Annotated in this window: 116 protein-coding genes, 1 other RNA gene and 3 pseudogenes (2 of these 120 cut by a window edge); 60 read left to right on the forward strand and 60 right to left on the reverse strand. The window is 64.1% G+C overall.

Going from position 1 to position 110,110, the window contains the following annotated elements; all coding sequences use genetic code 11:
• Nucleotides 1–633 carry the 3' portion of an IS5 family transposase gene (locus tag CJD35_RS08710; protein WP_031309815.1) on the forward strand. The gene continues 450 nt to the left of window position 1, outside the view, so only the last 633 of its 1,083 coding nucleotides appear in the window; its start codon lies beyond the left edge, outside the window; its stop codon occupies nucleotides 631–633.
• A 328-nt stretch (nucleotides 634–961) separates the two neighbouring features.
• Here the strand turns inward: CJD35_RS08710 and CJD35_RS08715 are convergent, their stop codons facing one another.
• The 3 genes from CJD35_RS08715 to CJD35_RS08725 form a co-directional block, all read right to left on the reverse strand.
• A complete protein-coding gene (locus tag CJD35_RS08715) occupies nucleotides 962–1,360 on the reverse strand; it encodes a VOC family protein (protein WP_017182590.1) in 399 nt (132 codons plus the stop codon).
• Between the two features lie 272 nt (nucleotides 1,361–1,632).
• A complete protein-coding gene (locus CJD35_RS08720) occupies nucleotides 1,633–2,346 on the reverse strand; it encodes a hypothetical protein (protein WP_017182591.1) in 714 nt (237 codons plus the stop codon).
• A gap of 198 nt (nucleotides 2,347–2,544) precedes the next feature.
• Nucleotides 2,545–3,099: a hypothetical protein gene (locus tag CJD35_RS08725; RefSeq protein WP_017182592.1), complete on the reverse strand. Its 555-nt coding sequence runs from the start codon at nucleotides 3,097–3,099 to the stop codon at nucleotides 2,545–2,547.
• A 145-nt stretch (nucleotides 3,100–3,244) separates the two neighbouring features.
• On the opposite strand from CJD35_RS08725, the gene CJD35_RS08730 reads away from it, so the two are divergent.
• The 4 genes and pseudogenes from CJD35_RS08730 to CJD35_RS08745 all read left to right on the forward strand — a co-directional run bounded on the left by CJD35_RS08730 (nucleotide 3,245) and on the right by CJD35_RS08745 (nucleotide 6,248).
• Nucleotides 3,245–3,631 carry a PH domain-containing protein gene (locus CJD35_RS08730; protein ID WP_017182593.1) on the forward strand — a complete coding sequence of 129 codons (387 nt, stop codon included), beginning with the start codon at nucleotides 3,245–3,247 and terminating at the stop codon, nucleotides 3,629–3,631.
• 163 nt (nucleotides 3,632–3,794) lie between these two features.
• Nucleotides 3,795–4,478 carry a hypothetical protein gene (locus tag CJD35_RS08735; protein WP_017182594.1) on the forward strand — a complete coding sequence of 228 codons (684 nt, stop codon included), beginning with the start codon at nucleotides 3,795–3,797 and terminating at the stop codon, nucleotides 4,476–4,478.
• Nucleotides 4,479–4,566: 88 nt separating this feature from the next.
• Nucleotides 4,567–5,702: pseudogene (locus CJD35_RS08740) on the forward strand (JmjC domain-containing protein).
• 3 nt (nucleotides 5,703–5,705) lie between these two features.
• Entirely contained in the window at nucleotides 5,706–6,248 is a 543-nt protein-coding gene (locus CJD35_RS08745; RefSeq protein ID WP_017182596.1) for an rRNA large subunit pseudouridine synthase E, read from the forward strand.
• A gap of 158 nt (nucleotides 6,249–6,406) precedes the next feature.
• Here the strand turns inward: CJD35_RS08745 and CJD35_RS08750 are convergent, their stop codons facing one another.
• The 5 genes from CJD35_RS08750 to CJD35_RS08770 all read right to left on the reverse strand — a co-directional run bounded on the left by CJD35_RS08750 (nucleotide 6,407) and on the right by CJD35_RS08770 (nucleotide 12,812).
• Nucleotides 6,407–6,802, reverse strand: coding sequence for a hypothetical protein (locus tag CJD35_RS08750; RefSeq protein WP_017182597.1), 396 nt, complete (start codon nucleotides 6,800–6,802; stop codon nucleotides 6,407–6,409).
• 380 nt (nucleotides 6,803–7,182) lie between these two features.
• Nucleotides 7,183–8,553 (reverse strand): class II 3-deoxy-7-phosphoheptulonate synthase, encoded by a 1,371-nt coding sequence (locus tag CJD35_RS08755; protein ID WP_017182598.1) that lies wholly within the window; start codon nucleotides 8,551–8,553, stop codon nucleotides 7,183–7,185.
• A 128-nt stretch (nucleotides 8,554–8,681) separates the two neighbouring features.
• Nucleotides 8,682–9,038, reverse strand: a complete 357-nt coding sequence (locus CJD35_RS08760; RefSeq protein ID WP_017182599.1) for a Rap1a/Tai family immunity protein — start codon at nucleotides 9,036–9,038, stop codon at nucleotides 8,682–8,684.
• Nucleotides 9,039–9,153: 115 nt separating this feature from the next.
• Nucleotides 9,154–10,395, reverse strand: coding sequence for a YceI family protein (locus tag CJD35_RS08765; protein WP_017182600.1), 1,242 nt, complete (start codon nucleotides 10,393–10,395; stop codon nucleotides 9,154–9,156).
• 119 nt (nucleotides 10,396–10,514) lie between these two features.
• Nucleotides 10,515–12,812, reverse strand: coding sequence for a TonB-dependent receptor (locus CJD35_RS08770; protein WP_017182601.1), 2,298 nt, complete (start codon nucleotides 12,810–12,812; stop codon nucleotides 10,515–10,517).
• Between the two features lie 236 nt (nucleotides 12,813–13,048).
• Between CJD35_RS08770 and CJD35_RS08775 the strand changes: the two genes are divergently transcribed.
• A complete protein-coding gene (locus tag CJD35_RS08775) occupies nucleotides 13,049–13,486 on the forward strand; it encodes an acyl-CoA thioesterase (protein WP_017182602.1) in 438 nt (145 codons plus the stop codon).
• A gap of 12 nt (nucleotides 13,487–13,498) precedes the next feature.
• On the opposite strand, the gene CJD35_RS08780 is transcribed toward CJD35_RS08775, so the two are convergent.
• Nucleotides 13,499–13,882, reverse strand: a complete 384-nt coding sequence (locus tag CJD35_RS08780; RefSeq protein ID WP_026002295.1) for a DUF983 domain-containing protein — start codon at nucleotides 13,880–13,882, stop codon at nucleotides 13,499–13,501.
• 94 nt (nucleotides 13,883–13,976) lie between these two features.
• On the opposite strand from CJD35_RS08780, the gene pabB reads away from it, so the two are divergent.
• The 5 genes from pabB (at nucleotide 13,977) to msrA (ending at nucleotide 18,307) form a co-directional block, all read left to right on the forward strand.
• Nucleotides 13,977–15,152, forward strand: coding sequence for an aminodeoxychorismate synthase component I (gene pabB, locus CJD35_RS08785; RefSeq protein ID WP_017182604.1), 1,176 nt, complete (start codon nucleotides 13,977–13,979; stop codon nucleotides 15,150–15,152).
• Nucleotides 15,153–15,185: 33 nt separating this feature from the next.
• The gene (locus tag CJD35_RS08790; RefSeq protein WP_017182605.1) at nucleotides 15,186–15,809 is read left to right on the forward strand and encodes an aminotransferase class IV; all 624 of its coding nucleotides are present in this window, start codon (nucleotides 15,186–15,188) and stop codon (nucleotides 15,807–15,809) included.
• A 127-nt stretch (nucleotides 15,810–15,936) separates the two neighbouring features.
• Complete coding sequence (locus CJD35_RS08795) at nucleotides 15,937–17,139, forward strand: pyridoxal phosphate-dependent aminotransferase (RefSeq protein ID WP_017182606.1); 1,203 nt, start codon at nucleotides 15,937–15,939, stop codon at nucleotides 17,137–17,139.
• 357 nt (nucleotides 17,140–17,496) lie between these two features.
• The gene (locus tag CJD35_RS22715) at nucleotides 17,497–17,649 is read left to right on the forward strand and encodes a hypothetical protein (RefSeq protein ID WP_017182607.1); all 153 of its coding nucleotides are present in this window, start codon (nucleotides 17,497–17,499) and stop codon (nucleotides 17,647–17,649) included.
• A complete protein-coding gene (gene msrA / locus CJD35_RS08800; RefSeq protein WP_017182608.1) occupies nucleotides 17,636–18,307 on the forward strand; it encodes a peptide-methionine (S)-S-oxide reductase MsrA in 672 nt (223 codons plus the stop codon). Before CJD35_RS22715 ends, msrA begins: the two co-directional genes overlap by 14 nt.
• 140 nt (nucleotides 18,308–18,447) lie before the next feature.
• Here the strand turns inward: msrA and CJD35_RS08805 are convergent, their stop codons facing one another.
• From CJD35_RS08805 to CJD35_RS08860, 12 genes are all read right to left on the reverse strand, one after another.
• Complete coding sequence (locus tag CJD35_RS08805; RefSeq protein WP_095686990.1) at nucleotides 18,448–19,215, reverse strand: DUF3800 domain-containing protein; 768 nt, start codon at nucleotides 19,213–19,215, stop codon at nucleotides 18,448–18,450.
• Between the two features lie 529 nt (nucleotides 19,216–19,744).
• Entirely contained in the window at nucleotides 19,745–20,278 is a 534-nt protein-coding gene (gene infC / locus CJD35_RS08810) for a translation initiation factor IF-3 (protein ID WP_019054534.1), read from the reverse strand.
• Between the two features lie 129 nt (nucleotides 20,279–20,407).
• Nucleotides 20,408–22,396 carry a threonine--tRNA ligase gene (thrS, locus tag CJD35_RS08815; protein WP_017184053.1) on the reverse strand — a complete coding sequence of 663 codons (1,989 nt, stop codon included), beginning with the start codon at nucleotides 22,394–22,396 and terminating at the stop codon, nucleotides 20,408–20,410.
• Nucleotides 22,397–22,498: 102 nt separating this feature from the next.
• Nucleotides 22,499–22,864, reverse strand: a complete 366-nt coding sequence (locus CJD35_RS08820) for a DsrE family protein (protein ID WP_017184054.1) — start codon at nucleotides 22,862–22,864, stop codon at nucleotides 22,499–22,501.
• A complete protein-coding gene (locus CJD35_RS08825; protein ID WP_086485924.1) occupies nucleotides 22,852–23,619 on the reverse strand; it encodes a HesA/MoeB/ThiF family protein in 768 nt (255 codons plus the stop codon). Before CJD35_RS08825 ends, CJD35_RS08820 begins: the two co-directional genes overlap by 13 nt.
• Nucleotides 23,616–24,095, reverse strand: coding sequence for a hypothetical protein (locus CJD35_RS08830; protein WP_095686991.1), 480 nt, complete (start codon nucleotides 24,093–24,095; stop codon nucleotides 23,616–23,618). The genes CJD35_RS08825 and CJD35_RS08830 overlap by 4 nt, the downstream gene beginning before the upstream one ends.
• A 6-nt stretch (nucleotides 24,096–24,101) precedes the next feature.
• Nucleotides 24,102–24,557 carry a dUTP diphosphatase gene (gene dut / locus CJD35_RS08835; RefSeq protein ID WP_017180986.1) on the reverse strand — a complete coding sequence of 152 codons (456 nt, stop codon included), beginning with the start codon at nucleotides 24,555–24,557 and terminating at the stop codon, nucleotides 24,102–24,104.
• The gene (locus tag CJD35_RS08840; protein WP_017180987.1) at nucleotides 24,532–25,809 is read right to left on the reverse strand and encodes a bifunctional phosphopantothenoylcysteine decarboxylase/phosphopantothenate synthase; all 1,278 of its coding nucleotides are present in this window, start codon (nucleotides 25,807–25,809) and stop codon (nucleotides 24,532–24,534) included. Before CJD35_RS08840 ends, dut begins: the two co-directional genes overlap by 26 nt.
• Nucleotides 25,806–26,153: a HepT-like ribonuclease domain-containing protein gene (locus CJD35_RS08845; RefSeq protein WP_017180988.1), complete on the reverse strand. Its 348-nt coding sequence runs from the start codon at nucleotides 26,151–26,153 to the stop codon at nucleotides 25,806–25,808. Before CJD35_RS08845 ends, CJD35_RS08840 begins: the two co-directional genes overlap by 4 nt.
• Nucleotides 26,153–26,449, reverse strand: a complete 297-nt coding sequence (locus tag CJD35_RS08850; RefSeq protein WP_017180989.1) for a nucleotidyltransferase family protein — start codon at nucleotides 26,447–26,449, stop codon at nucleotides 26,153–26,155. The genes CJD35_RS08845 and CJD35_RS08850 overlap by 1 nt, the downstream gene beginning before the upstream one ends.
• A complete protein-coding gene (gene ubiB, locus CJD35_RS08855) occupies nucleotides 26,446–27,987 on the reverse strand; it encodes a 2-polyprenylphenol 6-hydroxylase (RefSeq protein WP_017180990.1) in 1,542 nt (513 codons plus the stop codon). The genes CJD35_RS08850 and ubiB overlap by 4 nt, the downstream gene beginning before the upstream one ends.
• A 7-nt stretch (nucleotides 27,988–27,994) precedes the next feature.
• Nucleotides 27,995–28,726, reverse strand: a complete 732-nt coding sequence (locus tag CJD35_RS08860) for a class I SAM-dependent methyltransferase (protein WP_095686992.1) — start codon at nucleotides 28,724–28,726, stop codon at nucleotides 27,995–27,997.
• An 82-nt stretch (nucleotides 28,727–28,808) separates the two neighbouring features.
• Between CJD35_RS08860 and mutM the strand changes: the two genes are divergently transcribed.
• The 4 genes from mutM (at nucleotide 28,809) to CJD35_RS08880 (ending at nucleotide 32,502) form a co-directional block, all read left to right on the forward strand.
• The gene (mutM, locus tag CJD35_RS08865) at nucleotides 28,809–29,621 is read left to right on the forward strand and encodes a bifunctional DNA-formamidopyrimidine glycosylase/DNA-(apurinic or apyrimidinic site) lyase (RefSeq protein WP_026002041.1); all 813 of its coding nucleotides are present in this window, start codon (nucleotides 28,809–28,811) and stop codon (nucleotides 29,619–29,621) included.
• Nucleotides 29,622–29,739: 118 nt separating this feature from the next.
• Nucleotides 29,740–30,003 (forward strand): 30S ribosomal protein S20, encoded by a 264-nt coding sequence (gene rpsT / locus CJD35_RS08870; RefSeq protein ID WP_017180993.1) that lies wholly within the window; start codon nucleotides 29,740–29,742, stop codon nucleotides 30,001–30,003.
• A gap of 429 nt (nucleotides 30,004–30,432) precedes the next feature.
• Nucleotides 30,433–31,833, forward strand: a complete 1,401-nt coding sequence (gene dnaA / locus CJD35_RS08875) for a chromosomal replication initiator protein DnaA (RefSeq protein WP_017180994.1) — start codon at nucleotides 30,433–30,435, stop codon at nucleotides 31,831–31,833.
• A gap of 87 nt (nucleotides 31,834–31,920) precedes the next feature.
• Nucleotides 31,921–32,502: a peptidylprolyl isomerase gene (locus CJD35_RS08880; RefSeq protein ID WP_017180995.1), complete on the forward strand. Its 582-nt coding sequence runs from the start codon at nucleotides 31,921–31,923 to the stop codon at nucleotides 32,500–32,502.
• Between the two features lie 84 nt (nucleotides 32,503–32,586).
• Here CJD35_RS08880 and CJD35_RS08885 read toward each other — a convergent pair whose 3' ends face one another.
• The 5 genes from CJD35_RS08885 to secB all read right to left on the reverse strand — a co-directional run bounded on the left by CJD35_RS08885 (nucleotide 32,587) and on the right by secB (nucleotide 38,276).
• Nucleotides 32,587–33,819: a dicarboxylate/amino acid:cation symporter gene (locus CJD35_RS08885; RefSeq protein ID WP_017180996.1), complete on the reverse strand. Its 1,233-nt coding sequence runs from the start codon at nucleotides 33,817–33,819 to the stop codon at nucleotides 32,587–32,589.
• Between the two features lie 400 nt (nucleotides 33,820–34,219).
• Nucleotides 34,220–34,876 carry a DUF4136 domain-containing protein gene (locus CJD35_RS08890; RefSeq protein WP_017180997.1) on the reverse strand — a complete coding sequence of 219 codons (657 nt, stop codon included), beginning with the start codon at nucleotides 34,874–34,876 and terminating at the stop codon, nucleotides 34,220–34,222.
• 154 nt (nucleotides 34,877–35,030) lie between these two features.
• Nucleotides 35,031–36,035, reverse strand: coding sequence for a tryptophan--tRNA ligase (trpS, locus tag CJD35_RS08895; RefSeq protein WP_017180998.1), 1,005 nt, complete (start codon nucleotides 36,033–36,035; stop codon nucleotides 35,031–35,033).
• A gap of 7 nt (nucleotides 36,036–36,042) precedes the next feature.
• Entirely contained in the window at nucleotides 36,043–37,629 is a 1,587-nt protein-coding gene (gene murJ / locus CJD35_RS08900; protein ID WP_017180999.1) for a murein biosynthesis integral membrane protein MurJ, read from the reverse strand.
• Nucleotides 37,630–37,769: 140 nt separating this feature from the next.
• Complete coding sequence (secB, locus tag CJD35_RS08905) at nucleotides 37,770–38,276, reverse strand: protein-export chaperone SecB (protein WP_017181000.1); 507 nt, start codon at nucleotides 38,274–38,276, stop codon at nucleotides 37,770–37,772.
• A 182-nt stretch (nucleotides 38,277–38,458) separates the two neighbouring features.
• Here secB and CJD35_RS08910 point away from each other — a divergent pair, with 182 nt between their 5' ends.
• From CJD35_RS08910 to CJD35_RS08925, 4 genes are all read left to right on the forward strand, one after another.
• Nucleotides 38,459–39,112 (forward strand): Tim44/TimA family putative adaptor protein, encoded by a 654-nt coding sequence (locus CJD35_RS08910; protein ID WP_017181001.1) that lies wholly within the window; start codon nucleotides 38,459–38,461, stop codon nucleotides 39,110–39,112.
• 7 nt (nucleotides 39,113–39,119) lie between these two features.
• Nucleotides 39,120–40,370, forward strand: a complete 1,251-nt coding sequence (gene mltA, locus CJD35_RS08915; RefSeq protein ID WP_017181002.1) for a murein transglycosylase A — start codon at nucleotides 39,120–39,122, stop codon at nucleotides 40,368–40,370.
• An 11-nt stretch (nucleotides 40,371–40,381) separates the two neighbouring features.
• Complete coding sequence (locus tag CJD35_RS08920) at nucleotides 40,382–40,915, forward strand: Smr/MutS family protein (protein WP_017181003.1); 534 nt, start codon at nucleotides 40,382–40,384, stop codon at nucleotides 40,913–40,915.
• A gap of 99 nt (nucleotides 40,916–41,014) precedes the next feature.
• Nucleotides 41,015–42,700, forward strand: coding sequence for a putative bifunctional diguanylate cyclase/phosphodiesterase (locus CJD35_RS08925; RefSeq protein ID WP_017181004.1), 1,686 nt, complete (start codon nucleotides 41,015–41,017; stop codon nucleotides 42,698–42,700).
• On the opposite strand, the gene dapE is transcribed toward CJD35_RS08925, so the two are convergent.
• On the reverse strand, nucleotides 42,697–43,851 hold the full coding sequence (gene dapE / locus CJD35_RS08930) for a succinyl-diaminopimelate desuccinylase (protein WP_017181005.1): 1,155 nt from the start codon (nucleotides 43,849–43,851) through the stop codon (nucleotides 42,697–42,699). The two genes, CJD35_RS08925 and dapE, sit on opposite strands and share 4 nt — an antisense overlap.
• A gap of 56 nt (nucleotides 43,852–43,907) precedes the next feature.
• On the opposite strand from dapE, the gene CJD35_RS08935 reads away from it, so the two are divergent.
• Both CJD35_RS08935 and CJD35_RS08940 read left to right on the forward strand, forming a co-directional pair.
• Nucleotides 43,908–44,351 (forward strand): cupin domain-containing protein, encoded by a 444-nt coding sequence (locus CJD35_RS08935; RefSeq protein ID WP_017181006.1) that lies wholly within the window; start codon nucleotides 43,908–43,910, stop codon nucleotides 44,349–44,351.
• A 26-nt stretch (nucleotides 44,352–44,377) separates the two neighbouring features.
• Complete coding sequence (locus tag CJD35_RS08940; RefSeq protein ID WP_174703654.1) at nucleotides 44,378–45,400, forward strand: S66 peptidase family protein; 1,023 nt, start codon at nucleotides 44,378–44,380, stop codon at nucleotides 45,398–45,400.
• Between the two features lie 126 nt (nucleotides 45,401–45,526).
• Here the strand turns inward: CJD35_RS08940 and CJD35_RS08945 are convergent, their stop codons facing one another.
• The gene (locus CJD35_RS08945; RefSeq protein ID WP_017181008.1) at nucleotides 45,527–46,615 is read right to left on the reverse strand and encodes a helix-turn-helix transcriptional regulator; all 1,089 of its coding nucleotides are present in this window, start codon (nucleotides 46,613–46,615) and stop codon (nucleotides 45,527–45,529) included.
• 87 nt (nucleotides 46,616–46,702) lie between these two features.
• On the opposite strand from CJD35_RS08945, the gene cysD reads away from it, so the two are divergent.
• The 3 genes from cysD to CJD35_RS08960 all read left to right on the forward strand — a co-directional run bounded on the left by cysD (nucleotide 46,703) and on the right by CJD35_RS08960 (nucleotide 50,405).
• Nucleotides 46,703–47,614, forward strand: coding sequence for a sulfate adenylyltransferase subunit CysD (cysD, locus tag CJD35_RS08950; protein WP_095687201.1), 912 nt, complete (start codon nucleotides 46,703–46,705; stop codon nucleotides 47,612–47,614).
• Nucleotides 47,615–47,736: 122 nt separating this feature from the next.
• On the forward strand, nucleotides 47,737–49,650 hold the full coding sequence (gene cysN, locus CJD35_RS08955) for a sulfate adenylyltransferase subunit CysN (protein ID WP_017181010.1): 1,914 nt from the start codon (nucleotides 47,737–47,739) through the stop codon (nucleotides 49,648–49,650).
• Between the two features lie 8 nt (nucleotides 49,651–49,658).
• Nucleotides 49,659–50,405, forward strand: a complete 747-nt coding sequence (locus CJD35_RS08960) for a 3'(2'),5'-bisphosphate nucleotidase CysQ (RefSeq protein ID WP_276324373.1) — start codon at nucleotides 49,659–49,661, stop codon at nucleotides 50,403–50,405.
• 146 nt (nucleotides 50,406–50,551) lie between these two features.
• Here the strand turns inward: CJD35_RS08960 and CJD35_RS08965 are convergent, their stop codons facing one another.
• Together CJD35_RS08965 and CJD35_RS08970 are read right to left on the reverse strand one after the other, a co-directional pair.
• Nucleotides 50,552–51,775: a dipeptidase gene (locus tag CJD35_RS08965; RefSeq protein ID WP_017181012.1), complete on the reverse strand. Its 1,224-nt coding sequence runs from the start codon at nucleotides 51,773–51,775 to the stop codon at nucleotides 50,552–50,554.
• Nucleotides 51,776–51,821: 46 nt separating this feature from the next.
• The gene (locus CJD35_RS08970) at nucleotides 51,822–52,919 is read right to left on the reverse strand and encodes a potassium channel family protein (RefSeq protein WP_017181013.1); all 1,098 of its coding nucleotides are present in this window, start codon (nucleotides 52,917–52,919) and stop codon (nucleotides 51,822–51,824) included.
• A gap of 101 nt (nucleotides 52,920–53,020) precedes the next feature.
• Here CJD35_RS08970 and aat point away from each other — a divergent pair, with 101 nt between their 5' ends.
• Nucleotides 53,021–53,770 (forward strand): leucyl/phenylalanyl-tRNA--protein transferase, encoded by a 750-nt coding sequence (gene aat / locus CJD35_RS23520; RefSeq protein ID WP_017181014.1) that lies wholly within the window; start codon nucleotides 53,021–53,023, stop codon nucleotides 53,768–53,770.
• A 35-nt stretch (nucleotides 53,771–53,805) separates the two neighbouring features.
• Here the strand turns inward: aat and CJD35_RS23525 are convergent.
• The 4 genes and pseudogenes from CJD35_RS23525 to CJD35_RS08995 form a co-directional block, all read right to left on the reverse strand.
• Nucleotides 53,806–54,231, reverse strand: a pseudogene (locus CJD35_RS23525) (DUF2155 domain-containing protein); the annotation flags it as partial.
• A complete protein-coding gene (locus CJD35_RS08985) occupies nucleotides 54,210–54,608 on the reverse strand; it encodes an NADH:ubiquinone oxidoreductase subunit NDUFA12 (protein ID WP_017181015.1) in 399 nt (132 codons plus the stop codon). The pseudogene CJD35_RS23525 and the gene CJD35_RS08985, both read right to left, overlap by 22 nt.
• A 116-nt stretch (nucleotides 54,609–54,724) precedes the next feature.
• Complete coding sequence (locus CJD35_RS08990) at nucleotides 54,725–55,276, reverse strand: DUF192 domain-containing protein (protein ID WP_095686993.1); 552 nt, start codon at nucleotides 55,274–55,276, stop codon at nucleotides 54,725–54,727.
• 47 nt (nucleotides 55,277–55,323) lie between these two features.
• Nucleotides 55,324–55,848 (reverse strand): regulatory protein RecX, encoded by a 525-nt coding sequence (locus CJD35_RS08995; RefSeq protein ID WP_017181017.1) that lies wholly within the window; start codon nucleotides 55,846–55,848, stop codon nucleotides 55,324–55,326.
• Between the two features lie 149 nt (nucleotides 55,849–55,997).
• Here CJD35_RS08995 and CJD35_RS09000 point away from each other — a divergent pair, with 149 nt between their 5' ends.
• Together CJD35_RS09000 and CJD35_RS09005 are read left to right on the forward strand one after the other, a co-directional pair.
• Complete coding sequence (locus tag CJD35_RS09000) at nucleotides 55,998–57,758, forward strand: fatty acyl-AMP ligase (RefSeq protein ID WP_017181018.1); 1,761 nt, start codon at nucleotides 55,998–56,000, stop codon at nucleotides 57,756–57,758.
• 63 nt (nucleotides 57,759–57,821) lie between these two features.
• The gene (locus CJD35_RS09005; protein ID WP_017181019.1) at nucleotides 57,822–60,182 is read left to right on the forward strand and encodes a putative bifunctional diguanylate cyclase/phosphodiesterase; all 2,361 of its coding nucleotides are present in this window, start codon (nucleotides 57,822–57,824) and stop codon (nucleotides 60,180–60,182) included.
• Here the strand turns inward: CJD35_RS09005 and CJD35_RS09010 are convergent.
• The 5 genes from CJD35_RS09010 to aroQ form a co-directional block, all read right to left on the reverse strand.
• Entirely contained in the window at nucleotides 60,179–60,928 is a 750-nt protein-coding gene (locus CJD35_RS09010) for a ParA family protein (protein WP_017181020.1), read from the reverse strand. The genes CJD35_RS09005 and CJD35_RS09010 overlap by 4 nt on opposite strands.
• Nucleotides 60,929–60,997: 69 nt before the next feature.
• Nucleotides 60,998–61,342, reverse strand: a complete 345-nt coding sequence (gene arsC, locus CJD35_RS09015) for an arsenate reductase (glutaredoxin) (protein WP_086485405.1) — start codon at nucleotides 61,340–61,342, stop codon at nucleotides 60,998–61,000.
• 63 nt (nucleotides 61,343–61,405) lie between these two features.
• Nucleotides 61,406–62,752, reverse strand: a complete 1,347-nt coding sequence (gene accC, locus CJD35_RS09020) for an acetyl-CoA carboxylase biotin carboxylase subunit (RefSeq protein ID WP_017181022.1) — start codon at nucleotides 62,750–62,752, stop codon at nucleotides 61,406–61,408.
• A 13-nt stretch (nucleotides 62,753–62,765) separates the two neighbouring features.
• Complete coding sequence (gene accB, locus CJD35_RS09025; RefSeq protein WP_017181023.1) at nucleotides 62,766–63,251, reverse strand: acetyl-CoA carboxylase biotin carboxyl carrier protein; 486 nt, start codon at nucleotides 63,249–63,251, stop codon at nucleotides 62,766–62,768.
• Between the two features lie 107 nt (nucleotides 63,252–63,358).
• Nucleotides 63,359–63,799 carry a type II 3-dehydroquinate dehydratase gene (gene aroQ / locus CJD35_RS09030; RefSeq protein ID WP_017181024.1) on the reverse strand — a complete coding sequence of 147 codons (441 nt, stop codon included), beginning with the start codon at nucleotides 63,797–63,799 and terminating at the stop codon, nucleotides 63,359–63,361.
• Nucleotides 63,800–63,923: 124 nt separating this feature from the next.
• Here aroQ and thiS point away from each other — a divergent pair, with 124 nt between their 5' ends.
• From thiS to CJD35_RS09070, 8 genes are all read left to right on the forward strand, one after another.
• The gene (gene thiS / locus CJD35_RS09035; RefSeq protein WP_017181025.1) at nucleotides 63,924–64,925 is read left to right on the forward strand and encodes a sulfur carrier protein ThiS; all 1,002 of its coding nucleotides are present in this window, start codon (nucleotides 63,924–63,926) and stop codon (nucleotides 64,923–64,925) included.
• Nucleotides 64,926–65,006: 81 nt separating this feature from the next.
• The gene (locus CJD35_RS09040; RefSeq protein ID WP_017181026.1) at nucleotides 65,007–65,717 is read left to right on the forward strand and encodes a CoA transferase subunit A; all 711 of its coding nucleotides are present in this window, start codon (nucleotides 65,007–65,009) and stop codon (nucleotides 65,715–65,717) included.
• A complete protein-coding gene (locus CJD35_RS09045; RefSeq protein ID WP_095686994.1) occupies nucleotides 65,717–66,598 on the forward strand; it encodes an HAD family acid phosphatase in 882 nt (293 codons plus the stop codon). Before CJD35_RS09040 ends, CJD35_RS09045 begins: the two co-directional genes overlap by 1 nt.
• Nucleotides 66,599–66,615: 17 nt before the next feature.
• Nucleotides 66,616–67,251 (forward strand): CoA transferase subunit B, encoded by a 636-nt coding sequence (locus CJD35_RS09050; RefSeq protein WP_026002045.1) that lies wholly within the window; start codon nucleotides 66,616–66,618, stop codon nucleotides 67,249–67,251.
• 7 nt (nucleotides 67,252–67,258) lie between these two features.
• Entirely contained in the window at nucleotides 67,259–67,699 is a 441-nt protein-coding gene (locus tag CJD35_RS09055) for an HIT family protein (RefSeq protein WP_017181029.1), read from the forward strand.
• 54 nt (nucleotides 67,700–67,753) lie between these two features.
• Complete coding sequence (locus tag CJD35_RS09060; RefSeq protein WP_017181030.1) at nucleotides 67,754–69,049, forward strand: glycosyltransferase family 4 protein; 1,296 nt, start codon at nucleotides 67,754–67,756, stop codon at nucleotides 69,047–69,049.
• A gap of 37 nt (nucleotides 69,050–69,086) precedes the next feature.
• Entirely contained in the window at nucleotides 69,087–70,613 is a 1,527-nt protein-coding gene (locus CJD35_RS09065) for a capsular polysaccharide export protein, LipB/KpsS family (protein WP_017181031.1), read from the forward strand.
• Nucleotides 70,606–71,886, forward strand: coding sequence for a capsule biosynthesis protein (locus CJD35_RS09070; RefSeq protein WP_017181032.1), 1,281 nt, complete (start codon nucleotides 70,606–70,608; stop codon nucleotides 71,884–71,886). The genes CJD35_RS09065 and CJD35_RS09070 overlap by 8 nt, the downstream gene beginning before the upstream one ends.
• A gap of 34 nt (nucleotides 71,887–71,920) precedes the next feature.
• Here CJD35_RS09070 and modA read toward each other — a convergent pair whose 3' ends face one another.
• Nucleotides 71,921–72,688, reverse strand: coding sequence for a molybdate ABC transporter substrate-binding protein (modA, locus tag CJD35_RS09075; RefSeq protein WP_017181033.1), 768 nt, complete (start codon nucleotides 72,686–72,688; stop codon nucleotides 71,921–71,923).
• Between the two features lie 107 nt (nucleotides 72,689–72,795).
• Here modA and CJD35_RS09080 point away from each other — a divergent pair.
• Nucleotides 72,796–74,411 (forward strand): annotated as a pseudogene (locus CJD35_RS09080) (molybdopterin oxidoreductase family protein).
• A gap of 119 nt (nucleotides 74,412–74,530) precedes the next feature.
• Here the strand turns inward: CJD35_RS09080 and CJD35_RS09085 are convergent.
• Nucleotides 74,531–75,706 carry a glycosyltransferase gene (locus CJD35_RS09085; RefSeq protein WP_017181035.1) on the reverse strand — a complete coding sequence of 392 codons (1,176 nt, stop codon included), beginning with the start codon at nucleotides 75,704–75,706 and terminating at the stop codon, nucleotides 74,531–74,533.
• Nucleotides 75,707–75,764: 58 nt separating this feature from the next.
• On the reverse strand, nucleotides 75,765–76,328 hold the full coding sequence (locus CJD35_RS09090) for a helix-turn-helix domain-containing protein (RefSeq protein WP_017181036.1): 564 nt from the start codon (nucleotides 76,326–76,328) through the stop codon (nucleotides 75,765–75,767).
• A gap of 98 nt (nucleotides 76,329–76,426) precedes the next feature.
• On the opposite strand from CJD35_RS09090, the gene CJD35_RS09095 reads away from it, so the two are divergent.
• On the forward strand, nucleotides 76,427–76,885 hold the full coding sequence (locus CJD35_RS09095; RefSeq protein ID WP_017181037.1) for a DUF6456 domain-containing protein: 459 nt from the start codon (nucleotides 76,427–76,429) through the stop codon (nucleotides 76,883–76,885).
• 4 nt (nucleotides 76,886–76,889) lie between these two features.
• Here CJD35_RS09095 and CJD35_RS09100 read toward each other — a convergent pair whose 3' ends face one another.
• From CJD35_RS09100 to CJD35_RS09115, 4 genes are read right to left on the reverse strand one after another with little or no spacing between them, the layout of a single operon-like run.
• On the reverse strand, nucleotides 76,890–77,420 hold the full coding sequence (locus CJD35_RS09100; protein WP_017181038.1) for an NUDIX hydrolase: 531 nt from the start codon (nucleotides 77,418–77,420) through the stop codon (nucleotides 76,890–76,892).
• The gene (locus CJD35_RS09105; RefSeq protein WP_017181039.1) at nucleotides 77,417–78,094 is read right to left on the reverse strand and encodes a TPM domain-containing protein; all 678 of its coding nucleotides are present in this window, start codon (nucleotides 78,092–78,094) and stop codon (nucleotides 77,417–77,419) included. Before CJD35_RS09105 ends, CJD35_RS09100 begins: the two co-directional genes overlap by 4 nt.
• Complete coding sequence (locus CJD35_RS09110) at nucleotides 78,094–78,900, reverse strand: TPM domain-containing protein (RefSeq protein ID WP_017181040.1); 807 nt, start codon at nucleotides 78,898–78,900, stop codon at nucleotides 78,094–78,096. Before CJD35_RS09110 ends, CJD35_RS09105 begins: the two co-directional genes overlap by 1 nt.
• Before the next feature lie 4 nt (nucleotides 78,901–78,904).
• Nucleotides 78,905–79,507, reverse strand: coding sequence for a LemA family protein (locus CJD35_RS09115; RefSeq protein WP_017181041.1), 603 nt, complete (start codon nucleotides 79,505–79,507; stop codon nucleotides 78,905–78,907).
• Between the two features lie 100 nt (nucleotides 79,508–79,607).
• Here CJD35_RS09115 and mscL point away from each other — a divergent pair, with 100 nt between their 5' ends.
• The 11 genes from mscL to CJD35_RS09170 all read left to right on the forward strand — a co-directional run bounded on the left by mscL (nucleotide 79,608) and on the right by CJD35_RS09170 (nucleotide 88,163).
• Nucleotides 79,608–80,051, forward strand: coding sequence for a large conductance mechanosensitive channel protein MscL (gene mscL, locus CJD35_RS09120; RefSeq protein ID WP_017181042.1), 444 nt, complete (start codon nucleotides 79,608–79,610; stop codon nucleotides 80,049–80,051).
• Nucleotides 80,052–80,194: 143 nt separating this feature from the next.
• Complete coding sequence (locus CJD35_RS09125; protein ID WP_017181043.1) at nucleotides 80,195–80,464, forward strand: hypothetical protein; 270 nt, start codon at nucleotides 80,195–80,197, stop codon at nucleotides 80,462–80,464.
• A 131-nt stretch (nucleotides 80,465–80,595) separates the two neighbouring features.
• Entirely contained in the window at nucleotides 80,596–82,998 is a 2,403-nt protein-coding gene (locus CJD35_RS09130) for a chemotaxis protein CheA (RefSeq protein ID WP_026002046.1), read from the forward strand.
• A gap of 4 nt (nucleotides 82,999–83,002) precedes the next feature.
• Nucleotides 83,003–83,440 carry a chemotaxis protein CheW gene (locus CJD35_RS09135; protein WP_017181045.1) on the forward strand — a complete coding sequence of 146 codons (438 nt, stop codon included), beginning with the start codon at nucleotides 83,003–83,005 and terminating at the stop codon, nucleotides 83,438–83,440.
• 117 nt (nucleotides 83,441–83,557) lie between these two features.
• Nucleotides 83,558–83,923, forward strand: coding sequence for a response regulator (locus CJD35_RS09140; RefSeq protein ID WP_006958812.1), 366 nt, complete (start codon nucleotides 83,558–83,560; stop codon nucleotides 83,921–83,923).
• Between the two features lie 73 nt (nucleotides 83,924–83,996).
• Nucleotides 83,997–85,079, forward strand: coding sequence for a chemotaxis protein CheB (locus CJD35_RS09145; RefSeq protein WP_017181046.1), 1,083 nt, complete (start codon nucleotides 83,997–83,999; stop codon nucleotides 85,077–85,079).
• Nucleotides 85,079–85,957: a CheR family methyltransferase gene (locus CJD35_RS09150; protein ID WP_017181047.1), complete on the forward strand. Its 879-nt coding sequence runs from the start codon at nucleotides 85,079–85,081 to the stop codon at nucleotides 85,955–85,957. The genes CJD35_RS09145 and CJD35_RS09150 overlap by 1 nt, the downstream gene beginning before the upstream one ends.
• 98 nt (nucleotides 85,958–86,055) lie before the next feature.
• Complete coding sequence (locus CJD35_RS09155) at nucleotides 86,056–86,754, forward strand: N-acetylmuramoyl-L-alanine amidase (protein ID WP_026002047.1); 699 nt, start codon at nucleotides 86,056–86,058, stop codon at nucleotides 86,752–86,754.
• Between the two features lie 41 nt (nucleotides 86,755–86,795).
• Nucleotides 86,796–87,197, forward strand: an RNA gene (gene rnpB, locus CJD35_RS09160) — RNase P RNA component class A.
• Nucleotides 87,198–87,306: 109 nt separating this feature from the next.
• Nucleotides 87,307–87,855: a J domain-containing protein gene (locus CJD35_RS09165; protein ID WP_017181049.1), complete on the forward strand. Its 549-nt coding sequence runs from the start codon at nucleotides 87,307–87,309 to the stop codon at nucleotides 87,853–87,855.
• Nucleotides 87,828–88,163 (forward strand): hypothetical protein, encoded by a 336-nt coding sequence (locus CJD35_RS09170; RefSeq protein WP_017181050.1) that lies wholly within the window; start codon nucleotides 87,828–87,830, stop codon nucleotides 88,161–88,163. Before CJD35_RS09165 ends, CJD35_RS09170 begins: the two co-directional genes overlap by 28 nt.
• A 5-nt stretch (nucleotides 88,164–88,168) precedes the next feature.
• Here the strand turns inward: CJD35_RS09170 and CJD35_RS09175 are convergent, their stop codons facing one another.
• The 8 genes from CJD35_RS09175 to CJD35_RS09210 form a co-directional block, all read right to left on the reverse strand.
• Nucleotides 88,169–88,603 (reverse strand): hemerythrin domain-containing protein, encoded by a 435-nt coding sequence (locus tag CJD35_RS09175; protein WP_017181051.1) that lies wholly within the window; start codon nucleotides 88,601–88,603, stop codon nucleotides 88,169–88,171.
• Between the two features lie 134 nt (nucleotides 88,604–88,737).
• Nucleotides 88,738–89,352 carry a superoxide dismutase gene (locus CJD35_RS09180; protein WP_017181052.1) on the reverse strand — a complete coding sequence of 205 codons (615 nt, stop codon included), beginning with the start codon at nucleotides 89,350–89,352 and terminating at the stop codon, nucleotides 88,738–88,740.
• 197 nt (nucleotides 89,353–89,549) lie between these two features.
• The gene (ispZ, locus tag CJD35_RS09185) at nucleotides 89,550–90,176 is read right to left on the reverse strand and encodes a septation protein IspZ (protein ID WP_017181053.1); all 627 of its coding nucleotides are present in this window, start codon (nucleotides 90,174–90,176) and stop codon (nucleotides 89,550–89,552) included.
• Nucleotides 90,177–90,280: 104 nt separating this feature from the next.
• The gene (gene ftsY, locus CJD35_RS09190) at nucleotides 90,281–91,219 is read right to left on the reverse strand and encodes a signal recognition particle-docking protein FtsY (protein WP_017181055.1); all 939 of its coding nucleotides are present in this window, start codon (nucleotides 91,217–91,219) and stop codon (nucleotides 90,281–90,283) included.
• Nucleotides 91,219–92,469, reverse strand: a complete 1,251-nt coding sequence (mtaB, locus tag CJD35_RS09195; RefSeq protein WP_017181056.1) for a tRNA (N(6)-L-threonylcarbamoyladenosine(37)-C(2))-methylthiotransferase MtaB — start codon at nucleotides 92,467–92,469, stop codon at nucleotides 91,219–91,221. The genes ftsY and mtaB overlap by 1 nt, the downstream gene beginning before the upstream one ends.
• A complete protein-coding gene (gene dapF / locus CJD35_RS09200) occupies nucleotides 92,469–93,269 on the reverse strand; it encodes a diaminopimelate epimerase (protein WP_026002048.1) in 801 nt (266 codons plus the stop codon). Before dapF ends, mtaB begins: the two co-directional genes overlap by 1 nt.
• 43 nt (nucleotides 93,270–93,312) lie before the next feature.
• A complete protein-coding gene (locus tag CJD35_RS09205) occupies nucleotides 93,313–93,942 on the reverse strand; it encodes a TonB family protein (protein ID WP_017181058.1) in 630 nt (209 codons plus the stop codon).
• Nucleotides 93,939–95,345, reverse strand: coding sequence for an amino acid permease (locus tag CJD35_RS09210; protein WP_017181059.1), 1,407 nt, complete (start codon nucleotides 95,343–95,345; stop codon nucleotides 93,939–93,941). Before CJD35_RS09210 ends, CJD35_RS09205 begins: the two co-directional genes overlap by 4 nt.
• A 147-nt stretch (nucleotides 95,346–95,492) precedes the next feature.
• Here CJD35_RS09210 and CJD35_RS09215 point away from each other — a divergent pair, with 147 nt between their 5' ends.
• The 11 genes from CJD35_RS09215 (at nucleotide 95,493) to CJD35_RS09265 (ending at nucleotide 104,699) form a co-directional block, all read left to right on the forward strand.
• Nucleotides 95,493–96,224: a hypothetical protein gene (locus CJD35_RS09215; RefSeq protein WP_017181060.1), complete on the forward strand. Its 732-nt coding sequence runs from the start codon at nucleotides 95,493–95,495 to the stop codon at nucleotides 96,222–96,224.
• Between the two features lie 209 nt (nucleotides 96,225–96,433).
• Entirely contained in the window at nucleotides 96,434–97,909 is a 1,476-nt protein-coding gene (gene ffh, locus CJD35_RS09220; RefSeq protein WP_017181061.1) for a signal recognition particle protein, read from the forward strand.
• A gap of 129 nt (nucleotides 97,910–98,038) precedes the next feature.
• Nucleotides 98,039–98,488, forward strand: coding sequence for a 30S ribosomal protein S16 (rpsP, locus tag CJD35_RS09225; protein WP_017181062.1), 450 nt, complete (start codon nucleotides 98,039–98,041; stop codon nucleotides 98,486–98,488).
• 5 nt (nucleotides 98,489–98,493) lie between these two features.
• Nucleotides 98,494–98,988 carry a ribosome maturation factor RimM gene (gene rimM, locus CJD35_RS09230; protein WP_017181063.1) on the forward strand — a complete coding sequence of 165 codons (495 nt, stop codon included), beginning with the start codon at nucleotides 98,494–98,496 and terminating at the stop codon, nucleotides 98,986–98,988.
• A 31-nt stretch (nucleotides 98,989–99,019) separates the two neighbouring features.
• A complete protein-coding gene (locus CJD35_RS09235) occupies nucleotides 99,020–99,289 on the forward strand; it encodes an AbrB/MazE/SpoVT family DNA-binding domain-containing protein (protein WP_019053979.1) in 270 nt (89 codons plus the stop codon).
• A complete protein-coding gene (locus tag CJD35_RS09240; protein ID WP_017181065.1) occupies nucleotides 99,286–99,660 on the forward strand; it encodes a type II toxin-antitoxin system VapC family toxin in 375 nt (124 codons plus the stop codon). Before CJD35_RS09235 ends, CJD35_RS09240 begins: the two co-directional genes overlap by 4 nt.
• A 56-nt stretch (nucleotides 99,661–99,716) precedes the next feature.
• Nucleotides 99,717–99,989 (forward strand): hypothetical protein, encoded by a 273-nt coding sequence (locus tag CJD35_RS09245; RefSeq protein WP_017181066.1) that lies wholly within the window; start codon nucleotides 99,717–99,719, stop codon nucleotides 99,987–99,989.
• The gene (gene trmD, locus CJD35_RS09250; protein ID WP_017181067.1) at nucleotides 99,986–100,723 is read left to right on the forward strand and encodes a tRNA (guanosine(37)-N1)-methyltransferase TrmD; all 738 of its coding nucleotides are present in this window, start codon (nucleotides 99,986–99,988) and stop codon (nucleotides 100,721–100,723) included. Before CJD35_RS09245 ends, trmD begins: the two co-directional genes overlap by 4 nt.
• 6 nt (nucleotides 100,724–100,729) lie before the next feature.
• Complete coding sequence (rplS, locus tag CJD35_RS09255; RefSeq protein WP_017181068.1) at nucleotides 100,730–101,098, forward strand: 50S ribosomal protein L19; 369 nt, start codon at nucleotides 100,730–100,732, stop codon at nucleotides 101,096–101,098.
• Nucleotides 101,099–101,429: 331 nt separating this feature from the next.
• Entirely contained in the window at nucleotides 101,430–104,105 is a 2,676-nt protein-coding gene (locus CJD35_RS09260; RefSeq protein WP_017181069.1) for a TonB-dependent receptor plug domain-containing protein, read from the forward strand.
• A gap of 66 nt (nucleotides 104,106–104,171) precedes the next feature.
• Nucleotides 104,172–104,699 carry a GNAT family N-acetyltransferase gene (locus tag CJD35_RS09265; RefSeq protein ID WP_017181070.1) on the forward strand — a complete coding sequence of 176 codons (528 nt, stop codon included), beginning with the start codon at nucleotides 104,172–104,174 and terminating at the stop codon, nucleotides 104,697–104,699.
• Nucleotides 104,700–104,711: 12 nt separating this feature from the next.
• On the opposite strand, the gene CJD35_RS09270 is transcribed toward CJD35_RS09265, so the two are convergent.
• From CJD35_RS09270 to CJD35_RS09280, 3 genes are read right to left on the reverse strand one after another with little or no spacing between them, the layout of a single operon-like run.
• Entirely contained in the window at nucleotides 104,712–105,203 is a 492-nt protein-coding gene (locus tag CJD35_RS09270; protein ID WP_086485406.1) for a DUF4402 domain-containing protein, read from the reverse strand.
• A gap of 48 nt (nucleotides 105,204–105,251) precedes the next feature.
• Nucleotides 105,252–106,532, reverse strand: coding sequence for an MFS transporter (locus CJD35_RS09275; RefSeq protein WP_017181072.1), 1,281 nt, complete (start codon nucleotides 106,530–106,532; stop codon nucleotides 105,252–105,254).
• Nucleotides 106,533–106,555: 23 nt separating this feature from the next.
• On the reverse strand, nucleotides 106,556–107,353 hold the full coding sequence (locus tag CJD35_RS09280; RefSeq protein ID WP_017181073.1) for a TrmH family RNA methyltransferase: 798 nt from the start codon (nucleotides 107,351–107,353) through the stop codon (nucleotides 106,556–106,558).
• A gap of 127 nt (nucleotides 107,354–107,480) precedes the next feature.
• Between CJD35_RS09280 and CJD35_RS09285 the strand changes: the two genes are divergently transcribed.
• Nucleotides 107,481–108,560, forward strand: a complete 1,080-nt coding sequence (locus CJD35_RS09285; RefSeq protein ID WP_026002051.1) for an AI-2E family transporter — start codon at nucleotides 107,481–107,483, stop codon at nucleotides 108,558–108,560.
• Nucleotides 108,561–108,676: 116 nt separating this feature from the next.
• Here CJD35_RS09285 and CJD35_RS09290 read toward each other — a convergent pair whose 3' ends face one another.
• The 3 genes in view from CJD35_RS09290 to rapZ are tightly spaced (at most 22 nt apart) and all read right to left on the reverse strand, a layout consistent with a single transcriptional unit that may run on beyond the window.
• Entirely contained in the window at nucleotides 108,677–108,949 is a 273-nt protein-coding gene (locus tag CJD35_RS09290) for an HPr family phosphocarrier protein (protein ID WP_017181075.1), read from the reverse strand.
• Nucleotides 108,946–109,350 carry a PTS sugar transporter subunit IIA gene (locus CJD35_RS09295; RefSeq protein ID WP_017181076.1) on the reverse strand — a complete coding sequence of 135 codons (405 nt, stop codon included), beginning with the start codon at nucleotides 109,348–109,350 and terminating at the stop codon, nucleotides 108,946–108,948. Before CJD35_RS09295 ends, CJD35_RS09290 begins: the two co-directional genes overlap by 4 nt.
• 22 nt (nucleotides 109,351–109,372) lie before the next feature.
• Nucleotides 109,373–110,110, reverse strand: the 3' portion of a protein-coding gene (rapZ, locus tag CJD35_RS09300) for an RNase adapter RapZ (protein ID WP_017181077.1). It continues 201 nt past the right edge of the window; only the last 738 of its 939 coding nucleotides appear in the window; the start codon falls outside the window, past its right edge; its stop codon occupies nucleotides 109,373–109,375.

The following is a 110,110-nucleotide window of genomic DNA, read 5'->3' on the forward strand; positions in this document are numbered from 1 at the left end:
GCACCCAAACAGCGCAATACCGAAGCGGAGAAAGCAGCGATCAAGGAAGGCGGCGTGCCCGAGGGCTGGAAGCCGGCCAAGACCCGGCAAAAGGACCGTGATGCGCGCTGGTCGATCAAGTACAGCAAGGCCAAGATCAAAGAGGGCGCCGATCCCAAGGCGGCTAGGCCGGTCGATCTGGCCATCCCGATGTTCGGGTACAAGAATCATATCGGCATCGACAAAACCCATGGGCTGATCCGCACCTGGGATGCCAGCGCCGCCAATGCCCATGACGGCGCACGGCTGCCGGTTCTGATCAGTAAGGACAACACTGCCTCCGGCGTCTGGGCTGATACCGCCTATCGATCCAAGAAGAACGAGGCGTTCCTGGCCAGTGGCATGTTCACCAGCCACATTCACCAGCGGCGTAAACCGCGGCGAGCGTTGCCTGAGCGGATCGCCAAGGCCAATACCCGGCGTTCCAAGATCCGCGCCCAGGTCGAGCATGTGTTCGCCGGGCAAAAGAACCGCATGGGGCTGGTCGTGCGCACCATCGGCATCGCCCGCGCTACCATCAAGATCGGCATGGCCAACTTGGCCTATAACTTCCAGCGCTTGGCCTGGCTCGAAGGGCGAACTGCGCCTGCTTGATATGAACCAAGCGCCACCGACGGTAAATCCGGCCACTGCGGCACCGGCAATATCGAAATCACCGACAAATACGCTGCAACATCACTCCTTCCACGCCGCCTCAATCCGCACCGTCGACCCTACACGCAAATCCAGCGGTTCTTCGAGGTGTCCAATTTTCACCTTGACTAGTGTTGCGCTGGTCAGTCTCGAAAGACGTGTTTTTTGGATGCCCACCGCAGAAGCGGCCATTCCGCTACCGGCCAAAATGGAACGGGAAGAGAGCGACCAGCTGCCCCACCAAATCATTGGCGGGCAGCTGAATCAGGCTAAACGATGCCAAGCAGCGTCATTTGGGGAAGTGGATGCCGCATAGCTTGTTTCCATCTGGATCGCGGAAGTACGCGAGTACGATCGTACCCATAGACGCTGTTTCGCGAGGACCGGGCGCTACCTCGATCGACATGCCACCATTGACAACTGCAACATCATGAAACTGCTTCACCTGCTCTGGCGAATTGCATGAAAAAGCAATGGTGCTGCCGTTCGCCACAGTTGCCGGTTCGTCATTGATCGGCTGGGTGACAATGAAATTGGCCCCATTCCCACTGTTGTAGATCAGGCGTGTGTGGCCACTGTCGGCCACGTTGATCGTCGCCTCCCCAACTCCGAGGGTGCCAAGCACCGTGTCGTAAAAGCGCTTCGCCCGGTCGATGTCGTTCGACCCCACCATCGTGTGAAAAAGCATGCATCTTCTCCTACTTGGGCCACGCCATGATTGAACACTGCCCGCGCTCGGCCATAGCAGGATCGAACGCGCGGTCACGCTTGGATCGTTGGGCTGACGTTGGCATACTCGAATCGATAGGGACAGAAGTCGCACCTTGGCCGATGGGCGACAGGCAGCCATTTCCGCCCATGATCGTGTCGCCTGCCCTAAGGAGGACCGGCGGCTATCCCTTCTTACCCGCCGGTAAGGCGACATTCCGAAATCGGCCAATTCCAGCCCAGCGCCCACCCTCAAAACGTCCGCGCCTGCGGCCCGTCGCGTCGGGCGTGCGCGTCCGTGTCCGGGGCTGGCAGGGCGAGGCCTTGGGTTGCGGCGCGCCAGCGGTCGAAGGCTTCGCGTTCGTCGCCCTCTATGGTGATGCGGCCGCGCGGGTTGCGGCGGTTGGCTTCCTCTTCGGCGCGCAACTGTTCGACCTCTTTGATCACCGCCTTGACGGCCAGATCGGCCTCGCCGCCGGGGCGCATTTCCTCGCGCTTCCATTCCAGCTTGAGCGCTTCGATATCGACGGGGCGGGATGCGCCGCGGATCGCGCCTTCGGGATAGCGATCATGCGCGCGGTTGCGCAGCAGGAACATGAGCAGCCGGTCGTTAAAGACGCGGCGGGTGCCGACCAGCTTGCCATAGCTGTACACCGGGACTTCGATGCTGTTGATGGCGCGTTCCAGCGCGATGTCCTCCAGTCGCTGCACCCCCTGATCCAGCGCGGCGAGCCAGGCGGCGGCGAAGCTGTCGGCGCCCTTTTGCCGTCGCAACTGATAGGCGCCATCGGTCGACATGCCGACGCGCTGGGCTGCGTGCTTGACCGATCCGGTTTCCGCCAGCGCGGCGATGAAGGCGCGCTGACGCTCCGGCGTCCAGCCATCATGGCGATAGCGGCGGGGGATGGGGGTGAAATCCAGATGGACGGGCTGCACCGTCGCGCGCGGAAGGGACTGGCTGGTCATGGCGGGCCATATAACCTATATGGTTACATGTAGGACAGTATTATTTGGCGTATCCGCACCGGCCTTCAAACGAGTCACGTGCCTCGTTTGAACCCCACCCGACCTCCCATTCAGGATACACTCTGTGGGCGGTCGGGTGGGGGTGAGGGCCGGTGCGGCAACCGGCATGCGCTCTTGCGCGCCTGTCGGGACAGAGGCTCAGCGCGCATGGCCTGCGCACCAGTGGATCGGCTTTGGCGACCAGGGCCGGGCATGGCCCTTGAGGATCATCAACTGGCCGATCGACACGCCGTCGCGCACCAGCACCCTGGCCGCCGGGTCCGGGTCTATGGGATCGCGCCGGGCCTCGAACGCGCCGCCGTTCATCATCGCTGCCAGCGCGATACGCCCCTGCTGCGCCCGTTCGGCTTCGTCCGGGCATTTGGCGCCGATCTGGCTGGGGACGCTGATGTCGGCCAGGCGATAATAATGGCCCTTATAGGCATAGCTGTCCGCCGACAGGACGCAGGCGTCGCCGGTCAGATCGTCGCACAGCGCGAACTGTTCGGAAATGGTCGGCCGGGCAGCGACCGCGCCATGATCGGCAGCGGGCATCAGATCCTTGAACAGCAGGATGGCGGCCGCCGCGATCACCAGCGCGACGAGGATGATCCCGCCTGCGACGATGGTGGCCGGGCCGTCCTGCCTGTCATGCAGCCAGGCGCCCGATGGGTCGAAGGTGCGATCGCCCGGTTCGTAGAGATTATGTGCCATGATCGGTTTCCACTCTCCTATATAAGGATAGCCGATTTTCCCGAAGATTTCGTTAACCAACCCGCCGCGCGGATCAGCGGATCGGCCGCTTGACGATGGCGCGGGGGCATGATCAAAACGGCGCGTTCCAGGCGCAGGAGGCGGCATGAGCGAGAGCTGGTTATATGATGAGCATCCCGCGATGTTCCGGGCGCATCCCGTGCTGTTCATGCTGTTGCTGGTGTCGGTCGTCGGCATCCTGGCCATCGCGGTGTGGTGGGTGATGCACAAGGGCGAGCGGCTGGCGCTGAGCGAGCGGGAGGTGCTGATGGAGCGGGGGCTGCTGGCCAAGCAGCGCACCGAGATCGCCCTGTCGAGCATTCGCAGCGTGCGGATCACGCAATCGCTGGGCCAGCGCATCTTCGACGTCGGCCATGTCGAGCTGTTCAGCGCGGGCGATATGGCCGAAATCGCGATCAAGAATATGCCCCGGCCCGGCCGAATCCGCGCCATCGCCGCCGCGCGCAATCTGGACCTGTTGCCACAGCGATAGGGGATTTATACGCTACCCCTTGACTTTGACGCATATATTTCAACGATAGCAGATAGAGGGACCGGAAGAGTTCCCAGCCGCAGAGGACGCCAGAAGGAGCAACGCCGGGCCGCATGATGTGGCGCGGCGCGGACAAGGGGTCGTCTGCATGGGCTTGCGAGTGATGCCGTCACTGACGGAACTGACGGCCGAGCAGCGCGCGGACATAAGGCAGGCCTGCGGCTTTGCCTGTGTGCGGTGCGGGGTGACCATCTATCGCTATCTGAGCTTGCCCGACAGCAATGGCGCGACGTTGCTGTGCCCGACATGCCACGGACTGGTGGAGGAAGGGCGGCTGACCGCGACGCAGGTGCATAGCTTTCACGCCAATCCGGTCGTGCGCCAGCGCCATTTCGCGCGGGACCGGCTGCCCTTTTCCGCCGAATTGCCGCAACTGATCGTCGGCGGATCGCGCCTGTTGCGCGACACGCCGATCCCCATCACGCTGGATGGCGAGCCGATCCTGATCTTTGCCCCGCCCCGCCGCACCAATGGCGCGACGCGGATCAGCGTACGGCTGGGCGCGCCCGATGGCGAGCCGGTGCAGGTGATCGACGGCAATGAATGGTTGCCGACCGATGGCAGCTGGCACTTCCTGCTGCGCGGCGACCGCTATTCGATGATGGCGTCGCGCGGCGACGGCCTTGCGGTGCTGCGCATCGTGTCGCGCAACCGGATCGCAGTGGAACATCTGCGCACCACCATCCGGGGACGGCGGCTGGAAGTGACGCCAGACTGGCTGGAAATCGACGGCAAGCGCCATGTCGACCGCATCGGCAGCGGCACGCTGATCGGGCTGGAAATGTAGCGGGGCGGAGATCCTCCCCTCGCAGGGGAGGAACAGGATAAACCAAACGCGCTTTGACAGTCGGGTGCCCAGCGGGCAGGGCATTGTCATGCAGCTTTCCCATTTCGATCCCGCCCTGTTCCTGCGCGACTATTGGCAGAAAAAGCCGCTGCTCATCCGCAACCCGTGGGGGAGTGGCGCAATCCGCTGGAGCCGGACGAGCTGGCGGGGCTGGCGTGCGAGGAGGGCGTGGAATCGCGGCTGATCACGCTGGGCGATGATCGGCTGGCGATGGAGAGCGGGCCGCTGCCCGAAACCCGCTTTGGCCAACTGGGCGCGCTCCCCTGGACATTGCTGGTGCAGGCGGTGGACCATCATGTCCCGCAGGTCGCGGCGCTGATCGATCCGTTCCGCTTCGTCCCCAACTGGCGGATCGACGATGTCATGGTCAGCTACGCGACCGATGGCGGCGGGGTGGGCGCGCATTTCGACCAATATGACGTGTTCCTGGTGCAGGGGCTGGGGCGTCGCCGCTGGCAGGTGGGGGCCTTGTGCGATTCCACCACGCCGCTGTTGCCGCATGACGATCTGCGCCTGCTGACCGATTTCGTTCCGGAACAGGAATGGATATTGGAACCGGGCGACATTCTCTATGTGCCGCCGCGCATCGCCCATCATGGCGTCGCTGTGGGGGATGACTGCATGACCTATTCGATCGGCTTTCGCGCGCCCTCGCGCGCCGAACTGGTCGAACATTGGTCCGAAACGCTGGTGGACGCGATGCCGGACGAGGATCGCTATGCCGATCCCGATCTGGCGCGGCAGGCCAATCCGGGCGAGATCGCGCCCGCCGCGATCGACCGGCTGCACGCGCTGGTGACGGAGGCGCTGGCCGACCGCACCGCCTTTGCCCGCTGGTTCGGCCAATATAGCAGCAGCCCCAAATATCCCGACACCGACTGGCGCCCTGAAGAGCCGATGGAAGCGGGCGATGTCGCCGCGATGCTGGCGGAAGGGGCGGCGCTGTGCCGCAATCCCGCCAGCCGCTTTTCCTTTGTGCGGCAGGGCGACGGGCTGCTGCTGTTCGTCGATGGCGAATGTTTCGATTGTGCCGGCGACGTGGCGGCGCTGGCCGAAACGCTCTGCGCGCAGGATCATGTGAGCGTCGATCCGTCCGATGCCGGGCTGGCGTTGCTGACCATGCTGGTCAATCAGGGCAGCCTGGCATTTGAGGAAGAGGTTTAGGCCATGGCGCTGATATTATTCAATAAACCGTTCAATGTCCTGTGCCAGTTCACCCCCGAACCCAATGGGCCGGAGCGGCAGACGCTCAAGGATTATATCGATGTGCCGGGCGTCTATCCCGCCGGGCGGCTGGACACGGACAGCGAAGGGCTGTTGCTGCTGACCGACGATGGCCGCCTGCAGGCGCGGATCGCCGACCCCCGCTTCAAAATGCCCAAAACCTATCTGGCGCAGGTGGAGGGCGAGCCGGACGAGGCGGCGCTCGACGCGCTGCGGCGCGGGGTGACGCTGAAGGACGGGCGGACCTTGCCCGCCGAGGCCGAACGGATCGACGACCCGGCGCTATGGCCCCGCGACCCCCCGGTGCGCTTTCGCAAGACCGTGGCCGATTGCTGGATCAGCCTGACGATAAGGGAGGGCAAGAACCGGCAGGTGCGGCGCATGACGGCGGCGGTCGGGCATCCGACGCTCAGGTTGGTGCGCTGGGCGATTGGCGAATGGACGCTGGAAGGTGTGCAGCCGGGGGAATGGTGCGAGGTTGGGTGAGGGGGCGGTAAATGACCATTCACGGTTACTCCGCGAGATCATCCACATTCCTGAAACCGGACGCACACCTTCCAGCGTCCGGTGGAAGACTGAAAGACCTAACCTGATGGGGAGCAGACGTTCCCCGGGGGGGCACCGCCGTAAACATGGAACTTGCGTTACGCCGTCGCGACGAGAGACACCCAGTAAATTGCCCACCAAAGTGCTGGCACGACGAGCACCCCCACAAAGCGACGGTGAGAAAAATCTTTGAAGACGAGGAAGGATAACACCACGGTGCTAAACAGCATCACGGGCTTCGCCAGTAGCACTGCAAGCATAATATAGAGGCTGATCTTCGAGGTTGACCCAGATGCGTTGAACAACATCGGGGTCATGAGCGCCGTCATGGTGGCTTGTGGTATGGCAAGAAGCGCCACCACTCCGGTGATTAAAGGAATGGCACGCTTCCAAAGCTCCTTCGTATCGCTTCGATATTCTGGTTCTTCCATTGCCGAAGCTCCTGTTATGTAGACGTTAGCGAGCGCAAACGAGGCATCGGGTGCGGTCGGCATCCGCCCCCTTTGATGCCTCTTGCGAAGGAGTTGTCTACCCCCGAACGAACCCTCTACGGCAGCCCACGAGTGCGGGCAACTTCGTGGCGAATGTCGCCATTTGGGCGTTTGGTGCCGGTTCATTTTTTACGGCAGAAAGTCAGCTATCGTCGGCCATCTCTTCATAATCCGACTGATTGAAATCCACCCAACTTAGCCAGAAACGATCGTCCGTGAAAAATAGGGGATTTCTGTAGCGCGTGTTCCCCCCTCCCGCAGGCGGGAGGGGGTTAGGGGGTGGGCTTGCGCGAGGTTGGGTTGGCCCACCCCGCTGCGACTAAGGCGCTGCGCGCCCAAGTCTCGCTGCCCTCCCGTGGACGGGAGGGAGCATCAAGCAATCCTCAAGCCGCGGCGCGGCGTTCTTTCAGTTCTTCGTTCAGCATTTCGGCCAGCAGGAAGGCCAGTTCCAGGCTCTGCGCCGCGTTCAAACGCGGGTCGCAATGGGTGTGGTAGCGATCCGCCAGCCCTTCGTCGGTGATGGCGATGGCGCCGCCGGTGCATTCGGTGACGTTCTGGCCGGTCATTTCCGCGTGGATGCCGCCGCCAAAGCTGCCTTCGGCGCGGTGGACGGCGAAGAAGCCGCGCACTTCGGCCAGGATGCGCTCGAACGGTCGCGTCTTGTAGCCATTGGCGGCCTTGATGACATTGCCGTGCATCGGGTCGCAGGACCAGACCACCGGATGGCCTTCGCGCAGGACGGCGCGGACCAGCTTGGGCAGGCCCGCCTCGATCTTGTCATGGCCATAGCGGGTGATGAGCGTGATGCGCCCGGCTTCGCGCGACGGGTTGAGCAGGTCGAGCAGGCGGATGAGCGCGTCCGGCTCCAGGCTGGGACCGCACTTCATGCCGATCGGATTGCCGATGCCGCGCAGATATTCGACATGGGCCGACCCTTCGAAACGGGTGCGGTCGCCGATCCACAGCATGTGGGCGGACGTGTCATACCAGTCGCCGGTCAGGCTGTCCTGCCGGGTCAGCGCCTGTTCGAACGGCAGCAGCAGCGCTTCATGGCTGGTGTAGAAGCTGGTCCCGCCAAGCTGCGGCACGGTTTCGGCGTCCAGGCCACAGGCGCGCATGAAATCGAGCGCCTGGCCGATCTGGTCGGCCATCGCCTCGAACTTCGCGGCCCAGGGGCTGCGACCCATGAAATCGAGCATCCAGCCATGGACGCGATCCAGGCTGGCATAGCCGCCGGTCGAGAAGGCGCGCAGCAGGTTGAGCGTCGCCGCCGACTGGTTATAGGCCTGCACCATGCGCTGCGGGTCCGGCTCGCGGCCCTGTGCGGTGAAGGCGATGTCATTGACATTGTCGCCGCGATAGCTGGGCAGCTCGACCCCGCCGACCACTTCGGTATCGGCCGAGCGCGGCTTGGCGAACTGGCCCGCCATGCGGCCGACCTTCACCACCGGCAGCTTCGAGGCGAAGGTCAGCACGACCGCCATCTGGAGCAGCACGCGGAACGTGTCGCGGATATTGTTCGGGTGGAACTCGGCAAAGCTTTCGGCGCAATCGCCGCCCTGCAACAGGAAGGCGTCACCGGCCGCAACCTTGGCCAGGTCCGTTTTCAGGTTGCGGGCCTCGCCTGCAAAGACGAGCGGCGGAAACTGGCCAAGCTGGGCCTCCACGGCGGCGAGCGCCTGTGTGTCCCGGTAAGCGGGCATCTGAATGCCCTTATGCGCGCGCCAGCTATCCGGCGTCCATTTCGCCGCCACGACGAGTCTCCTAAATGAACCAAAAAAAACAGGGGCCGCACCTACGCCGCCGCGCCGTCCAAGGCAAGTTTATAGCAGTATTCCGGCGCGCGGGCGCAATGATCCTTTCGATCAGACTGATCGATTCGCTATTTCTGGCATGGATGGCGTTCGTTGAGCGCCACGCTGACCAGCACGGAAGCGGGGCCGCGCCGCTGGTCTGGCCAGCGTTCGAGATAGGCGACGACGGTGCGGCGGGCATCGTCCGCGCTCATCTTGTCAGGCCAGCAGATCGGGCGACCACGGCCGATGAAGCTGTCCTTGCGGATGCCATCGACCACGCCGACGATATAGGCGGTGCAGGCCAGCGCATATTCGGGCGCCTTGTTGCGGCATTTGGCGAGCAGCGACGTGCCGCTTTCGAACATGAAGGCTTGGGCCGAGGCGGGTGTGGGGGAGGTGGCGGCCAGCGAGGCGGTCGCGATGAGGATGGGGAGTGCGCGCATAGGGTTTCCAAACAACAGGTCGTGAATAGTATAATAGTGCTCCCGCGCAGGCGGGAGCCCAGTTCCAGCGCCTCGACTGGGCTCCCGCCTGCGCGGGAGCACGCTTATTTGTGCCTCAATCCTTTCGCTTCGCCGTGAAGGCGAAGGTCAGCGCCACCTGGGGGGCCAGTCCGCCGCTGCTCTCGCCATTGCCCACGCCAAAGGCGGCGCGGGCGATGGTCGCGGTGCCGCTGACCTTGCGGGTCGCGCCGTCGCCCGACAGGGTGAAGCGGATGGTCTGGGGCTTGGCGACGCCTTTGAGGCTGAGCGTGCCGGTGGCGCGATAGGCGTTCGCGCCGCTCTTCTCCGCGCCCTTCGCGGTGAAGGTTGCGATGGGGTGGGCGGCCACCGCGAAAAATTCGTCCCCCGGCAGCATCCCGTCCTGATAGGCATCGCCCACGCTGGCGCTGGCCATGTCGATCGTCACCTTGATGTCGGCGGTTTCGGGATGGTCCGGGTCCATGACGATCGCGGCGGTCCATTTGGCAAAGCTGCCGCTGATCGTCTGGCCATCATTGCCGACGGAAAAGCCGATCGTGCCGCCCGGCTGCACGGTCCAGGCAGGCGGCGGGGCGGGGGGCGCTTCCGGGGCGGCCTCGGTGACGTTGGCGGCGGCGATGTCGGGTGCGGGCGCGGCGATGTTGGCTGGTTCGGCGATGTTTTCCGATGCGGCGGGGGCTTGCGACGCCTCGGATGCTGCGACCGGGGCGGCGACCTTGGCCGCTGGCGCGGGCAGGATCGCCTTGCCGACGACCAGACCCAGCAGCATCAGCGCGGGCAGGATGATCAGCAGCGCGGTCGACCGGCCCGGTATCATCCGCCAGATCAGCCCGTCGCGGATCAGGAAATGATGGCGCAGCGCCCCCGCGACATGGAGCAGGAACAGCGCGATGCCCAGCCAGGCGATCAGGCCATGGCCGCCCTCCGCCAGTTCATGCGCGCTTGCGGGCAATGGCAGATGGGGCAGGGGCAGGACGCCGAACAGCAGGGTCGGCACCTTCACCTTGGCGGTCGATACCAGCGCCCAGCCGCTCAGCGGCGCCCCCAGCATGAAGGCGTAGAGACCAAAATGCACGCCCGACGCCAGCGCGCCCTGCCAGCCGCCCTCCAGCTTTGCCGGGCGCGGCTTCCAGTAGCGCACCACGATCCGCAGCAGGGTCAGCCCCAATATCGTGATGCCGACCGACTTGTGCCATTGGTACAGGGCAAAGCCCCGCGCGCCCAGATCCTCCAGCGCCCAGCCGACGCTGATCTGGAAAGCGAGCAGGGCCGCGATCGCCCAGTGCAGGATGATGGCGACAAGGCTGTAGCGTGGCATGAAACCCCCGGCAGGATGGACCTGACGGCGAAGCTATGCCCCGCGCGTCATGAAGTCCATTGCCCTGCCGGGAAACGCTGCGTTGCCCATGACCGCGGATAGGCGCGGCCTTTTTCAGATCAGAAGTCGGCCTTCAGCGTGGCGAAGAATTGCTGGGGCGCACCGACCAGCAGGGTCTGGGCATCGCCGCTATTGCCAAAGCCGCCCGATCCGATCGTGCCGACATAGCGCTTGTCGAACAGATTGGTGGCGTTCAGCTGCACTTCCACCTTGTCGGTGAAGCGATAGCCAAGCGAGGCGTCGACGATCAGGCGGCCGGGGACCGAAGCGTCATTGGTGTAGCTATAGTAGCGGCGCGACATATAGTTGAGGCCGACACGGAAGAAGCGCTGGCCATCGTCGAAGTTGAATTCGCCGCGCGCCATATGCTTGGGGCTGTCCACCACGGTCTTGTCCTTGATCGCCGCGACAAGATCGCCATTGCCGTTCACGACATCGTCGCGATAGGTCGCGTCGGTGTAGCTGTAGCTGGCGTAGAGGCTGAAGCCGCTGCCCAGCGTCAGATTGCCCGCCGCTTCGACGCCGACGGCGCGGACGCCGCCGACATTCTGGAGCGCCGAGGGGTTGCCCTGGATCGCCGATCCGACCTGCACTGCCAGCAGGCGGTTGCGGAAGTTGACCAGATAGGCACCCAGCGTGCCGTTGAAGACCGGCGTGTTGTAGCGCAGGCCGAGTTCGTAGGTGTCCGACTCTTCGGGTTTCAGATTATTCCTGATCGCGTCGAACCCGGCCTGATTGGTCGAAAAGGGGCCGGTGGTCGTGGCGCTGGCAAAGGCGCGGGTCGACTGGCTGAAGCCGCCAAAGACTTCCGCGTCGGGGCTGACCTTCACGACGAAACCGGCGGTGGGCTGGAACCAGTCCTGCGCCTTGATCTTGCCCTGCGGGAAGCTGGCCTGAACGACCGCCTCCGCCTTGTTGGTGACCGAAAAGCCCTTCCACCCCAGATTGATCGTCACCATGCCAAGGTCGATCTTGTCCTGCACATGATATTGGAACGTATCGGTGGTGAAATCGAACTCCCACTGGGTGAAGAAGGGATTCTTCGGATAGTCGCGGAAGGACAGGCCCGGTTCGGTGCGGCTGGAGAAGGCGTAGAAGCGGCGGGCCTGGTTGAACTTGTTATTTTCATACCATGCGCCGACGTTCAGATTCTGGCTGCCGATGGTGAAATCGACGCTGCCGAACGCGCCGATGCGGTCCATCTTATATTCGGTGGTCCGCACCGACATGGGGACGCCGTTGGGGCTGGGCACATAGGGGGTCGCCCACAGGCCCATGCCGCTATTATTGTGATAATAGCCCTTGAGGTTCAGCGTCGCCTTCTCGCCCAGCGGCGTGTTGAGGCCGATCGCGCCCAGCCAGTCCTTGCGCAGGCCCGCCGCGTCATAATAGGCGTCGTCGGCGCTGGTCACATTGCCCGGATAGGTCTGGCCAGTGGCGACGGACGCGCCGCTATAGTCGAAACGGCCATCGGGGAAGGGCGATCCGCCGCTGTTGCTGACCAGATCCACGTCGTTCAGGCGGCTGGCATAGTCGATCGCGCGGGCATAGTCGGGAAAGGTGTTGTCCCAGTCCCAGCCCAGCCGATTGATCATGCCCATCGACATGTCCTGATAATCCTGCTCGCGCCGGTCGGAATAGCTCAGCCAGCCGTCAATCTTGGCCTCGCCTATGGGCACGATCACCTTGGCATTGCCCATATGCTGGTCCTGCTTGCCCTGGCCCTTATATTTGTCGGTCGATCCATAGCCGTAGGACACATAGCCGCGTACGCCGTCCCTGGTCCCCAGATTGAGGCGGGCAAAAGCGCGGACCGTGTCGTTGCTGCCATAGGTCAGATTGCCCTGTGCGCCCATCTCGCCGGTCGGATCGGCCGAGAATGTCTCGACCGTGCCGCCCAGATTGCCGGTCGCCTGCGTGCCGAGCGAACCGGCACCCTGCGACACGCGGACGCTGCCGATATTTTCGCTGCTGATCGCGCGGGTGATGTGCAGGCCGTTATGATTGCCATAGCTCATGTCGCCCAGCGGAATGCCGTCGAAGGTAAAGCCAAGCTGGTTCTGGTTGAAGCTGCGGATGGTGACGCGCTGCGACCATTCATAATTGCCGAACGGGTCGGCGGACTGGAAATTGACGCTGGGCAGCTTTTCAATCGCCTTGAGCGGATTGGTGCCCGGCGTCAGCACGACAATCTCCTGCGCCTTGATTTCCTGCACCTGACGGGTTTCGCCGCGACCAAAGACGACGATCGTCGCTTCGTCGGGTGCAGCATCGGCGGCGGGCGCAGCCGTCTGGGCAAAGGCGGGCGTAGCCGCCAGCATGGTGGAGGCGAGCAGCAGGGCAGTGGCAGGACGCATGAATTTTCCCCTTCAAGAACCGTAATCGGCTTGGTTCGGGGCCGTAGGCGCGTGATGTTGCACTGCAATGAGAGGAGCTTGACGAATTGGCGTCGCCTGCATGACATTCCTGTGATGCGTATCTTGATATGGATTGTGTCATAAAGGTCGCAGTCGCGCCATTTTCGCTGGCGTGATTGCATCACTGGCCATGACGGCTATGGCATGACCATCCCTATTTTATTGGAAAGCAGGACATGGCCAAACCCGAATCCTGGCGTTTCAGTCCCGAAGCCTATCGCTTCGTGACCAGCATCGATTCCCGCTTTCAGGATCTCGATACGATGGGCCACATCAACAATGTGGCGATCTCCGGCATATTCGAGACCGCGCGTATCCGTTTCCACCATCATATGGGTCGCCATCCGCAGGAACAGGGCGTGCGCTGGATGGTGGCGAACGTGAATCTCAATTTCATCGAGGAATCGCATTTCCCCTATCCGTTCGACGTCCATTGCGCGATCGGCCATATCGGCCGCACCAGCTGGACGATCAGTTCGGCCGGGTTTCAGAAGGGCGTGTGCGTCGCCACCTGCGACACCACCGTCGTCACCCATGGGGCCGAAGGACGACGCGAGATTGACGAGACGCTGCGCGAAGCGATGGAACTGAATTTCATCCGCCGACCGGCGTGACGCGGGGTTTATTCACCCAAATCCGTGCATCCGCCGGGACCATTGAAAGGCGATCACCGCGCCCTTGACCGGCTGGATCATCGCCACGGCCAGCAGCAGCGCCAGGCCAGGCCAGATCGCGGCCTGCCATCCCAGCGGAATGTCGAGCGCGCGGTTTACCTCTATCATCAGCGGGACCAATATATGGCCCAGCAGCAGGATGACGATATAGGATGGGAAATCGTCGGCCTGATGCCTGTCCCAGCGCTGGCCGCAATGGGCGCAGGCGGATGTGGGCTTGAGGAAGCGGGCAAACATCCGTCCCTCGCCACAGGCCGGGCAGCGCCCGCGCAGCGCCAGGCCGATGGCGGCGGCGAGCGGGCGATCGGGTGCGGCTTCGGGTGTCTGGTCGGGCATGGGCGCTGAGGTAGTAGCTGCGGCGATGCTGCGCAACATGGCATATTCCCTTACTGACCCTTTCGCCTGCGCAAAAGCCTGTTAATAAGCCGCCATGCGTCTCCCCGGTCCGTCCGAAATCTTTGCCCTGTTCGACGATGCGCGCGTGCGCGGCGCAGCCCCGGCGCGGCTCTATCGCGATCCGGTCGGCATCATTGCAGCCCATCGCATGGAGGAGGTCCAGCCCGCGCTCGACCGGCTGGCCGACGCGCGGGAAAATGGCCTGCATGTCGCGGGCTATATGACCTATGAAGCGGGGCTGGCGCTGGAAGACAGGCTCGCGCCGGTCGCCGCTCGCGCAGAGGTGAAGGGCGGTGCCGCGCCGTTGCTGTGGTTCGGCCTGTTCGAAGGCGTCCGGCTGATCGCGCCGGGGACGCTGCCCGACCTGCTGCCCGATCCCGCCGGGGCCAGCGTGACGCCGCCCCGCCCGCTGATCGACGAAGCCGAATATCGTGCGGCGTTCGACGCGGTGCAGGACTATATTCGCGCGGGCGACATTTATCAGGCGAACCTGACCTTCCCCTGCGAAACCAGGGTGAGCGGCGATCCGATGGCGCTCTATGCCGCGGTCCGGCCCCGCGCGGCGGCGGGCTATGGCGGGGTGATCCGCACCGGGGGGCAGGCGTTGCTGTCCTTCTCGCCCGAACTCTTTTTCACGCTGGTGCGCGGCCAACTGACCGCGCGCCCAATGAAGGGCACCGCCACGCGCCATGCCGATCCGCAACAGGATACGGCGCTGGCACAATGGCTGCAAAGCGACGCCAAGCAGCGCGCGGAAAATCTGATGATCGTCGACCTGCTGCGCAACGATCTGTCGCGGGTGTCGCGCGCGGGCAGCGTGACCGTGCCGGACCTGTTCAAGGTGGAAAGCTATCCGACCGTCCATCAGCTCGTGTCGACCGTGCGTGCGCGCATCCTGCCCGGCCTGTCGCCGGTCGATGTGCTGCGGGTGCTGTTCCCCTGCGGATCGATCACCGGCGCGCCCAAGGTGCGGGCGATGGAGATACTCGACGCGCTCGAACCCCATGCACGCGGCGTCTATACCGGATCGATGGGCTGGATCGACCCGGATGGCGACGCCGCCTTCAACGTCGCGATCCGCACGCTGACGATCGATGAGGGCGCGGGCGTCGGGCGGCTGGGGCTTGGCTCCGGTCTGGTGGTCGATTCAGAGGCTGGCTCTGAGTGGGCGGAATGTCTGGCCAAGGGGCGGTTTCTTGCGGGCGCTTGACATATTGGCCGCCAAAGGTTTGGAATAGCTCGAATGTCACTGGCTGATGGACGCTATGATCTGCTCGAAACCATGGCCTTCGACCCGCTCGAAGGCATCAGGTTGCTGGAGCTGCACCTTGCCCGGTTGAAGGCGAGCGCCGATGCGCTTGGCTTCGCCTTCGATCGCCATGGCGTGCGCAACGAATTGCAGGCCGCGACCTTCCGCCTGCGCGACCATAGCCGGGTGCGGCTGATGGTGTCGCGCGGCGGGGCAGTGGCGATCGAGGTGCGCGACCGGATCGCCTGGCCGGGCGCGATCGTGCCGGTCAAGGTCGTACCGCGCCATGCGCCCGCCGACGACCTGCGCCTGCTGCACAAGACCACCGACCGTTCGCTCTACCGCGATGCGCTGCAACGCGGCGGCACCTATGAAGTCGCGCTGATCGATGCGCAGGGCTATCTCACCGAATGCTGCTTCTCCTCGATCTTTGTCGAGCGGGGCGACAAATTGCTCACCCCGCCGCGATCGCGCGGGTTGCTGCCCGGCATCCTGCGCCAGAGCCTGATCGACATGGGCGAGGCGGTGGAGGCCGATCTTCGCCCGCAAGATCTCGACGATGGCTTCTTCATCGGCAATGCCGCGCGCGGCATGGTCGCCGCGACACTGGCGCATTAGCCACATCATTCTGCCGTAAAGCCAGGAAGCGGTAACTGGCCGGTTGCCCCTGCGTCCGTTGCGCACTAAGGACCGCCGCGTCCGCTAATGTTGCGGGCGTTGGGGATTCTTTCGAAAGATTGTTGTCATGAGCCAGACTTCCGCCGCCCTTGGTCGTATCCAGCCGTCCGCCACGCTCGCCATGAGCGCGCGTGTGAATGCGCTCAAGGCGCAGGGCGTGGACGTGATTGGCCTGTCGGCCGGGGAGCCGGATTTCGACACGCCCGATTTCGTCAAGGAAGCGGGCATTGCCGCCATTCGCAACAACCTGACCCGCTATACCGACGTGGACGGCACCGCCGACGTCAAGGAAGCGGTGATGTTCAAGTTTCAGCGCGACAATGGCCTGACCTACAAGCGCAGCCAGATCACGGTCAATTCCGGCGGCAAGCACACCTTGTTCAACGCGCTGGTCGCCACCGTGGACGCGGGCGATGAAGTCATCATCCCGGCGCCTTATTGGGTGAGCTATCCCGACATCGTCAATTTCGCTGGCGGCACGCCGGTATTCATCGAGGGGCCGGCGAGCCAGGGCTACAAGATCACCGCCGCCCAGCTGGAAGCGGCGATCACCCCGCGCACCAAATGGGTGATGCTCAATTCGCCGTCCAACCCCTCCGGCGCGGCCTATTCGGCGGCGGAGCTGAAGGAACTGGCGGACGTGCTGCTGCGCCATCCCCATGTCCTCATCATGACCGACGATATGTATGAGCATGTCTGGTACGCGACGACCCCCTTCGCCACCATCGCGCAGGTCTGCCCGGAACTGTATGACCGCACGCTGACGGTCAATGGCTGTTCCAAGGCTTTCTCGATGACCGGCTGGCGCATCGGTTTTGCCGGTGGCCCCGAATGGATCATCAAGGCGATGGGCAAGCTGCAATCGCAGTCGACCAGCAATCCCTGCTCGATCAGCCAGGCCGCCGCCGTCGCCGCGCTCACCGGGCCGCAGGATTTTCTGGAAGAGCGCAACGCCGCGTTCAAGAAGCGCCGCGACATGGTCGTCGCGATGCTCAATGACGCGCCGGGCCTCGATTGCCCGACGCCCGAAGGCGCTTTCTATGTCTATCCCGACGCCAGCGGCGTGATCGGCAAGGTGACGCCCAAGGGGGTGACGATCGACAGCGACGAAACGCTGATCGGCTATTTCCTGGACGAGGCCAAGGTCGCCGCCGTCCATGGCGCGGCCTTCGGCCTCTCGCCCGCCTTCCGCATCAGCTATGCGACGTCGGAAGAGGTGCTGAAAAAGGCCTGCACCCGCATCCAGGAAGCCTGCGCCGCGCTGAAATAAACCTCCCCGGCACGGGACTTTCCGCTTTCTTTCTACCGTCATGCTGAACGTGTTTCAGCATCCATTGTGCCCACCAGCCGCCGCTTGATCTGGCGCGATGGACCCTGAAACAAGTTCAGGGTGACGAAAAGGGAAACGGTCCTTTTCCACCCGCGCCGTCTTGCAGGCAGCGCGGAACGCTCTATATCCGCGTTGCATAACGAAACTGATTTAAGGCGACTCTCCGTTCGTCGTTCTGTTTCTTGCCTCTGTCGAAAGCCGCACCCGCGCGGCGCGATATTCAGCAAGGGGCAAGGCACGGGGATGTAACCGATCGGCCTGATCAGCCGAAACCAAAGAATAAGAAAGGCACAGGCCATGATGACGTTTTTGAAATCCGATTTATTCCTGCGCTTTCTGGGCGGGTTTGCGATCGGTGCGGTCGGCATGGTCATGCTCCAGCCCGATGAACAACCGATCCTCAGTTCCCCGGCGATCGCCGCGACCAGCGCCCATCATGCGGCGCGCTGACGGCATCGCCCTTGCCATTTTCGCGGCGATCGCCGTCGCGTCCCCGGTGCGCGCCGAGCGCCCGGTCCTTGCCCCTGTCGCCACCATCGACGCCGCGCCCACCCGCAGCCTGGAAACCGCGATATTCGCAGGCGGCTGCTATTGGGGCGTCGAAGGCGTCTTTTCCCATGTGAAGGGCGTCCAGCTCGTCAAGTCGGGCTTTGCCGGAGGCCCGCGCAACCGCCGCGTCGATTATGCCATGGTCAGCGGCGGCGACACCGGCTTTGCCGAAGCCGTCCGCGTCACCTACGACCCCAAGCAGGTCAGCTACGCCACGCTGCTGCGCATCTTCTTCTCGGTCATCGCCGATCCCACGACGCTCAACTATCAGGGGCCGGACCATGGCACCCAATATCGCAGCGCGCTCTTTCCGCTGAACGCCGAACAGGCCAAGGCCGCGACCGCCTATCTGGCGCAACTGGACAAGGCCGGCCTGTGGCGCGACCCGGTAGTGACCAAGGTGGAGCGCTTCACCGGCTTTCAGGACGCCGACGCCTATCATCAGGACTTCATGCGCAAAAACCCGCGCCATCCCTACATATTGCGCTGGGACGCCCCCAAGCTGGCGGCGTTCAAGGCGATGTTCCCGGCGCTGTATCGGGACAAGCCGTCGGCTTGAGCGATGGCTCGGTGTGGCCGGCAGGCGAATGTCCGGTTTGGAGCGAGGCAAACGGGATGGCTGACATTCGCGTGCCTTAAGATGATATTGTCAGACGTGATGCTGATTTGACGGTCGGGTTCGACACGGACGCGTCCTGCCTAAAGATTTGTCACCAAGCCTTTGATCTGAAATTCAGCACCGGTTCGGAGGTTCGTTGCGCTAGTGTATGGTTCTTCCACCAGTCCGTTGAAGTGCGGGATGAGCGGTTGGATGTGCAGGTCAATCACGTCTGGGAAATAGGCGAGCTTGCCCTTGGATTTGAACCATCTGTTCGCCTTCTTACGAGAGAAAAATGCGTAAAGGTCAGCAATTTGGATCGCGCGGCAACTGGTCTTTTCTACAAATTCGATGCTCGTCGCGGCGGTTAAATTGCCGTGCTCAACCTCGCTTTGGATATAGGCTTCTAGCTCAGGGTTATTTTTGTGGCCCGTCTCGACCTTGTAAGCCACGCCTTCAGCTTTAACCTGATCCATCAGCCCAACCTCATTACCGTGGCAGAGCGTATGCACGATGGTGCCGAAGCAGAAGCCATATGCGCCGATCTGGGGGTTGAGGCGCAGTTGGGCTTTGCGCGCCTTGTAGTAGTCCTTGGGCATCGAGCGGCTGATGCCGCAAAGTACGGTGCCCAACATGGCATCGCGGATCGCCAGCATGAAGGCAGTCTTCCGAGGAATGGACCATCCCTTGAAGCAGCCCTTGTTCTTTTCAAATTCGCGACAATGGATCACGTCCACATCAAAATCGTGGCACACTTTTTCAGCGTGGGCCTCGAATCTGGCCCAATCGTCCTGCTCTGCAAGATAGCCTGCGATGGTCATGACAGCGCCAGTGTCGGCGTCGCTATCGTCAAGATAAATGGTCAGCAATGCTTGAAACTCCCCATGGAAGCCGAGTTATCAAGCCTGTCGAAATCAGTCGATATCGATGATGAGAATCTCGAATTTGACCCTCCATTTCACCGCGCACGCCGATCTAGAAATGGCCGGCTCCCAGCTAACCGGTCGCTGCCAATTGCGGTGACCGTCGGCAGTTTCGTCCCAGAACCGCTTAACATTTGAATGTCCGCTTCTAGGCACGGCAAAATCGCAGTTGAACGGCTGAGATTGGCGCAAGGCGGTAATGCCCCTCCCATCGAACCACCCTCCACCCAACGCCTGTCCTACAACCCACCCCTCTGATAAAGTCACCCCGGCTCTTTCCACCGCCAGCCCACACGTCAACCTTGCCCATAATAAAATTACAAATGTAGGAAATCCTATGTCCGATTTACCGGGAAATATGCGAAGTTAAGCCCTGCATTTCCTATTTCCGGCCACCCGGATCAGCGCCAGCCGCAACGAAAAAGGGCGGCGCCTCGCGGCACCGCCCTCTATCTCTTAACCCGGAAGCCCGCGTTTATTTCGGGGCCAGCACCATCAGCATCTGGCGGCCTTCCATGCGGGGATAGGCTTCGACCTTGGCGACTTCGGCGACATTTTCCGCGACGCGCTGGAGCAGGGCCATGCCGAGTTGCTGGTGGCTGAGTTCGCGGCCACGGAAGCGCAGGGTGATCTTCACCTTGTCGCCGTCGCCGATGAAGTCATGCACCTTCTTCATCTTCGTATCATAATCATGATCGTCGATGTTCGGACGCATCTTGATCTCTTTGAGTTCCTGCGTCTTTTGCGTCTTGCGGGCGATATTCGCCTTTTTCTGGGCTTCGTATTTGAACTTGCCGATGTCCAGAAACTTGCAGACCGGCGGGTCGGCATTGGGCGATACTTCGACCAGGTCCAGCCCAACATCGGCCGCCTGTTCGATCGCTTCCTGCGTAAACATCACACCCAGATTTTCGCCTTCATCATCGATCACGCGCACCTTGGGCACGGTGATGAATTCATTATAGCGAGGGCCGGACTTCGGCGGCGGCGCCAGCGGGCGGCGCATCATCGGGGGACGTATAGCAGTATCTCCTATGGTCGTTGCAAAAACGAGTGGCTCTTAGCGGCTTTTTGGCAAAGCGCAAAGGGGTCCGCGACCCTCAATCAAGGAATCACGAACCCTGTGGCCTTGCAGCCTCTATAGCATATCGGGTGCGCGGGCCTCATTTGCAAGGCGCGAAATCGCCTCATCGAGCGAAAGGAAGCTCTGCCCCTCGCTGCCCAGCACGCGCAGCGCGACCTTGCCTTCCTCCGCTTCGCGCCGGCCAACGACCAGCAGGTTGGGCACCTTGGCCAGGCTATGTTCGCGCACCTTGTAATTGATCTTCTCGTTGCGCAGGTCCGCTTCGGCCCTGATGCCCGCCGCGCGCAGCTTCGCCAGCACCTCGCCCGCATAATCGTCCGCGTCCGACACGATGGTCGCGACGACGGCCTGCACCGGCGCGAGCCAAGCCGGGAAGCGCCCGGCATAATGTTCGATCAGAATGCCGATGAAGCGTTCATAGCTGCCGAAAATGGCGCGGTGGAGCATGACGGGGCGATGGCGCTCGCCATCTTCGCCGACATAAGAGGCGTCGAGCCGTTCGGGCAGCACCCGGTCCGACTGGATCGTGCCGACCTGCCAGGTCCGGCCGATCGCATCAGTGAGGTGCCATTCCAGCTTTGGCGCATAGAAAGCGCCTTCGCCCGGCAATTCCTCCCAGCCGAACTCCGGCGTGTTGAGGCCCGCGGCGGCGACGGCTGCGCGCAGTTCATTCTCCGCCTTGTCCCACATCTCTTCGCTGCCGAACCGCTTTTCGGGGCGCAGCGCCAGCTTGATCGAGTAGGTGAAGCCGAAATCCTTGTAGATGCGGTCGGCCAGCGCGCAGAAGGCGCGGACTTCCTCGACAATCTGGTCCTCGCGGCAGAAGATATGCGCGTCATCCTGGGTGAATTGCCGCACCCGCATCAGCCCGTGCAGCGCGCCATGCGGCTCGTTGCGGTGGCAGCAGCCATTTTCGTACAGGCGCATCGGCAGGTCGCGATAGCTTTTGATCCCCTGGCGGAAGATCAGCACATGCGCCGGGCAGTTCATGGGTTTGAGCGCCATCCAGTCGGCATCGTCCGACACCAGCGGGCCTTCATCGTCGACGTTGGGCACTTCGTCGGGGATGACGAACATATTTTCGCGATATTTGCCCCAATGGCCCGACGTTTCCCACTGGCGCGCGTCCATCACCTGCGGCGTCTTGACCTCGCGATAGCCCGCATCGTCGATCGCGCGGCGCATATAGGCTTCCAGCTGACGCCAGATCAGATAGCCCTTGGGGTGCCAGAACACGCTGCCATGCGCTTCCTGTTGCAGGTGGAACAGGTCCATCTCCGCGCCAAGCTTGCGATGGTCGCGCTTGGCTGCTTCTTCGAGGCGCGTCAGATGTTCGGCCAGCTGCTTCTTGTTGAGCCAGCCAGTGCCGTAGATGCGGCTGAGCATCGCATTGTTCTGGTCGCCGCGCCAATAAGCGCCCGACACGCGCGTCAGCTTGAAGGCGGACGGATCGAGCCGTCCGGTCGAGGCAAGATGCGGGCCACGGCACATGTCATACCAGGAGTCGCCGCTATGATAGACGGTCAGTTCCTCGCCCTGCGGCAGTTCGGCGGCCCATTGCGCCTTGAACGTCTCGCCCGCCGCCTGCCATTGCGCGATCAGCGTGTCGCGGGCGATGACTTCGCGGCGCAACGGCTTGTTGGCGGCGATAATCTCGCGCATTTTCGCCTCGATCGCGGGCAGATCCTCGTCCGTGAAAGGGCCACGGTCGGGGTTGGGCGCGAAATCATAATAAAAGCCATCGTCGGTCGACGGGCCAAAGGTGATCTGCGTGCCGGGGAACAGCGCCTGCACCGCTTCGGCCAGGACATGGGCAAAATCATGCCGCGCCAGTTCCAGCGCGTCGGCCTCATCCTTGGCCGTCACCAGCGCCAGCGTCGCGTCCTGCTCCAGCGGGCGGTTGATGTCGCGCAATTCGCCATCCACCCGCGCCGCAATCGCCGCCTTGGCCAGCCCCGGTCCGATCGCCGCTGCAATATCCGCCGGGGTAGTACCGGGCGCTACTTCGCGCACGTTACCGTCGGGCAGAGTGATTTTGAGCATGGCGGACACAGGATTTCCTTGAAAGGCAAAGCATGGCGCGGCCACAAATGCCGCGACTTCCCCATAAATGGGCGGTCCGGCCTGTCAAGGGAAGGGGAGGCGTCAGGCGATAAGCAGCCGTGCCTCATCACCCGTCGCCTGCATGAAGCCGACAGGCCCGCCGACATCGACGCCGGGCGGCAGCGCGTCCGCCGCTATGCCGCACAGCGCCAGTCCGCTCTGGCAGGCGCTGATCGTGACGCCCAGCGCCTGCGCCTCGGTCAGGACGGTGGCGAGGTCGGGCAGGCCCGCCGCCAGATGCGCGGCATCCTGTGGCGCGATGATCGGGGTGCGGAGCAGGGCGACGGCGTCGAGTTGCAGGAACAGCGCCGCCGCTCCGCCCAGCGCCGCCTGCGCACTGGCCAGCATCAGCGCGCCGCGCAGCCGTTCAGCGTCAGCGGTGGTGACGATAATCCTTAAGGGACGCATAGTTGCACGGCGCAGGCCGGGCAGGCGGGATCTTTGGGAACGTCCAGCGTGCGGAAACGCATGGAAAGCAGGTCAGCGATCAGCAGCCGCCCGGCCATGTCGGCGCCGAACGGCACGAGGGCGCGGATCACCTCCAGCGCGGCAAGGCTGCCCATCGCCCCGGTCAGCGCGCCGATGACGCCGGTTTCGGCGCAATTGCGCTCCGGCACATCCTGCGCTTCGCCGACCAGGCAGCGATAGCAGGGTTTGTCCGCTTCCCAGCCGCGATAGGTGGCGATCTGCCCCTCGAACGGGCCGACCGCGGCGGAGACGAGCGGTATGCGCAACCGTTGCGCGGCGTCGGCGACCGCCAGTCGGGTCGTGAAACTGTCGCTGCCATCCAGCACAACGTCCGCATCGCGCAGCATCAGCGCCGCATTGTCCGCATCGATCCGCCCGTTGATCGGGATCAGCTTGACGTCCGGGTTCAGTCGCGCAACCGCCGCCATCGCGACTTCCGCCTTGGGCGCGCCGACATCCTGTGTACCGAACATCACCTGCCGTTGCAGGTTGGACAGCGCCACCATGTCATCGTCGATCACGCGGATGGTGCCGACACCGGCGGCGGCGAGATAGAGGATCGCCGGGCTGCCAATGCCGCCCGCGCCGATCACCGCGACGTCCGCCGACAGCAGCCGAGCCTGTCCCGCGCCGCCAATCTCCTTAAGCACGATATGGCGGGCATAGCGGTCGAGCTGGTCGTCGCTGAGCGTCATGGCGCGTCGGACCAGAGGAAGCGCACCTGCGACCGCATCCAGACCGGGCCTGCCGGGCGATTGTCATCGGCGGTTTCGCGGGCCGTGCCGATGGTGCGACCGTCCACCGTCACAGGCTTTGTCACGACCTGCCCCTTTGTGCGGAAGGAATTGCCCAAAGTGTTGAGGATGTGGCGGCTCACGAAATTCTCGACGTCCGGGCAATTGGCGTTGACCGGCGCGATCTTCAGCGGCTTCCCCTCTTCCGACAGCAGGAACAGGACGTCGATCTCCAGCAGGTTCGACCCTTCATAGGGCACCGCGCCACGACATTTGCCGCGCCGATACAATTTGGCGACATCTTCCGACCAGCGCGGCGAAATCTTGCGCCCCAGCCAGCCCTCGATAACGGGCACGCTCGTCAAATCCTGCGGCATTGGCGGCAGGGCATCGGCCACCGGGGTGGTCGCCAGCATCAGCGAAAGCAGCATCGTCATCGCGTATCACACTCCTGTCGAACCAAAGCCGCCCTGTCCCCGCGCGGTGTCATCCAGCATATCGACCTCGGTGAAGCTGGCAAGCTGGACCGGGGCGACGACTAATTGGGCAATGCGGTCGCCGCGCTGGATGGGGAAGGGGGTATCGCCCAGATTGATGAGGATGATCTTCAATTCGCCGCGATAGTCGGCGTCGATGGTGCCGGGCGTGTTGGGCAGGCTGATGCCATGCTTGAGCGCCAGGCCGGAGCGGGGGCGGACCTGCACCTCATAGCCTTCGGGAATTGCCATCGCAAAGCCCGTGGCCACGGCATGGCGCCCACCCGGCGGCAGCAGCAGTTCCTCCGCCGACACCACGTCCATGCCCGCCGCATGCGCGGTGGCATAGGCAGGAACCGGCAGGCCCGCGCCATGAGGCAGGCGCTTGAGCTGAATATCAATCGGAGCGAAGGGAGAGGACATCGGCGACCTTTGCGATTAATTTGCCTGCGACCTCGCCCTTGGGCAGGGCAGGCCAGGTTTCGATGCCGGACGTGGTGACGATCTGCACCGTGTTGGCGTCACCGCCCATCACATCGCCCGACACGTCGTTGGCGACGATCCAGTCCGCGCCCTTGCGTGCCAGCTTGGCCTGCGCATGGCCCGCGATATTCTGGGTTTCGGCGGCAAAGCCGATGAGCAGCACGGGGCGCTGTGCGTGACGGCCAAGCGTCGCAAGAATGTCCGGGTTTTCGACCAGCGCCAGCGGGGTGGGCTGGCCGGAGCCATCCTTTTTCAGCTTCTGGTCGGCGGCGTCCGCAGTGCGCCAGTCGGCGACGGCGGCGACCATGATCGCGGCGTCAGCGGGCAGCGCCTGTTCGACGGCGCTCAGCATCTCGCGCGCGGTCTGCACGTCGATGCGGGTGACGCCTTCGGGCGTGGGCAGATGGACCGGGCCAGCGATCAGCGTCACGCGCGCACCGGCCCGCGCGGCGGCTGTGGCGATGGCAAAGCCCTGCTTTCCCGACGATCGATTGGCGATGTAGCGCACCGGGTCGATCGGTTCGTGCGTGGGACCGGCTGTGATCAGGATATGGCGACCGGCCAAATGAACGCCATTCGTTTCGAGCGCAGTCGAGACACGCTGCGCGCCCGCCGCAAAATCCGGCTGCCCCGCCAGGGGATCGTCCCGCTTGGGCAAGGCCAGCAGCCGCTCCATCTCCGCGACGATCCGCTCAGGGTCGGGCAGTCGCCCGGTGCCATATTCGCCGCACGCCATCTCGCCATCGTCTGGCGTCATGATATGGACGCCATCGGCCCGGAGCCGCTCCAGATTGCGCTGGGTCGCGCGGTGGTGCCACATCCGCACATTCATGGCAGGCACCGCCAGGACCGGCTTGTCAGTCGCCAGCAACAGGGTGGTGGCGAGGTCATCGGCAATGCCGTTCGCCATCTTGGCCAATATATTGGCGGTTGCTGGCGCGACCACGACCAGATCGGCCTGTCGGCTCAATTGAATATGGCCGATTTCCTGTTCGTCCTTCAGGTTGAACAGGTCGGTAAAGACCGGATTTTCGGTCAGCACCCCCAGCGACAGGGGCGTCACGAATTGCTGCGCCGACTCCGTCAGCACCGCCCGCACGCTCACCCCGCGCTTGCGCAGCAGGCGGACGAGTTCGAGCGACTTATAGGCCGCGATGCCGCCGGAGATGATGAGGAGGATGCGAGGGGTCATGAGGGGTGTTGATCCAGTTCAGCGCGGCACATGGCTTCAAGAGCTGCAAGGCGGCTTTTAGCAACACCCCAAATGAGATCAGGGTCAACGCTCACATAATCATGGAAAACGACGTTACGCATTCCATAGATTTGAATCCAAGGCAGATCGTGACGATTCTTCAGTGCGTCAGAGAGTTGTCTTGTTTCCTCACCGATTGTCGCGAGGCGATAAGCTGTCAGATCGCGTTCATCACGATCGGCCAGGAACATTTCGATCGTCATCGTCGCCAGCCGCCGCTCAATATCGGCGATCAATTGCAGGATGAGTTCCAGCCGGTTGGCATCACGATCAGCTATCCGCATCAGAACACGCGAATTTGATCTTTGGCGGCATCTTGCGCTATCCGGGGGCGCATGAACGCTTGCTGGACCAGATCCACCCGCTGACCGACAATATCTTTCAGCCGCAACTGTATGCCGATAAAATCAAGGAGGTCATGAACGCGCGTCTTGTCGATCTCGCACATCAGATCAATGTCTGAATCCGCGCGCGCATCGCCCCGCGCCACGGAGCCGAACAAGGCGAGCGAAGTAATCCCCGCAGCGCGCAGTTCGGCCTCATGCGGCTTGATCCGGGCAATGGCTTCCTCGCGGGTCATAGCGATGAAGATAATAGCAATGTCGCGCCGACGCCAGCCGCCGCAGCCAGCACCGCCACCAGGGCGTAGCGCCAGCCGCCGCCCACGCGGATCAGCTTCACTTCGGTCAGTGGCGGCGGGGGTGGGGCGCCGCCTTTTTCCGGGAAAGCATCCTCGATCCTGCGGATGAGGCCGGGCAGGCGTTGCAGCGTGCGCCAATTTTCGATCAGCGTGTCGGCGACCTTCGCCTCCGGCCCCAGTTCGTCGCGCAGCCAGTTCTTCACATAGGGGCCGCTGGTTTCCCACAGATTGATGTCGGGATCGAGCGAGGTTGCCACGCCTTCGACCATCACCATCGTCTTTTGCAGCAGCAGCAGGTGCGGCTGGGTCTGCATGTCGAAATCGCGGGTGATGGCGAACAGGCCGTCCAGCATCCCGCCGACCGACAATTCGCGTACCGGCTTGCCGCGCATCGGTTCGCCCACCGCGCGCAGGGCGGTTGCGAACTCGGCGATATTATGATGGGCGGGCACATATTGCGCCTCGAAATGGATTTCCGCGACGCGCTTGTAATTGCCGGTGATCAGCCCGTAGAGAATCTCCGCCAGCCACATGCGCGCGCGCCGGTCGATCCGCCCCATGATGCCGAAATCGATCGCGACGATGTCGCCATCGGGACAGACGAACAAATTGCCCTGATGCATGTCGGCGTGGAAGAATCCTTCCGCGATCGCCTGCCGCAGGAAGGCGTTGACCAGCCGCGCGGCCAGCGCGGGCAGGTCATGCCCCGCCGCAATCAGCGCTTCGCGATCGGCAATCTTGATGCCGTCGATCCAGGCCATCGTCATGACCTTGCCGGTGGTGCGGTCCCAATCGATCGCGGGCACGCGATAGCCCGGTTCGGCAACCATCGCTTCGGCCAGTTCGGAGGCGGAGGCCGCTTCCCGCCGCAAGTCCAGTTCGCGCGCGGTCCAGCGCTTCATATTGGCGATGACCAGGCGCGGGCGCAGCCGGGCGATCTCGCCGCCCAGTTGTTCGACATGAGCCGCCGCCCATTCATAGGTCTGTATGTCGCGGTTGAACTGGTCGATGACGCCGGGCCGGATCACCTTGACCGCGACGTCGCGCCCGTCGGTGGTCAGCGCGCGATGGACCTGCGCGATGGAGGCCGCGCCGACCGGCTCTTCATCGAAGCGAGCGTAGATCTGCTCCAGCGGCTTGCCGAAACTCGCCTCTATCTCGGCCCGGATCGTGGCGAAGGGAACCGGCGGCAGCGCGTCCTGCAGGCGCAGCAGATCCAGCGCGGCGGCTTCCCCCACCAGATCGGGGCGGGTCGCCAGCGTCTGGCCCAGCTTGATCGCAGCCGGGCCGATCGACTGGAACGCATCGGCATAGCGCGGCTGTTTGGGCACGCGCGCGCCGAAACGCGCCAGCCGCACCAGCCGCCTCACGGGCGCGGGCGTCAGTGGATCGTGCTCGATCCCGCGCAACGCGCCATGACGCGCCAAAGTGCGGCCCCATTTCAGGAGCCGCCAGATATGGGTGATGTGGGCGGTCATGCCGGGATCAAATCTTCCAGCCCGAATGGATCGCCACCAGCCCGCCCAGGATCGGCTCGACCTTCGTGTTCACGAACCCGGCATCGCGAATCATGCCCTCGAACTTGGGCATGGGGGGGAAGCGGCGGATCGATTCGATCAGATAGCGATAGCTGTCGGCGTCATTGGCGAACAGCTTGCCCAGTTGCGGAACCAGCTTGTGCGAATAGACGTCATAGACGTCCGAAAAGCCCGGCCAGGTCGTCGTGGAAAATTCCAGGCAGAAAAACCGCCCGCGGAATTTGAGTACCCGATGGGCTTCGGCCAGCGCCTTGTCGATATGGGTGACGTTGCGGATGCCAAAGGCGATCGTATAGGCGTCGAAACTGCGGTCGGCGAAGGTCAGTTCCTCCGCATTCTGTTCCGACCAGATCAGGCCATCCAGCCCCTTTTTCTGCGCGCGCTCCATGCCCACGCCCAGCATTTCGGGGTTGATGTCCGACACGGTGACGTTGGCGCCATGTTTATGCATGCGAAAGGCGATGTCGCCAGTGCCGCCGGCCATGTCCAGTATCGCCTCATGCGGCCGGGGCTTCACCCGGCTGACGAACTGGTCCTTCCACAGCCGGTGCGCGCCCATCGACATGGCGTCGTTCATCAGGTCATATTTGCCCGCGACATTGGAAAAGACCGCACGGACCATGCCCTGTTTTTCGGCGGCATCGACGTCCCGATAGCCAAAGGATGCTGTTTCGCTCATGGGATGATCCTCTAGACAGAGATTGCGCGTCGTTCCAGCCAAGAAGCTGGGAATTGGCAACGGCTTTGCCTAGATGTCCTTCATGCCAGAGCTTCCCGAAGTCGAAACCACCTTAGCAGGCCTGCGATCCGTGCTGGAGGGCGCGGTTCTTGCCCGTGTCGAGCCGCGCCGGGCGGACCTGCGCTTTCCCATTCCCGTCGACCTGCGCCAGCGGCTGACCGGCGCGACGGTGACGGCGCTCACCCGCCGCGCCAAATATGGGCTGATCGCCACCGACCGGGGCGACATGATGATATTTCACCTTGGCATGTCCGGGCGCTGGCGGGTGGACCCCAGCGAAATCGGCACCCATGACCATCTGATTCTGGAAACCGGGGCGGGGCGGCTGCTGGCGCTCAACGATCCGCGCCGCTTCGGTTCGGTCGATCTGGTGCGCAGCGATGCTTGGGAAACCTATCGCCCCTTCACCCGGATGGGACCGGAGCCGCTGGGGCCGGATTTCGACGCAGCGGCGCTGGCGCGCGCGCTCGATGGCAAGGCGACGTCGATCAAGGCCGCGCTGCTCGACCAGCGAATCGTGGCGGGGCTTGGCAATATCTATGTGTGCGAAGCGCTCAACATGGCGGGCATCGCGCCGACCCGCGCGGCGGGCAGGATCAGTCGGGCGCGCCTGGCGCTGCTGGTCGATGCGATTCGGGCGGTGCTTGGGGCCGCCATCGTCGCTGGCGGATCGACGCTGCGCGATTATGCCCGGCCCGACGGGGAATTGGGCTATTTTTCCAAGCAATGGCGCGTCTATGGCCGCGAAGGGGAGGCATGCCCATGTGGCGGCACGGTGCAGCGCCGGGTGGATGGCGGGCGATCGACCTTTTTCTGCCCGAAATGCCAGAAGTAGGATGCCGCCCACTGGTTGACGGCTGGAATGAACCGCTGTAAGGCGCGCACCTTCATGAGGCGGGTTGGCGAGTCCGACTGGTCTCTTTTCATATATTGACGAGAACCGAGGACTCTAAATGGCCAATACGCCGCAAGCCAAGAAGCGCATCCGCCGCAACGAACGTCGCGCTGCCATCAACGGCGCCCGCATCAGCCGGATCCGCACCCTGGTGAAGAAGGTGGAAGCCGCGCTTGCCACCGGTGACAAGGAAGCGGCCGCGACCGCGCTTCAGACCGTGCAGCCTGAACTGGCGCGTGGTGTTGCCCGTGGCGTGCTGCACAAGAACACCGCCGCGCGCAAGTTTGGCCGCCTGACCAAGGCTGTCAGCGCGCTCGGCTGAACCCGTCCGGGTCAGTAACGGTACAAAAAAGGCCCGCCCCCATCATTGGGGCGGGCTTTTTGTCGTTTCGCCACGTCCGTCACGGACCAGTCATAATGCAGACACGCGCATTTCCGGCGATTCGACGCATTGCAGCATAGTGGTAGCGATATAAATTATTGAAAAAGAACAATAATTTCATTGTCCTTCATTTTCCGCGGGTTTGCTGAGTCAACGGCTTTATTTCATTTTTTGAATGGCCGCGCCCTTGATCCCACCCTGCACCCCTGTCTATTTTTGAAATCCGGCCGCCATCGAATCACCTTTTGGCGGTCGTCTTGTGACTGGTTGACGCATCATACTCGGCAAAGCGGGGGCTTTTCCGATCGGGTGTCGTGCGTGTTTTTTCCTGCCCATAACCGGGGGCAGCGGGTAGGGTCGGCGAAGTCTATGAAGGATCATGCGTTAGTGACGGCTTGGGAGGATGGAGAGGGACGCCAGGCTGATTCCGGCCTGGAGGCCGCCTGGGCCGCTATCCGTGCCGGGCTGCGCCGCGATATTGGCGCGCGCATGTTCGACCAGTGGCTGAAGCCGGTACGGCTGGGCGACTATTGCCCCGAATCGCAGACGCTCGACCTGCTGGTCGCCACTGATTTCAGCGCCAATTTCGTGTCCGGTCAATTTGGCGATCGGTTGCGCATGGCGTGGCGCGCGGCCAATGTCGGCGTGCGCGAAGTCCGCCTGCACCGTGCCGCCGATGCGACAGGTCCGCGCCTGCTCGAAGTCGTCCGGGTCGAACCGACGGTTGCGCCCGCGCCGCAGCAGGTCGCCTCCAATTTTCAGCCGCGTCACGCCTTTGCCGACTTCGTCACCGGCGACAGCAACCGGCTGGCCTGCTCGGCGGCGCTTGCCATGGCGGGGGAGGCGGAACCGCGTTTCAGCCCGCTTTTCATCCATGGCGGGACCGGGCAGGGCAAAACCCATCTGCTCCACGCCATCGCCCGCGCCTTTTCCGATCATTCGCCTGCCGCGCCGGTCCTCTATATGTCGGCCGAACGCTTCATGGTGGAATTCGTCAACGCGATGCGCGCCAATGAAACCATGGCGTTCAAGGCGAAGCTGCGCGCAGCCCGCCTGCTGCTGATCGACGATATTCAGTTCATCGCGGGCAAGGGATCGACGCAGGAGGAATTTCTCCACACGATCAACGACCTCATCGATTCGGGCGCGCGCATCGTCGTGACGGCGGATCGTCCGCCCCAGCGGCTCGAATCGATCGACGCGCGCATCCTGTCGCGCCTCGCGGGCGGGCTGGTCGCCGACATATTGCCGGCCGATCTCGACCTGCGCCTCGCCATATTGGAGGCCAAGCGTGCCGTGGCGGGCGATCCGCCGGTCCCCGACGCGGTGATCGATTTCCTGGCCCGCTCGATCCGGTCGAACGTCCGCGAACTGGAGGGCGCCTTCAACAAGCTGGTCGCCTATGGCCAGTTGACGGGGCGCGCGATCGACCTCGACTTTGCGCAGGGGATGCTGGCCGACGCCGTGCGCGCCAATGCCCGGCGCATCACGGTCGATGAAATCCAGAAGCTGTGCGCAGCCCACTACAAGATCGATGCGTCGGAAATGCGGTCCAAGCGGCGCGCCCGCGCCGTCGCCCGCCCGCGTCAGGTCGCCATGTATCTGGCCAAGAAGATGACGCCGCGTTCGCTGCCGGAAATCGGCCGTATCTTTGGCGGGCGCGACCACAGCACCGTCATCCACGCCGTCCGCACGATCGAGGGGCTGCGCGAAAGCAATCCCGACATCGACGCCGACGTGCGCGCGCTGCTGCGCCAGCTGGAGGGGTGATCGGCGCGCACAGGGCGTAGGTGGTTGTGTCCCCGCGCAGGCGGGAACACACTTTCGGATCGAGTATCGAGACCCTAGACTAAGGGCATGATTCGCGCCCTGCTTCTCCTCCTCGTCGCCCTCCTGCCTTTGCCTGCCATTGCGCAGGATGATGTCCGCGTCGCGCTCGATACGACAGCGGGGCGTATCGTGGTGGCTGTCCATGCCGAAAAGGCGCCGATTACCGCCGCCAACTTCCTGGCCTATGTCGATGGCAAGCGTCTCGATGGCACGAATTTCTATCGCGGCGTCGGCGCGGCGGACTATGGTTTCGTCCAGGGTGGGGCGCAAAATGATCCCAAGCGGCTGCTGCCGCCGATCAAGCATGAACCGACGACGCTGACGGGCCTGACCCATGATGATGGCGCGCTGTCGATGGCGCGCTATGCGCCAGGCAGCGCGACCGCCGACTTCTTCATCGTGCTGGGCAAGATGCCCGGCATGGACGCGCACCCGGAGGCGGCTGGCGACAATCAGGGCTTTGCCGTGTTCGCCCATGTGGTCGAGGGGCTGGACGTGGTGAAAGCCATACTGACCGCGCCCAAATCCGCGACCGCCGGGGAAGGGGTGATGAAGGGGCAGATGCTCGAAACTCCGGTGAAGATCCTCACGGCGCGGCGGGTGCCTTAAGCAGAGCTGTGGTGTTCCCGCGCAGGCGGGAACCCAGTCCCGCCCACCGAACTGGGCTCCCGCCTGCGCGGGAGCACGTCGTGGCTATTCGCCGACCTCACCCTGCTGGTCCACAATCCGCGCTACCGCCATATCCGCCGTTACATTGCCGACGGTGCGGAAAATGTCAGGCACCGTCTCCACGGCCAGCAGCAGCGGCAGCGCCTCCACCGGCACGCCCATGGCGAGGCAAATGGGACCAGTGGTGGTGAAGAAGGTGATCTGGCTGGGCAGGCCGACCGCTGCCAGGCTGACGATCGCGGCGACCAGTACCCCCATCACCAACTGCGTCGGTCCCAGCGCCACGCCGTTCATCGCCGCCACATAAAGGGCGACGCCCAGATTGGCGGGCGGGCTGGTGATGCGGAAGAGGGATATGGCAAGCGGCAGGACGATCGAGCGGCTGGTCTCCCGCACCGCCAGCGGCCCGTCGCTCGCCTGGATCATCGCGGGCAGCGACGCGATCGAGCTTTGGGTCGAAAAGGCGATCGCCTGAGCCGGCAGGGCGGCACGCGCGAATCGGCCCGGTCCGATCCGGCCCAGCAGCACCGCCAGCGGATAGACCAGCAGCGTCACGATGACGCAGATCAGCACGATGAAGCCGATATAATGGAGCAGCGCGCCAGCCGTCGCGAGGCCCGATCGCGCGCCCGCCACCAGCGCCAGCGCGAATACGCCTATCGGGGCAAGCCACAGCACCCAGCCGACAACGACCAGCAGCGCCTCGGCCAGCGCCTCGAACAGGCTGGTCAATTGGGCGCGACGGGCCTCGGCGATACGGGTGACGGCAAAGCCGAAGATCAGGGCGAACAGCACCACCGCGACCACCTGGCCTTCAGCCGCCGACCGGATCGGATTGGTCGGGATGAAGCCCAGCAGCCATTGCGCGGACGGGCGCACGTCCGGCACCTGCGCTATTCCTTCCGCCCCGCTCAATGCGCCCACCGCGCCGGGCGGCACTGGCCACAGACGCAGCATCAGCGGCCCGACCAGCGCGGCGACGGCGGCAGAGGCGGTCAGCAATAGGGCGAACAGCAGGATCGCGCGCCCGGCCATGCCGCTGCTCCGCGCGGTCGTGGCCGCCTGCGCGATGCCCGTCACCAGCAGCGCGAAGATCAGCGGGATGAGCGGCATCTGAAGACCATTGAGCCAGGCCGAACCCACCGGCTGCGCCAGCGCGACGACATCCCCCTCCCACGCGCCGCCCCATTCGGTCAGCGCGATGCCCAGGCCCAGCCCCAGCAGCAGCGCGATCAGGATGCGGACGGTCAGGGACATAGGCTGGTTTCCTCCCGGCGCATCGGCGCGCGCCGACAGGCTAATGGCTGTTGCAGGCAGGATGACAGGAAAAAATGCGGATCGGCCCCGTTTGCGGCTTGGAGGCGGCGTTCGCTGCCAAAATGAACGCCCCAACGTCTTTCCGCACCTGGACAAAGATCATCCCCCCCTTGCAGGGGAGGTGGCTGGCCGGAGGCCAGACGGAGGGGTGTCGCGCTCTCGACAGGGCGATACCCCTCCACCACCGCTACGCGGCGGTCCCCCTCCACTTGCAGGGGAGGAATTTTTCATGCCGGGCTGGCAAAGCGCATGCCGCCAAAAAAAGAAGGCCCGGCCATCCGCATGGGATGACCGGGCCAATCGGGTCAGGCTGGGAGCCGCCCCGTAACTTGTGCCTGCCTCAGCTCTTTTTTTCGGGCGGCAGGGTGATCTTCACATCCTCGCCATTCTGGCCGGGGAAGTTGGTGAACATGGCGTCGATCAGGTTGGGGACGAGGTAGGTCAGCTTGTTCGACAGCGATTGCGCGCTGGCCTTCCCCTCGAACAGGCGGCGATTGTCGGCCGCGCGGTCGATTTTGAGGCTCAGGTCGCTGGTATAGACGGTATAGCTCGACACATCGTTGAAGCCGCCGGCGCCGAACAGCCAGGGATCATAAAAGCCATAGCCCCATGGGCGACCCCAACGGCCACCCCAGCCACCCCAAGGACCACCGCCCCAGCCGCCATAGGGGCCGCCAAAGCCGGTCGAGCGCACCTTTTCGCGGCCATTGTCGACATCATAGGCGACGCGCACGATAAGGTCGGCGCTGGCCGGATCGCCAGCCGCGACATAGCCGGTCTGGCTCAGGCGCTGGCCGACCATCGCGGCGTAATGGGAAAATTCAAGGCCACCAGCCAGTTGCGGATTGTCCGCGACGATGGTGAAACTCTGGCCAGCCGGGGCGGGGAGCTGTTGAAAGCGGGCGACGTCGGCCTTGAACGGCGTCGCGCAGCCAGAAAGCGCAGCCAGCGCCAGAGCGGGGGCCGCGAACATGCCGAACTTCTTGAAACGGGTCATTTTTCTGCGTCCTGTACCAGGCATGAAGCCTAATCAACTATGTGCGCGTTGCGATAGCAAAACGCAACTGAACATCATTTGAACGCACGAAGTAACCGAACGGGCGCAAAGCATGTTCTGTCAATTGAAGGACGTCGCGGACCCGCCAAACCCGTCAGCGCATCAGGCCCATCGCATCATAGGCCGCACGCAGCGTCGGCTCCGCCGCCGCCGCCGCCTTTGCCGCGCCCTTGTCCAGGATCGCGTCCAGCATCGCGTCGTCGGTCCGCAATTGCAGGAAGCGTTCGCGAATCGGGCGCAGCGTTTCGACCAGCACTTCGCCCAGCACAGGCTTGAACGCGCCAAAGCCCTTGCCGGCAAATTCGGCGCAGACCGCATCGGTCGTGCGGCCAGTCATCGTCGCCAATATGCCGACCAGATTGGTCGCTTCGGGACGCCCGGCTAGCCCTTCGGCAGTTTCGGGCAGCATGTCCTGATCGCTCTTGGCTTTCTTCACCTTGGCCATGATGGCATCGTCATCGTCGGTCAGGTTGATGCGGCTTAGATCGCTGGGGTCGGATTTGGACATTTTCGCCGTCCCGTCGCGCAACGACATGATGCGCGCCGATTCCTTGGGGATGATCGGCGCGGGCAGGGTAAAGACGTCCCTGCCGAAATCCGTGTTGAACTTGGTCGCGATGTCGCGGCACAGTTCCAGATGCTGCTTCTGGTCCTCGCCCACCGGCACATGGCTGGCCTGATAGAGCAGAATGTCGGCGGCTTGCAGCACCGGATAGACGAACAGGCCGACCGACGCGCCTTCGCGGTCCTTGCCTGCCTTGTCCTTGAACTGGGTCATGCGGTTCAGCCAGCCGATCCGTGCGGTGCCGTTCAGCAACCAGCACAGTTCGGCATGGGCGGGCACGCGGGCCTGGTTGAACAGGACGGAGCGGTCGGGGTCGATCCCGGCGGCGACCAGCGCGGCGGCCATGTCGCGCACGTTGCGGATGCGCTGTTCGCGCCCCTCATGCACGGTGATCGAATGCATGTCGGCCAGGAAGAAGAAGCACTGGCTCTCCGAGTTCATCTCGTCCTGCATCTTCACCCAGTTGCGGATCGCGCCCAGATAATTGCCAAGGTGCAGATTGCCGGTGGGCTGGATGCCGGAAAGGACGCGCATGGATCGATTAACTCGCTTTGGGCGCACGGCGCAGGGCGCCACGCAATTCGCTGATACTATAGGCCCGGACGATCAGGGCCGCCGCCCCATAGACCAGACCGCCAATGCCGCACAACAGGCCAAGCGCGATGATGCGCTGCGTCACGCTGCCCGACATATAGGGATCGACCAGCGGATTGAGCAGCAGCAGCGCCACGCCCATGATCGCGCTGGCCAGGATGATGCGCAGCGCCTTGCCCCGGAAACGGGCATCCATGCGCAACTGGTCGCGGCGGTGGAGCAGCCAGTAGAGGACCAGCACATTGACCCAGGCGGCGATCGCGGTGGAAATCGCCACGCCGACATGACCGAAGGGCCAGATGAGGGTCAGATTGCCGACCAGATTGAACAGCATGGAAAACACCGCGACCCGCACGGGCGTTTTCGTGTCCTGCCGTGCGTAGAAGCCGGGCGTCAGCACCTTGATCAGGACATAGGCGGGGACGCCAAGGGCAAAGGCGGCAAGAGCGCCCGCCGCGCCGATCGTGTCGTTGGCCGTGAACGCGCCATGTTGCAGCAGCCCGCGAATGAGCGGCGTTGCCGACAGGCATAGCGCGACGGCGGCGGGCAGGGCCAGGAACAGCGCCAGTTCCATCGCCCGATTCTGGGTATGGCTGGCCGCCTGCTCATTGCCAGACCCGATCTGGCGCGAAAGCGCGGGCAGGATGGCGGTGCCGACGCCGATGCCGATCAGGCCGAGCGGCAACTGGTTCAGCCGGTCGGCATAATAAAGATAGCTGACCGCGCCCTGTGGCAGGAAGCGGGCGGCAAGGCTGGTCGAGATCAGCAGATTGAACTGGATCGCCCCCGCGCCCAGCGCCGCCGGGCCGATCAACGACAGCAACCGGCGCACCTGGGGCGAGAGGCGCGGGCGCTGGAGCCGCAGCACCACACCCGCCCGGCGACAGGCCCAGGTCAGCCATAAAAGTTGCAACACCCCCGACACCGTGACTGCAATCGCCTGCGTATGCGCGGTTTCGATCGGGGTAGCGCCGCGAAAAAACAGCACGGCGCCGATCATGCACAGGTTCAGCAGCACGGGCGCGGCGGCATTCACCCAGAAACGGTCGAGCGAATTCAATATCCCGCCCAGCAACGACACCAGGCTGATCAGCGCCAGATAGGGGAAGGTGATGCGGGTCAGCGTGACGGCCAGGTCGAACTTGGCCGGGCCGCCATCGGGAAAACCGCCGGTCATTGCCCAGACCACCGGCGCGGCCAGCACCATCATGAGGCCGGTGAACAGGACCAGCACCGGAAACAGGATCGACAATATCTGCCCGGCAAAGGCGACCGCCGCCGCCTTGCCGCTGCCCGGCGCGTCCCTGTCCCCTTCCGCCATCGTCCGGTTGAACATCGGCACGAACACGGCGGCAAAGGCGCCTTCGGCAAACAGGGCGCGAAACAGGTTGGGCAGGCGCCAGGCGATCAGAAAGGCGTCCGACGCCAGCCCCGCGCCCAGAAAGCGCGCGACCAGCATGTCGCGCACCATCCCCAATATCCGACTGATCAGCGTCAGCCCGCCGATGGTGGAGGTGGCTCTCAGCAGGCCCATGACAATATCTCCTCCACCCGTTCGCCCCCGACCGAGCGGGGGGGCAGGCTCTGAGCCTGTCGAAGGGCCGTCCTTTCTTGCGCAAAGACGGACAAGGCGTCGACAGGCTCAGCCCGAACGGAGGGTGAGTTCATACAGGCTCAGGCGTGGCCAGCAGGCTCGCCTGCGGTCGTTTCCATCTGCTGCGCCTGTTGCAGGTACAGTGCGCCAAAGTCGATCGGGTCGAGCAGCAGCGGCGGGAAGCCGCCGTCGCGGATCGCATCGGCCAGCACGCGACGGGCGAAGGGGAAGATAAGGCGCGGCGCTTCGGCCAGCATGAAGGGCTGGACCTGGTCTTCGGGCACATTGCGCATGCCGAACAGCGCGGCATAGAGCAGTTCGACGGCAAAGGCGGTGCCCTGCGGTGCGACGGCCTTGACCTCGATCTTCAGCGACACTTCCAGCACCTCGTCGCCCACCTTGTCGGCGCCGATGTTGAACTGGACGTCGATCTGCGGCTGGTCCTGCCATTGGTAGCAGGCGGGCGCGTTCGGATTCTCGAAAGAGAGATCCTTCACATATTGGCTGATCAGCGCGATCTGCGGTGCGGTATCGGCGCCATTCATCTGGCTGTTCACGGTGAAATTGGTGTCGACTTCGTCGGCCATTGTCTGTCCTGGCTTTCCCTGTTGTCCGGTGGGCGGCAAGCCCCCCTGTGCGATGACCCGCGCGCTTAGCAGGGGCGGAAGGGCAGGGCAATGCCGCGCCGTGCAACCCCCTATTTGAAGTTGTGCGCAAACATGCCTATGTTGTTCGGAACATTGTTCCCACACAAAGGGTATAGCCTTCCGTGTATGTGATTGTCATCCTCGCCATGATCGCCGGTTTTCTGGCGCTGCGGCTCTATTCCGTGCTCGGCAAGCGTACCGGGCATGAGCAGGAGCCTGCGCTGCGCCCGGCGGAGGACCGCGCCAAGGTGACGGTGCTGCAACCGCGCCCCGCCACTGAGATGTCGGGCGATTCGGTGCGTCTGGCCGATGGATTGATCGCGCCGGGTGCCGAAATGGGCGTCCGTGCGCTGATCGCCGCAGACCGCAGCTTCGACGTGCCGCAATTTGTCGATGGCGCAAAGAGCGCCTATCGCATGGTGCTGGAAGCCTTCTGGCGCGGCGATCGGGATGAAATCGCCTGGTTGTGCGACGACGATGTGCGCGCGTCGTTCGAGGAGGCGATCGCCGCCCGCGAGGCGGAGGGTCATGTCCTCGACAACCGGCTGGTCCGTATCGAAAAAGCGCGGATCGTCGAGGCGTCGGTCGATGGCCGGATCGCACAGGTTGCGCTTCAATTCGAAGCGGACATCGCGGCGATCACCCGCGACAAGGACGGCAATGTCGTTGCCGGATCGATGACCGACGCGATCGGCACCAACGACATCTGGACCTTCACCCGCGACATTCGCAGCGCCGATCCCAACTGGAAGCTCAGCGAAACCGACGAGGCGTGATCGCAGCATGAATTTTCGGCATAGGGCGGGCGCGCTGATGGCGGCGCTGGCACTGTCCGCCTGCGCGGGCGGCATGATCCCGCCCTCTGCCGGCGGCCCCGCTCCGTCGCGTCCCGTGCCGTCGGGTACGGCCACGCGCCCTACGCCTGCTGTACCGCGGCCGACCTTGCCGGTCGAAATGCCTGCCGATCCGGCGATGGACAGCAGCACCGCCGCGGGCCTTGGCGTTACGCGCGGCCCTGACATCGCCAGCCTGATCCCGTCGGGCGAACGATCGCGGCTGGCGCTCGAAGCCTTCCGCATATCCTGCCCGACGCTGATGCGCCGCACCGACCAGAGCGGCCTGACCAAGGGGTCCGACTGGAACAATAGCTGCGCGGCGGCGGCTAGCTGGCCCGAAGCATCCGCCAGCGAATTTTTCTCCCGCTATTTCGAAGCGGTGCAGGTGGGCGCCGGCACGGCCTTCGTCACTGGCTATTATGAGCCGGAAATCGCGGGATCGCGCACCCGCCAACCGGGCTATGAGGTTCCGATTTACCGCCGCCCAACCGACCTGATCGACGTCGATCTCGGCCAGTTCAGTGACGCTCTGAAAGGCCGCACGATCCGGGGCAAGGTATCCGGCACCAAATTCATCCCCTATGACGAACGCGCCCAGATCGTGGCTGGCTCGCTGGCCGGACGCGGGCTGGAACTGGCCTGGGCGGCTGATCCGGTCGAGTTTTTCTTCCTTCAGGTGCAGGGCAGCGGGCGTCTCAATCTGCCCGACGGCAGCGTCATGCGGATTGGCTATGACGGGCAGAATGGCCGCGACTATAGCGGCATCGGCAAGCTGATGAAGGATCGCGGCCTGATTCAGGTGGGGTCGATGCAGGACATCATGGCCTATCTGCGCGCCAACCCGGTCGAGGGCGCGGCGATCATGAATGAAAACAAGAGTTTCGTCTTTTTCCGCGAACTGACCGGCGCTGGACCGATCGGCGCGCTGGGCGTGCCCGTGACGGCGGAGGCGACTGTGGCCGCCGATCCCAAATTCATTCCGCTGGGCGCGCCGGTGCTGCTTTCGCTTGATCGGGCCGAACCCAATGGCGTGTGGATCGCACAGGATACTGGCGGCGCGATCAAGGGGGCCAATCGCTTCGACAGTTTCTGGGGCGCAGGCGCGCGGGCGCGGGGCATTGCCGGTGGCATGTCGGCGCGCGGCAGCGCGCTGGTCCTGCTGCCGATTGGTTCGGCGGCGCGCCTCGCAAGGCCCTGACCGGTCGTCCGATGGCGCGGCGGCACCTGTCCCCTGATGAGGCCGCGCTCTGGACCGCGCTGACCCGATCGGTCCGGCCGATCCGGCCGCATGGCCGCGTGATGCCAGCGCTCCCGACGCAGCCAGTGGCCATCACGCCCAAAACAGGGTTAACGCCGCCGCTGCTGCAGACGCCGACCCCCGTCGCGGTGCGTACACCGGCCGCCGTGCTCGATACCGGCTGGGAAAAGCGCATTCGCGGCGGCACGATCAGCCCCGACATGAGCATCGACCTGCATGGCCACAGCCTGTCGGCGGCGCATGTCCGGCTAAATCAGGCGATCGCATCGGCGCTGGCGCGCGACGCCCGCGTCCTGCTCGTCGTCACCGGCAAGCCGCCCAAAAACGCAGCGGATGGCGCTTCGCGGCGCGGGGCCATCCGTGGCGAAATCGGTCATTGGATCGAAACCAGCCCCTATGCCGACCGCATAGCCAGCGTGCGCATCGCCCATCCGCGTCATGGCGGCGACGGTGCGCTCTACCTTGTTTTGCGGCGCAAAAAATAACGCCATCCCCCGCTTTCGCTGATCTTTTCTTAACCACTGTCCTTCATATCCGGCGGATCATGATCCTGTTCGGGGTCGCTTGCGGGGGTAAGGAGGCAGATGCACGGCGTAACGTTGAAAAGCCGCGCCGCTGCCTTTGCCTGCGCCGCGGGCGCGCTGGTGTTCATCCTGTCGCTGGTGCTGGGCTATACGCCCGGCGCGCAGGATGACATCGTCCAGATCGGCCGCGCGCTGATCATCGCCATTCTGTGCGGTACGATGAGCTGGGCGTCGGCGCGCCGCACCATCGCCACCACCGCGACGGCCATCGACGCCGCCACCGAACGCCTGCTGGCCGCCGCCCATGGCGATCTCCAGTCGTCGGTGCCAAGGGAGATCGGGCTGGAATTGCCGGATCTGTCGGTCGCGCTGGAAAGCCTGTTCAGTCAGGTCCGCACCAATCTCGACCATGTCCAGGCGCTTGCCCTGTTCGATCAGGTGACCGGGCTTGCCAATCGCACCAGCTTCTGCCGCCAGGTCGAACGCCTGCTGGCCGAGCGGGAGGAGGGGGGCATGGCCGCCCTGTTCTTCATCGACCTGGACGGGTTCAAGGGCGTCAACGACACGCTGGGCCATGCCGCGGGCGACCAGCTGCTCGCGCGTGTTGCGGGCCGGCTGCGCGAAGTGGTGATGGCGCAGATCGGCGCAGGGATGGGGGACGCGGTCATCGGTCGCCTTGCCGGTGACGAATTCACGATGTTCTTCCCGACCCTGTCGGGCCACAACGCCGCCGCGCGCATCGCCCGCGCCATCCAGTTCGCGCTGGGTGAGCGCTTTGACCTTGGCAGCCAGCATGTCGATCTGGGCGCGTCGATCGGCATCGCCTGCTATCCCGACCATGGCGATACGCTGTCCACCCTGCTGCGCGCCGCCGACATCGCCATGTATCATGCCAAGCATGAAGGGCGTGGCCGCGCGGAAATGTACAGCGACGCGCTGGCGCTGGAAGCGTCCGACCGCGCCGACCTGGAGCGCGACCTGCTTCTGGCACTGGAGCGCGACGAATTTCTGCTGGAATTCCAGCCGCAGATCGACATTCAGACGGGCCGCGCCGTGGCCGCCGAAGCCCTGGTGCGCTGGGCGCATCCAGAGCGCGATATCGTCATGCCCGGCGTGTTCGTGCCGGTGGCGGAGGAAAGCGGGACCATCGTCGCGCTGGGGGACTGGGTGATGAGCCGGGTCTGCGAGACGGCCGCCCGCTGGTCGCGCGCAGGCATTCATCAGCGGATCGCCATCAATATTTCCACCCGCGAACTGGGTCAGGCCGATTTTTTCCTGCGCCTGCGCCACGCCATCGCCACGCATCAGGTGCCAAACGGCATGCTGGAACTGGAAATCACCGAATCGCTCGCGATGGACATGGAAGCGAGGGTGCTCGACCAACTTGCCGCCCTGCGCCGCGATGGGTTGCGTATCGCGATCGACGATTTCGGTACCGGCTATTCCAACCTGTCGCGATTGAAGGAATTGCCGGTCGACCGGGTGAAGATCGACCGCAGCCTTGTGCGCGACATTGCCACATCATCCGAAGCGCGGACCATCTGTTCGGCCGTCGTCGGCCTGATTCAAGGGCTTGGCATGGAAGTGGTGGTCGAAGGCATAGAGAATCAGGCGCAGATGGACATGCTGCGCGTCATCGGCTGCACCCTGTTTCAGGGCTATCATCTGGCGATGCCGACCGGCGAGCAGGATTATCTGGGCCGCTACACCGGGAACCCCGCCATGCTGGAACGCGACGCGGGTTAAGCGCCGACTGGCTGACCCAGCGCCCGCTCCACGATCAGCCGGTAAATCTCGACCAGATCGTGCAGATCCTGCACCGCGACGGCCTCGTCCAGCTTGTGCATGGTCGCATTGTTCAGGCCAAACTCCACCACCGGGCACAGGCGCGAGAGGAAGCGCGCGTCTGACGTGCCCCCCGTGGTGGACAGTTCCGCCTCCACGGCGGTTACTTGCCGGATCGCGCCCGACACCAGATTGGACAATGTGCCCGGTGCGGTCAGAAAGGGTTCGCCGCTGATCTTGGCCATCACCGTGCCGCCCTCGGCCGCCGCGATCGCACTGATCCGTTCGACGAGCGAAGCACCGCTATGCTGATCGTTGAAGCGTATAGAGATGCGCGCGTTCGCCGCGCCGGGAATGACATTGGTGGTCGGGTTGCCAACCTCCATGTCGGTAATCTCTATATTGCTGGGCTGGAACCAGTCGGTCCCTTCGTCCAGCACCAGCGCATCGATCGCGGCCAGGATGCGGACCAGACGGGGCACGGGATTGTCGGCCAGGTGCGGATACGCGACATGGCCCTGGGTTCCGGCCACGCTGATCCACATATTCACCGACCCGCGCCGCCCGATCTTGACCACATCGCCCAGCCGGGCCGACGATGTCGGTTCACCCACGACACACAGGTCCGGGCGCAGTTCGCGCGCGGCCATCCGCTCCATCAGCGCCAGCGTGCCATAGACGGCCGGGCCTTCCTCATCCCCGGTGATGATCAGGCTGATCGTACCGGGCAGGTCGTCGGACAGGGTGCCCAGCGCGGCGACGAAGGCAGCGATCGATCCCTTCATGTCCACCGCGCCGCGTCCGTAGAGCAGGTCGCCGCGAATCTCCGGCGCGAACGGATCGCTGGTCCAGCCGGGACCGGGTGGCACCACGTCCAGATGTCCGGCAAAGGCGAAGTGCGGCCCTGCGCCGGTAGTGCGCCATGCCAGCAGATTTTCGACCGGCCCGTCGGGCGCTTCGCCGACCACGAACCGATCCACGGTAAAGCCCAAAGGCAGCAGCATGTCCTCAAGCGCGGCGAACACCGCCCCGGTCGCTGGCGTTACGGATGGACAGGCAAGCAGCTGCCGGGCAAGCGCCACCACGTCATCATTGGCTCTGGTCATGGTCATGCCCGTGCGTTAGCGAAAGCCATGCCGCTTGACCAGCAGCAGCAGGAGAAGAGGCCGTGCCACGGATCGATCCAGAAATAGTCGCGCTGACGAACACCACCGGCTATCCGCCGCCGCATGATAAGGCCGTGGCGCATCGATGGGTGCGGCGGCTGGGACCGGCGCTTGGCCTTACCGATTTTGGTGTCAGCCATGTCGTGCTGAAGCCCGGCGGCGCATCGTCCCAGCGCCACTGGCATGAGGATGAGGATGAATTTGTCGTCATGCTGGCAGGCGAGGCGGTGCTGGTGGAGAATGACGCCCGCACGCCCATGCGGTCGGGCGACATGGCGGTCTTTCCCAAGGGTGAGCCCAATGGCCACCATCTGCTGAACGAAAGCGACGATGATTGCGCGTTTCTTGCCTTTGGTCGTCCGCCATCGGGGGATTGCCATTATCCCGACATAGACCTGTTGTGGACGGATGGCGGCTATAGGCGCAAGGACAGGAGCAGCTTTTGACGATCGCACTGGATCGCCGCGCGCTGATGGGCGGCATGGGCGCGCTGCTGGTCGCGGCCAAGTCCCCGCCGGTCGCGCCCCCACCCGTCGCGCCGCCGACGCTGGTGAAGCCGCCCCGCCTGCGGCCCGGTGACACGGTCGGGCTGATCGAACCGGCGGGCTTTACCGATGACGGGTTCGACCTTGATCTGGTGCGCGAAACCATCGTCGCCATGGGGCTGAAGCCCAAGGATGCGCCCCATCTGGCGCAGCGCCATGGCTATCTGGCGGGCAAGGATGCGGATCGGGCGGCGGACATCAACGCCTTCTATGCCGATCCATCGGTCAAGGCGTTGTTCGCGGTGCGCGGCGGCTGGGGCTGCGCGCGCCTGCTGCCCTATCTGGATTTCGCGACGATCCGCGCCCACCCCAAGCTGCTGGTCGGCTTTTCGGACATTACCGCGCTGCATCTGGCTTTCGCGGCGAAGGCGGGCTTTACGACCATTCATGGTCCCAATGCCGCGAGCAGCTGGGGCAAATTATCCTGGGACGCTTTTCGTGCCGTGGCGTTCGACGCGGAAACCCCGACCTTCGCCAATCCGCCGGGGACGGAGGACCGGCTGGTCCAGCGCAGCGGGCGTATCCGCACCTTTCGCCCTGGCATGGCGCGCGGGCGGTTGCTGGGCGGCAATCTTACCGTGCTGGCGGCGCTGATGGGCACTGGCTGGCTGCCCGACTTTACCGGCGCGATCCTGTTTATCGAGGATATTGACGAAGCCCCCTACCGGATCGACCGGATGCTGACCCAGTTGGCGCTGGGCGGGGTGCTGGGAAAGCTGGCGGGCGTCATATTCGGTCAGTGCAGCAGCTGCACCGCCGCCGGCCCCTCCTATGGCGGCTTCACGCTGTCAGAAGTGCTGCAACAGCATCTGGAGCCACTCGGCGTCCCGGCGTTTCAGGGCGCGCTGTTTGGCCATGTCGCCAACCAGTTCAGCCTGCCGGAAGGGGTGCAGGCGGAAATGGACGCTGGCGCAGGTACGATCAGGTTGCTGGAGGCGGCGGTCACCTGAAGCATGATCATTTCAGGGTAAACTCCAACCTTCGTTCGTTTCGAGCGAAGTCGAGAAACCTGTGCGCGACGTTTCTCGACTTCGCTCGAAACGAACGGATGATGGGTGCTCATCGGATTTCCCCAATCACGCAATCGCCAGCACGCTGGTCAGCACGATCCGCACCAGTTCCGCCTGTCCGCGCGCGCCGGTCTTGGCATAGATTTTCTTGCTGTAATTGCGCGCGGTTTCCACCGTGATGCCAAGGTTCGCCGCAGCCTCGCTGATGGGAATGCCCTGCGCGATCGCCCAGGCAAGGCGCGCCTCGCTTGGCAGCAGGCCGAACAGTTCCACCAATTGTTCGCACCGGTCCGCCTGCGACCAGCGATCGCCGCTCAGATAGGCGATCGCCACCGGGGTCGATCCCGCCGACACCGACCGCCCCCGGATAGGCGAGACCAATATGTCCATCCATGGATCGCGGCTGAGGTTGATCGCGCGCGGTCGACTGTCCGGGTCGTCGGCCATCTGCTTGACCAGCGCGGTCAGTTCCCGGTCGATCAGCGGCGATTCCGGGGTCAGCCGGTCATAGCGCCCGCGCCGCAACACGCTGGTACGCTGGAACAACTGTTCGACATGGGCCGTCATGTCGATAATGCGGCAGCGCGCATCGAGCGTCAGCCAGCCGAAATTGAGCCGCCCGAACGCTTCGGTCGTCAGCGTCGATCGCAATTTCTCCCGCTCCAGCGCAACGAAGGATCGCAACGCGATACGCAGATGCGGCGCCAGCCCCGTCAGCAGCGCGCTGACCGCCGATCCGATCGAGGCTCCTCCCGCACAGGCCAGCCAGCCATCCACGCCGCTGGGCTCGGTTACGCGGATCGACCGCATGTCCGTTATCCCCTGCGGCAACACCGGGTCGCGGGGCAGGGCGCGATCGACCGGGGCGCTCTGTTCCAGCAATTCGGCCAGCGTATAGGCCCGTCCTTCGCGCATGTGGCGATAGGGGAAGGGGTCGCGGCCATATTTTTCGATGAACAGGCTGTGCAAATGGGTCGGCGGCGGCGGTCCGGCATGCAATTCGACGATCGCATCCTCGTCCACCGGGCGAAAGACCAGCGTCGTATAGATGGCGCCGGTGCGCATTCGCAGTTTTTCAAGAAAGTCATGCCACAGCGGTTGCTGGAACATCCCTTCGTGCAGGGCCGCCAATAATCCGCCATCGTCCAGCCGCATGGGCCATGTTCATACATCCTCCCATATGGGAGGTCCAGTCCTTTGGCTTTGCTGCCATAGGTGACGCACAATCAAGCCGAGGACCGCATGGTAGACGCAAAAACCTTGACCCATCTGGAGCGACTCGAAGCCGAGAGCATCCACATCCTGCGGGAAGTGGTGTCGGAGGCGGAAAAGCCGGTCATGCTCTATTCCGTCGGCAAGGATTCAGCCGTGATGCTGCATCTGGCGCGCAAGGCCTTCTATCCTTCGCCGCCGCCTTTTCCGCTGCTGCATGTCGACACGACCTGGAAGTTTCAGGAAATGTACAAGCTGCGCGACCGGATGGCGCAGGAAAGCGGCATGGAATTGCTGGTCTATCAGAATCAGGAAGCCAAGGACCGGGGCATCAACCCGTTCGAACATGGCGCGCTCCACACCGATATGTGGAAAACCGAAGGGCTGAAGCAGGCGCTCAACCTCTACGGTTTCGACGCAGCCTTTGGCGGCGCGCGCCGCGATGAGGAAAAGAGCCGTGCCAAGGAGCGCATCTTCTCGTTCCGCACCGCCTCCCACGGCTGGGATCCCAAGAATCAGCGCCCGGAACTGTGGAACCTCTACAATGCCCGCAAGGCGAAGGGTGAGAGCATTCGCGTCTTCCCCATCTCCAACTGGACCGAGCTCGACATCTGGCAATATATCCACCTGAACGACATTCCGATCGTTCCGCTCTATTTCTCGGCCAAGCGCCCGACGGTGGAGCGCGACGGCATGTTGCTGATGGTCGATGATGACCGCTTCCCGCTCGAACCGGGCGAAGTGCCGGTCGAACGCTCGATCCGCTTCCGCACCCTGGGCTGCTATCCGCTGACCGGCGCGGTGGAGAGCGAGGCCGCGACCCTGCCTGAAGTCATTCAGGAAATGCTGCTGACCACGACGTCGGAACGGCAGGGCCGCGCGATCGACAAGGACGCCGGCGGCGCTGGCATGGAGAAGAAGAAGCAGGAGGGCTATTTTTGACGCGCCACGGAATGCGCAGCGTTCCGAAGCGTCAACCCCAGCGAAAGCTGGGGCCTCAGGCCGCCTGACTCTTCCCAAGATCAACGAGATCCCAGCCTTCGCTGGGATGACGAGGTAGCGATATGACCGACACCCTCACAGACCCCATCTACAAGACCGACGCCCTTATTGCCGAGGATATCGACGCCTATCTGGATGTGCATCAGCACAAGACGATGCTGCGCTTCATCACCTGCGGGTCGGTGGATGACGGCAAGTCGACGCTGATCGGTCGGCTGCTCTATGACAGCAAGATGATCTTCGAGGATCAGCTTGCCGCGCTGGAGGCCGACTCCAAGCGCGTCGGCACGCAGGGGCACGAGATCGACTTCGCCCTCCTCGTCGACGGCCTTGCCGCCGAGCGGGAACAGGGCATCACGATCGACGTCGCCTATCGCTTCTTCGCTACCGAAAAGCGCAAGTTCATCGTCGCCGATACGCCCGGCCACGAACAATATACCCGCAACATGGTGACCGGCGCGTCCACCGCGGACCTGGCCGTCATCCTGATCGACGCGCGCAAGGGCATATTGACGCAAACCCGTCGCCACAGCTACCTCGCCCATCTGATCGGCATCCGCAACATCGTGCTGGCCGTCAACAAGATGGATCTGGTCGACTATGATCAGGCGGTGTTTGACAAGATCGTCGCCGATTACACCGAATTTGCGAACAGCATCGGCATCACCGCCTTCACGCCGATGCCGATTTCCGGTTTCAAGGGCGACAATATCACCGGCCCGTCGGAAAACACGCCCTGGTACACCGGCCCGGCGCTGATCGAGCATCTCGAAACCGTCGAGGTCAACAGCGCGGTCGATGCCGACAAGCCCTTCCGCATGCCGGTGCAGTGGGTCAACCGCCCGAACCTCGACTTCCGTGGCTTTTCCGGCCTGATCGCCACCGGCACGGTCAAGCCCGGCGACGCCATCCGCGTCCTGCCGTCGGGCAAGACCTCGACCGTCAGCCGCATCGTCACGATGGATGGCGATCTGGATCAGGCCGTCGCTGGCCAGTCGGTCACGCTCTGCTTCGCCGATGAAATCGACTGTTCGCGCGGCGATGTCATCGCGCTCGCCGACAATCCGCCGCAGGCCGCCGATCAGTTCGAGGCGACGATCGTGTGGATGGCCGATGAGGAGATGCTGCCCAGCCGCTCCTATTGGCTCAAGATCGGCACCCAGATGGTCACCGCGACCATCCAGCAGCCCAAATATCAGGTCAACGTCAACACGATGGAGCATCTGGCGGCCAAGACGCTGGATCTCAACGCCATCGGCGTCGCCAACCTGTCCACCGACAAGCAGATCGTGTTCGAACCCTATGCCCAGAACCGGACGCTGGGCGGCTTCATCCTGATCGACAAGATCAGCAACGCCACGGTCGCCGCGGGCATGCTGCACTTCTCGCTTCGCCGGGCGCAGAATGTCCATTGGCAGGCCACCGACGTCAGCCGTGAATTCCACGCCGGGCTGAAGAATCAGAAGCCGGCGGTGCTGTGGTTCACCGGCTTGTCGGGTGCGGGCAAATCGACCATCGCCAACCTTGTCGAAAAGAAGCTGGCGCGGATGAACCGCCATACCTTCCTGCTCGACGGCGACAATGTCCGCCACGGTCTCAACAAGGATCTGGGCTTCACCGACGCCGACCGGGTGGAAAATATCCGCCGCGTGGGCGAAGTCGCCAAGCTGATGACCGATGCGGGGTTGATCGTCATCACCGCCTTCATCTCGCCCTTCCGTTCGGAACGCGACATGGTGCGCCAGATGATGCAGCCGGGCGAATTTATCGAGGTGCATATCGACACGCCGCTGGCCGATGCCGAAGCGCGCGACGTCAAGGGGCTCTACAAAAAGGCAAGATCGGGTGAGCTTAAAAACTTCACCGGCATCGACAGTCCCTATGAAACCCCGCTCGACCCGGAAATCCGCGTCGATACCGTGGCGATGACGGCCGAAGAAGCCGCCGACGCCATCGTCGCGAGGCTGATCCCATGAGCGGCGGCATGACTGACGCGGAACTCGCGGTCCATCTCGCCGAAACCGCCGGGCGCATCCTGCTGGAGGTGCGCGCCAGCGGGCTTTTCAGCCCCAAGGCGCTGGGCAAGGCAGGTGACCAGACCGCCAACCAGTTCCTGTGCCACGCCCTGCGCGAGGTGAGGCCTGAGGACGGCCTGTTGTCCGAAGAGGAAAAGGACAATGCGGATCGGCTGAGCCAGTCGCGTGTCTGGATCGTCGATCCGGTCGACGGCACCCGCGAATATGGCGAAGCGCGCGCCGACTGGGCGGTGCATGTGGGTCTGGCGATCGACGGCAAGCCCGCGATCGGCGCGGTCGCGCTGCCGGGGCTGGATGGCGGCGCCGTCATTCGCACCGACCAGCCGCGCGTGGTGCCGCCCGCCCCTGCGCAACTGCGCATGGTGGTCAGCCGCACCCGCCCCGCCGCCGAAGCGGTGGCAGTTGCGGAGAAACTGGGTGCGGAGCTGGTGCCGATGGGCAGCGCCGGGGCGAAGGCCATGGCGATCATCCTGGGGCAGGCGGACATCTACCTGCATTCGGGCGGGCAATATGAATGGGACAGCATGGCCCCGGCCGCCGTCGCGCTTGCCCACGGCCTGCATGCCAGCCGCATCGACGGCAGCCCGCTGATCTACAACCAGCGCGACGTCTACATGCCCGACCTGCTGATCTGCCGTAAGGAACATGCGGAACAGGTCTTGGCTCTGGTGGCGCAGGTGCAGGGGGCGGGCTGAGCGGACCATGTTGTTCCCCTCCCGCAGGCGGGAGGGGGCTAGGGGGTGGGCCAGCGCAGCGCAGCGATGGCCCACCCCGCTGCGACTAGGGCCTGCTACGCAGCCCCAAGTCTCGCTGCCCCTCCCGTCTACGGGAGGGGATGACGTCAGTCATCCACCCCAGCCGCCACCTTCTCCGCCGCTTCCATCACTCGCAGCACATTGCCGCCGACCAGCTTGGCCACCTCCGCGTCGCTCCACCCGCGCCGCATCAGTTCGGTCAGCAATGCGGGATAGGTCTCGACCCCGCCCAGGCCTTCGGGCAAATCACCCACGCCGTCGAAGTCGCTGCCGATGCCGACATGGTCGTGTCCAGCGATCTTGACGATATGCTCGATATGATCGGCCACCTGTCCGATCGTCGCTACCGGCTCCGGGTGTGCCGCTTCCCATGCCGCCAGCGCCTTTTCCGCGCCCTTGGGATCGCCGATATACAGCCCGCCAAAGGGCGGCGCATTATAGCGGGCAATCTCCGCGCTGCGGTCCGCGCCCCAGACGCGGCGGGCTTCGGACACATATTGCGCGGCGAAATTGACCATCACGACCCCGCCATTGGCAGCAACCTGCGTCAGCACCGCGTCCGATACATTGCGCGGCGTGTCGCACAGCGCGCGGGCGTTGGAGTGGGAAAAGATGACTGGCGCCTTCGTCACCCGCAATGCGTCCAGCATCGTTGCCTCGCTGACATGGCTCAGATCCACCAGCATGCCCAGGCGATTGAGTTCGCGCACCACATCCTCGCCGAACGGGGTCAGCCCGTCATGCTTCGGGTTGTCGGTCGCGCTGTCGGCCCAGTCGATCGTGCGACTATGGGTCAGCGTCAGATAGGCCGCGCCCAGCCCGCGATAGGCGCGCAGTACCGCCAGGCTGCCGTCGATCTGCCCGCCGCCTTCGACCCCGATCAACGACCCGATCCGCCCGGCCTTGTGCGCGGCACGCATCTGCGCTGCGGTCGTCACCAGCGCAAAGTCGCGCGGATAGCGTTCGGCCAGACTGTGCACCATACCGATCTGGTCCAGCGTATCCTTGACTTGGCGGTCCTGCGGCAGGTCCGCCGATACCCAGACCGACCAGAACTGCCCGCCAACGCCGCCAGCTTTCAGCCGCTTGATGTCGGTATGATATTGCTTCGGATCGAGTTGCGTCAGGTCCATCGTCCAGCGCGCGTCCTTCGCCTTTTCCGCCAGGGCTTCGGGCCAGTCATTATGGCCGTCGATCAGCGGCGTGGCTTTGAGGACGCGGGCGATCCGCGCCGCATAGGGATCGGGCGCGGCCTGCGCGGGCAGGGCGGCGAGCAGCAGCGGCAGCGCCGCAAGACGAAGGCATTTCATGGGGGCGAGGGTAGGCCTGCGTTTCCCCAAGTCAATCGCCGGCTTGTTATCCGAAGAATGTCCGTCCGGTGCGCTGGCGTTGCGCCGGGGCGGTGAAGATCGCGCCCGCCGATACGCGGCTGCCGCGCACCACCAGCAGCACCTGATCCTGCGCCTCCAGTCGCACTTCCTCACCGGGATGCTGGATGCTCTTGCCATTGGCATGGTCGATCTGGACGATAAAGAATGCACCCCGACCGCGTCGTTCCGCCTCTCCCACGGTCACGCCGGTCATCGCGCCCTTGTCCGGGACGACGACCATTTCCAGTTCCAGCCCGAATTCGTGCAGGCCGCGCTTCATCTGCCCCATTTCGGTCGAATCGGCGATGAACCCGGCGGTCGATGGATAGAGGATCATCTCGGCGATCCGCTCCGCGCCGATATGGGTGGGCAGCACGACCTTGTCCGCGCCTGCGTGCAGCAACTTGCTTTCCGTGGTCGGCGCCTCGCCCCGCGCAATGATCTCCAGGTCCGGATTGATGTTGCGGGCGGACAGGGTGATGAACACATTGGCGGCGTCATCGGGCAGGACGGTGGCCAATATCTTTGCCCGGTCGATGCGGACGGCGCGCAGCGCGCTTTCCTCCGTCGCCTCGCCGCGATGGCACAGATAGCCCAGCGTCTGCGCCTCGGCGATCTTGCCACCGTCGCGCTCCAATATGACAAAGGGCGTGCCCGCCGCGTGCAGTTCCTTGGCCAGTTGCACGCCGATCCGGCCAAAGCCGCAAATCACCACATGGCCATTCAGCCGTTCGATCAAAGTCTGCATGCGATCCAGTCCCAGCAATCGGCGTAGTTGAATGGCCGCGAACATCTGCACCAGCGCGCCGGTCAGCACGATCATGCCGGTGCAGCCCAGCACCATCGTGGCGATCGTCACGACGCGCAGATAGGGTGTGGCGATCGGCCGGACTTCGCCATAACCCACTGAAAATATGGTCAAAGTTACCATGTAGGCGGCGTCCGCGATCGGCCATCCCGCCGCGACATAGGCCGACACCGCCGCAACAAAGACGATGGCGACGAAGATCAGCGTCCCCACCAGCAACCGCGCCGGTGAGGCAAAGAGGCTGGCGGCGTCGCTGCCCGTCCGTTCCTGTGCCATCGATTCCGCTCCCCCGAAGCCGACAATGTGGTGGCGCTTTTGCGCGATCCTGTCGAGTCCGGTGATGACCGCATGGACGGATGCCGTTAGAGGGGAAGGCGATGACGATCGACCCGCTGCTCCTGCTGCAAGCCTATGCCATCGGCGTATTCCCCATGTCCGACGATCGGGAGGCAGAGGAAGTTTATTGGGTGGAACCCAAGCGCCGGGCGATCCTGCCGCTCGATGCTTTTCATATGTCGCACTCGCTGTCGAAAACGCTCCGTCGCGACCAGTTTCGCGTCACGGCCAATCGCAATTTCGCCGGGATTGTGGCACTATGCGCGCAGGCCGCGCCGGATCGGCCATCGACCTGGATCAATGGTCCGATCGAACAATCCTACCGCCAACTCCACGCGCACGGCTTTGCCCATTCCATCGAGGTGTGGGAGGGGGAGGAACTGGTCGGCGGGCTGTACGGGGTATCGCTGGGCCGCGCCTTCTTCGGCGAATCGATGGTGTCGCGTCGCACCGATGCCTCAAAGGTCGCGCTGGCCTGGCTGGTTGCGCGGCTGCGCTTTGCGGGCTTTACCCTGCTCGACTGCCAGTTCATGACCGAACATCTCCGCTCACTCGGCGCGGCGGAGATTGCCCAGCGTGATTATCTTCAGTTGCTGGGGGCGGCAGTCGGTGGCGTGCCGCTGGGGGCGGGATCGGGCGTGCTGTCGGCAGGCGCGGGTGTCGCTGCGGAACTGGCGTTCGCGCCGCTGGCACGGGATGCGGTGACTGGTTCGCCCTTGCCGCCGATCTTGACCGATGCGGGGCCGCTTTCGGGCCATGCCATCGCGCAGCTTCTGACCCACACATCATAGACCGGGTGCTGCACGACGTTACGGTCGGGTCGTTCGCGAAACAGCCAGCCGGAAAAATTGCGCCGCCATTTGCCGTCCGCGCTGCTGCGCACGTCCAACTGCACGAAAGCGCCGGTTTCCTGGACATTTTCCCATGGCGCGCTGGTTTCGCAGGCCTGAAGCCGCACGATCGCATCGCCCACGCGCAAGGCTTCGCCCGGCTTCATCGTCAGGTCGCGGGTCAGTCCGTTGCGCTTGTTGAGCAGGCCGATCACGGCCACCCGGTCTGCCATCGGCGTGCCGGGCAGGGTGGCGGCGTTGCTCGACTGGATCGGCGACCCCTGTACCTTGACCGGTCCGGTCTGGTTGGTGGTGGGCACGTCATTGCCGCCACAGGCGGACAGCGCCAACAGGGGGGCGCCAAGCAGGATCGGCAGGCAAGCCCCCGCCGGACGGCGGATCATGATGCGTCGGGGCTCCATGCCTCATAATCGCCGGTCGCCTTCTGGCGCAGGCCGCCCTTTTCCATCGCGCCGGACGGGCGATAGGCAAGCGCGGTGCCGGTGGCGTTGGGCGTGAATTCCCGTTCCCAGATGCGCGGCGGCGGCAGGAAGCTTTCGGGCGTCCCTTCGATCGAATGATGCAGCCAGCCGTGCCATTCGGCCGGAACCCGGCTCGCGTCATTCGTGCCGTTATAGATTACCCAGCGGCGCGGCACGCCATGGACGTCGCTGCCGCCTTCATAATAGACATTGCCCTGAATATCCTCGCCCACCTTCTGACCCTTGCGAGCGGTGAACAGCGAGGTGCCGATGGTCGCGCCATCCCACCAGGTGAAGATCTTGCCGAGGATTCCCATGGCTCACGCGCTTAGCCGCTGCGACGGGGGATTGGCAAGGCGTTTTGGGAGTGTGATGATGCCCATGAGGGGCAATGCGGCTGCAAAAAATTTACTTGTTCGCCGGGGCGTGACGATCATCCGGGGCAGAAATTCAATTCCGTCCGCAGTTTTTCCGTCGGCACGGCGCAGCCGCCCCATTGCACGACGTCGCCTTCCTTGATGCCCAGCTCTGCCGCGCGCCCACCGCCTATTTCCAGCACAGCGGCCACAGGAACGCCTGCCGACACCGGCTCGCGCGAATAGGGGACGCTGTCGGCGCCGATGAAGGCGATCGTCCCATCGGTGCGGATGAAGAGCATGTCGAGCGGGATCAGCGTATTCTTCATCCAGAAACTTGCCGTGCGTGGCGGGTCCATGGGGAACAGCATCCCCCCATTATCCGCCAGTTCCTTGCGGAACATCAGCCCCGCTTCCTGCTGCTGCGGCGTCGCGGCAACTTCGACGGCGAAGCGCCGTGCGCCGTTCCTGCTCTGGATCACAAGCGGCAACAGCGCAGTTGAAGGCGCAGCGCTGGCAGCCTCATTATCGACCATATTGCCGCCTGCCGAATTGCCGCCTGCCGACGGGGGCTGGCTGGAACAGGCCGTGAGCATGGCAAGAGCGATCAGGGCGGGAAAGCGCGTCATTGCGTCTGCCTAATGCGATTTGCGTGGCGAGGGGAGGGGGTTAACCTTCATTCCTCCGCTTCCGGCACTTGCCCGGGCGCGGCATCGACCCAGCGCCGGGCAACCGCATAGCTATGGCCCGCGCGCAGAAAGGCGGCGATCGCCTTTTCCCGCTGCTTGGGGTCGGGCGCTGCGCTGGCATAGGGGCCGATCCGTTTGCGCCGGGCATAGCGTTCCGCCGCGATCCAGCGTTCCGCATCCACCTGCGCATCGGCATCCGCGCGGTCGGCCGGGGCGATGCCCGCGGCGCGCAGGCTTTCGTCGATCCGGCGCGCGCCATAGCCCCGGCGACCCAGCGCCGCGCTCTTCATCACCGCATATTGGCTGTCATCGACATAGCCGAGGCCTGCCAGCCGATCGACCAGGGCGGGCAGGTCAGCCGGATGCTCGCCGCCCCAGCCGCATTCCCTGATCTTGCGTTGCAGATAGGCAAGCAGCTTGCCCCGGCTGGTCGCGAACCGGCTGACATAACGCAGCGCGGCGTCGCGCAGGCTGTCTTCGTCAAGCGGTGGGCGGGGGCGTTTGCTGGTCATATTGCGCCTTCATGCGCCGGCCGCCATCTTTATGCCACAGTCGGGCCGGAATTTCACCGTGCCTTATGCGCTAAAAGGGCGGACTGGAATCTAATATCCGGTGCATGTCGCGGTCAAAGATGATAGCGGCCGCGCCGATCACATAATTTATGACATTGGGTGAAACCAATATGACGGGTTCGCAAGAGATGATGGCACCGACGCCGACCACTGATGTTCTGCCGCGCCGTTTCTCGGACTTCGAGACGCTGGGCGAGGCGCTCGACTATGCGGCGCAGGGTGTGCGCGGCCTCAATTTCCATGATGCCCGCGGCAATCTGGCGCGGCCCTATCCGTTCAGCGAGTTGCGCAGCGACGCGATCGCCTGCGCCCATCGGCTGATCGCGCATGGCGTCAAGCCGCAGGACCGGGTCGCCCTGGTTGCGGAAACCGGCGTCGATTTCGCCCAACTCTTCTTCGGCATCATCTATGCGGGCGCCTGGCCGGTGCCATTGCCGCTGCCGACCAGCTTTGGCGGCAAGGAAAGTTATATCGACCAGCTTAATGTCCAGCTTTCCAGCTGCGACCCGATGCTGTTCCTGTTCCCCGCAGAACTGGCCGAGATGGCGGGTGAATCGGGCCGTCAGAAGGCGGTCGAGAGCATCGCATTTGAAGATTTCATCGCCCGCGATGCCGTTCCGGCCGACCTGCCCAGGGCGCAGGCGCAGGACATCGCCTATCTGCAATATTCGAGCGGATCGACCCGCTTCCCCCATGGCGTCGCCGTGACGCATCATGCGCTGCTCAGCAATCTGGCAGCGCATAGCCATGGCATGGAAGTGCAGGACAGCGATCGCTGCATCAGCTGGCTGCCTTGGTATCATGACATGGGGCTGGTCGGCTGCTTCCTGTCCGTCGTCGCCAACCAGGTGTCGACCGATTATATGAAGACCGAGGATTTTGCCCGCCGCCCGCTGGCCTGGCTGGACCTCATCAGCCGCAATGAAGGCACCTCGATCAGCTATTCGCCAACCTTCGGCTACGATATTTGCGCCCGTCGCATGTCCAGCCAGACCAAGGCGCAGGATCGGTTCGACCTGTCCCGCTGGCGGCTGGCCGGCAATGGCGCGGACATGATCCGTCCTGACGTGATGCAGAGCTTCGTCGACGCCTTTGCCGATGCTGGCTTTTCGCCCAACGCCTTCCTGCCAAGCTACGGCCTGGCCGAAGCGACGCTGGCCGTCACCATCATGCCGCCGGGCGAAGGAATCATCGTCGAACTGGTCGAGGAAACCGACCTGTCGGGCGGCGACGCGACCGAAGGCCGCCCACAGCGCTTCCGCTCGATCGTCAATTGCGGCAAGCCCGCGCGCGGCATGACCGTGGAAATCCGCGATGAGGATGGCGGCCCGCTGAACGAACGCCAGATCGGCAAGGTGTGGACCACTGGCCCGTCGCTGATGGTCGGCTATTTCCGGGATCAGGCCGCGACCGATGCCTGCATGGCTGACGGCTGGCTCGACACCGGCGACATGGGCTATCTGAGCGACGGCTATCTCTACATTGTCGGCCGCGCCAAGGACATGATCATCATCAACGGCAAGAATCACTGGCCGCAGGATATTGAATGGGCGGTCGAGCAGCTGCCGGGCTTCAAGCAGGGCGACATCGCCGCCTTCGCCATCACCACGCCGGGCGGGGAAGAAGCACCCGCGGTGCTGGTTCATTGCCGCACCTCCGACAATGACGAACGGTCCCGCCTGCGCGACCAGATTCGCGAACGGGTCCGCGCGATCACCGGCATGAACTGTGTCGTCGAACTGGTGCCGCCGCGCACCCTGCCACGCACCAGTTCGGGGAAATTGAGCCGGTCCAAGGCGCGCAACCTCTATCTGACCGGTGAGATACGCCCTTACGACATCGCGGCCTGAGGCTGATCGTCGCGCGATCGGCGGGCTTACCAAATCATAACGCATCGCTGCTATCGCGGGATCGTGGGCAGCAATTCGAACCATATCGTCGAGCCGGACCATCAGGAACGCGCATCGCTGCGCGCGATGACGGGCCTGTGCCAGGTCAGTGACGATGTCGGAACGCGGGTGCTCGAAGCGCAATTGCGCACGGCAGACAGCGTCGCCTTGTTGCGGCAGGTGATGAACCTGTGCGGCCTGGTGTTCATCTGGCAGGTTTTTACCCACTGCTGTTCGCCGGTCATGCTGGGGCTCTGGAGCGCCGGGTTGATCGGCTGCACCCTGGTTGGCGTGCTGATGGACCGCGCCCGGCGCAACGCGAACAATAGTGGCCTGACGAGCCGCGATCTGCGTCGGCATGGACTTGGCGCATTGTTGCAGGGCATCATATGGGCCGCCTGCATGATGCTTGTCTCTCAATCGGGGGAGACCGAGGAACTGGTGGCGCTGTGGACGCTGATCAGTTGCATCATGGTGTGTGGCGCGATCAGCTATGCCGCGACGCCATTGTCTGCCGCCGCCTTCCTCTTGCCCTGCATCGCCGGCCTGTTCGGCATGTTCCACGATGGCGGCCAGTTGCCGCTGCGCGCGCTGGCGACCAGCTATGCGCTGTCGCTGCTGATCGGTTGTGTCATCTATGCCCGCACCTTCGCGCGTCAGCATAGCACCAGCGTGCAATTGGAGGAAAAGAGCGAGGTCGTCAGCCTGTTGCTGCGCGAATATGAAGGCGGTGGGTCCGACTGGTTATGGCAGACCGATTCACTGCGCCGTATCAGCAGCGTGTCGACGCGCTTTGCCGAAACCATGGGACTGGACCCAGCCCAGCTGGAGGGCGAACCCCTTGTCCAGATATTGGCGGGCAGCAGTTGGGAAAGCGGCCGTTTCGCCGCTGGACTGCATAGTCTGGCCGATCATCTCAAGCGGCGCGAAAGTTTCAGCAACCTGGTTCTTCCGGTCGAGGTGAAGGGCGAAACCCGCTGGTGGGAATTGTCCGCTTCGCCCCGCCATGATGAAAACGGGCTTTTTCTGGGCTTTCGCGGGGTTGCGTCGGACGTCACGGCGCAGCGTGAATCGGCGGACAAGATCGCCAGGCTGGCGCGCTTCGATCCGCTCACCGGCCTGCCCAATCGCAGCCATCTGCGCGAAGCGCTGGACAAGGCAATGGCGGCAACCCGTGGACGAACGCCGGGCTGTGGCTTCCTGATGATCGATCTGGACCGGTTCAAGGCGATCAACGACACGCTGGGGCACCAGACCGGCGACAAGCTGCTGAGCCAGGTCGCGCGCCGTCTGCGGCAAATCTGCTCTGGCCCGGAATTTTGTGGGCGTATCGGCGGCGACGAATTTGGCGTGGTCATTCCGACCGTCTCTGACAGTCACCGCATCGAACAGCTTTCCTCCGCCATCATCAGCGCGCTGTCGGCGCCCTATCAGGTCGATCAGCATATGCTCTATGTGGGCGCATCGGTCGGCTCGGCGATGTCGCCGATGGACGGGGGAGAATCGGAATCGCTGATCCGCAGCGCGGACCTGGCGCTCTATCGCGCGAAGGATGAGGGCGGCGGGCTGCATTGCGCCTATGAGCCCCAATTGCATGCCAAGGCGGAAGAAAGGCGGCTGCTCGAACTGGCCCTGCGCGAGGCGCTGGCCAAGGACCAGCTTCACGTCCTCTATCAGCCGGTGGTGGATGCGACGAGCGGCCGCGTGTTGGGGTTTGAGGCGCTGGTGCGCTGGACCCACCCGGAAATGGGGCCGATTTCGCCGGCCAAATTCGTGCCCGTCGCCGAAGAAGCCCGGCTGATCGCACCCATCGGCGAATGGGTGCTGCGCACCGCCTGCATGGAAGCGATGCGCTGGCCCGACGATGTGCGGATTGCCGTCAACGTGTCGGCAGAACAATTGACCAACCCCAGTTTCGTATCTGCGGTCGTGTCCGCATTGGCGCAGAGCGGGCTGGAAGCACGGCGGCTGGAACTGGAAGTCACCGAAAGCGTGTTCATGAACGAGGATGCTGGCGCGCTGCGGGTGCTCGACCAGTTGCTCGGCCTTGGCATCCAGCTTTCGCTCGATGATTTCGGCACCGGCTATTCATCGCTCGGCTATCTCAGCCGCACCCGTTTCAACACGATCAAGATCGACCGCAGCTTCGTGGTCGGCGCGTCGAAAAACACGCCTGAAAGCCTGGCGATCATCCGTGCCGTCGTGACGCTGGCCGACAGTCTGGGCATGACGACCACGGCTGAAGGTGTGGAAACCGAGGTCGAGCTGGAGATGGTGCGGCAACTGGGCTGCAAAAAGGTGCAGGGCTATTATTTCGGCCGCCCGATGGCCGCGCAGGACGCCATTGGCCTTTTTCCGCCGCCCCAGGAGCGGGCGCGGGCCTAATTGCCCTGCAATTGGCGCTCGACCATGGTCCAGAGCGCGGCAAAATCCTTCGCAGGGGCCGATGCCGGGGCAAAGGCGCCCAGCGGCTTGCGGCGTACGGTCATCTGCTCGATCGCGCTGGCCATCGGGATGGCGGGCCAGTCGGGCTGTTCGTCCAGCGCCTTGCGATGCAATGTCCGGCGGCGATCCACCATCGAATAGACCGGCAGGATCGGCGCATGGCTGCCGCCCCGCTGCACCAGATAGCGGGCCACTTCGCCCATCGCGCGCTGCGACAAGGGGGAGGGGATTACGGGAATGACAATGATGTTTGCGGCGCGCAGCACCTGCTCGCTGGTTTCGGTCAGGCCCGGCGGACAATCGAGGATGATGCGGTCATAATCCTTCCCCAGGCTTTCGATCAGCTTGGACAGCCGCTTCTTCTTGTCCATTTCGCGGAACAGATGGTCCAGGCTGCGCAATGACGTGTCGGCGGCGATCAGGTCCAGCCCCGGCACTGTCGACGGCTGGATCAGCTTGCGGACTTCGACATCCTTGCTGAATATCGCCTGCGCGGCGTCCCGGCTCTTGCTATCGGTGGAAATCAGCCAGCTCGATGCCGCCTGCGGGTCCAGATCCCACAGCAATGTCCGCCGTTTGGAAATGGTCGCCGACGCCCAGGCGAGATTGATCGCAAAGGTGGTTTTGCCCACCCCGCCCTTCAGGCTGTAAACGGCGATAGTCGCCAATGCCGGTTCCTTTGCCATGGGGGGAAGCTACGGCTTCCGCCCGCCAAAGCAAGCCCTCAATCACGGCAATGTTACGCCATGGTGACGTTACAGGACGTCGCGCGCCTTTTCCGGCGGACGGGCGATCACTGCGCCCTTGTCGGTCATGACGATTGCGCGCTCGATCAGGATCGGATGCGCGGCCATGGCATCGAGGATCGCGGCATCGTCGCTGGTGTCGAGGGCGATTTCCTTGACGACGCTCTCACCCTTGCGCAGCGCATCGCGCGGGGTCAGTCCGGCCTTGGTCAGAACGGCCGCGATCTCGGCCCGACTGGGCGGGGTCTTGAGATATTCCACGACCGTCACGTCGACGCCGGGCGTTTCCTGCAGGATCGCCAGCGCCGCGCGCGACTTGGAACAGCGGAGATTATGCCAGATTGTGGCCTTCATCCCTGGCCGTCCCGCGCCAGTTGGCAGGCTAGTTCAGGGGAAAGCATCCCCCGGATGCTTTCCTTATCCCTCACGAGCCAGCCAATCTTCCAGCCATTTGATCGTATAGTCGCCGTTCAGGAACTGCGGGTCCTCCAGCAGCGCCTGATGCAACGGGATCGTGGTTTTCATCCCCTCGATCACATATTCCTGCAAGGCGCGTTTCAGCCGCATGATGCAGCCTTCGCGGGTGCGGCCATAGACGATCAGCTTGCCGATCATGCTGTCATAATAAGGCGGCACCTTATAGCCCTGATACAGGCCGCTATCGACGCGGACATGCATCCCGCCGGGGACATGATAGCGGGTCACGGTGCCGGGCGAGGGCGCGAAGGTGCGGGGGTCTTCGGCATTGATCCGGCATTCGATCGCATGGCCGGTAAAGCGCAGATCCTCCTGCGCCACGGACAGCGGCTTGCCTTCGGCGATGCGGATCTGTTCGCGGACCAGATCGACGCCGGTGATCATTTCGGTCACCGGATGTTCGACCTGAAGCCGGGTGTTCATTTCGATGAAGTAGAATTCGCCGTCTTCCCAAAGGAATTCGATCGTGCCTGCGCCGCGATAGCCCATATCGGCCATCGCCTTTGCGCAGACGCCACCGATCCGCTCGCGGTCGGCCTGGCTCAGGATCGGGGAGGGCGCTTCTTCCAGCACCTTCTGGTGGCGGCGCTGGAGCGAACAATCGCGTTCGCCCAGATGGATGGCGTTGCCATTGCCGTCGCCGAACACCTGAATTTCGATGTGGCGCGGATTGCCCAGATATTTTTCGAGATAGACGGTCGCGTCGCCAAAGGCCGCTTTCGCTTCCGACCCGGCCTGCTGCATCAGCGTTTCCAGCTCATCGGGCGAGGTGCAGACTTTCATGCCGCGACCGCCGCCGCCCGATGCTGCCTTGATGATGACCGGATAGCCGGCCTTCTCCGCGATCGCCTTGGCCTCCTCAAGGTCGCTGATTGCGCCGTCGGAACCGGGAACGAGCGGCAGGCCCAGCGCACCGGCGGTCCGCTTCGCCTCGATCTTGTCGCCCATGGTGCGGATATGTTCGGGCTTTGGCCCCACAAAGGCAATGCCATGGGCCTCGACGATTTCGGCGAATTTGGCGTTTTCGCTCAAAAAGCCATAGCCCGGATGGATCGCGTCCGCGCCTGATATTTCGGCGGCCGAAATGATCGCCGCGATGTTCAGGTAACTGTCGCGTGCGGCGGGCGGCCCGATGCAGATCGCTTCGTCGGCCAGCCGCACATGCATGGCGTCGGCGTCGGCGGTCGAATGGACGGCGACCGTCTTGATCCCCATTTCGTGGCAGGCACGGTGAATACGCAGCGCGATCTCGCCGCGGTTGGCGATCAACAGCTTTTCGATGGTCATGGGCTGCGCGGCCTTATTCGATGACGATCAGCGGCTGGTCATATTCGACCGGCTGACCATTATCGACCAGTACCGCCTTGATCGTGCCGGACGACGGCGCGGGAATGGCGTTCATCACCTTCATCGCTTCCACGATCAGGATGGTTTCGCCGGCGGCGACCTGTGCGCCGACCCGTGCGAACGGGGCAGCGCCCGGTTCTGCCGACAGATAGGCGGTGCCGACGATCGGCGACCGGACCATGGTTCCGGCGGGCGCCGCCAATTCAGCGGCGGACGCGGCCACGGGGGCGGCAGTCGGCGCAGCCTGGGCGGCGGGGGCCGGGGCGAAGGATGGCGCATAGATGGGCGCGCCGCCGCCAGCCTTGCGGGCGACGCGGATCTTGCGATCGCCATCCTCGACCTCGATCTCGGTCAGGTGGGTATCGTCGAGCAGCGCGGCCAATTCGCGCACCAGCGCGACATCCACCTGCATTGCGCCCTTTTCCTGCTTGTCGTTCATGGTTGACCCTTATTTCGTATCTAAGCCTGATAATTGCGGCCAGCGCCTATGCCGATTTGCGCCAAAGCGCAACTTTGTAGCGTCGACCCGAAGCAGTGCAACGGCTGTTACAGTTCCAGCGCGGCTTCCAGCGCCAGCATGTAGGACATTGGACCAAATCCCGCGACCGTGCCCTTCGCCGCCATGCCGACATAGCTCTTGTGGCGGAATGGCTCGCGCTTGTGCGGATTGGACAGATGCACTTCGATCACCGGCACGGTGATGCCCTTGATCGCGTCATGCAGGGCGACCGACGTGTGGGTCAGTCCGCCGGGATTCAGGATGACCGCATGGGCGCCTTCGCCATGGGCCTCCTGCAACCAGTCGATCAGATGGCCTTCATGGTTGGACTGGCGAAAATCAATGACGACATGGGCGCGGGTGGCGGCATCCTCCATCCGTTCCGCAATATCGTCCAGCGTGTCATAGCCATATATTTCCGGCTCCCGCGTTCCCAGCATGTTGAGATTGGGGCCGTTCAGCACATAGATTTTGCGCGTATCCGCCACGACGATCCCCCTTGGTTGTTGCGAGCAGGGGACAAGCGCCCCTATATGTGGCCAAGACCTTTAGCCTTTCGTGTCGCGCCAAGTCGAGACACGTTTCCATCTTGCAGGAACGGGACCGCATATTGTGAGCGTCGACGGCACTATTTCCATCCATATCAATGGCGAACATCGCCGCGTGCGCGACGGGCTGACCCTGGCCGAACTGGCAAGTGAGCTGGGTTTCGTGCCGGAAAAGGTCGCGGTCGAACGCAATCTGGAGGTCGTGCCGCGCTCTACGCTGGCGCAGGTCATGGTCGAGGATGGCGACGAGCTGGAAATCGTGCATTTTGTTGGCGGTGGCGACGTCGCTTCGGTCGCCGACGATAGTTGGAGCGTGGCTGGCCAGACCTTCCGGTCGCGCCTGATCGTCGGCACGGGCAAATATAAGAATTTCGAGCAGAATGCGGCGGCGGTCGCGGCATCAGGCGCGGAGATCGTCACCGTCGCCGTGCGCCGGGTGAACGTGTCGGATCCCAAGGCGCCGATGCTGACCGACTATATCGATCCAAAGGTCATCACCTATCTGCCCAACACGGCGGGCTGCTTTACCGGCGAGGAAGCGATCCGCACGCTGCGGCTGGCGCGGGAAGCGGGCGGCTGGGAGCTGGTGAAGCTGGAAGTGCTGGGCGAGGCGCGTACGCTTTATCCCGATATGGTCGAAACGCTGCGCGCGACCGAGATATTGGCCAAGGAAGGCTTCAAGCCGATGGTCTATTGCGTCGACGACCCGATCGCAGCCAAGCGACTGGAGGATGTGGGCGCGGTGGCGATCATGCCGCTGGGCGCGCCGATCGGTTCGGGCCTCGGCATCCAGAACCGGGTCACCATCCGCCTGATCGTCGAGGGCACCAAGCTGCCCGTGCTCGTCGATGCAGGCGTGGGCACGGCGTCCGAAGCGGCGCAGGCGATGGAACTGGGCTGCACCGGCGTCCTGATGAACACCGCGATCGCCGAAGCGAAAGACCCGGTGCTGATGGCCGCCGCGATGAAGGCAGGCGTGGAGGCGGGGCGCATGGCCTATCGCGCCGGGCGCATGGGCAAGCGCATGTATGCCGATCCGTCCAGTCCCCTGGCCGGGCTTATCTGACGTGTCTTTCGCTTGTGCAGCAAATTGACCGCCGCCTATCTTGTCGCCTATGGGCTGGGGCAGTTGAGGAGGAAATAAGCGATGGTGAACAAGCTATACCCCGATGCCGCGTCCGCGCTGGACGGGCTTCTCTTCGACGGCATGCACCTGTGCGCGGGCGGTTTTGGCCTGTGCGGCATTCCCGAACGGCTGATTGATGCGATCCGCGATTCGGGGGTGAAGGATCTGACCATCGCGTCCAACAATGCCGGTATCGATGGCGAGGGGCTGGGCAAGCTGCTGCGCACCCGGCAGGTCAAGAAAATGATCTCTTCCTATGTCGGCGAGAATAAGGAATTTGAACGCCAGTATCTGGCGGGTGAACTGGAAGTCGAATTCTGCCCGCAAGGGACGCTGGCCGAACGCTGCCGCGCCGGCGGGGCAGGCATCCCCGGTTTCTACACCAAGACCGGCGTCGGCACGGCCGTGGCCGAGGGCAAGGAAGTCAAGAGCTTCGACGGGCAGGATTATATACTGGAGCGGGGCATTTTCGCCGACGTTGCGATCGTCAAGGGCTGGAAGGCTGACGAGAGCGGCAACCTGATCTTCCGCAAGACCGCGCGCAACTTCAACCAGCCGATGGCGACTGCCGCGAAAATCTGCATTGCAGAGGTCGAGGAAGTGGTGCCGACCGGCAGCCTGGACCCGGACGCGATCCACCTGCCCGGCATTTACGTCAAGCGCATGATCGTGGGCGCGCCCTATGACAAGAAGATCGAGTTCCGCACGGTAAGGCAGCGGGCGGCGGCGTGATGCGTCGCCTGACCGGCGCGCTGGCGGCGGCGGCCGCGTTGTTGGCGGGCGCGCCAGCCACGGCGCAGACGCGCCCCGACAGCGACCAGCCCTGGCGCGAGTTCCAGTGGCTCTATGGTTCGGCGGAAGGGGCGGCGACCAGCCGGCAGGCGTTCAACGCGCTGCGTGCTTTTGCGGTGATACAGGCGGAACGCTGGCGCATGGGCGAGCCGGTGGTGCAGCGGGTGCTGGCGCCCGGCGCGACGCTCGACCGGCCTGCCTTCGAAAGCTGCGGCGACAAGAAGCCCGCCGTCGTGTTCGATATTGACGAGACTCTGCTGTTGAACACCGGCGCTGAATATTGGGCGGCGGCCAAGCAGCAAAGCTATGAACAGTCGCGGGCTTTCGACAAGGATGCCTGGGCCAAGTGGGAAAAGGACGGCGCGAAGCTGGTCGATCCGGTGCCCGGCGCGGTCGAGGCGGTCGATACGCTGCGCAAGGCGGATATTGCCGTGATCTTCAACAGCAATCGCAGCGCCTCCAGCATGCAGGAAACCGCCGAAGCGCTGGCCCATGCCGGGCTGGGCGTGGCGGAGTCGGGGAAGACGTTGTTCCTGGACAGTGCTGGCGATGGCAAGAAGGACGGGCGCCGCGCCACGATCGCCGAGACATGGTGCGTCGTGGCGATGGCTGGCGACCAGCTCGGCGATTTCAGCGACCTGTTCAACGTGAAGGAAAATGGCCGCCTGCCCGTGGTGAAACGGCGGCAGGCCATGGGATCGCCCATGCTGGCGCGGATGTGGGGGCAGGGATGGTTCCTGTTGCCCAACCCCGTCTATGGCAAGGGCGCCGAAGGCGATTTTAACGAGATTTTCCCCAAGAACCGGTGGAAGCCCCATTAAGCAGAGGAGGCCATATAGTGCCCTGGACACGTGATGAAATGGCCGCGCGCGCGGCAAAGGAATTGCAGGACGGCTTCTATGTGAACCTGGGCATCGGCATTCCGACGCTGGTCGCCAACCATATTCCCGAAGGCGTGGAAGTGACGCTGCAATCGGAAAACGGGATGCTGGGGATCGGTCCCTTTCCCTATGAGGGCGAGGAGGATGCCGACCTTATCAACGCGGGCAAGCAGACGATCAGCGAACTGCCGCAGACCGCCTATTTCAGTTCGGCCGACAGTTTCGCGATGATCCGCGGCGGGCATATCGACCTGACCGTGCTTGGCGCGATGGAAGTGGCGGAAAATGGCGACATCGCCAACTGGATGATCCCCGGCAAGATGATCAAGGGCATGGGCGGCGCGATGGATCTGGTCGCGGGCGTCAAGAAGATCATCGTCGTGATGGAGCACACCAGCAAGAATGGCGATCCCAAGTTCATCCCGGCCTGCACCCTGCCGCTGACCGGCAAGAATGTGGTCGACATGATCATCACCGACCTGTGCGTGTTCCAGCGTCCCGACCATGACAGCCCGTTCACACTGGTCGAAATGGCGCCGGGCGTCACGGCGGAAGAAGTCGCCGCCAAGACCACCGCGCACTATCTGGTCTGACAGCGTCATGAGCCTCGATGGTACTTATGATGAGGGCAATGTCTTTGCCCTCATCCTTGCGGGCAAAATCCCTTCGGTCCCCCTGTATGAGGATGCCCATACGTTCTGCTTTCTGGACATTCAGCCCCAGTCGAAGGGCCATGCGCTGGTCATTTCCAAATGGTCGAAGGCGCGCAACATATTGGAGATTGAGGAGGACGCGCTGGCGCAGGTGATGGCGACGACCCGCAAGGTCGCGACCGCCATCCGGGCCGCGCTCAACCCCGACGGCCTGCACATCGCGCAGTTCAACGGATCGGCGGCGGGGCAGACGGTGTTTCATCTGCATGTCCATATCGTGCCGCGCTGGGCAGGGCAGGCGACCGGCTTCGTCGCCCATGGACAAGGCCAGTTTGCTGACGCCGATGCGCTCCAAGCGCTGGCGCAAGAGATACGCGCGCACCTCTGATGCGTTTCCATCGCTTTGCGGGGCAGACGCCCCTTTGTGTTGGCGGACGCTGACATGGTCCTGCGTCCCTTCAATGTGCCCGGTGCCCGGCTGGCTTTGCGTACCAAGCGGGCCAGTCCGCTGTTCCAGGGGCGGCGGGGCGAGGGCGAGGTTGTCCTCGACCTGTCGCGCCTGCTGTCGCGTTCCTTCCACCCCGCGCCGACCGGGATCGACCGGGTGGAATATGTCTACGCCCGCGAACTGCTGGAGCGGATTCCAGACCGGCTGTCCTTTGCAGCGGTTCATCCGGCGGGCGGCTATTATGGTCGGCTCAACAGCGCGGCGGTGCGGCAATTTCTGGCCTTTACGGCGGCCAAATGGCGCAACGCCGGGGCAGCTGATGCGCGCGAGGGGCGGGCGGCGATCGTGCGGCACATGTTCGCGCTGCGTCCGCGCCCGGTGCCACGCGCAACCGGGCCCCGCCTCTATTTGCAGGTGTCGCCACACCATCTGGACAATGCCGATCAGGTCGGCGCGATCCTGCGCGCGGAGGGCGCGAAATTCGTGACGCTGGTGCATGATGTGATCCCGCTCAGCCATCCCGAATATGCCCGGCCACAGGGGGCGGATGAACATCGGCGGCGGGTGCATACGATCGATCGCTTTGCCAGCGGCATCATCGGCAATAGCCAGGCGACGATCGACGCGCTGGCGCCGCATATGGCCAGCGGGCTGGCCGGGCGCGTGGTCCGTGTCGCCCATTTCGGCGCGGACGCGGTGGACATATTTGGCGGTCGTGGCGAATCGCTGCCTGACCGCCCGTATTTCGTCTATATTTCGACCATCGAGCCGCGCAAGAATCACCTGCTCCTGCTCACCATCTGGCGGCGGCTGGTCGAGCAACTGGGCGATGCAGCCCCGGTGCTGGTGCTGATCGGACGGCGCGGCTGGGAGAATGAGAATGTCGTCGATCTGCTCGATCGCGCCGAAGCGTTGCGCGGCCATGTGATCGAGGCGGGCGAGGTGTCCGACACGCGGATGCAGGCGCTGGTCGCCAACGCGCGCGCGATGCTGATGCCTTCCTTCGCCGAAGGGTTCGGGATGCCGGTGGTGGAGGCGCTGGCCGCTGGCGTTCCGGTGATATGCAGCGACATCATGGCTCATCGCGAAGTGGGCGGCGACGCGCCCGACTATCTCGATCCGCTGGACGGGCTGGGCTGGATGAAGGCGATCTTGAACTATAGTCAGCCCGATTCGCCCGATCGCGCGGCGCAGATCGCACGGCTCTCGGTCTGGCGCGCGCCGACCTGGCGGGACTATTTCGATATCGTCATCGATTTGCTGGAAGATGTGACAAGTTCTGTTTCTTGACCTTGCATCGGCCCAAGCCCATGAACTGACTGCCATTATGATTCCCACGCCATTCCTGCGGTCCCCGCCTTTTCCCGGCATTGCTGCTTCGCTCGCCGCTGTCAGCGTGATGCGCGAAACGGGCGATGGCGCTGCGCCGGTTGGCGACGATGTACTGGAAGCGATTGTTGCGGCGCGGGTCGGCGGCGCGTTCTGGGGCGCAAGACCCGGCGAACCGCGCCGGTCGGATCGTGCTGAGAGTGATCCTTGGGCACTGGTCGCTTCCGTGCAGTCGATCCACGCGCAGGCGGACGATGACGTGGCGCTGATTGCGGGCCTGCTAGGCGTTTCAGTGATCGGTCCCGACGGCGCGGTCATCGATGCCGGTCAGCTGCGCGCATCCCTCAAGGCGCGGATCGCAGCCGCCCGCTATCGCGACTGTTTCACTGGCGCGCCGGTCGATGCGATGCAGGCGGTGACGCAGCTGGCCGACTGGCGGCGGCATATCGACGGCAATCGCGGCATCGTGGCGGCGAGCGGCATGGCGTTCTGGAAGCGTGACGCGATCCGTCATTTCCTGTGGGACGGCATTGCCTCGCCCCCATTTCTGTCCGCCGACCGGGGACTGCGCCGCGCCCGGCGGGAGCAGGGAGCGCTGGCGGTCTGGCCATCGCGCGTGCCTGTCGCTCTGCCGCAGGATGCCGCCGGTCAGGGCGTGGCGCTGGCGCGGGTGGAGGATGGCTTTTTGCGTTCCCGCGGGTTGGGTGCGGCGTTGCACCCGCCCGGCTCCGTCGTGGTGGATCGCACGGGCATCTATTATAATGCGCGCGCCGCCAATGATCTGGAAACGCTGCTGGCGACGCATGATTTCCCGCCCGCGCTGGTCGATCGCGCCCGCCGCCTGCGCGAACGGGTCTGCGCCACCGGCGTGACCAAATATGGGCCGGAAGCCGGGCAGATGATCGATCTTCCGGCCGGCGGGCGCACGGTGTTGGCGATCGGCCAGGTCGATGACGATCTGTCGGTGCGGCTGGGCGGCGCCGGGGTCGATGGCAATCTGGATTTTCTGAAGCGGGTGCGCCGGGCCGAGCCGGACGCCTGGATCGTCTATCGCCCCCATCCCGATGTGCAGGCGGGGCATCGCAAGGGGCATTTACCCGACTCGGTCGTCCTTGCCCATGCCGATGCGATCGACAGTGGTGCGCCGCTGATGGAACTGGTGCAGGCTGTTGATGAACTCCATGTCCTCTCTTCCTTGACCGGTTTCGAGGCGCTGATGCGCGGCCGTTCCGTAACGGTCCATGGGATGCCTTTCTACGCAGGCTGGGGCCTGACGCGCGATCTGGCGCAACCCTGTGTGCGGCGCGGGCGTCAACTCACCGTGGATCAGCTTGTCGCGGCCGCTCTCATTCTCTATCCTCGTTATCTCGATCCGGTAACGCGGTTGCCGTGCGGTCCCGAAATCATGGTGGATCGCATGGCGGATGGATCGACGCCGCCGATGACCTGGCTCATCGCGTTGCGGGCGCTACAGGGGAAGTTTCGACGTTTTATGACCTTGTCCGCTGAGTTTCTGCATGGCTAACCGCAACAAGAAGACCTTTCTGTTTCTGCAAGGACCGCATGGTCCCTATTTCGCGATGCTGGCCGATGCCTTGCGGCAGCGCGGGCATGTGGCGTTGCGAATCAACATCAATGGCGGCGACAAGGTCGACTGGCCCGGCGATGCGACCGACTATCATGGCACCTTCCGTAACTGGCCGCTGTTTTTTGACGATTTCATCGTCGCCCATGGCGTCACTGACCTGATCCTTTATGGCGATTGCCGCCCCTACCATGCCAGCGCGCACGGCATGGCCCGGCTGCGCAACCTGCGCGTGCATGTGGTGGAGGAAGGGTATATCCGCCCCGATTTCCTGACGCTTCAGGCCGATGGCGTGAACGGCAATTCCACCTTGCCGCTGGACCCGCAATGGTATCGCGACGAAGCGATGGGCCTCCCCCCGCTGGAGGAGAATCAGCCGACTATCCCTTCGAACTTCAGCACCCGCGCGCGCAATACCATGCGCAATGGTTTTGCTGCTGCCATGCTGCGCCCGCTATTCCCCTTCTACCGGACCCATCGGCCGCACAGTTTCGTCATGGAATCGCTGTCCTGGGCGCGGAAGTTGATGATGCGCAGCCGCGACCTGGAGCAGTCGGCCCAAGCCTGGGCCAAGGTGGAAGGAAAGCGCTATTTCACCCTGCCGTTGCAGCTGAATTCCGATTATCAGCTGCGCGTCCATTCGCCCTTTGGCAACATGCGGGCGGCGTTGCGCTTCGTCATCAAAAGCTTTGCCCATCATGCCCCCGCTGACGTGCTGCTGGTGATCAAGCAGCATCCGCTCGATTCCGGTCTGGTCGCCTGGGGCCGGCTGATCCGTCGTCTGGCGAAAGATTATGGCGTGGCGGACCGTATCCATTATCTGTCGGACTGGGACATTGCCGCAGTCGTGAAAAATGCGATCGGCGTGGTCACGGTGAACAGCACGGTCGGCACGCTGGCGCTGAACAGTGGCAAGCCGGTGCTGGTTCTGGGACATGCGGTGTACAAGATCCCCGGCATCGTCAGCGTGAAGGGGCTGGACGCATTCTGGACCAATCCGTCGCCACCCGACATGGCGCTCTATTCCGCCTTCAGGCAGGTGCTGGCCGATCGCTGCCTGATTCGCGGCGGGTTGCTGAGCGATGAAGGCTTGCAGATGCTGGTCGAGAATGCGGCGGATCGACTGGCGCCGGTCGGACGGGGAACCCGCCGTCATCTGAAACTGGTGACGCCCCAGGTCAGCGATTTCATCGCGTCGAATAGCGCGGTCTGACCCGGAGGGTCCGCAACTGAGCGACCCCTGACGGTCAGGGCGCGGTGAAGCCGTAGCGGGCGAAGATGGCCTTGCCCGATGGTGATAACAGGAAGCGGCGGAACGCTTCGGCATCCTTGTGGCGGCTGCTGGTCAGGCGCGCGATCGGGTAACGGATCGGCGGATGACTGCTGGCCGGGAAGGCGCCGACGATCGCCACGCCGCCAGCGACCCGCGCGTCGGTGGCATAGACGATCCCCAGCGGCACTTCGCCCCGTTCCACCAGCGCCAGCGCGGCACGGACATTGTCGCCGCGCGCGATTTTGCCAGCGACGCTTGGCCACACGCCAAGGCTGGTGAGTGCTGCCTTGCCATATTTGCCCGCTGGCACGCTGTCAGGATCGGCCATGGCCAGCCGCCCGTTGCCCAGCGCCCGCGCGATCGGCATGGCGCGGCCGATCCGCAGGCGCACCGGCTTGCGCTTCGGCGTGACCAGCACCAGACGGTTGCCGACGACATCGACGCGGGTGCCGCGTACGACGAACCCGGCCTGCTCGACATCGCGCATCCAGTCTTCATCCGCGCAGAGGAACAGGTCGGCCGGAGCGCCCGCCCGAATCTGCCGCGCCAGCGCGGAGGAGCCAGCGAACGACAGGATGGGTCGGGCATGACCGCGCCGGCCCCATGCGTCGGCGGCGGCGGTCATCGCCTCCTGCATGCTGGCGGCGGCGAGGATCAGCGGGCCGCGATCGGGTGACGCAGCCCGGGCGGTCGGGACCAGAAGCAGCAACAGGGCGATGGCAGACAGGAAGCGCAGGAACATGCCGCCTGTGTGCCGTGGGCGATTTGGCGAAGCAAGTGGCGCACGGTACTTTTGCAGAGGGGATCAATCGGCTAGAGCAGGCGGCATGTTCAGGAAACCGCGCTGACATGGCGATCGTCAGAAGCCAGTGCGGCCAGTGCGGTGTCGGCTGCGGTATCCGCGCGGTCACTGACACCGACCGTCGCGTCACGGTAGAGGGCGACCGGCTGCACCCGGCCAATGGCGGCTTGCTGTGCGATCGCGGGCAGGCGCTGGGCGACGACGCCATATCGCTGGAAGGGCGGTTGCTGCGACCTTTGGTGGATGGGCGACCGACTGGCTGGGACGGCGCGATCGCGCAGGTGGCGCGGCGGCTGTCGACCATAATGGCGCGCCATGGGCCTGGCGGCATTGCGCTGCATATAGGCGGCGGTCTGCTGACCGAGGATTATTATGTCGCGAACAAGCTGATGAAGGGCTTTTTCGGGTCGGCGCATATCCATGCGCCGTGGCGCGACGGGAGCAGCGCGGCGCACGTCCGGGCGTTCGGCGAGGATGTCATGCCCGCGGCCTATGAGGATATTGATCGCGCCGCGACGATCCTGCTGGTGGGGGCGGCATCATGGCGCAGCCGGTGTTGCTGGACCGGGTGAAGGCGGCGCGGGAGGCGGGCGCGCGGCTGGTGCTGCTGACCGATGCGGGGGTGGCGATAGACGCTGATCTGCGTTTGACGCTGAAGCCCGGCAGCGCGGCGCGGTTGCTGACCGGCGCGCTGTTGCATGGCCATGACAAGGGCAGGCATGACACGGCTTTTCTGGCGCGGAGTGTGGCGGTGCCGGCCGATTTCTGGGAACGGTTGCGACCGGGGCATGACATCTGGTCGATCGCCCGCGCGACCGGGCTGACGACAGCGGTGATCCGGGCCTTTTACGACGAGTGGATCGCCACCGACCGCGTCGTCACCCTGTTCGCCGGGAGCGAGTGCGCCGATCTGGCCGCGGCGGTCATCAACCTTCACCTTGCCAGCGGACGGATTGGGCGGCCCGGCGCGACCCCCTTCGCCATCACGGGTGCGGCCAATGGCATGGGCGCGCGCGAGGTTGGTTGCGTGGCGGACAGCCTGGCCGCCCATCGCGATTTTGCGCCTGACGCGCGCGCCAGCGTCGCCCGCTTCTGGGGCGCGCGGCTGCTGGTCGAAGGGCCGGGGCTGGAGGGGGAGGCGCTGTTGCGGGCAATGCGCGACGGACAGGTCAGGGCGCTATGGAGCATTGGCGCGGACCCGGCAGCGGAGGCATGGCTGGGTGAGGCGAGGGCGCTGGTCCCGCTGGCGGTTCGATCGACCGACAGTGTGGCGGAGCAGGACGATGGCTGGTCGATGCTGCTGCCGTCTGCGACATGGGTGGAGAAGGACGGGACGCTGACCGGCATGGACCGGCTGGTCAGTCGCCAGCGTCGATTATTCCCCCTGCCGGGGGAGGCGCGGCCAGACTGGTGGATGCTGACCAAGGTGGCACAGGCAATGGGCTGGGGCGATGCTTTCCATTATGAGCGGCCAGCCGACATTTATCGCGAACATGGGCGGCTGACCGCTTATGGCAATGATGGCGGGCGGTTGCTCAACCTGCGGCGGCACGCGCCGATTTCCAACCCGGCCTATGACGAGTTGACCCCCTGGCGCTGGGGCGAAGTGCCGTTCGATGGCGGGCATTTTCCGACACCCGACGGACGGGCGAGATTCGCTTAACTTCGCACTTTTCCCGGCAAATGCGATATATTGTTGCGCGGCGCTGATCCTATCGCAAAGTCGGCTGCGTCCTGCCCGCATGGTAGAGCAGCGGGCCGATGTAGGACAGGCGGAACCGCTTATCTGGCGGTGGCGGCAATGCCTTGCAGATGCGCGAGCAGGGCGTCGCCATTGGCCGCCCAGGTAAAGCGCAGCGCGGCGGCGCGCACGGCTTCGCCGTCGGGCGGGTTGTCCAATATCGCCTGAATGGCCGTTGCGATGGCCTGTGGATCGCGATCGACAATCTGTCCTGCTTCCGGCCGGTCGAGCAGTTCGCGCGCGCCGCCGACATCGCTGATCACGATCGGGGTGCCGCAGGCCAGCGCCTCTACCCAGGCATTGGCGAGGCCTTCGGAAGCCGAGGGCAAGGCCATCACATCGGCGGCAGCGAAGATACGCGGCAATTTATGGTGGGGGACGGAGCCGAGAAAGCCGATCCGCCGTTCGACCCCCAATTCCTCCGCCAGATTTTCAAGGGTTCGCCGATATTGCCCCTGTCCCGCCAGCAGCAAGGTGACATCGGGGAGCATCGGCAGGGCGCGGACCAGCAGATCCTGTCCCTTGCGCGGGATCAATGCGCCCACGCACAGCACGACCGGACCGTTGAAATCGAGCGTGGCCTTGGCCTCCGCCCGGTCGGCCAGTTCGAATGTGTCGAGATCAACCCCGGTATAATGGACCCGGATCTTGCCTTCATCCATGCCCATGCGGACCATGGAGCGACGCATGGCGTCCGACACGGCGAGAAGCCCTGCCGCGCCTTCACCCGCGCGCAGCACCATCTTGCGCGTGCCGCGCTGACTGCCCCAATGGTGGATGTCCGCGCCGCGCGCCTTGACCGAATAGGGGATGCCGAGCGCGCGCGACAGGCGCTGCGCCACCGGACCGTCGGGAAAGAAGAAGCTGGCGTCGATCACGTCGAACGGCTTTTGCGCGTGCAATTGCCTGACCAGAGGCAGGATCGCGCGGGTCATCGTCCAGACATTGGTGCGCCCGCCAAATTTGGGGATGATCGGGAAGGTCGGGCGATAGACCGTCAGTTCGCGCCATTTTTCCCGGCGCGGCAACGCATGCAACGCGGCGTAGCGCGGTGCGAGCGAAAGCGGCCATGGCGGCAGGCCGACCGGCGCGATGACGGTGACGTTCGCTTCGGGGCGACTGGCCAGTTCGCGCGCCTGCCGCTCCACGAACACGCCGAAATTGGGACGGCTGATGTCGGGAAAGAGGGTCGATAGCATGAGGACGTTGAGCGTCATGGTCTCTCTTTCGCGCAGCAGCCTTTGCAATTGGGTTAAGAGGCTGGTGACTTTTTGGCTAGAGCCGTCGGACGAGCTGTTCCGCGACTGCGGCCCATGGCGGGTCTGTCAGCACCAGCTGGCGTGCGCCCGAACCCAGCGGCAGCAGTTGGAGCCGGTCGCCTTCCCGCCCGATCAGGCGCCCGAACAGGAAGCGGCCCGCCGGGCGCGGGAACAGAATGTCGCGGTTGAGCGCGCTGGCGAAATCCTGCGGCGCGATGCGGCGGCACCAGATGGCGTCGCCGCTGCGATAATCGCCAATGCTGGCGCTGACATGGACGCCGACCATGCCGTCGGTCGCGATGGGGGAGGGGAAGGTGAGCGGGCGGGTCGGCGCGCGGGCACCGTCCGGTCCCAGCAGCGCCGCCACCGGCACCTCGCTCTGCCCCGGCAGGGCGACCAGTTCGGCGCTGGCGACGTCAAGTGCCAGCGCGATGCGGTTGAGCCATTTGATCGATACGGTACGGGTGCCGGTTTCCAGTCGACCGATCGTCTGCGCGGTCGTGGGCGGATCACATAGCGCGCCGACCTGTTCCAGCGTCAGCCCCTTCGCCTTGCGGACCTCGCGGATGCGGGTGATCATCTTTACCTCGCTGAATAACCTATTTGGTTTCCTCTTTCCTACAAACTATCCGCCGTGGCAAGGCTGATTCCCCACCCATCGTCCAAGGAGAAGGCCGCATGACCGCCACCCATGTCGAACAGACGATCGAAGACCCGCAGGGCCGCCATCAGACCGTGCTGGTCCATATCGGGGAATCGCCGCTGGCCTGGCTCCATGCGCGCGGCCATTTGAGCGAACGGCATTATGTCGCGGGCGATCGGCTGCGTGCAGACTGGGAGAAGGCCGGGCTGGGCGCGCGCGTCACGATGCGCTGGGACGCGGCGCCCCGCGCGAGAGGACGGTCTATGCCCGCACGCCAGCCGGACCCGACGCTGATGCAATTGTCCGCGCGCGAACGCTTCGATGGCGCGATCCGCGCGGCGGGGCCGGGGCTGGCGGACATATTATGGCGGGTGGTATGCGCGGGCGAAGGGCTGGTCGCGGCGGAACGGGCGCTGGGCTGGCCCAGCCGCGCGGGCAAGCTGGTGCTGACGCTGGCGCTCGATCGGGTGGCGGGATGGTATCGGGTTGCTTGAGGCGTCAGCCGATCATGGCTGCGCCCAGCAGCAGCAGCAGCTTGACGTCCATGGCATAGCCCTCCGCGCGCCAGGCGGCGATCTGCGCCGTCAGCCCGGCAAGGGGCACGCGGTGGACGTGAATATCCTCCCCCTCCACGCCGCCGCCTTCGCCGGTCTTTTCCAGATCATGGGCGCGGAACAGGGTGAAGCTTTCCGAGACCATGCCGGGCGAGCTGAAAAATTCGCCGACGGATTCCAGGCGCGCGGCGCGATAGCCGGTTTCCTCCTCCAGTTCGCGACTGGCGGCGATGCCTGCATCCTCGTCCGCGTCATGATCGCCGACAAGGCCCGCGGGCAATTCGATGCAGCGCCGTCCCAGCGGCACGCGATATTGATCGACCAGCAGGACATGCCCGTCATCGATGGCCAGAATGACAGCCGCCCTGATGCCCCGCGCGCGACCGACATATTCCCATTTGCCGCGTCGCTTCGCCGTGATGAAGCGCCCGGCCCACATCACTTCTTCGGGGGCGGACGCATCCGGGTCACTCATAATTCGATCAGCCTGTCGGGAAGTTCGTTGATGTCGTCATCGGCGCGCGGGAAATGGGTGGCGAGCACCAGCCCGACCTGGCGCACCGCCTGCGCCAGCCCTTCGCCCGCGCGACCCGCACGGATCGCGTCGATCAGCGCCGCCATCGCCGCGCCCCATTCTTCCGGCGCGACCTTGTCATTGATCGCGGCGTCGGCGACAATTTCGGCGCGATGTTCGTCCAGCGAGAGGTAGATCAAGACGCCAGTGCGGCCTTGGGTGCGGGCTTCGGCAGCGGTGCGAAACAGCAGGATCGCGCGCCGCCGCACGCGCCGCGCCCGCGTGGCGCGCGGGGTCATCCACATGCGCAGCGCCGGGATGGCCAGCAGATAGCGGACAGCCAGAAATTTGAGGATCAGCAGGCCCAGCAGCCCGGTCAGCAATTTCCAGTCCGCCAGTTCATGGTCCCAGTCGCGCAGCAGGGCGGACAGGAAATTTCGCAGTTGCTCCGGAAAGGCGGCCGCCACCGATAGCGCGATGAACACCGCCGCGATCGCCCAGTGCAGCCCGACATCATGATAGGCATCGGACCGGCGCGTCACGATCGTCACGATTTCGCCGGACGTATGGGCCTCTGCCTCCGCCACGGCGGCGGACACGAGGGCGTGGTCGGCGGCTGAAAGATGAAGCTGCATCACCAGTCCCCCGACGCGCCACCGCCGCCGAAGCTGCCGCCGCCGCCCGAAAAGCCGCCACCACCGCCAAAGCCGCCGCCGCCCCAGCCGGAACCGCCACCGCCGCCCCAGCCGCCACCGCCCCAGCCGGAATCCCCCGGACCCCACAGGATGATCGGCACGCCCGAACGGCTGCGATAGCGTTTGCCCTTACCGCGCCGCCGCGATGCCAGCGCGATGAAGGCGACGACCATGACGATGACCCAGATGATCGCCATGCCGCTGACATGACCGCCCGATCCCTTGCGCGCCGCCGCATCCGCCGCCGCCGCGCGGGCCTTCGCCTCTTCGGGCGGCAGGGTCATGATCGCGCCGATCTGGTCCACGCCCGCGTCGATGCCGCCGGCCATGTCGCCCGCCTTGAAGCGCGGGGCTATGGCGTCGCGGATGATCTGGGCCGATTGCGCGTCGGTCAGCAGCCCTTCCAGGCCATAGCCGACTTCTACCCGTATCTTGCGTTCATTGGGCGCAACGATCAGCAATGCGCCGTCATTCTTCGCCTTGTCGCCAATCCCCCAGGCGCGGCCCAGGCGATAGCCATAATCGGCAATGTCATAACCCTGAAGGTCGGGAATGGTCGCGACCACCAGTTGCCGCCCGCTTTGCGTTTCCAGCGCAGCGAGCTTGCCGGTCAGCGCCTGTTCCTGCGCCGGGGAGAGCAGCGCGGCGTCATCGACCACACGGCCAGTCAGCTTGGGAAAAGACTGGGCCTGCGCTGCGGGCACGAAGGCCAGCAGCGCGAGGAGGATAAGAAAGCGGCGGATCACGCGATCAATTGCCGAAATCGACCTTCGGCGCTTCTTCCGCGCCGGGCGTCGTCGCCTGGAACGGGGTCATGGGCTTGGCGCCGTGGATGATCTTGGCGCCGATCGCGTCGGGGAAGGTGCGGATGCGGGTGTTATAGGCGCGCACGGCTTCATTATAATCGCGGATGGCGACGGCGATCCGGTTTTCGGTGCCTTCCAGTTGCGATTGCAGGTTCAGGAAGTTGGCGTTGGTCTTGATTTCAGGATAGGCTTCGACCGATGCAATCAGCCTCCCCAAGCCTTGGCTCAATTGGGCTTGTGATTCCTTGAATTGTGCCACCTTTGCCGGATCGGAAAGGTCATCAGCGCTAATCTGCACCGAGGTTGCCTTGGCGCGCGCTTCGGCAACACCGATAAGTGTACCTTGCTCCAATTTCCCCGCAGCTTTCACTGTAGCTACAAGGTTATCGGTCAGGTTGGCGCGACGCTGATATTGCGCCTGGACGTCGGCCCATTTGGCCTTGGCCTCTTCCTCGGCGGCGGGGACGCTGTTGATGCCGCAGGCGGACAGGGCGAAAACGCCCAGCAGCGGCAGAAGGAAAGGGGCAAAGCGGCGCAGGAAGGTCATGGAAGATCCTCGGCAATTATCTGCGTCACGAAATAGGCGGTTGTCCTGTCGCACGCAACGGGCCATCCAGTGATTATCTTTGCAAGGGAGAGCGGTAGCGATGGGACTGATCAGCGAATTCAAGACCTTCATCAATCGCGGCAATGTGATGGACCTGGCGGTCGGCGTCATCATCGGCGGCGCGTTTGCGACCATCACCAAGTCGCTGACCGATGACCTCATCATGCCGGTGGTGGGCTATATTTTCGGCGGCGCGGATTTTTCCGAATATTTCATCCGGCTGGGCGACCTGCCTGCCGATTATGAGGGCAACCCGCAAAGCTATGCGGACCTGAAGGCGGCGGGCGTCGCGATGTTCGGCTGGGGCCAGTTCCTGACCGTGCTGGTCAATTTCATCATCCTGGCCTTCATCATCTTTCTGCTGGTGAGAGCGGTCAACCGGCTGACGGCCAAGCCCGAACCGGAGACCGCAGCGCCCGCGCCGGCGCCCACGCCGGAGGACATCGTCCTGCTGCGTGAAATTCGCGATTCGCTGCGAAAATAATCGTCTATGCGACGAACGGAGCGGTCGGCGGGAACCATTGGGGGCGTGGCCGGTTGATCGCGGTCAGGGTTGGGACGGCGTAATGCCGTTCCGCCCGGTGAGCCATACGGTCTGCCCTTGGGGGCGCAACAGGAGAATACGCCGTGAAAACCTTCGTCAAAATCCTTGGCCTTGCCAGCCTTGTGGCCCTCGCCGCGTGCGATTCGGCTAAGGAAAACCAGGTCGAGAATGCGTACGAAAACAAGGCGGATGCGATCGACAATCAGGCTGACAATATGGAAGCCATGGCAGACAACCTGACCGGCGCCGCCGAAAATACGGCTGAACACGCCGCCGACGCGCTGGAAAACAAGGCCGACGCGACCCGCGAAGCGGGCGAAAAGGCCGAGGATGCGGTCGAAAAGCACCAGTAAGCGCTTTTTACCGATCAAGATTGGAAGGGGCGTCGCGATTGGATCGCGGCGCCCCTTTTATTTGCGCTTTAACCCGCTCTTAACCACGTCCCGCCATGGTGCCCGTTGCGCGCATCCGTGGGACCATGGGCATGGACGAACTGTTACAAGAATTCATATCCGAGACCCAGGAAACGCTGGAGGCGCTGGCGGGGGAAGTCGTCGCCTGGGAAGCCGATCCGTCGGACCGGGACCGGCTCGATGCGATTTTCCGCTTCTTCCATACGGTCAAGGGTAGCTGCGGCTTCCTGAACCTGCCCCGGTTCGAGCGGCTGAGCCATGCGGCCGAAGATGTGCTGTCGGACATCCGCGCGGGCAAGCGCGTTGCCGATCCTGCGACGGTGAGCGCGGTGCTGGGCCTGATGGACCGGATCGGCGAACTGGCCGAAGCGGTGGCGACAGGGGCGGCGCTGCCCAATGAGAATGACGAATTTCTGATCGCTGCGCTAACCACCCCGGCCGAGACATTGCCGACGGGCGGGGAGGAGCATCACAATGCGGCCGCGCCGGTCGCGGTCGCGCGGCAAGGCGGCCAGTCTGGCCCCCGCACCATTCGCCTGCCACTCAGCCTGATCGACCAGTTGATGAACGGCGTGTCGGACATGGTGCTGGCGCGCAACGAATTGTCGCGCAAGCTGCGCGAGCGATCGGTCGACACCGAACTGGACACAGTGTTCGAGCGGCTGTCGACATGCGTGGCCGACATGCGCGACGTGATTTCCAAGACGCGGATGCAGCGGGTCGAGCGGCTGTTTGCCGCGATCCCGCGCATGGTGCGCGATCTGGGCCGGGATCTGGGCAAGCGGATCGAGTTGACGCTGGAGGGCGGCGACGTCGAGATGGACCGCGAGATGGTGGAGATGGTCGTCGACCCGCTCACCCATATCGTGCGCAACAGCATAGACCATGGCATCGAAACGCCAGAAAAGCGGCGCGCGGCGGGCAAGCCCGAAGTCGGGTCATTGCGGCTGGAGGCGCGGCAGTCGGGCAACCAGATCGTGATCGTCATCAGCGACGATGGCGCGGGCATCGATACTGCGCGACTGGTGGAAAAGGCGATTGCCGCTGGCCGCCTGACCCCTGAGGCGGCTGCCCGCATGAGCGAGGCGGACAGGCTGGAGCTGATTTTCCAGGCCGGGCTGTCCACCGCCAATCAGGTGACGGCGATTTCCGGACGCGGCGTGGGCATGGACGTGGTGCGCGCCAATGTGGAGCGGATCGGCGGCCTGATCGCGCTGGACAATCATCCGGGGCGCGGATTGTGCATCACCCTGCGCGTACCGCTGACGCTGACCATCATTCCGGGCCTGATCATCCGCGCAGGCGGCCTGCATTTCGCGATCCCGCGCGCCGCGGTGGTGGAAATTCTGCACGACAATAACGACACGCTCCAGATCAGCGAAGTGGGCGGGGCCAAGATCGCGACGATCCGGTCGGTCCGTCATTCGATGATCGATCTGGAAGATGTGCTGGGCATGGAAAAGCCGGTCGAGGCCGAGCCGCGCGCCATCATGGTGGTGCGGTCTGCCACGGGCGTACCCTTTGCCATGGGCGTGTCGGCGGTCGACAATCATGAGGAACTGGTGATCCGTCCAGCGTCGCCGCTGGTGATGGCGTCGGGCGTCTATGCGGGCATGACCCTGCCCGACAATGGCAAGCCGATGCTGCTGCTGGACGCGGCGGGTATCGCCAGCGCGGCCAGATTGCCCACGATGATCGACGACCGCACCCTGCGCCAGTCCGAGCAGGAGACAAAGGCGCAGGCCGGGATCGAGATGATCGCCGCGCTGCGGTTCGAGGAATGTTCGGGCCAGCGCCGCCTGTTGCAACTGTCGCTGATCGAGCGGGTCGAGGATATTGACGCATCGCTGTTCGGCCGGTCGGGCGGCGACGCCTTTGTCCGGCTGGATGGCCGGCTGGTGCCGGTGGCCAACGGCCTGACCGAATTCGGGCGCGACAAGATCTCCGCGCTGCGCCTGCGCGATGGTTCGATCGAAGCCTGCTATCCTGTCGCTGCCGTGCTGGACATCGTGCAGATGCCGATGGTGCCGGACATGGTGGCGATGCACGGCCACATCAGCGGCGTCGCGGTGATCGACGGCGAGCATCTGGAAGTGATCAATCCCTTCGCGCTGTTCGGCAGCCTGCCCGACCGTGCGATCGTGGAGCGGACGCGCGGCCGTTGCCTGCTGGCCGACGCCGACGATGGCTGGACCCGCGAGATTTTGGCGCCGTTGCTGCGACAGGCAGGGCAAGAGGTCGTACTGGGCCTGCCCGACGATGCGGCGGTGGACCCGCGCGACGTGCTGTTGCTGACCGGCGCCGATGCCGCGCAGACGGCGGGCGTCATGGCCGGGATGATCGGATGCCGCATCGTCCATCTGCGCGCTTCGCCGCGCGCGGCCGGACCACAGGATGACAGCATCTATCGCTATGATCAGGATGCGCTGATGGCGGCGATCGCCGGGGGCCAGATGGCCGGAGGAAACGGGTAAGGCCATGGACAGACTCTTTCTTTTCGCCACGCTGGCAGGCACGCGGATCGCGGTGGAGACGAGCGAGGTCGAGGCGGTCGTCCGCCTGAACGACGTGTCGCCCGTGCCGGGCATGGGCGCGCATATCGCCGGGCTGTCGGCATTGCGCAGCCGGGTGCTGACCATCATCGACGTCGCTGCGCTGATCCATGGCGTCGCCAGTCCGCGGGTGGAGCGGGGACTGGCCATCATCGCCGACATCAGCGGCCACAGCTATGGCCTGATGGTCGACGGCGTCACGGACATTTGCCGCGTACCGGAAGGCGAATTGCCCCTGCGCGGCCAGATCGACCCGGCCTGGACCCCCTATGCGCGCGCCATCGTGGAGCATGAAGGGCATCCCTGGCTGCTGGTGTCGCTGGCTGCCTTCATCGAGGGCGGTGCGCTGGCGCAGGCGGCGTGACCGGCAGATGCGCCCGGATTTGCGACCAACCGAATAATCCTGCCTGCCTCGTTTACCAATTGCTTGGCTTTGGTGGTTAAACCTTCAGCCGTTACGCGAAAACCAAAGGGACGCCTCATGAAGAATTGCCTGGTCGTTGACGACTCGAAGGTCATCCGCAAGGTGGCGCGCCACATACTGGAATCGCTGGACCTGACCGTCAGCGAAGCCGTGGATGGTCAGGATGCCCTGACCCAGTGCGAAGCCTCTGCGCCCGATGTTGTCCTGCTCGACTGGAACATGCCGGTGATGAGCGGCATGGAGTTTCTTCAGGCGCTGTCGAGCGCGAAGATGACGGCCCGGCCCAAGATCATCTTTTGCACCACCGAAAATGGCATCGGCCATATCAAGGCGGCCGTCGAGGCCGGGGCCGACGAATATGTGATGAAGCCGTTTGACCGGGAAACGCTGGAAAGCAAGCTGGTCATCGTCGGGGTGATTTAGCGGGCGGGACGGACGTCCTTTTCCTTGGGAGATTTCCGACCTTTTCTTCATCCTTCGTGCAGAAAGCCCCGTGATGACTTTCATCGCGCCGATCATGACCAGTCAGAGGAGCGAACCCCAGGTGGTTCGCACGCTGGTCGTTGACGATTCGGTTGTTGTCCGCACCGTTATCGAACGCATTTTGAATGCGGACCCGGCCTATGCCGTCGTTCACAAGACGAACAGTGCCGAACAGGCGCTGGGCTATCTGGCGGAGCACGACATCGACCTGGTGCTGCTGGACATCGAATTGCCGGGGCAGAGCGGGCTTGCCGCGCTGCCCGCCATCCTGCGCGCCAATCCCGGCGTCAAGGTCGCCATCCTGTCGGGCAAGTGCGAGGAGGGCAGCGCGGCCGCCATCGAAGCGCTGGCGCTGGGCGCGAGCGACATTGTGTCGAAGCCGGGCAGCGGCAGTTTCGGCGAGCATTTCCCCCAGACGTTGATCGAGCGGCTCAATCGCCTGTTCACCGATCGTCCCGCGCCATCCCCGCCGCAGCGCCCGCTGGCGCCACCCGTCGTCCAGCCTGCCGGGCAACCGATCGCCTGCCTTGGCATCGGCGCGTCGACCGGGGGCATTCATGCGCTGGGGCAGCTGTTTGAAGGTCTGGCCGCGCCGCTGGGCGTGCCGGTGCTGCTGACCCAGCATCTGCCCGCCAGCTTCACCGTCTATTTCGCGCAGCAATTGTCGCGCATGACCAGCCTGCGGGTCAAAGTCGCCGAAACCGGCGATCTGTTGATGGCCGACACGGTCTATGTCGCCCCCGGTGACGCCAATCTGCAACTGAGGCGCGGCCTGCATGGGCGGGTGACGATAACGCTGAACCCGGAACGCACGCCCGCTGGCAACCTGCCCGGCGTCGATCCGATGTTTGCCAGCATGGCGGAAGTCTATGGCGCGGGCGCGGTGGGTATCGTGCTGACCGGCATGGGCCGCGACGGCACGGTCGGCGCGCGCGATATTGTCGCCGCAGGCGGCTGGATCGTCGCGCAGGATGAAGCCAGCAGTGTCGTTTGGGGCATGCCCGGATCGGTCGCGGGCGCGGGGCTGACCTGCGCGGTGATGGAACCGCATGCCATTATGGACTTCGTGTCGCGGCGCGGAAAGGTTCTTGTTTGATGGTCATGCCTCCCACGCCCGCATCGACACTCCAGGGCGCGGCGCGCATCCTGTCCGGGCTGCTGGAAGCGCGCACCGGGCAGATATTGACCGAGGGACGGGCCTGGCGAATGGAAACCGCGCTGCGGCCCGTGCTGCGCAATCATGGCCTGAACGACATGGACGAACTGGCCGCCCGGTTGCTGCGCAAGGGCGACGCGCGGCTGGAACAGCATGTCGTCGATGCGCTGCTGAACAATGAAAGCAGCTTTTTCCGCGACCTTCAGATTTTCGACATGATCCAGCGGCAGATATTGCCCGCCATCCATGCCACCAAGACTGACCGGACGCTGCGCATATGGAGCGCGGGCTGTTCCACCGGGCAGGAAGCCTATTCGCTGGCGACCCGCCTGCGCAACGACGCGGCGCGCTGGAGCGGATGGCGGATCGAGATCATGGCGACCGACATTTCGACCGCCGCGATCGATCAGGCGCGGTCGGGCATATTTTCGCAAATGGACGTGCAGCGCGGGCTGGCAGTGGGCGATCTGCTCAAATGGTTCGAACCGTCGGGCGACGACTGGCGCGCCAGTCCCGAATTGCGGCGGATGATCGATTTCCGCCACGACAATCTGTTCGATGCGAAGGCGCCGACCGGCGCCTATGACCTGCTGCTTTGCCGCAACGTCCTGCTCTATTTCACGCCCGAACGGCGGCAGGCGGTGTTGTCGCTGCTGGCCCGGCACAGCCATGCGGGATCGATCCTGTTGCTGGGCGCGGGAGAAACGGTGATGGGGCAAGGCGATGATTTCATTGCCCATTCTGAATTTCGCGGCGCCTATGCGCGGCAGGCGGCCTTGCCGGAGGGCGCGATCGGCCGGGTGCGGCGGGCGGGTTAAAGCTTCGCGCCTGCTTTAACCATGCTTGATTGCCGCGCCGCGCTGCGCCAATGTCGTGCCAAGGCCGCGCGACTGCACGGGCGGGCCGAAAGGGCATGATGAACGAGCTGCCGATAATCGAAACGCCGTCGCCCAATTTCGACGAGCGCAGCCTGCCGGTCACGATGCTGGTGCTGCACTATACCGGGATGCCGGACGCGGCGAGCGCGATCAACTGGCTGGCCAATCCCGAATCCAAGGTTTCCGCCCATTATGTCGTGACCGAGGATGGCCAGATCATCCGCATGGTCGACGAATCCAAGCGCGCCTGGCATGCGGGACGGTCCCACTGGCGCGGGGTGGATGACGTCAACAGCGCCAGCATCGGCATAGAGATTGTCAATCCGGGGCATGAATGGGGCTATCGGCCCTTTCCCGAAACCCAGATGAGTTCGCTGATCCCGCTGGTCCACGACATCGTCCAGCGCCATCGTATCACCCGCGGCAACATCGTCGGCCACAGCGACATAGCGCCCGCGCGCAAGCAGGACCCGGGTGAATTATTCCCCTGGGGGCAACTGGCGCGGTTGCGGCTGGCCCTGCCGCGCCCGACCAAGAATCTGATGGACCCGCACTGGACCGATGGCGGCTTCATGCTGGCGCTCGAACGGTTCGGTTATGACATCGCCGATCCGCAGGCGGCGGTGGTGGCGTTCCAGCGGCGCTTCCGTCCCGAACTGATCGACGGGGTGATTTGCGGCGAATGTCGCGCCATCCTGCTGGCTTTGCTGCTGCCCAAGCCAAGGGGCGATGAATAAGCAGGTGACGCGATAGCGGAACGAGGCTAGGAACCATCGCGCCAGAGGGCCGGGCGGCCGCGGCGTGGCGGGTAACTTCCACGGCGAGGAAAGTCCGGGCTCCACGAAATGACGGTGCCGGTTAACGACCGGCTGGAGTGATCCAAGGGACAGTGCAACAGAAAGCAGGTCGCTAAGGTTTCGACCCAGTGACATTGAAAGGGTGCGGTAAGAGCGCACCGCGTCTGCGGCAACGCAAGGCGGCATGGTAAACCCCACCGGGAGCAAGACCGAATAGGGGCGGCGCGCAGCTTCATGCTGCTAGGTCTGTTTCGACCGAGACCGTCCGGGTTGGTTGCTTGAGGAACGGAGTAATCCGTTCCCTAGAGGAATGGTCGCCTATCCCCGCCGGCTTCACGGCTTGACGGGGTGGACAGAACCCGGCTTACAGGCCCTCTGGCATTTATTTGAGTATTGCCGCTGGCGCGGGCGTCAAAATGCGCTCTTTCGCGCATGTTCAAAATATGGCGCGATGGGCTGGCATTCCGCCCGCACCTTCCCTAATTCGGGCAAATGGCACGAAACAGCCGATCCAATGACTGGGGATTTCCCCGCTGGCGTGCCTATGGCGCAGCGCGTGAGGCGCAGCGCGTGCGTGTGTGCGACCGTTTCGGGTGCGACAAGCCGGGCGATTGCCCCGCGCCCAAATCCCCCAACAGCCCGGAACGCTGGTATTTCTGCGCCGAACATGCCGGGGAATATAATCGCAATTGGGACTATTTTCAGGGTCTGGACCAGGAAGAGCGCGAACAGCGCGAGCGGGACGAGCGGCGCGACGCAGGCGGCTATCAGGGCAGCGCCTATCATAGCTGGGGCGGTCCGGGCGATGGCAGCCGGTCGCGCGACGAACTCCATGCGCTAAAGGCGCTGGACCTGGAGGATGACGCCGATTTCGAGGCGGTGAAGAAAAGCTGGCGGATGCTGGCCAAGGAAAATCATCCCGACGTCAAGCCCGGCGACACGCAGGCCGCCGCCCGCTTTCAGACGATCCAGGCCGCCTATGAAGTGTTGCGCGCGGCGGAAGAACGGCGGACGTGGAAGCCGCGCGGGGCGGCGGATTGAAACATCTGGTCCGGTCCAACTGGCAGAATGCCATCCTTGTCTGCCGCAAATGCGAAAAGAAACTGGATGGCGGCTTTGGCCCCGATGGCGACGAGCGACTGGCCAAGGCGCTGCGGCGGCACCTGTCGTTGAAGAAAGGACGCAAGGCCGCGGCGGGCATCATCGAGGTCAGTTGCCTGGGCGTGTGTCCCAAGGGCGCGGTGACGGTGGTGAACGGCGCGGCCAGCCGGGAGTGGCTGCTGGTACGGCCCGGTGCCGATCTGGATGAGCTGGCGCGGACGCTGGCCTTGACGCCGCCAGTCGCCTGACCCGGTCAGCCCGCGCGGGCGATTGGCGGGGCGCTGTTGTCGATCCTGTCGGCGAGGGGGTAGAGGGTGCGGTTCTCGCGGTCGACCCGTTCGGTCAGCGCGCGGATGACGGCCTGCGTCGCGATACAGAAATCGGCCCATTCGCGTGCGACGCGATCGTCGCTCCACGCGGTCATATAGCTGGAAAAGCTTTCGGCGAGCGCGCCGGTTTCGGCCTGGAGAGTGGCGGCGGTGGTGCGGGTGTGCGCGTCGTCGGCGCGTTGCAGCGCCGGGTAGAGGATGCGGTCCTCCAGCGCGAGATGCCCCATGAGCTGGCGCGCAAGTTGCCAGCGTATCGCGCCGACGCTGCGCGGGTTTGCATGATCGGCGGTCGCCAGCGCCAGTCTGTGCGCTGTGTGGCTGATCTCGTCATGCTGCCGGCGCAATTCGGTCATGTCCATCGCTTCGCCCTTCCGTGTCTACGGATGGCCGATGATGCGTTCGGCAGCTTAAGAAACCGTTGCGGTAGGTATAATTACGGTCGTAAATATACCCGTGGCCCTGCACCATGCGATGCAGGGCCACGGCCGTTGAATCAGCCCGGCTGGTCGGCGCGGCTGACGCCTTCGCCATCCAGGTTGAGCGCGACGAAGTCCCAGTCGATCGCTTCCTTCAGCAGCTTTTCGGCATAGGCCGGGCGCAGGTTGCGATAGTCGATATAATAGGCATGTTCCCACACATCGAGGATCAGCAGCGGCGCATGGCCTTCATGCGCGACCGGCGTGTCGGCGTCATGGTAGGACGTCACTTCCAGCTTGCCGTCCTTGAGGACGAGCGCGGCCCAACCGCTGGCGAAATGGCCAACGGCTTCGGCCTTGAGCTTGTCGACCAGGGCGTCGACCGAGCCGAAGCTGTCGTTGATCATGTCGAGCAGCTTGCCCGACGGCGCTTTCTTTTCGGGCGACAGGCACAGCCAGTAGAAGCTGTGGTTCCAGATCTGGCCGACCTGGTTGAAGAGACCGCCCTTGGACGATTTGATGAGCTCGACCAGCGACTTGCCCTGGAGCGACGCGTCGGCGGCGACCAGTTCATTGGCCTTCACGACATAGGCGTTGTGATGCTTGCCATGGTGATAGTCGAATGTTTCGGCCGACAGGATTTCGCCAAAAGCGTCCTTGGCATAGGGCAGGTCTGGCAGCGTGAAAGCCATGGGAAAACTCCTCGGTTCGTTGATGGGGACGATCGCATAACGAAACTGCGACCTGAAGGCTCCGTGCCACTAGCAGGCTTATTACGCGACCGAAAACAGGATATTTTCGCTTTTCATCTACGGAAATATCCATGTGACATCAGCGTAACGATCGCCTAGACTTACAGGTCGGGTTGTCGGGCCTTGCGCGGCTCCGTTCAGCCCTGCGGTGGCGACGTGCCGCCAATTTCGTCGCTGTCCAGCCGGTCGCCCAGATTGAGGCCATGGCGCATCAGCATGGGGATGTTGGCGGCTGCAAAGACAACCGACACGATGGTCACGCCCCATACCTTGACCGCCAGCCAGCTGTCGAAGCTCATCGTGCGGCGCATCACTTCGTTGGCGATCGCCATGGCGACGAAGAAGATCGCCCAGTTGCGCGACAATTTGCGCCAACCTGTTTCGGACAGGCCATCATAGGCGGCCTGAAGCAGATATTTGAGCAGCGGCTTGCCGCGCATCAGCCCGCCAAACAGCATCAGCGCGAAAAAGCTGTAGATGATCGTCGGCTTGATCTGGATGAAGCGCTGATCATGGAAGTAGATGGTGAGGCCGCCGAAAAACAGCACCAGCGCGGCGGACAGCCAGAGCATGGGCGAGACTTTGCCCAGCTTCCATTTCGACACGATCACCGCGACGACGATGGCCGCCATGAAGGCAGCAGTGCCGACAATCATGCCGAGGAACTTGTAACCCAGGAAAAAGACCAGCAGCGGCCCGAAATCGAGCGCCAGGCTGAGCGTGCCCCCATGTCCGGGGCGTTGGGCGGGTTTGGTGTCAGCCATGGCTGTTTTTCCTATCGTCATCCTGACGAACGTCAGGATCCAGGGCATCGAAGCGCTGCGTGGCGGACTCTGGATGCCGGATCAAGCCCGGCAAGACGGCGATTTCACCGTGCATAGGCGGTCCCGGCGATGGCCCGCGCCATGTCGCCCGGATCGAAGGGGCGCAGATCCTCGATCTTTTCGCCCACGCCGATGGCATGGATCGGCAGGCGATATTTCTCCGCCGCCGCGACCAGCATGCCGCCGCGCGCGGTGCCGTCCAGCTTGGTCATGACCAGGCCGGTGACATGGGCGACTTCCTTGAAAACCTCTATCTGGTTCAATGCATTCTGTCCGGTGGTGGCATCCAGCACCAGCACAACGTCGTGGGGGGCGGCCGGGTTCAATCGGCCCAGCACGCGGCGCACCTTCGCCAGTTCGTCCATCAGTTCGGTTTTGTTCTGGAGGCGGCCCGCCGTGTCGACGATCAGCACGTCGATGCCGGTGGCCGTTGCCTGCTTGACCGCATCGAACACGATGCCCGCCGCGTCGCCGCCTTCCTTGCCAGCGACGATGGGGATGCCAAGGCGGTCGGCCCAGACCTTGAGCTGACCGATGGCCGCCGCGCGGAACGTGTCACCCGCCGCCAGCATCACGCCATAATCCTGTTCCAGGAAATTATGCGCCAGCTTGGCGATGGTGGTCGTCTTGCCGGAGCCATTGACGCCGATCACCAATATGACCTGCGGGCGGGGGAAGGCCTCTATCTCCAGCGGGCGGGCAACGGGGGCCAGCACCTTCTCAATCTCTTCCGCGATAATCTCTCGCAGATATTCCTCGGTCAGTTCCTTGTTGAACCGGCCTTCGGCCAATCGGTCGCGCACCCTGGCGGCCATGGCCGGGCCAAGATCGGTCATGATCAGCGCTTCTTCAATCTCGTCCAGCGTCTGATTGTCGAGCGCTGCCTTGCCGAACAGGCCAGTGAGATTTTCGCCCAGCTTGTCGGATGTGCGCTTCAGGCCGCCGAACAGGCGATCGCGCCAGGAAATAGCATTATCGGTCATTACTGCGCCTCTTGCGCGATCAGCGCGCCATTCTCAAGGCCGGTGATCGTTGCGTGTAGAATCGCGGAGGGGGTCTGCGGGGTCGCAAAGCGCACCGGGGCGAAATTTTCGGCATGGCCGGACAGCCCGCTGCGTTCGACCAGCACCGACTGGCGGGTGCCGACAAGGCTGGCGAGCCAGTCCGCGCGCCGGGCTTCGCAGGCGGCGCGGAGACGGGCGGCGCGGGCCTTGATGGTCGCGCGGTCCACCTGCGGCATGCGCGCGGCGGGCGTGCCGGTACGCGGGGAATAGGGGAAGATATGGCCGTGGACGATGCGGCAATCGGACACCAGCGCCAGGCTGTTTTCGAACATCGCCTCATCCTCGGTCGGGAAACCGGCGATGATGTCCGCGCCGATGCTGATGTCGGGCCGCGCGGCGAGGAGGCGATCGACGATGCGGACCGCGTCGGCGCGGCTGTGGCGGCGCTTCATGCGTTTGAGGATCATGTCGTCGCCAGCCTGCAAGGATAGATGGAGGTGCGGCATCATCCGGGGTTCATGGGCGATCAGGTCGAACAGCCTGTCGTCAATCTCCACGCTGTCGATGGACGACAGGCGCAGGCGAGGGAGGTCGGGCACGCCGGTCAATATGCGTTCGACCAGCAGGCCGAGCGAGGGGCTGCCGGGCAGATCGGGACCATAGCTGGTGACGTCCACCCCGGTCAGCACGATTTCCCGGTAGCCCGCCGCAACCAGTTCCTTCGCCTTTTCAACCACCGCGCCGGCGGGGACGGAGCGGCTGTTCCCCCGGCCATAGGGGATGATGCAGAAGGTGCAGCGATGGTCGCAGCCATTTTGCACCTCCAGGAAAGCGCGGGCATGATCGGCAAAGGCGCTGGCCATATGCGGCGCGGTGTCGCGCACGGCCATGATGTCGGCGACGCGGACCTCTGGCATTGCGCCGAACGGGGGTTGGTATGTTGCCGCCGCCATCTTTTCCCGGTTGCCGATCACGGCATCGACTTCGGGCATGGCGGCGAAGGTTTCCGGCTCGGTCTGCGCGGCGCAGCCGGTCACCATGATCCGCGCGTCGGGCCGGTCGCGGCGGGCGCGGCGGATCGCCTGCCTGGTCTGGCGCACGGCTTCGGCGGTGACGGCACAGCTGTTGACGACGATCAGGTCGTCCTGCCCGCCCGCCATTTCACGGATCGCCTCGCTCTCCGCAATGTTGAGGCGGCAGCCCAGCGTGATGATGTCCGGGCCGCTCATTAGAAGCGCGACCAGTCGGCCTCGCCATCGAACACATGGGTTGCGGGGCCGGTCATGCGGATCGTGCCGCCGGGCGCCCAGTCGATGACGAGATCGCCGCCGGGCAGGCTGACGGTCACGGGGCCGCCGACCAGTTTGCGGCGAATGGCGGCGACGGCGGTGGCGCAGGCGCCCGTGCCGCAGGCGCGGGTCAGGCCAGCGCCGCGTTCCCACACGATCAGGCGGAGATGATTGTCGCCCACGACCTGCGCGAAGTTGACGTTGACGCGGGAGGGGAAAAGCGGGTCCGTCTCTATGATCGGGCCAAGCCGGGCGGTGTCCACCGCGTCCAGATCTTCGACGAAGAAGATGACATGGGGGTTGCCGACATTGACGGCGGCGGGCGGGGGCAGATCCTCCCAGCTGGCGCTCATGGTCAGCGTATCCATGGCGTAGGCCAGCGGAATCGCATCCCAATCGAAGCGCGGCGCGCCCATATCGACGCTGGCGCCGCCTGTCACCGCCTTGGCGTCGAGCAGGCCCGCCCGCGTGCGGATCAGCACGTCGCGGCCCACGAACAACGGCACGCAGCGCGTGGCGTTGCCGCAGGCTTCGACTTCGCTGCCATCGGCATTGAAAATCTGCATCGACACGTCGGCGTCGGGCGCGTTGCCGATCAGGATCAACTGGTCGCAGCCTATCCCGGCATGACGATCGGCAATGGCGCGGGCGCGGCTTTCCGTCATGTCGAGCGCACCGGTGCGCGCGTCGATGACGACGAAATCATTGCCCAGGCCATGCATTTTGGAAAAGCGTCCCATGATGGGGGCGCATGTAATGTGGGGGAAGGGAAAAGGCGAGTCGCTACTTTGGCGCGACCCTGAAGCCTACTCGGAAGGGCTGTATAATCGGGAGCGGATTGCCTGCATCGTCTTTCATGTCCGACGTGTAGAGCGCCTTGGCTTGTGCACATGCGACCTTAACAAGCGCGGCAGAGTTCTTGTATGTAGGATTGGGTTGGCAAAAGGCGACATGGCCCGTCACGTCAATCCTTGTGAGGATGGACACTGCCTCTTCCTCTATGCCGCCAGGAAGCTGTTGCACCTCAATGATCATGTCAGGCTCAATCACAGGCGGCGACTTGGGTAATGGTCGACCGATACCTTTGCCTGGAAGTCGCCAAGTCAAAGTCCCGTTGTAAAGGTCGTAGAGCGGGCTGCCATTTTCATCACGGGCAGATTTGAACTTGGTCCGTATCAACATAATAGCACAGGTCCGCTGATCCAGATCGGGGAAGCCACTGGACTTCGTCACGAAACAGCGGGTCACTTTCCCATCCGGGGCAACGAGCATGGAAAAGCCGACCGGGCCTTCCTCGCGGCGCTTTACCGAACCTGCCGGGTAGTCGAAGTCGCTGAGCCAACTACCGGCAGACGTCGCTGGCATGGCGCGTGTTAGCGCAGCGCCTGCCAATGCAGCCAACATCATACTCATCTGTTCGCCCCCGCCGCCGTCGCCCGTTTCTGCCCATAGAGAAAATACACCACCAGCCCCACGGCATTCCACCCCAGGCAGGCCAATATCGTCTGCATCGGCAGGCTGATGAACAGATAGGCGCAGCCGCCCATCGCGCCGAGTCCGACGAACCAGGCGGCAGGGGTGCGGAAGGGGCGGCGCATGTCGGGGAGACGGCGGCGCAGCACCAGCAGGCACAGGCCGACCGAAGTGAAAGCGATCAGCGTACCGGCATTGGCGAGCGCGGCGATCTCGTCGATCGGCAGCAGGCCGGCGATGATCGCGACCAATATGGCGGTCACCATCGTGATCCGGGCAGGCGTGCCGCGGCTGGAGATTTTGGCGAGGCTTTGCGGCAGGAAGCCGTCGCGCGCCATGACCAGGAAGATGCGGCTCTGGCCATAGAGGAAGCCCAGCAGCACGGTCGGCAGGGCGATGACGGCAGCGATGGCGACGATGCGCGCCACGCTGCCCTGGCCCATTTCGCGCAGGATGAGCGCCAGCGGTTCCGGGCTGTCGGCGAAGCGGGTGAAGGGCATGGCGCCGATCGCGGCGGCGGCGACAAGCACATAGATAAGCGTGCAGGCGACCAGCGATCCGACGATGCCTATGGCCAGATCGCGTTCCGGATTCTTGGCTTCCTCCGCTGCGGTCGAGATGGCGTCGAAGCCGTAAAAGGCGAAGAAGATGATTGCGGCGGCTGCCATGACGCCGCGCTCGACCCCGTCCGGTCCCATATGCTTGGCAAAGCCGAAGGGCATGAACGGTTCCAGATTCTGGGCGTCGAAGGCGGGCAGGGTGAACCAGACGAACAGGCTCAACGTCGCGATCTTGATGAGCACCAGCAGGCTGTTCAGCCGCGCGCTTTCATGCGTGCCGAGCATCAGCAGCCCGGCGACCACGGCGATGATGAAGATGGCGGGCAGGTTGATGAGGCCGCCCAGTTCCGGCCCCTGCGTCAGCGCTTCGGGAAAGCCTATCGCGGTGAGCAATGGCGCGGCATAGCCCGACCAGCCGACCGCGACAGTCGATACGACAAGGCTATATTCGAGGATCAGGCTCCACCCCACGATCCAGGCGATGCCTTCGCCCAGCACGACATAGGAGTAGCTGTAGGCGCTGCCCGCTGCGGGCATCATGGTCGACAGTTCGGCATAGGCAAGCGCGGCGCAGGCGCAGATTGCGCCCGCTATGGCGAAGGAGAGGAGGACGGCGGGACCGGCCCGGTCCGCGCCGACGCCGATCAGCGTCAGGATGCCGGTGCCGACGATAGCGCCCACCCCCAGCGCCAGCAGATGCGGCCAGGACAGGGTGCGCGCCATGCGGTGCTGGTCGCCGCTGGGCGTCATCGCCTCCATCGGCTTGCGGCGTGTCCAGCTCATGATGTTCGGCCCCTCATTCTTTCTGTGTCGCTCGATTGCTGACCCAAAGCGACGGCCCGCGCAAGAGCTGTGCTGGCACGCGACGACTTCTTGCAAGACAGGGCGATGGGACAGGCGTAAAATTGCGGAAATGGGGGAGTAGCGGCAATGGATGGACGGGGGCGTATCGCGGCTGGACCGCATGGGGTGGCGCGCGATCATGGTTTCCATGTCGGGATGGCGGTTGCGATCGCGGCGACCGTGATCGGCGGCTTTGGTTCCTTCGCCCTGCGTGGGCAGGTGGACATCGCGCGCGTGCCCTATTGGGTGCATGTCCATGGCGCGGTGTTCATGGCGTGGACGCTGATCTTCGTGGCGCAGGCCGTGCTGGCGCAGCGCGGGTCGCGGGCCTTGCACCGGCGGCTTGGCTGGATCGCAGCCGGGCTGGCGGTGGTAATGGTGCCGCTGGCGCTGGGGACGGCGGCGATGTCGGTGCGGATGGGCCGGGTGCCGCCCTTCTTCCCCGACACGATCTTCGTGGCGCTGAACCTGCTGGAAGTGTCCGCCTTTGGCGGGTTGCTGATCGCGGCGATCCGCCTGCGCCGCCGGACCGACTGGCACAAGCGGCTGATGCTGTGCGCGATGGTGGCGATGATCGGCCCGGCCTTCGGACGCATATTGCCGATGCCGCTGCTGGGTCCATGGGGTGGACTGGCGGTGATGAGCGGGCAATTGCTGTTCGTGCTGGTCGCCATGGTTCACGATTTGCGCAGCCGGGGCAGGGTGCATGCCGCCTGCTGGATCGGCGCGGCGGTGATCGCTATCGAGGGGCTGGGCGTCCCGATCCTGGCCGCGACGCCGCCCGTCATCGCGCTGACGGACGCGCTTGCACGGTCATAGTTGCATCGCGGGCGTGGCTGGGCTAAGGGCGCGACTGCAATCGGGCGGTTCGACGTCCGGTCCCTGACTTATCCATTGAGCGCGCGCCCGGCAAACGGGTCAGCATCAGGCGCTTTGTATGGACGCTGGTTGGCGAGGTTTCGCCCACCGGCGATTTTGTCGTTTGGCAGGGATGCGCGGATTTTCAGGCCTTTGGGCCAATTGAGGTGATGATGTTCGATTCGCTGAGCGATCGTCTGGGTGGGGTATTCGACAAGCTGCGGGGGCGTGGTGCGCTCACGGAGGACGATGTCCGCGCCGCGATGCGCGAGGTGCGAATCGCGCTGCTGGAAGCCGACGTCGCGCTTCCTGTCGTGCGCCAGTTCGTCGATCAGGCGACCGAGCGGGCAGTGGGCAGCGACGTGCTGCGGTCGGTCACGCCGGGGCAGATGGTCGTCAAGATCGTGTCCGACACGCTCACCGAAACGCTGGGGTCCGACACGTCGGACCTGATGATCGACGTGGCCCCGCCCGCCGTCATCATGATGGTCGGTTTGCAGGGGTCGGGCAAGACGACCTCCACGGCCAAGATCGCCAAGCGGCTGAAGGACAAGGACCGCAAGAAGGTGCTGATGGCGTCGCTCGACGTCCAGCGCCCGGCCGCGCAGGAACAGCTGGCGGTGCTGGGCACCCAGTGCGATGTGGCGACCCTGCCGATCGTCGCCGGGCAGCAGCCGGTCGACATCGCCCGCCGCGCGCTCCAGTCGGCCAAGCTTCAGGGCTTCGACGTGGTGATGCTCGACACCGCTGGTCGCCTGCATGTCGATCAGGCGCTGATGGACGAGATGAAGGCGGTGGCCGATGTGGCGACGCCTGCCGAAATCCTGCTGGTGGTCGACTCGCTGACCGGGCAGGACGCGGTCAATGTGGCGCAGAGCTTTACCGCGCAGGTGCCGCTGACCGGCGTGGTGCTGACCCGGATGGATGGCGACGCGCGCGGTGGTGCGGCGCTGTCGATGCGCGCGGTCACCGGCCGCCCGATCAAATTTGCCGGTACTGGCGAAAAGCTCGACGCGATCGAGATATTCCACCCGCAGCGCGTGGCGCAGCGCATATTGGGCATGGGCGACGTCGTCAGCCTGGTCGAGCGTGCCGCCGAGAGCATCGATGCGGACGAAGCCGACAAGCTGGCCAAGAAAATGGCCAAGGGTCAGTTCGACATGAACGACCTGCGCGCGCAGCTCAGTCAGATGCGCCGCATGGGCGGGTTGGGCGCGCTGGCGGGGATGATCCCTGGCCTTAAGAAAGCGCAGGCGGCGATGGCCAATAGTGGCGCGAACGACAAGACGCTGATCCATCTCGACGCGATGATCGGATCGATGACGCCCAAGGAGCGGGAACGCCCGGCGCTCATCAACGCCAAGCGCAAGATCCGCATCGCCAAAGGCTCCGGCACCACGGTGCAGGAAGTCAACCGGCTCCTGAAAATGCATCAGGAAATGGAAGGCGCGATGAAGAAGATCCGCAAGATGGGCGGCCTTAAAGGGCTGGCCAAGATGTTCACCGGCGGTGGCATGGGCGGATTGGGCGGTCCCGACGGCGGACAGGGCGGCCCGCCCGATCTGTCCGGGCTGGGCGGCCTTGGCGGATTGGGCGGCAACATGCCCAAGCTGCCGCCCGGCTTTCAGAATTTCATGAAGAAGTAGCCCGTCATTCCGGCGGATGCCGGAATCCAGTGTCGGATGGGAATGACCAGTCGCTCTGGATGCCGGATCAAGTCCGGTATGACGATTAATGCAAGTATATTCGTAGTTTACGTCAGAAAGGTAAGTTCCATGGCAACGTCCATTCGTCTCTCGCGCGGTGGTTCCAAGAAGCGCCCTTATTATCGCATCGTCGTGGCCGACAGCCGCGCGCCGCGTGATGGCAAGTTCATCGAGCGCATCGGCAGCTATAACCCCGTCCTGCCCAAGGGCGACGAAAAGCGCGTCGTTCTGGACGTGGAACGCGCGAAGCATTGGGTTGCCGCCGGCGCCCAGCCGACCGACCGCGTCGCCCGTTTCCTCGACGCCGCTGGCGTGAAGGAGCGGATCGTGCGCAACAACCCGAACAAGGGCGTGCCGGGCCAGAAGGCCAAGGACCGCGCCGAAGATCGCGCGACCAAGCTGGCCGAGGCGGAAGAAGCCCGCATCGCCGCCGAGGAAGCCGCCAAGGCACCTGCCGAAGCGCCTGCCGCCGAAGAAGCGCCTGCTGAAGAAGCCGCTGCCGAACAGGCCGAGGGCTGATTCTCTTGACCGACAAGCCCGTCACTCTCGCCGCGATCATCGGCGCGCATGGGGTGGCGGGCGAAGTCCGCCTGAAACTGTTTGGCGACGGGGTGGAAAGCCTCAAAAGCTATGACGGTTTCGATGCGGGCGGGCGCAGGCTGACATTGAAGTCGGTGCGCCCCGGTTCCAATGGTGCGGTCGCGCGCTTTGCCGAAATCGGCGATCGCAGCGCGGCCGAAGCCATGCGTGGCACGGCGCTGACCGTCCCGCGTTCCGCCCTGCCGCCGCTGGCCGAGGGCGAATATTATCATGCCGACGTGATCGGCCTGCCTTGCCTGTCGAGTGACGGCGAAGCGCTGGGCGAGATCATCGCGATAGAGAATTTCGGCGCTGGCGACATTATCGAGGTTCAGCGGCCATCGGTCGAAGGCAAGCCGGGCAAGCGCTTCATGGCCCCGATGCACGCCGTCACGCTGGAAGCCGAACGGGCGGTGATTGACGCGGCATTCGTGGAATAGTATATACTGAACGTATATACGGAGATCCGCGGTGAGCGAAGAGTATAAGGCCAAGATTTTCAAGTCGGGCAACAGCCTGGCCTTGCGTCTGCCCAAGGCTCTTGGCTTCAAGGAAGGGGCCGAAATGACCCTGCGCGAGGATCATGGCCGCTTCACGTTCGAGCCAGCTCAGAACGAGCGCAAGATCGATGTCAGCAAATTCGCGGGCAAGGCACCATGGCTGGAGCCGTTGTCGCGCGAGGATTTCGATGACAGTCCTCGCGATTGGCACCTGATGGGTCGTGATGCGTCCGGGGCATGATGCGGCTGCTGGACACCAATAGCTGCATCTATGTCTTTACCGGCATCTATCCGTCGCTGATTGCCCGGATGGCGGAGCAGGCGGCTGGCAGCCTCTTCATATCGTCCATCACCTATGCGGAACTGGCCTATGGGACGGTGCGGGGCAAGCCGCCGCCGCCCGATGTGCTGGCGGCCTTTGTCGCGGAGATCGCTATTCTTCCCTTCGACGAGGCGGCTGCGCAGGCTTATGCGGCGCTTCCCTTTCGACGCGGCAGTTTCGACAGTCTGATTGCGGCGCATGCCCTGTCGCTGGACGCCGCACTGGTAACCCGCAACGCAGCCGACTTTGCCGATATAGCCGGCCTGCAAATCGAGGACTGGACACGCTGATGCTTCCCTTCCGCCGGGAACTGGACGCTGCCGTCCGCATCGCCTAAGCGGCGATCATGGTTCAGATCCTTACCGCCCTCTATCTCCTTGCGATGCTGGCCGCTGGCTGGCGGCTGTTCGGGCTTGGCTGGTCGCGGGGCGCGAAGCTGGCGGCGGCGATCGGGCTGGTGTGCCCCGTGCCACTGCTGGTGCTGCTGCCCGGCCTGATCCATCCTGAGCGCCCCTTTGCCGACCTGCTGCGCGCCATCGGACTGGCGCTGCTGGCCTGTGGCGCGCTGTGCCTGGCGGGAGGGGTGTCGGCGGCCTGGCTGCGTGTGCGCCGGCGATGAGCTTTGCCGCGCAGATATTGACGCTCTACCCGGAGATGTTTCCGGGGCCGTTGGGCGTGTCGCTGGCGGGGCGGGCGCTGGCGGAAGGGCGCTGGTCCTGCGCGCCGATCCAGATCCGCGACTTTGCCACCGACAGGCACCGCACGGTCGATGATACGCCAGCAGGCGGCGGCGCGGGCATGGTGCTGCGTGCGGACATCATAGCGCGCGCGGTCGATCATGCGATCGCGCAGCGGCCCGACCTGCCGGTCATCGCCATGACCCCGCGCGGCGCGCCGATCACCCAGGCGCGCGTCCGCGCGCTGGCCGATGGTCCCGGCGCGACGATATTATGCGGGCGATTCGAGGGGTTTGACGAGCGAATCTTCGATGCCCGGCCGATCGAGCAGGTCAGCATGGGTGACATCATCCTGTCGGGCGGGGAAATGGGCGCGCTGATGCTGCTGGATGCTTGCGTCCGGCTGCTTCCCGGTGTAATGGGCGCGGCTTCCAGTGGGGTGGAGGAGTCCTTTGAAACGGGGCTGCTCGAATATCCGCACTATACCCGACCAGTCGAATGGGAGGGGCGCACGATCCCGCAAGTGTTGCGATCGGGGGATCATGCGAAGATCGCCGCCTGGCGGAAACAACAGGCGGAGGTCGATACACGGTCACGGCGGCCGGACCTTTGGGAACGTCACATCGGCGTTCGGGTCCAGTCGCCCTCTGGCGCGCAACGCGACTTGAAGGACTGACGTTTCATGAACATCCTCCAGCAGATCGAGGCGGAAAGCATTGCCGCCCTGGCCAAGGACATTCCCGATTTCCGCCCCGGCGACACGCTGCGCGTCGGCGTGAAGGTCGTCGAAGGCGACCGTAGCCGCGTCCAGAATTATGAAGGCGTGTGCATCGCGCGTTCGAACAAGGGCATGGGCTCCAACTTTACCGTTCGCAAGATTTCGTTCGGCGAAGGCGTGGAGCGCGTGTTCCCGCTCTATTCGCCCAACCTCGATTCGATCGTCGTCGTCCGCCGTGGCGTCGTGCGTCGTGCGAAGCTCTATTATCTGCGCGGCCGCACCGGCAAGCGCGCGCGCATCGCCGAACGCCGCGACGTGCGCACCGAGGGTTGATTGTAAAAATCAATTCTTGACAGTTGTAAAAAGAAACAGGCGGTGGTCCAATGGACTGCCGCCTTTTTCTATATGTTACAAATATTTGACCCTGCGGCGGAAGCCTCCGCCTGACACGAGCCTGACCGGATTCGCGCAGGCCCAAAAAAGGGCCATTTCGCCCATAGTGGATTTGTGTCAGCCTAACGTTTCCAAATGTTGCTGAACGATGTTGCACTGAAACTCGCGGTTTCGGGCTCGGTGATCTGTAACCTTGTTGGGTGGAATAAGTCGGGAAAGGGACGGGATGTCGAGAAGGCCTCTGTAAAAGAGAAATTAGGGGGCTTTTTTGATGACATATCAGGGACTGATTTCGCGCGGCGCCATAGCCGTTGCGCTGCTCTATTCGATGCCCGTTCTGGCGCAGGACGCCGTGCCGCAGGCCGCTGTCGAGGACGCGCCCGGCCAGACCATCATCGTTACCGGCACGCGTCGCACCGACCGCACCGTTGCGGAATCGCCGACGCCGATCGACGTCTATTCCGGCGTCGAGCTGCAAAAGCAGGGCACGGCGGACATGAATCAGGTGATCCAGAATCTCGTCCCCTCCTTCTCCGTCGCGCGCTACGCGATCGGCGATGGCTCCTCCTTCGTTCGGCCGCCCAACCTGCGCGGCCTTGCCCCCGACCAGACGCTGGTGCTGATCAACGGCAAGCGGATGCATCGTTCCGCACTGGTCCAGATCAGCGCCAACGCGCAATCGGCGGGCGCGCATTCCGCCGATCTGGCGCAGGTGCCCGCGATTGCGATCCGCGCGGTCGAAGTGCTGCGTGACGGCGCGTCGGCGCAATATGGGTCCGACGCGATCGCGGGGGTCATCAACATGACGCTGCGCGACGATACGGACGGTTTTTCGGGCTATGCCCGCTATGGCCAATATTATCGTGGCGATGGTGAGGATTATCAGCTCGCGCTCAATGGCGGGTTCAAGCTGGGCGATGCCGGTTTCATCAACATCAGCGGCGAATATGTGAATGCGGGCAAGACCAGCCGGGGCGTGACCCGCGCTGGCGCGCATCTGCTGGCGCAGGAGCAGCCGACGATCGGCGTGCCCAAGCTGGCGCAGCGCTACGGCAACCCGGCGATGGAATCCTATCGCTTCTTCGTCAATGGCGGCTTCGATCTGGGCGAAAGCTCCATCTATTTCTTCGGTAATTATGGCCACAGCTTCCAGGAAGAAAGCTTCAACTATCGCCAGTCGGTCAATACGTCGGGCGTGGACATTGAAGGCAACAGTTTCGGCAAGAATGGCATCTTCAACGACTATTTCACCGACTTCAACAATATGCTGCCCGGCATTCAGACGGGCGCGGCGGGCGGCAACGTCTATGCGCCCAACGATTATGAAGTCACCACGCGCGACTATACCAAGGTTGCCACCTGTTCCGACCCGCTGGTCCAGAATTGGAGTTGCGTCTATCCCGGCGGCTTCACGCCGATCTTCTTCGGCAAGATCGACGATATTTCGGGCACCGTCGGCTATAAGGGTACATTCGGGTTCGGCCTGAATTACGATATTTCGGGCAGCTACGGCCAGTCGACCCTGCGCTATACGATGAATGGCACGATGAACCCGTCGCTGGGCATCGCGTCGCCGAACGAATTTTACCTCGGCAAGCTGCAACAGCGCGAAACGCTGTTCAACGCGGACTTCAGCTATCCCTGGGAAGTCGGCTTCGCCAGCCCAGTCACGATAGCCTTTGGCGGCCAATATTTCCGCGAATCCTATGAACTGGGCCTGGGTGACCAGCCGTCCTGGGCGATCGGGCCTTATACCGGCAATCTGGTGTTTCATCAGGACGGCACGCCGGTGCTGAACGCGGATGGCACGCAATTGTCGGTCGCCCTGCCCGTCGGCGCCAATGGCTTTCCCGGTTACGGCCCGGCGATTGCGGGCGAAAGCGCGCGCAATTCCAAGGGATTGTATATCGACATCGAAGGGGACGTCACCGATCAGCTCTCTTTCGGCATCGCAGGCCGCTACGAACATCTGTCCGACTTCGGCAATTCGACCACCGGCAAATTTTCTGCCCGCTATGCCGTGGTGCCCGACGTCGTGGCGCTGCGCGGCACGGTGGCGACGGGCTTCCGCGCGCCGACGCCGGGGCAGGTCAACAGCAGCAGCATCGCGACCGGGTTCAACCCCGGCAATCCCAATGCAATCGAATCGATGACGCTGCCGGTCACCAGCCCGGTCGCCGCCTTCCTGGGCGCGACGCCCCTGAAGCCGGAAGAATCAGTCAGCTTCTCGCTGGGCACCGTGTTCACGCCCGCGCCCGGCTTCACCCTGTCGGTCGATTATTATAACATCAAGGTGAAGGACCGTATCGGCACATCGGGCACGTTCGTGATCGACGATGCGCAGCGGCCGACGCTTCAGTCGCTGGGGCTGGCCAACTATGCGACCGTCAACGAAGTGCAGTTCCTGACCAACGCCTTCGATACCCGCACCCAAGGCGTCGATGTCGTCGGCAGCTATCGCTTTGCGACCGAAACCATGGGCATTTTCAACACGACGCTAGCGTTCAACTATAACAAGACCAAGGTGATCGCGCGCGATCCGACAATCGTGTCCGACGTCCGTGTCGCCCAGCTGGAAAAGACCCTGCCAAAGACCCGCCTCATCCTGACCGAAAACTGGAGCAGCGGCCCCTTGTCCGTGCTGGCGCGGATGAACTGGTACGGCAAATATACCCAGACGGATGATGGTCCGGTGTCGCAGACTTTCGGCAGCGAATTCGTGTTCGACTTTGAAACCAGCTATGAGGTGAACGACAGTTTCACGCTGAGCGTCGGGGTGCAGAATCTGTTCAGCAATTATCCCGACAAATATTCCAACACCAAAGGGACGCTGGGTCCGGTCTATGCATCGACCGGGGGGCGCTTTACTGGCGACATCTATCCTGACGTCTCGCCGTTCGGCTTCAACGGTGGCTTCTGGTACGGCAAGGTCGGCTTCAAATTCTGATCCGGTTCTGACAGGTGAAGGCCGGGCCTCTTGCGGGGCCGGCCTTTGCCGTTTCAAGAGGTGCTCATGATGACTGGCACTCTGACCCACCGCCTTGCCACTCTGGCCGACGAACCCGCGCTTGCCGCGTTGATGCGGCGGGCGATCGATGAATTGCAACGGCCGTTCCTCACGCCTGATCAGGTACGGGCCAGCCATGCCTTCATGGGGCTGGACAGCCGCCTGATCGCAGATGGCACCTATTTCGTGGTGGAGGTGGGGGATGCGATCGCGGGCTGTGGCGGGTGGAGCCGTCGCGCGACGGCCTATGGCGGCAATCACAGCGCGGGGCGTGACGACCGGCTGCTCGATCCGGCGACGGAGGCGGCGAAGGTGCGGGCGATGTACACCCATCCCGACCATGTCCGCAAAGGCGTGGGCACGCTCGTCCTCTCGCTCTGCCAGGCCGCGGCGTGGGCGGAAGGTTTTGCTGCGCTGGAATTGTCCGCCACATTGGCGGGCGCGCCGCTCTATCGCAGTTTCGGCTTTGTCGACGTGCGCGCTTTCCAGGATAGCGGCGTGCCGATGATGCTGATGCGCAAGGCTGTTGTTTGACCGGCCGTGCGGTCAATCATATTGGACCAATACGCTGAAACTGCCGCGATAGGCGCCGGGCGCCTGATTGGCGCGGACCTGTAGCGTGCCGAAAATCTGGAACACGGCTTCGCCCCCGTTCAGGCGGATGTGCGAATGGGACTGGCTGAGGCTGGCCGATATGCGATTGCCAGCCGCGTTGGTGAGGTTCACCGTCGATTTGTCGAGACTGATTTCCACCCGCTCATTTGGCCGGCCATGCAGGGTAAAGGCCGCCGCGCTGGCGCTGCCCATGCAGACCAGCCCGTTGCTGCACACGCGGCTATTGTCGGCACGAATTCGCACGACGCCCGGCTGGCCGGGCACCGCCAATTGCCCGAAATTGAGATCGCTTGTTTTCTCGATCCGCAGCGCGCCCAATATCGTCGCGCTGGACCCGCCGGTCGCAGGCGCAGCACTGGCGACCGGGGCGGTCGCCAATGCCAGCATCATGCTGGCAGCCAAGATCAGGCGTCGGATCGTCATCCGACCGGCTTTGCCACGACATGGTAAAGCCCGAATTAACGCTGTTTGTCAGTGATCCGGCAAGCTGCGCCCGCGGCTGGTCCACCACAGGCCGCCCAGGCTGATCAACGCGGCCAGCGACATATAGAGGCCGACGAGCGCAACGCCCTGCACCCCGATCAGCCAGGTCGCGACGATCGGGGCCAGCGCGCCGCCGATGATGCCGCCCAGATTGAAGGCGAAGGACGCGCCGGTGTAGCGCAACTGGATCGGGAAGAGGGCAGGCAGATAGGCGCCCAGCGGGCCGTAGATGAAGCCCATCATGAAGAGCGCGAGGCTGAGCGCCACGAAGATGGGCAGCAGCGCGCCGGTGCCGATCAGCGGACCAAAGACAAGCCCCATCCCGACCGTACCGACACAGCCCCAGGCCAGGGCAGTGGTGGGGCTGCTGCGGTCGGCCCACCATCCGGCCAGGATGATGCTGGCCGCCATGAACAGGATGGCCCCCAACTGGATGGCGAGGAAGATTTCCCGGTCGATCCTCAGCGCGGTGGTGCCGTAACCAAGCGCAAAGGCGGTGGCGATATAATAGACCGCAAAGCAGGCGGCGCAGGCAAAGGTGCCGGCGATCGCCGCACCCAGATGGGTGGAAAGCAGGGTAGCGAGCGGTACGGCGGGCGGCGGCGTTTCCTTTTGCGCAGCGGCAAATTCCGGGGTTTCGGTGAGTTTGAGGCGCACCCACAGGCCCAATATCACCAGCACGGCGCTGCCCAGAAACGGCAAGCGCCAGCCCCAGGCCAGGAAATCCTGTTCGCTGAGCAGCGCCCCCAGGATCAGGAACAGGCCGTTGGCGGCGATGAAGCCGACCGGCGCACCTAGCTGCGGGAACATGCCGAAGCGCGCGCGCCAGCCGGGCGGCGCATTTTCCACCGCCAGCAGGGCCGCGCCGCCCCATTCGCCGCCCAGCCCGAAGCCCTGACCAAAGCGCAGCACGCACAGGATGAGCGGCGCCCAATAGCCGATCATCGCATAGGTCGGCAGGAAGCCGATCAACAGGGTGCAGCCGCCCATCAGCATCAGCGATGCGACCAGCGTCGCCTTTCGCCCGACGCGATCGCCATAATGGCCGAACACCGCTGCGCCCACAGGACGCGCGAAGAAGGCGAGGGCCAGGCTGCCATAGGACGCCATCAGCTGCGCGGTGGGGGAGGAGGAGGGAAAGAAGAGCGAGGGAAAGATCAGGCTGGCGGCGGTCGCATAGATGTAGAAGTCGTAAAACTCGACTGCCGTGCCGACCAGGCTGGCGGTCAGCACCCGCTTGTACCGCCACATTTCACCGATGCCGCTCATCCGTGCCCCCGCACCCGCCATCCTCAACCCTTTCTTTTCTGGTTCAGCAGTTCATAGGCCATCACGGCGGTCGCCACCGCCGCGTTCAGGCTGTCGGCCTTCCCCAGCATCGGCATCTTGACCAGCAGGTCGCATTCCGCCTCGTAGGATTCGGGCAGTCCCTGCGCTTCATTGCCGACGAGCAGGAAGGACGGGCTTTGATAGCGCGGTTCCTGATAATCCTGCGTGGCTTTCAGGCTGGTGCCGATCAGTTCGCCCGGTCCCTGCCGCAACCAGTGCATGAATTCGCCCCAGCGCGTCTGGGTGATCGATTGAGTGAACAGCGCGCCCATCGATGCGCGCACCGATTCGACCGAGAAGGGGTCGACGCAATCGTCGATCAGGATCAGCCCGCCTGCGCCCACCGCATCGCCGGTGCGCAATATCGTGCCCAGATTGCCCGGATCGCGCAGCGATTGCGCGACGATCCAGATGTCGGCGCTGTTGCGGTCCAGCCTGTCCAGCGGGGTCAGCCGGTCGCGATAGACGCCGACCACGGCCTGCGCATTGTCCTTGCCGCTGATTTTCGAGAGGATGTCGGCGGACGTTTCGATGACGTCGCCGCCTGCCGCCTCCATCGCCGCGATCAGATCGATCGCCAGCGGGTGGGCGGACCCGGCATGGAACAGCATTTCAGGGAGCACGCCTTCCTCGCGCGCTTCCGTCAGGATGCGCAAGCCTTCGGCCAGAAACAGCCCTTCGGCCTTGCGAAATTTCTTTTCGCGCAGGGATCGGACGCGCTTCACCAGCGGGTTGGAAAATCCGGTGATTTCGCGTGCCACGTTGCGTCTGTTCCCGATTGGCGGAAGAAGCGGCTTCTCTACCGGCGGATTGCATAAAAGGACAGGGGGCATGGAACCTGCGCGCACCCCCATGGATTTGCCGCCCGATCTTGCTTACGGGGGTGAAATGACCACGCCGCATACCAACCACAACCGCATCGAGGACGGATTCTTCCTCGGCCTCGTCATTCTGGTCACGATAGCCTTTGCCCTTGTGCTGGAGCCTTTCTTCGCCGCAGTGCTGTGGGGCGTGATCATCGCGGTCCTGTTCTGGCCCATAAACCAGCGGATCGCGGCCCGGATGCCGGGTCATCGCAACAGTGCGGCGCTGCTGACGCTGCTGCTGATCATTGCGATCGTCATCATCCCCGCCATCCTGTTGTCGGTCGCGCTGATCCAGGAAGCGGTGCATTTCTATGCCCAGATCCAGTCGGGCAAGATCGATTTTGCGCGCATGTTCGCGCAGATGCAGAACGGCTTGCCGGAATGGGCGCATGGCATGTTACGGCGGATCGGGTTCAGCAATTTCGATGCCGCCCGCGTCACCGTGACCAACGGCATTACCAGCAGTTTCCGTACGTTGGCCGGGCAGGCGTTGCTGATCGGGCAGGGGGCGTTCAGCTTCATCGTTGCGCTGGGCGTCATGCTCTATCTCGCCTTCTTCCTGCTGCGCGACGGGGAACGGCTGTCGCAACGCTTCGCCGATGCTGCGCCCCTGCGCCCGCATCAGCGCGAGGCGCTGTTGCACCGCTTCGTCGTGGTGATCCGCGCCACGGTGAAAGGCAGCCTGGTGGTCGCCATCGTGCAGGGCTTTATCGGCGGGGTCATCTTCTGGATGCTGGGCATTCAGGGCGCGCTGCTGTGGGGCGTGCTGATGGGCGCATTTTCGCTACTGCCCGCCATCGGATCGGCGCTGGTGTGGGCGCCGGTCGCCCTCTATCTGTTTGCGACCGGGGCGATTTGGCAGGGCGCGGTGCTGGTGGGGGCCGGGGCGCTGATCATCGGATCGGTCGACAATCTGCTGCGCCCGATACTGGTTGGCCGCGAAACGCGAATCCCTGACTATGTCGTGCTGATTTCGACGCTGGGCGGGATCGAGATGTTCGGCTTTAACGGCATCGTCATCGGCCCGGTGATCGCGGCATTGTTCATCGCGACGTGGAACATCTTTACCCAGATGCGGCGGGAAGGCGAAGTGGGGCAATAGGGCCGCAGGCTACATCCGTTCGGGCCGCGCTTGTCGAAGCCATCCACTGAGCGGAGCGACGTGCCTCCCTGCGGTCGGTTGAGCCCTTCGACTTCGCGCAGGGCGAACGGATATGTCTACTCTTCCCCGAATTTGTCTTCGACCAGGCCGACCAGCTTGCCCAGGGAATCGGCGGCGTCCGGCCCGGTTGCCTTGATGGTGATGCTGTCGCCCATGGCCGCGCCCAGCATCATCAGCCCCATGATCGAGGTGCCGGTCACGTCGCTGCCATCCTTGCTGACGATGATGTTGGCGGGCAGGCCGCTGGCCAGCGTCACGAATTTGGCGCTCGCGCGGGCGTGGAGGCCGCGTTTGTTGCTGATGAGGACTAACTGGCTGACTTCATTCATGTGGTGCTGCCCAACAGTTCCGACGCAACGCTGATATATTTCTGTCCCGCCTCCCGCGCGGCGGCGACGGCGGCTTTCACGTCCATCACCTTGCGCGCGCTTTCCAGCCGGATCAGCATGGGCAGGTTGATGCCCGCGATCACCTCGATCTCGCCCGCCTTGAGCAGCGAAATCGCCAGATTGGATGGGGTGCCGCCGAACAGGTCGGTCAGCAATATGACGCCGCTGCCGTCGTTCACGCGCGCAACGGCGGTCGCGATGTCGGCGCGGCGCAATTCCATGTCATCATCCGGCCCGATGCAGATCGTTTCGATCTGCTGTTGCGGGCCGACGACATGCTCCATCGCGACGACGAATTCGGTCGCAAGCGACCCATGGGTGACGAGTACAAGTCCGATCATGTGCTTTTGCGGCCCACCTGCTTCATGATATTGCTTTCGGGCCTCCCGGTGGGCGCTTCTCCAGACTATCCTGTGGCGCCGATTCCATATTGCGGTGCGAGACCGTGGGCGAAAAGCCCGCGTCTTGCAAGTATCTGGCGACGCGTTCGGCCACATGGACCGACCGATGCCGTCCCCCGGTGCAGCCAAACGCCACGGTAATATAGGCTTTCCCGGCCTCTGCGTAGCGCGGCAACACTATTTTGAGCAGTTCCTCGATCTTGCCGACCGCTTCCTCATAGGCGGGGTCCGCCATGATATAGGCGGCGACGTCCGCGTCCTGCCCCGTCTTGTCCCGCAGCGCGTCGTCCCAATGCGGGTTGCGCAGGAAACGCATGTCGAACATCAGGTCGGCGTTGCGCGGCATCCCGCGCGAAAAGCCGAAGGACAAGATGGTCAGCACCGGGTCCGACAGCCGCTCACGCGAGAAACGGTCGCGGATCGCCTGTTGCAGGGCGTTGCTGGAGAAGCTGGTGGTGTCGATCACCTGGCTGGCCCAGCGACGCAGCGGCTCGGTCAGTTCGCGTTCGCGCGCGATCCCGTCAGCCGCCGGGCGATCGAGCGCCAGCGGATGGCGCCGCCGGGTTTCGGCAAAGCGGCGCTCCAGTTCGGTGCCGGAGCAGTCGAGGAACAGGGTTTCGACATCATGGCCATGATTGTCGCGCAGCGCCTTGATCCGCTGGACGATGGCATTGGCATCGAACCCGCGCGTGCGCGCGTC

The sequence above is a fragment of the Sphingobium xenophagum genome (assembly GCF_002288285.1).
Taxonomy (GTDB): Bacteria; Pseudomonadota; Alphaproteobacteria; order Sphingomonadales; family Sphingomonadaceae; genus Sphingobium; species Sphingobium xenophagum.

Coding starts and splice junctions, on each gene's coding strand:
- CJD35_RS08715 (WP_017182590.1), bottom strand. CDS start 1,360: ATGCTTTTTCACACGATGGTGGGGTCGAACGACATCGACCGGGCGAAG.
- CJD35_RS08720 (WP_017182591.1), bottom strand. CDS start 2,346: ATGACCAGCCAGTCCCTTCCGCGCGCGACGGTGCAGCCCGTCCATCTG.
- CJD35_RS08725 (WP_017182592.1), bottom strand. CDS start 3,099: ATGGCACATAATCTCTACGAACCGGGCGATCGCACCTTCGACCCATCG.
- CJD35_RS08730 (WP_017182593.1), top strand. CDS start 3,245: ATGAGCGAGAGCTGGTTATATGATGAGCATCCCGCGATGTTCCGGGCG.
- CJD35_RS08735 (WP_017182594.1), top strand. CDS start 3,795: ATGCCGTCACTGACGGAACTGACGGCCGAGCAGCGCGCGGACATAAGG.
- CJD35_RS08745 (WP_017182596.1), top strand. CDS start 5,706: ATGGCGCTGATATTATTCAATAAACCGTTCAATGTCCTGTGCCAGTTC.
- CJD35_RS08750 (WP_017182597.1), bottom strand. CDS start 6,802: ATGCCGACCGCACCCGATGCCTCGTTTGCGCTCGCTAACGTCTACATA.
- CJD35_RS08760 (WP_017182599.1), bottom strand. CDS start 9,038: ATGCGCGCACTCCCCATCCTCATCGCGACCGCCTCGCTGGCCGCCACC.
- CJD35_RS08765 (WP_017182600.1), bottom strand. CDS start 10,395: ATGCCACGCTACAGCCTTGTCGCCATCATCCTGCACTGGGCGATCGCG.
- CJD35_RS08770 (WP_017182601.1), bottom strand. CDS start 12,812: ATGCGTCCTGCCACTGCCCTGCTGCTCGCCTCCACCATGCTGGCGGCT.
- CJD35_RS08775 (WP_017182602.1), top strand. CDS start 13,049: ATGGCCAAACCCGAATCCTGGCGTTTCAGTCCCGAAGCCTATCGCTTC.
- CJD35_RS08780 (WP_026002295.1), bottom strand. CDS start 13,882: ATGCCCGACCAGACACCCGAAGCCGCACCCGATCGCCCGCTCGCCGCC.
- pabB (WP_017182604.1), top strand. CDS start 13,977: ATGCGTCTCCCCGGTCCGTCCGAAATCTTTGCCCTGTTCGACGATGCG.
- CJD35_RS08790 (WP_017182605.1), top strand. CDS start 15,186: ATGTCACTGGCTGATGGACGCTATGATCTGCTCGAAACCATGGCCTTC.
- CJD35_RS08795 (WP_017182606.1), top strand. CDS start 15,937: ATGAGCCAGACTTCCGCCGCCCTTGGTCGTATCCAGCCGTCCGCCACG.
- CJD35_RS22715 (WP_017182607.1), top strand. CDS start 17,497: ATGATGACGTTTTTGAAATCCGATTTATTCCTGCGCTTTCTGGGCGGG.
- msrA (WP_017182608.1), top strand. CDS start 17,636: ATGCGGCGCGCTGACGGCATCGCCCTTGCCATTTTCGCGGCGATCGCC.
- infC (WP_019054534.1), bottom strand. CDS start 20,278: ATGATGCGCCGCCCGCTGGCGCCGCCGCCGAAGTCCGGCCCTCGCTAT.
- thrS (WP_017184053.1), bottom strand. CDS start 22,396: ATGCTCAAAATCACTCTGCCCGACGGTAACGTGCGCGAAGTAGCGCCC.
- CJD35_RS08820 (WP_017184054.1), bottom strand. CDS start 22,864: ATGCGTCCCTTAAGGATTATCGTCACCACCGCTGACGCTGAACGGCTG.
- CJD35_RS08825 (WP_086485924.1), bottom strand. CDS start 23,619: ATGACGCTCAGCGACGACCAGCTCGACCGCTATGCCCGCCATATCGTG.
- CJD35_RS08830 (WP_095686991.1), bottom strand. CDS start 24,095: ATGACGATGCTGCTTTCGCTGATGCTGGCGACCACCCCGGTGGCCGAT.
- dut (WP_017180986.1), bottom strand. CDS start 24,557: ATGTCCTCTCCCTTCGCTCCGATTGATATTCAGCTCAAGCGCCTGCCT.
- CJD35_RS08840 (WP_017180987.1), bottom strand. CDS start 25,809: ATGACCCCTCGCATCCTCCTCATCATCTCCGGCGGCATCGCGGCCTAT.
- CJD35_RS08845 (WP_017180988.1), bottom strand. CDS start 26,153: ATGCGGATAGCTGATCGTGATGCCAACCGGCTGGAACTCATCCTGCAA.
- CJD35_RS08850 (WP_017180989.1), bottom strand. CDS start 26,449: ATGACCCGCGAGGAAGCCATTGCCCGGATCAAGCCGCATGAGGCCGAA.
- ubiB (WP_017180990.1), bottom strand. CDS start 27,987: ATGACCGCCCACATCACCCATATCTGGCGGCTCCTGAAATGGGGCCGC.
- CJD35_RS08860 (WP_095686992.1), bottom strand. CDS start 28,726: ATGAGCGAAACAGCATCCTTTGGCTATCGGGACGTCGATGCCGCCGAA.
- mutM (WP_026002041.1), top strand. CDS start 28,809: ATGCCAGAGCTTCCCGAAGTCGAAACCACCTTAGCAGGCCTGCGATCC.
- rpsT (WP_017180993.1), top strand. CDS start 29,740: ATGGCCAATACGCCGCAAGCCAAGAAGCGCATCCGCCGCAACGAACGT.
- dnaA (WP_017180994.1), top strand. CDS start 30,433: ATGAAGGATCATGCGTTAGTGACGGCTTGGGAGGATGGAGAGGGACGC.
- CJD35_RS08880 (WP_017180995.1), top strand. CDS start 31,921: ATGATTCGCGCCCTGCTTCTCCTCCTCGTCGCCCTCCTGCCTTTGCCT.
- CJD35_RS08885 (WP_017180996.1), bottom strand. CDS start 33,819: ATGTCCCTGACCGTCCGCATCCTGATCGCGCTGCTGCTGGGGCTGGGC.
- CJD35_RS08890 (WP_017180997.1), bottom strand. CDS start 34,876: ATGACCCGTTTCAAGAAGTTCGGCATGTTCGCGGCCCCCGCTCTGGCG.
- trpS (WP_017180998.1), bottom strand. CDS start 36,035: ATGCGCGTCCTTTCCGGCATCCAGCCCACCGGCAATCTGCACCTTGGC.
- murJ (WP_017180999.1), bottom strand. CDS start 37,629: ATGGGCCTGCTGAGAGCCACCTCCACCATCGGCGGGCTGACGCTGATC.
- secB (WP_017181000.1), bottom strand. CDS start 38,276: ATGGCCGACGAAGTCGACACCAATTTCACCGTGAACAGCCAGATGAAT.
- mltA (WP_017181002.1), top strand. CDS start 39,120: ATGAATTTTCGGCATAGGGCGGGCGCGCTGATGGCGGCGCTGGCACTG.
- CJD35_RS08920 (WP_017181003.1), top strand. CDS start 40,382: ATGGCGCGGCGGCACCTGTCCCCTGATGAGGCCGCGCTCTGGACCGCG.
- CJD35_RS08925 (WP_017181004.1), top strand. CDS start 41,015: ATGCACGGCGTAACGTTGAAAAGCCGCGCCGCTGCCTTTGCCTGCGCC.
- dapE (WP_017181005.1), bottom strand. CDS start 43,851: ATGACCATGACCAGAGCCAATGATGACGTGGTGGCGCTTGCCCGGCAG.
- CJD35_RS08940 (WP_174703654.1), top strand. CDS start 44,378: ATGGGCGGCATGGGCGCGCTGCTGGTCGCGGCCAAGTCCCCGCCGGTC.
- CJD35_RS08945 (WP_017181008.1), bottom strand. CDS start 46,615: ATGCGGCTGGACGATGGCGGATTATTGGCGGCCCTGCACGAAGGGATG.
- cysD (WP_095687201.1), top strand. CDS start 46,703: ATGGTAGACGCAAAAACCTTGACCCATCTGGAGCGACTCGAAGCCGAG.
- cysN (WP_017181010.1), top strand. CDS start 47,737: ATGACCGACACCCTCACAGACCCCATCTACAAGACCGACGCCCTTATT.
- CJD35_RS08960 (WP_276324373.1), top strand. CDS start 49,659: ATGACTGACGCGGAACTCGCGGTCCATCTCGCCGAAACCGCCGGGCGC.
- CJD35_RS08965 (WP_017181012.1), bottom strand. CDS start 51,775: ATGAAATGCCTTCGTCTTGCGGCGCTGCCGCTGCTGCTCGCCGCCCTG.
- CJD35_RS08970 (WP_017181013.1), bottom strand. CDS start 52,919: ATGGCACAGGAACGGACGGGCAGCGACGCCGCCAGCCTCTTTGCCTCA.
- aat (WP_017181014.1), top strand. CDS start 53,021: ATGACGATCGACCCGCTGCTCCTGCTGCAAGCCTATGCCATCGGCGTA.
- CJD35_RS08985 (WP_017181015.1), bottom strand. CDS start 54,608: ATGGGAATCCTCGGCAAGATCTTCACCTGGTGGGATGGCGCGACCATC.
- CJD35_RS08990 (WP_095686993.1), bottom strand. CDS start 55,276: ATGACGCGCTTTCCCGCCCTGATCGCTCTTGCCATGCTCACGGCCTGT.
- CJD35_RS08995 (WP_017181017.1), bottom strand. CDS start 55,848: ATGACCAGCAAACGCCCCCGCCCACCGCTTGACGAAGACAGCCTGCGC.
- CJD35_RS09000 (WP_017181018.1), top strand. CDS start 55,998: ATGACATTGGGTGAAACCAATATGACGGGTTCGCAAGAGATGATGGCA.
- CJD35_RS09010 (WP_017181020.1), bottom strand. CDS start 60,928: ATGGCAAAGGAACCGGCATTGGCGACTATCGCCGTTTACAGCCTGAAG.
- arsC (WP_086485405.1), bottom strand. CDS start 61,342: ATGAAGGCCACAATCTGGCATAATCTCCGCTGTTCCAAGTCGCGCGCG.
- accC (WP_017181022.1), bottom strand. CDS start 62,752: ATGACCATCGAAAAGCTGTTGATCGCCAACCGCGGCGAGATCGCGCTG.
- accB (WP_017181023.1), bottom strand. CDS start 63,251: ATGAACGACAAGCAGGAAAAGGGCGCAATGCAGGTGGATGTCGCGCTG.
- CJD35_RS09040 (WP_017181026.1), top strand. CDS start 65,007: ATGGTGAACAAGCTATACCCCGATGCCGCGTCCGCGCTGGACGGGCTT.
- CJD35_RS09045 (WP_095686994.1), top strand. CDS start 65,717: ATGCGTCGCCTGACCGGCGCGCTGGCGGCGGCGGCCGCGTTGTTGGCG.
- CJD35_RS09055 (WP_017181029.1), top strand. CDS start 67,259: ATGAGCCTCGATGGTACTTATGATGAGGGCAATGTCTTTGCCCTCATC.
- CJD35_RS09060 (WP_017181030.1), top strand. CDS start 67,754: ATGGTCCTGCGTCCCTTCAATGTGCCCGGTGCCCGGCTGGCTTTGCGT.
- CJD35_RS09065 (WP_017181031.1), top strand. CDS start 69,087: ATGATTCCCACGCCATTCCTGCGGTCCCCGCCTTTTCCCGGCATTGCT.
- CJD35_RS09070 (WP_017181032.1), top strand. CDS start 70,606: ATGGCTAACCGCAACAAGAAGACCTTTCTGTTTCTGCAAGGACCGCAT.
- modA (WP_017181033.1), bottom strand. CDS start 72,688: ATGTTCCTGCGCTTCCTGTCTGCCATCGCCCTGTTGCTGCTTCTGGTC.
- CJD35_RS09085 (WP_017181035.1), bottom strand. CDS start 75,706: ATGACGCTCAACGTCCTCATGCTATCGACCCTCTTTCCCGACATCAGC.
- CJD35_RS09090 (WP_017181036.1), bottom strand. CDS start 76,328: ATGATCACCCGCATCCGCGAGGTCCGCAAGGCGAAGGGGCTGACGCTG.
- CJD35_RS09095 (WP_017181037.1), top strand. CDS start 76,427: ATGACCGCCACCCATGTCGAACAGACGATCGAAGACCCGCAGGGCCGC.
- CJD35_RS09100 (WP_017181038.1), bottom strand. CDS start 77,420: ATGAGTGACCCGGATGCGTCCGCCCCCGAAGAAGTGATGTGGGCCGGG.
- CJD35_RS09105 (WP_017181039.1), bottom strand. CDS start 78,094: ATGCAGCTTCATCTTTCAGCCGCCGACCACGCCCTCGTGTCCGCCGCC.
- CJD35_RS09115 (WP_017181041.1), bottom strand. CDS start 79,507: ATGACCTTCCTGCGCCGCTTTGCCCCTTTCCTTCTGCCGCTGCTGGGC.
- mscL (WP_017181042.1), top strand. CDS start 79,608: ATGGGACTGATCAGCGAATTCAAGACCTTCATCAATCGCGGCAATGTG.
- CJD35_RS09130 (WP_026002046.1), top strand. CDS start 80,596: ATGGACGAACTGTTACAAGAATTCATATCCGAGACCCAGGAAACGCTG.
- CJD35_RS09135 (WP_017181045.1), top strand. CDS start 83,003: ATGGACAGACTCTTTCTTTTCGCCACGCTGGCAGGCACGCGGATCGCG.
- CJD35_RS09140 (WP_006958812.1), top strand. CDS start 83,558: ATGAAGAATTGCCTGGTCGTTGACGACTCGAAGGTCATCCGCAAGGTG.
- CJD35_RS09145 (WP_017181046.1), top strand. CDS start 83,997: ATGACTTTCATCGCGCCGATCATGACCAGTCAGAGGAGCGAACCCCAG.
- CJD35_RS09150 (WP_017181047.1), top strand. CDS start 85,079: ATGGTCATGCCTCCCACGCCCGCATCGACACTCCAGGGCGCGGCGCGC.
- CJD35_RS09155 (WP_026002047.1), top strand. CDS start 86,056: ATGAACGAGCTGCCGATAATCGAAACGCCGTCGCCCAATTTCGACGAG.
- CJD35_RS09165 (WP_017181049.1), top strand. CDS start 87,307: ATGGCACGAAACAGCCGATCCAATGACTGGGGATTTCCCCGCTGGCGT.
- CJD35_RS09175 (WP_017181051.1), bottom strand. CDS start 88,603: ATGGACATGACCGAATTGCGCCGGCAGCATGACGAGATCAGCCACACA.
- CJD35_RS09180 (WP_017181052.1), bottom strand. CDS start 89,352: ATGGCTTTCACGCTGCCAGACCTGCCCTATGCCAAGGACGCTTTTGGC.
- ispZ (WP_017181053.1), bottom strand. CDS start 90,176: ATGGCTGACACCAAACCCGCCCAACGCCCCGGACATGGGGGCACGCTC.
- ftsY (WP_017181055.1), bottom strand. CDS start 91,219: ATGACCGATAATGCTATTTCCTGGCGCGATCGCCTGTTCGGCGGCCTG.
- mtaB (WP_017181056.1), bottom strand. CDS start 92,469: ATGAGCGGCCCGGACATCATCACGCTGGGCTGCCGCCTCAACATTGCG.
- dapF (WP_026002048.1), bottom strand. CDS start 93,269: ATGGGACGCTTTTCCAAAATGCATGGCCTGGGCAATGATTTCGTCGTC.
- CJD35_RS09205 (WP_017181058.1), bottom strand. CDS start 93,942: ATGAGTATGATGTTGGCTGCATTGGCAGGCGCTGCGCTAACACGCGCC.
- CJD35_RS09210 (WP_017181059.1), bottom strand. CDS start 95,345: ATGAGCTGGACACGCCGCAAGCCGATGGAGGCGATGACGCCCAGCGGC.
- CJD35_RS09215 (WP_017181060.1), top strand. CDS start 95,493: ATGGATGGACGGGGGCGTATCGCGGCTGGACCGCATGGGGTGGCGCGC.
- ffh (WP_017181061.1), top strand. CDS start 96,434: ATGATGTTCGATTCGCTGAGCGATCGTCTGGGTGGGGTATTCGACAAG.
- rpsP (WP_017181062.1), top strand. CDS start 98,039: ATGGCAACGTCCATTCGTCTCTCGCGCGGTGGTTCCAAGAAGCGCCCT.
- CJD35_RS09240 (WP_017181065.1), top strand. CDS start 99,286: ATGATGCGGCTGCTGGACACCAATAGCTGCATCTATGTCTTTACCGGC.
- CJD35_RS09245 (WP_017181066.1), top strand. CDS start 99,717: ATGGTTCAGATCCTTACCGCCCTCTATCTCCTTGCGATGCTGGCCGCT.
- trmD (WP_017181067.1), top strand. CDS start 99,986: ATGAGCTTTGCCGCGCAGATATTGACGCTCTACCCGGAGATGTTTCCG.
- rplS (WP_017181068.1), top strand. CDS start 100,730: ATGAACATCCTCCAGCAGATCGAGGCGGAAAGCATTGCCGCCCTGGCC.
- CJD35_RS09260 (WP_017181069.1), top strand. CDS start 101,430: ATGACATATCAGGGACTGATTTCGCGCGGCGCCATAGCCGTTGCGCTG.
- CJD35_RS09265 (WP_017181070.1), top strand. CDS start 104,172: ATGATGACTGGCACTCTGACCCACCGCCTTGCCACTCTGGCCGACGAA.
- CJD35_RS09270 (WP_086485406.1), bottom strand. CDS start 105,203: ATGACGATCCGACGCCTGATCTTGGCTGCCAGCATGATGCTGGCATTG.
- CJD35_RS09275 (WP_017181072.1), bottom strand. CDS start 106,532: ATGAGCGGCATCGGTGAAATGTGGCGGTACAAGCGGGTGCTGACCGCC.
- CJD35_RS09285 (WP_026002051.1), top strand. CDS start 107,481: ATGACCACGCCGCATACCAACCACAACCGCATCGAGGACGGATTCTTC.
- CJD35_RS09290 (WP_017181075.1), bottom strand. CDS start 108,949: ATGAATGAAGTCAGCCAGTTAGTCCTCATCAGCAACAAACGCGGCCTC.
- CJD35_RS09295 (WP_017181076.1), bottom strand. CDS start 109,350: ATGATCGGACTTGTACTCGTCACCCATGGGTCGCTTGCGACCGAATTC.